Below are 115,343 nucleotides of genomic sequence, written 5' to 3' on the forward strand. Positions count from 1 at the left end.
CGGCAATCGAATCAGGAGTTTTTGACCGGGATTCAGGAAATTTTCGATTGGCAGCTTAAAATCAATCAAAATGAAGCGTTTAAGGCAGATTATTCTACCCACAAGAAGGTTTTTAGACGAACTGACGTTGATCGCCTGAAAATTTTGACTTAAACTTAATCCTATGAAAACAGAAATTTTTGTAGTACAAAAAGGTCACGTGACTCGTAATAGGGTTCCACAAGGGGAAAAACCGGTTTTTTCGACGTTCTGGTTACGCTATCTATTGATGGTGCTACTTACCCCCGCTTTTTTTATGGGCTGTGCGCCCGCTGTCGACACAAGTATTACTACAATTTTGAGGAATTGTACACTTATCGATGGCACTGGTAATCCTCCGGTACAAGAAGCAGTGGTTGCATTAGCAGGGGATCGCATTGCATACGCAGGGCCAATTTCTGACGCCCCGCGTGCTCCGGCAGATGCAGACGTTATTGATCTCTCAGGCAAATTTGTTATTCCCGGATTAATCGATATGCACGCTCACATTGATCAAGGAAGGTATGCCCCCAAATTTCTTGCCCAGCTTGTAGCATTTGGGATTACTACTGTACGAGCACCATCAAATCCAGTTGTTGAACTTAGGGAGCGCGTCCGCAAGGGTGAAATTGTGGGTCCGGACCTATACCTTGCCGGCATCCTTATCAATGGTCCCTTATCATTCTATGGACAACGTGGGGAAACGGAAGATGACTACCGTGCGATCGTTGCAAATGATGCAAAAAAAGGCGTGAAATTCGTCAAGGTCTATGCAGGTCTTCCCCCTAATCTAACTGAAGTTGTAATTGATGAAGCACACCGTCAAGGCCTTCGTGTTATCGGTCATTTAGGTGAGACCTCTTGGACTCAAGCCGCTAACGCCGGAATCGATGCAATTACGCATTCTTGGTATTCCGGATTAATCGATGAGGTTATACCCGCAGCATATCGAGAGGAATTTGCCGATTTCTATATTCCTCCTGGCCCGAATGGATTTAATCCGAACCTCTTTGCACGTTGGAGTGAGATCGTAGATGTGCGCGGTCCGGAAGTCATGTCTCTTGCTGATCTACTTAAAGAACATGGGATTGACATTGATCCAACGCTTGTTTTAGGTGAGGCCATGACCTGGGGGAACGACCCGACAGTACTTGAACGATTGGAGCCCGACCTCGCAATGCCTGGACAGGCCGAAACTTGGCGGTCCGGTCCCTTTCCTTACTCAAGCTCTTGGACTGAAGAGCAGTTTTCAGCTGCACAAGAGGCATGGCCATTAATGCTCGAAATAGTTCGGGTCTTCCATGAGCGAGGCGTCCTGCTTACGACTGGTACTGACCTGTTGAATCCCTGGATGACCCCTGGCGTGACCTTGCATCGCGAAATGGAGCTTCTTGTCTCATCTGGGATCCCGCCTCTTGAGGTCTTGTCCATAGCCACGAGAAATGGAGCAGTAGCTCTCGGGATTGAAAATGAAACCGGTACGGTCAATGCCGGGAAAAGGGCAGACTTGGTTATTCTTAGTGCAGACCCCACCCTCTCAATTTCGAATACGCGTGAGATTGAATCCGTCTTTCTCTCAGGTACACGATACGATCCGAATACCCTTCTTCAAATTCAGCCCGATCCGGTTCAATAGTAGGTCTATGAATTTGTGGATTAGTGGCGTAACGCGCGGTATAAATCATTGGGGTGAGAGAGAACTCAAAGTCTCTGCTGCGTGTCAATGTTTGTATCGGTGGATAGTGTTGGGCCCGAAATCCCCAATGTTTCAAACCGCAATCCGTTAGAAGGCCAAAAAGACAGCCGACATAAACAAAAATCACCTATATGACCATAGAAAAATTGAAATTCCCGATAGGAAAGTTTGAAAGCCCGGCCACCATCACCAAGGATGTATTGGCAAAATGGATTTCTGATATTTCTTTATTTCCAGTAAGGCTGTCAAGCGAAGTCAGCTATCTGACAGACGAGCAACTTGACACCCCCTATAGACCTGAGGGTTGGACAATCAGACAGGTGGTTCATCACTGTGCAGACAGCCATATGAACAGTTTAACCCGTTTAAAACTTGCTTTGACAGAAGACCGGCCGACTATAAAACCCTACTTTGAAGACCGGTGGGCAGAACTGGTGGACGCTAAAAATATGCCTATTGGACCCTCCATAAAAATGATAGAAGGCATACACGAAAGATGGACAATTTTGTTGAACAACCTGACCGAAGAACAATATGGGAGAGTATTTATACATCCTGAACAGGGAAAGACTTTTCGGATTGATGAAAATATAGGCCTGTATGCCTGGCACTGTAATCATCATCTTGCCCATATTACCGAAACAAAAAAGCGGAATAACTGGAGATGACAGAAAAGACAAAATCCTGAAACAGTTACAGCGCATAAAAACCTAACCTCAATAATCCGAATGACCAGAAAGGAACACCTTAAATTCCGCTATGGAAAGCTTGGGCTGAAATGGGAAACAGGGCGTCAAAGGCCTGGCTTGGAACGGAAAGCCGGTAAAGGATATCAGAGGGCATTAACTGATTCGCTCCAAAATCAAAAGGAAAAGTATCTTATGAACGGGGTCCATTTATTCAACCTTTCACATGACAAAGATAAAAGAACCTCGATAAATCGATTAGAGGGGGGTGGTGTGATCCCGCTGGGGCTTCCCGAACCGGCCCGCTTCCCCCGCTGCTTCGGGACAGGCTTCTCGCCCAGAACGATTGGTCAGAAACAAAAAAACCCGGATCCAAATACCAGGTTTTTTTTACTTGTGATCCCGCTGGGGCTTCCCGAAATCGCCTCCTGCGGTCGGCTCATCGGGACAGGCTTCTCGCCCCTGGGCGTATGTTGAAATAAAAAAGACCCCGTTCAAAACAACAAGGTCTTTTATTTGTGTGATCCCGCTGGGGCTCGAACCCAGGACCCTAACATTAAAAGTGTTATGCTCTACCAACTGAGCTACGGAATCGTATTTAGAGATGTTTTGTTCACAGTCAGCACTGGAACCTTCACATCAGCGAAAGTGATCCTGTCAGGACTCGAACCTGAAACCTACTGCTTAGAAGGCAGTTGCTCTATCCAGTTGAGCTACAGGACCCAGAATTTCAATGTTTTTTAGCGTGTTGACCCGGCTTTTACCGGGAAAATTGACCTAAAAATGCCCCCTTTTTGAAAGCTTGTGCAAAGGTAAGGCAAGAATTTTTAAATACAAATATTAAATGACAAAAACGCCCCTAAGGCAACAAATCTCCGGAATGTTTGGTTAATTTGTTTTTCATTCCAAGTGAATATGACTGATAATAATATTGCAGGTATAGATGCTTTTTACACCAGGAAGATCCAGGAGATACCGTTAAGACGAATAATATTTTGTACTCCTGAAACACCGATATATGAGGCTGCCCGGCTCATGAAACAGGAAAAAGTCAGTTGCCTGTTTGTCGGTCATGGGCCTGACCAGCTTCAGGGATTTGTTACGGACATCACGTTTAGAGACAATGTCATTGCGGAAAGGGAATCCCTGGAAGGTTCCGTGGCCCATATCATGGATCCAAATCTGGTGGCCATTTCCGGCGACTCTTTTATTTATGAAGCCATTTTGCTGATGTTCCGCACCAAGACCCGCTATCTGCTGGTAAGCAAAGGGGGGCTGTACACAGGCGTTATCAGCAGGAACAAAATATTGACAGAACAGTCCCAGTCGCCATTCATATTTATCCAATCGGTAAAACAGGCCATCAACAAAGAAGAACTGCGCGGAAAGTGGGAGCAGGTTCCGAAGATTGTCCATGAGCTGGTACAGCGGGGCATCAGGGCGGAGATCATTAACCAGATCATATCCACCATCGCCGATACCATCGCGCTGAGGGTGATCGAAAACGTGATCAGGGAAAAGGGAGATCCCCCGGCCAAATTTGTATTCTTCACCTTGGGAAGTGAGGGAAGAAAAGAGCAGACCCTCAAAACGGATCAGGATAACGCCATCATCTATGAAGACAAGGCCAATGAGCACCGCGAAGAGGTAAGGGCATATTTTTTGGACTTTGCGGCAAAAGTGTCGGAGGATTTGGACGCCATCGGGTTCAACTATTGCAAAGGCGGGTTCATGGCCAGTAACCCCAAATGGACCCATTCACTTTCCCATTGGAAAGGAAATTATGCTTCCTGGTTCCAGGAATCCTCCCCGGAGACCGTGATGCGGTATGCGACGTTTTTTGATTGCAGACCCATTTATGGGGATTTTTCTTTGTTGGAAGCCTTAAAGACCTTTATGGATGAGCAGCTCAAAAACCCCCTGGAACGGTTTTATTACAATATGGCCCAAAATATCCTCCAATATGATACCCAGCTTACCTGGTTAAAAAATATCAAAACCTTCAAAGTGGAAGACGAAGAGGTTTTTGATATCAAAAGAGCCATGAGCCCTATGGTGGAAGGCATCCGGTTATATGCCCTTGACGAAAGGATTTTTGAAACCAACACCGGTCAACGGCTTCAGCTGCTGACAGAAAATGGGGTTTTTACCGAAAAAGAAGCCAGGGAATTGTATCATGCTTATTATTACCTCATGGCGCTGAGACTGGAGAAGCAGGCGGAAAGGCTTATCCAGGGGAAAAAAAAGCCCAGGAATTATATTCCTATCCATGAACTGACAAAAGTGCAAATGGTGACGATACGGGAAATTTTTAAGGTGATCAAGGACTTTCAGCTGAAAATTAAAATCCAATTTACCAAGTCTTTTTAGCCTGTGGCAGCATTTTGGTTTTTAATTAATGCCGAATTAGTTACTTTCGTCCACTTCTTCCGTTGGCCATCCCCTCTCCTGACAGAGAAACTATGAGAAACAACAACACTGTTTTCGGTTCGGACCCCGTTGGAAAACTGCTTTTACAGCAGGCGGTACCGGCAGCAGTAGGCATTTTGGTTTTGTCGATTTATGGAATCGTGGATACGATTTTTGTCGGGAGATTCGTGGGTTCTATCGGCATAGCCGTTATTACCGTGGTGCTTCCCATCAACTTTTTGATCTCCAGCGTGGGCATGTCTATTGGCGTGGGCGGCGCCTCCATCATTTCCAGGGCATTTGGGGACAATAACTTTCCACGGGCATTCCGCACTTTTGGTAACCAGATCGGGATGACGTTGATTCTCGGACTGATAGCCGTGGGCGCCGGTTTCGTATTTCTGGAAGACATACTTAAGCTTTTTGGAGGAAAGGGAGAGGTGCTTGAGCCGGCTAAAGAATACTTCAGCGTCATATTGATAGGTATTCCTTTTTTGGCCTGGGCCATGATGAGCAACAATGTCATCCGGGCCGAGGGATACCCCAAAGCGGCAATGTATACGCTGATCGTCCCGGCGGTTTGTAATATTATTCTGGACCCCATTTTTATCGTCTGGCTGGATATGGGAATTAGGGGAGCTGCCTGGGCCACGACGATTTCCTACATGGCCAGCGCCGCATTTACCTTGTGGTTTTTTGTGTTTGGCAAGTCCATCATGAAAGTGAAGCCGTCTTGGTTCCGGCCTGACTTGAGGATTGCAAAGGAAATATCGGCTTTGGGAGCCGTGACTTTGGCCCGGCAGGGTACCGTGAGTGTCCTGGCAATTGTACTGAACAACGTGCTTTTCCAGTACGGCGGGGAAATGGGACTTTCCGTCTATGGCATTATCAACAGGGTCCTGATGTTTGCCAACTTTCCCGTTTTGGGAATCACGCAGGGGTTTGTCCCTATAGCCGGCTATAATTATGGCGCCCGGCTAAAGGACAGGGTCCATTTTGCCATCCGGCTTGCTTTGCGATCTTCTACTGCAATTGCCTTCTGTATATTTCTCGTGATCATGGTTTTTACCAGTTCTCTGGTGAGGGTCTTTACCGAGGACCAGGAACTCATCAGCCAGAGTATCCCTGCGATGAGGAAGACCTTTTTGGCCACACCGTTGTTGGCTTTCAGTCTCATCGGTAGTGCTTATTTTCAAGCCATCGGCAAACCTAAACCGGCATTGTTGCTCGCCTTGAGCAAGCAGGGGATATTTTTGGTGCCTTTGGTGATTTTGATGCCGATGGTTTTTGGCTTGGAAGGCATCTGGTATGCTTTTCCGATGGCCGATACAGGGGCCGCTGCCATCTCTTATTTTTATTTGAAAAAGGGCACGGATGCACTGTAAGGTGGGATTTCCGGGATTAAAGAATGCGGACAATGGTTGCTATATGCCCAGGTGCGGAATTTCAAGATTAGGCCACGTTTCTATTTTCTTCGTCAAGTTCTCGTAGGTAATTAGGGCACATGTCAAATCCATTTTCCCACTCAAGGCCACCCCCTTCTTCAATTCTTACTTTTCTAAATTCATTTTCGTCTAGCAGCTCTTGTGTGAACCCTTTACCGATATGAGACCGAACATTAACGGTTTTTTCATACCCATCTTAAAACTTTAGCCATATATGATAGTTTGATAAAACTTCAAACTCTATAATTTCATTCATAGCGCATTATTTTTTCTATTCAAACAGCCTAAATTTAAGAAAAGTTACTTTTTGAATGAATAGTTAGAAAAAGAGCAATTTTAATGAGGCCCGATTTCTTTTTCTTATGCCGGGTTTTGTCCACGGATCCCGGAACAAGTCCGGGACAGGTTTGCACAGCCTGCCCCGTCCGCCAGCTGGGTGCCTACGCTAAAGCTATGGCAACAGCGTGCGGATCGGGATTCGGGGGATTGACACGGATTTTATTTGGGGGCAGTTGTTTGGAAATAAACCCCATCCGTAATCAGGGATGGGTGTTTTCCCATTTGAATTCCGCGACTACCGGATAATGGTCCGACAGATGCTCCGGCTCCCCGGAATTGATGACTTTAGCATCTATACAACGGTTTTCCAAAACCGGGCTGACCAGGATATAGTCAATCCTGCCGTGTTGTTTTTTGCCGGCTTCTGATTTATCAATGACCACGGGAGTGGGGAAGGAATGTCTTTTTTCAACTTCCATATGCTTTTCCACCACATCTATGAGGGGAAGGGAAAGAAACCTGGCCATAACGCTATAATCGAATTGACCATCCCGAAGGGTTTGGTAAGCACCTTCCCCTTTTTCAACATACCTTAGGCTGTCGGCCTGCCGGTTGTTTTCCAGGGCATGAGGATTAAGCCGGTCGAGTTGGGCATCAAAGGGGGAGTGGGCATTGAAATCCCCCAACACCATAAAGGCGCTTTTGCCGGTTTTTACCAAGGCATTTTCCATATAAGAGGTGATCATTTCAGCTTCCCGGCGCCGAAACCGCCAGTCATGGGGGCTGAGATGGACCACCAAAAAATCAATACCTGCTGTCCGGACATGGAGCATGCCATGCCACAAGCCGCCCAACATCCTGGCTTGTAGCTGCAGAGGGGTTTTGGAGGTGATGCCGATAGGATAGCCGTCTTCTTTTAATAAGATCGCATGCGGATGCCCCCACTGGCTTGCAAGTTGTTCCAGTTTTTCCTGCGTAAAATCGTTGAGCTCCTGGAAGCCGATCACGTCAGCATCCTCGTTTTTTAACCAGGCTACCATGGCCTGCTCCCGGTCTTTGTCCTTTCCCCAGTCAAAACCATTCCAAATGTTGTAGCTGATGACCTTCAGGTGGGAGGATTGCGGGAATAAAGGGGAGAAGCTGTTCAATAGGAAGAACAGGAGCAATAATTTCTTTGTCATGGCACTTTGGGTTGAAGATTAAATATAAAGGATTTTTGGTTAAACAAGGGAGAAACTGGGGCAGTTTTATAGCTTTAAAGGGCACGACGGATGGCATCGATTGCTTAGACAAAAGTGAATCGGCCCCTCTCTTGGTTATATCCCTGTACAAAACTATCTTACGTATTAATCAACATGGTCACATGCATTTTATCATGAGGGAATTCAGGATTTCATGGACTTTATTATCCTAGCACTTGTTTTGGGTGGGGTGACTTGGTCAAACCACAGGCTAGCAAAGAAGCAGCACTTTTCTACTTTCTCTATCTGGTCCCTACAAGGTTTGTGGGTCTATCATCTCTTGTTTTCCTGGATATTTTACCGGTTCATTGTGCTTTATGGCGGGGATGCCCAAAGTTATTGGGCTTTAACGGCGGATACTTCACGTACCGGGGATACTTGGATGGCCCATTGGGGGCTGGGGACATTCTTTATTCAATGGCTGAATTACCTGCCGGCTGGGATACTCGGCATTGGTTTTCTTACAGGCAACCTGCTGTATGCAGCGCTGTCCTTTATAGGGTTCCGGGAACTCCTGTGTATGGTTCGCGATTCTTCAGTAACTTTTGGGAAAAGCTGGAGGGAAAAAGCCTGGGTGTTGCTGTTGTTCACACCTAACGTACATTTTTGGACAGCGGGTATTGGAAAGGAAGCCCTTTTATGGTTGGGATTGGTGTGGGTATTAAAGGGTTTTATACAATTTCCCCGGAACTGGATCTATTTATCGGCGGGCATCCTGCTGACTTTTTTGACCAGGCCTTTCAGCAGTCTTATTGTTTTAACGGTATTGTTGGTAGTGCTTCCGTTTCAAAATATCTTCAGACCCTATCGGAAATGGGCGGTCATGACTTCTGCCCTGCTTTTGCTATCCATTGCGGCATACAAATGGTTTCAGGGCTACACCCAATTTGGTTTTTCCAGTTCCTGGGTCACAGCCATGTTTCAGGAACAGATGGCATTTTTGCGGACTTTCAATGCGGGCTCTGAGGTCCCTATGGAGACCTACTCATTCCCGGAAAAATTATGGACGGTATGGTTTAGACCTATTTGGGAACACGAAGGAGGGATTTGGTTCCTCGCAGCATCTTTAGAAAACAGCTTTGCCCTGCTGCTGTTTTCGTTGGGGATATGGGGCTTGATTTTCAGAAAAAGGAAGACAGTCCCGCTTTTTTTGATAGCGGGATCGGCCGTTGGGATACTGATGTGTTTGCTGTATGCATTCACACTGAATAATCTGGGTATTATGATGAGGATGAAGAGTATATATATGATAATATTCTACATGACAGCGTATTTCCTGTTTTTATCGGAAGGCGGTACAAAACGGAAAGGGGTTATGCGTTAATTAGTTCTAGCTATTCAAATTGTTTCCTTGCGTTAATAGAACGCTGAGAGATTGCCGACACATCATGAAAGATAACTTTTCCACAAAAGCGGATGATTATGCCAGATACCGGCCGGAATATCCCGACGCGGTATTCGAGTATTTAGAACATATCCTGCCCCGTAAGGAAAACGCCTGGGACTGTGCCACAGGAAACGGGCAGGTGGCAGTCAGGCTGGCTTCCTTTTTTGATCAGGTTTATGCGACAGATATCAGCAAGTCCCAATTGGAACATGCACACCGGCACCCGAATATCCAATATTCCCTGCAACCTGCGGAGAAAACCGGTTTCCCCGCGGGTTTTTTTGACCTGATTACGGTGGGACAGGCCATACATTGGTTTGATTTCGAAAGATTTTATCCTGAAGTGAAGCGCACTGCAAGAAAAAACGCTTTGTTGGTGATCCTGGGCTATGGCCGTATCCAGGTCAATCCGAATATAGATCAATGCATAGACGAGCTGTATACCCATATAGTGGGAAAATACTGGGACGCAGAAAGAAAATATGTCGAAGAAGGCTACAGGACCATACCGTTTCCCTTTGAGGAACTTCCGGTTCCCGTTTTTCACCTTTCCATGGATTGGACGCTGGGCCATCTGAGAGGTTATTTGGAAACTTGGTCGGCTGTAAAACACTATATGAGGCATCATCAGAAGAACCCGGTAGCAATAATCTACCCCAAGTTAAAAGCCGGGTGGGGAGAGCAAGAAAAGAGAACAGTAAATTTTCCGTTATTATTGCGGATAGGAAAAATCAACTAAATTTAAATACAATGGACCATACCACGCAGATATTACCGGCTGTGGCCGCGGTGATTTTCAACGAAGCAGGGGAGGTATTGCTACAAAAAAGAAAGGATGTGGAGAAGTGGTGTGTAATATCGGGTCATGTGGAGTTCGGTGAAACCGTAGAGCAAGCCGTGTTGAGGGAAATCGAAGAGGAGACCGGGAAAAAAGCAAGCATAATCCGGCTGATAGGCGTATATTCAAGCCCCGGTTCGCAAACGTACTTTTATCGGGAAAAAACAATTCAGTATGTCACGACTTATTTCGAAGCGGTTTTGGATTCAGAAATTGAGAAAGGCTTTAAAAACCAGGAAACGGTTGAGTTAAAGTATTTTCACTCTGATCATATTCCGGCTGACCTGGCACTGATCAATCCGAATTGGCTTAAGGACGCGCTGGACAGAACGGTCCCCGCTTTTGTTCGTTAAAAAGCGCTTACAAGAACAAACAGAACAAAAAGGGGGGCATTTGGGTCTGTTGGGTTACCAATAGGCAGGCCTTGAAGTAGAAAATAGATGTGTGGGCTTTTCGCCTTCCTATAGCAAATTTGAAATCCTAAAACTGATATACCATGAAATACCTGCTGGAAGGACAGGAGACGGACCGCCTCCGTTTCAGAAAAATCAATTTGTCTGATTTTGACGACTGGCTGGAATTCCATAAAGATCCTTTGACAAGGGTGCATTGGAAGATGGATTACGATAGCCCTGGCGAAGAATGCCGTAAATGGTATGAAAAGCAACAGTTTCGTTATGAAAACGGGTTGGGGGGTATGAATGCACTGATTGAAAAGGAGACGGGGAAATTGGTGGGTCACTGCGGGCTTTTGGTACAGCCGGTGGATGGATTAAGGGAGCTTGAAATCGGTTACTCCCTTTTGCGGGAATTTTGGAACAGAGGTCTGGCCACCGAGGCAGCCATCAAATGCAAGGATTTCGCGTTTGAGAACCTGCTGGCCGAATCCCTGATTTCAATCATCAGTTTGACCAATACTCCCTCACAGCGGGTTGCCCTCAAAAACGGGATGCGGATGGAAAAAACCACAGTGTACAAAGATAACCCCGTCCGCATTTTCAGGGTACATCTATCGGAATGGGATGGTCATCAAAAAGACCGGCAGCGATGAATTGCAGCCTGAAACCGGCCTGCCGGACCGGTTTCAAGATGCTTATAATACGTCATCATCCATTACAGGTTTCATGCGAAGGAAGGTTTTCCGGTGGCGTATGCCCGTTTGATTGGAGCGTATCTGACCGGTTTCCCTGCAACTTTGCATAAAACCTGTTGGACCATACTTTATCCAAAAATACCCTGGGCCATCATGGCTTTGGATACTTTTACAAAGGCACTCATGTTGGCCGCGTTCAGGTAATCATGTTCCTTCAGCCCATAATCGTGGATGGTCACCAGACAGTTTTCCTGGATGGTCTTCATCAGGGTGCGCAATTCCTTTTCCAGATCTGATTTGGTCCAGTACCTGCCCAGACGGTTTTGGCTCATTTCAAGGCCGGATACGGCCACGCCGCCTGCATTGGCAGCCTTGCCTGGACCATACAGTATCCTGGTTTTTCTGATAAAGGCGATGGCATCAGGTGTGGTGGGCATATTGGCCCCTTCCGCCAATAAAATCAGCTTGTTGCTTTTCAGTTCTTTGGCGTCATCCAGGGTCAATTCATTCTGTGTGGCACAGGGAAAAGCACAATCCGCGGGAATAGACCAGATGCTGCTTTTCCCCGCTTCCGTAAAGACGGCGTTTTTATATTTTTCAGCATAGACAGCCACACTTTTCTTTTGGCCGTTTTTGATGTCTTTTATATAACTCAGCTTGGATTCGTTGATGCCATCAGGGTCGTGCACAAAGCCTGTGGAGTCTGAAAAAGCCACCACTTTGGCCTTTTCCTGAAGAAGTTTTTCCATGGCAAACTGGGAGACATTTCCGGCACCGGATACCAAGCAGACCTTGTTCTCCAAAGCCTCATCTATTTCTGCCAGCATGAACTGGGCAAAATGGATCAATCCGTAGCCCGTGGCTTCGGGCCGCAAGTGCGAGCCTCCCCAGTCAAGCCCCTTGCCGGTGATCATCCCCTGAAATTCGTTTTTTATCTTTTTATAAGCACCAAAAAGGTATCCGATTTCCCGCTCCCCAACGCCGATATCCCCAGCCGGCACGTCAGTAAAATGACCGATGTGCCTATAAGCTTCGGTCATCCAGGATTGGCAAAAACGCATGATTTCCCCATCGGATTTTCCTTTGGGATCAAAGTCGGCCCCTCCTTTTCCTGCTCCCAAAGGAAGGCCAGTCAGCGCATTTTTAAAGATCTGTTCAAAAGCTAAAAATTTAAGAATACTTTGGTTAACGGAGGGATGAAACCTCAGGCCGCCTTTATAAGGACCAATCGCGCTGTTCATCTGCACACGGTATCCCTTATTGACCTGGACTTGATTGTTGTCGTCTGTCCAACAGACTTTAAAACTGACAATGCGCTCAGGCTCGCAAAGTCTTTCAAACACCTTTTCTCTTATATAGATGCCGTTATCTTTTAATAATGGTTGTATGCTTTCAAAAACCTCTTCAACTGCCTGATGAAATTCCGGTTCATGCGGGTTTCTTTCTTTTATAAAATGCAGAATTTGTTTTAGTGTAGTCATTTATATATGGTTATTAAATATGCTGTATGGTTTACCGGCGGCGGGAAACTGAAGATATCAAATTCAATAATTCATCATCTCTATGGGTAGAGATTTCGTCGGAGCGAAAAAGCGGTAAAGATTCCTTTTTACGATGCATCAAACAGTGTTTTAAATAAAATGTATAGGGATTACGGATTTTCCATAATCCAACCGCATTAATGATAGGAGGTGCTGTTTTGACCGGGTTACAGGTGTTTATGCTGAAGTGCCCTGAGCAGCGCTTGAGCCTTCAATTGACATTCGGCATATTCGTCTTCAGGATTGGCATCGGAGGTAATCGCACTGCCGACCCCAAAATAATACTTTCCGGATACTATATCCAAAACGATACTTCTGATAATCACACTGAAATCAAAATCCCCGTTTTCGTCTATATACCCGAGCGTACCCGAAAACCACGATCTTTTAAAGGTCTCATACTGATCGATTAACTCCATGCATTTAATTTTTGGTGCACCGGTCATACTTCCCATCGGAAAGGTGCTTGCAATGATTTTCGCAAAGTTAGCATCATCTTTCAAAACGCACGTTACCGTTGAAATCATTTGGGTAATCTGTTTGAAAGAATAGACACCAAATAATTCTTTTACCGTGATTTTTCCGGTTTGGGCTATTTTCGAAAGATCATTCCTCATCAGATCCACAATCATCAGGTTTTCGGCACGCTCTTTTTCGCTTTGCAGGAGTGATTTTTTCAGATGGGTGTCCTCTTGGACTGTTGCCCCTCTTCTTACACTTCCCTTCATGGGCTGGGCCATCAACACGTTTCCTTTTTTCTTCAAAAACCGTTCCGGTGAGGCACCCACCAATACCAAACCATTTGCTTTAAAGTAGGCGCTGAAGGGCATGGGTGAAATCTTGCACAGATCAAAGTATAAGGTTACCGGATCAATGGATGAAAAAGTACCTTGATACGCCATACAATAATTCATTTCATAGATATCCCCTTCAATAATATGTTCCTGTATTTTTTTGAAAACACGGTGATATGATTCCTGTGTATGGCTGCAATGGATATTGATAAAATTGAAGGGGAAAGTATACGCTTCATAATCATAATTACAGATTTGTTGATAGATCGCTTCAGGATGGGAGTGCCGGATAAGGGCCTCTTGACCCTCGATTTCTACGATAAGGCCGGGGAGAAAAAAGAGCGAGTCCGGACAGGTAAAGAAAGCAGGATTTTCACTGCTCAGGTTTTCATAACTGTTTTTTTGGTCGTAACCAATGATACCAGCTTTGGGAAGGGCGGAAGGCAGGGATGCTAAATCTTCCAGGGAAACAGCTGATTCGCCGGCATATAGCACATGTTTGAAGCCACTTTCAGGATACGGCTGGTTGTTTGGGTTAAAATAAGCAACATAAGGGTAAGTTATGTCTGCCCATTTTAGCAATTGTTTGATCCATTTGTCGGAAATATTGACCCTGAAACCGAGCATGCTTTTCATGGGAACAAATTAACCAATAAAAACAAAACAGGAGACAAGGTGCCTCCTGTTTTTATAAGTAATCAACTAAAAGTTGGTATTAGTTTGCTTTGATATCGAATTCTACACTGACAGAATTATAGATGAAACGATCAGCGGCTTTATTGGCCACGCCGGCTTCATCACCATAGGAAAGCCCCCATTCGGTCCGGTCTATGTTGAAACCTGCATGAGCCGTCACCGCATTGTTGTCCACAGAAATACGGGCAGGGAATTTGATGTTCTTGGTGGTGCCCCTCATGGTGAGGTTTCCGCTGATCCAGTGGGTAGGACTGTCCGGAGCCAGTTCTGAGGCGCTTTTAGGGGTGTTATCTGAAGCAAATTCTTCTTTGTCCTCTACCAGGTTCCCCGATCCATAAGAAATGATTTCCGTAACCTCAAATTTGGCTTCGGGATAATTGGTTGCATCAAAAAAATCATCTGACTGTAGGTGATTCCATAATTTGGTGTGGTTTTCGTCGCTTTTTTCCATGTCATGGATCTCCAGCGCCGTAATATCAAAAGTAAAATTCCCAGCGGTGATTTCATTGCCTTCCACCGTCAATTCTCCACCGGTAATAGGAATGATGCCATAATGCTGGCCGGTAGGCTTATAGCCCCTCCAATTAACTTTGCTGGTGGAATGGTCCAGTGACAATGTCTGACCGCTGCCGGCTGCCACTTCCTGGGCATCTTTGGTTTCTACCGTATCAGCACTTCCGCCACAGCTAAAAGCGACAAGCGCCAGAGCAGACACAATTCCTGTAGTCTTCAATAATTTCATGTTAAATAGTTTTTAGATAAGGTTATGATATTGTATGTATGTACATGAAAACTGTTTTTGACCAAAAAAGTTCAGAAGTTTGGAAAATAATTTAGCTTTGGGAGTTGAAGTTCTTAATAGCAGGGATTACCGATTGTCATTTATGGCACTTATCAGAAAAGTAAAGGATAAAACTCCGCAGTGGGGCGCAGGTTGTTGGTTGGCAGACAATGCTACCGTGGTTGGCGATGTGATTATGGGGGACAACTGTACCGTTTGGTTCAATGCAGTGGTCAGAGGCGATGTCCATGAAATCAGGATAGGGGATAATACCAATATACAGGATGGTGCGGTGATCCATTGCACCTATATAAAAGCAGCTACCTATATAGGGAACAATGTGTCCATAGCCCACAAGGCCATCGTCCATGGATGTACCATTCAGGACAACGTGCTGATCGGCATGGGGGCCATTGTAATGGATGGCGCCGTGGTGGAAGAAGGTGCGGTCATTGCTGCCGGCGCCGTGGTACTCGCGGGGGCCAGGGTGGAAAAAAACTGCATATACGGGGGAATACCGGCCCGGAAAATAAAAGAAACAGGACCGGAAATGGCGGAGGTAATCCGTCGTACGGCAGAAAACTATCCTATGTACGCCTCTTGGTACAAAGAATGATGAACCAATTAACGCTGTTTATATTTCCTCTTCCGGTCTGAAGCGCATACAGTGCGGATAAGGGAAGGCGTGGAGAAGTTCGCCGTTTTTGATTTTATTCTGGATGGAAATCCACGTTTCGGGTTCAAAAAGTTGCCGGTGAAAATCAAAGAAATACGCTCTCACGTCTTTTCTTCCTATCATGAACCTTTTGAAATCTTCAGGAAAGACATCGTTTTTACCTATTTCATACCATGGTTCGGAAGCATATATTTGTTCATAGCTTTCCGGCTTGGGTTTTTTCCGGAAATTCATGTCCACCAAAAACTCTATTTCATCATAATCATAAAAAATCACCCGTTTCTGGCGGGTAACGCCAAAGTTTTTGGTCATCATGTCGCCGGGAAAAATATTGGCCTGGGCGAGCTGCAATATTGAGTTGCCGTATTCTTCCACAGCCTGTTGGGCATCCTGAAAGGAACAATTCTCCAGGAAAATGTTCAGCGGCATCAGCCGCCTTTCTGTATAGAGATGTTTGATGATCAGGGTGTCTCCTTTGATTTCCAACAGAGAATTGACCGTGTTTTTCAGTTCTTTCATGAGATCCGGATGTATTCTGTCTAAAGGAAGATGAAAGTTTTCAAATTCATGGGTGTCCGCCATTCTTCCCACGCGATCATGTAGACCTACCAGCTTGTATTTTTCCTTTACCTGTTGCCGGGTCATGGTTTTAGGCGGATCAAAATGGTCTTTGATCAATTTAAAAACGATATTGTAGGAAGGGAGCGTGAAGACTGCCATCACCATTCCCTTGATACCCGGGGCCAGCACAAATTGGTCGTCGCTGTTATTCAAATGATCGATAAAATCCCTGTAAAAAGCTGTTTTCCCATGTTTGTTGAATCCGATGGCATTGTAGAGTTCATGAGGCCTTTTATGGGAAATGACCGAATTAAGGAAAGCCACCACCTGCGCAGGAACTTTGATTTCGGCCATAAAATAAGAACGGGTATAGCTGAAAATGCTGCTCATGATATTGGGGTCAAATATCAAGGTATCGGCAAAGACACCTTTCTCGTTGTGGACGAACGGTATGATAAAAGGCATCCATTTTTTACCTACATAGGTCCTGCCAATAAGGTATGCCGCTTTGTTTCGGTAAAAGACATTCTTGAGCACCTGTGTGGTGGTTTCGGTGGTTGTAGGGTACCTGCTGAGGATTACTTCCCGAACCTCTTTGACTAAAAATCCAATGTCTTCTTCTTTATTATAATAGGGCACCCCGAAATCAAAATCATCCATAATTTTTCTGAAAATCTTTTCAATGTCCCAGTTTGCAGGGTAGTTATAAAACAGACCGGGGTCAGCTTCTGCTTTTTTATCTTCAAACGGATCATCTACAAACATCAGTTCTTTATCTATGGACATTCCCGGATAGGTCTTTCTGATGACGGAGTTGAAAAAGGATGCCGCCAACTCTCTGTCTTCCATGTGGGCAACACGTTGCGTAAATAGTTTTTTATTGGCTTTCCAAATTTGTCTGTCATCTACGGCATCCGCAAGAACAGCTTTGCATAGATCTATGATCACTTTCAGGTGATCCTTGTACAGCCGTAATCTTTTTTTATGGTTTTCTTGTAGCCCAGCCCAGTTTCTGGCTACAAAATTTTCGGGAGCCAGCTTGGTAATCCGATTGAAATCCGTCATGTATTTTTCATAACCGCTCAGGATGATCTCCACTGTTTTTTCTATCGGTTTTTTATTCATTTCAACTGATTTTGGTCAAAAATCTCCTTTAGCTTATTAAGCTTCCCGGTTTTTCAAATACAATTTTTCACGTCTAAATAGTGAAACTTTGTAAATATTAAATTATTCCTTAAATTTCCCCCAGTTTATTCAATTATTGAATAAAACCCAATAGGTTTAATAGGTTTGATAAGTGAAAAAGGCCCGGACAATGTCCAGGCCTTTTTTGTATCTTCGATACCTGAATTTTAGATGATGAAGGATTTTCTTACGTTGATCAATAAATTGGAAAGGGGTCTAAAGCAGCCTTTGCCTGGAAGAAAAGGACAGATCATCATGGCGCCGCAGCCTGTAGAAGAAGAACGCTTTGCGCCGGATCCGGGAAATGACACCAGGAAAGGGGCGGTAATGATCCTGATCTATCCAGACCGTGCCCTGAGTAAGGTGCCATTTATTAAGAGGGCTGTTTACCCGGGAGCACACAGCGGACAGGTTTCGTTCCCCGGAGGAAAGTGGGAGCAAACAGACCTGGATTTAGAGGCTACGGCCATAAGGGAAACAGAAGAAGAGCTGGGTGTGGAAGGAAGCCGGATCAGCGTTATTGGGGAACTTACCCCGTTATATATTCCGCCGAGTAATTTTACCGTACAGCCTTTTGTGGGATTTACGGAAAATGAGCCCGTTTTTAATCCTGATCCACGTGAAGTGGCGCGGGTAATTTCCTGTGACTTTTATACTTTATTGGATTACAAAATCAGAAAGGAAAAACTTTTGGACCTGAAAGGAGGGGCCAAAATCAATGCACCCTATTTTGCCATCGCTAATGAAATGGTTTGGGGGGCTACTGCTATGATATTAAGTGAGTTGCTGTCGATTTTGGAGAGTATAGGGGAGTAGGGAAATGTCCCAGCTATCGCCATTGATTTTTTTTGGGAGCGTACTTTGTGACATAAAATGAAACAGTACCTATAAAAATATTTTGATTTTGGCAATTATATGACCTTTCTTAGCGGAAAATAATCGAACATGGAATCCACCAACCCTTTAATTGAAAACGATGCCGTAACACTGGGTTTATTAATGACTGTTTTAGCCTTGGTCTTTTATACTTCAGCAAGTGATTCCGTCTTTTTCAGAAGATTTTACCGGGTAGTACCCACCATCCTGCTATGTTATTTCCTTCCGGCGCTTATGAACACTTTTGGGTTGATATCAGGAGAAAATTCGCAGCTTTATTTTGTAGCATCAAGATATCTTTTGCCTGCTTCATTGGTATTGTTAACGCTAAGTATCGATTTGAAAAGCATTCTTAAACTGGGTCCCAAAGCCTTGATCATGTTTTTGGCGGGTACCACCGGAATCATAGTGGGTGGTCCATTGGCCTTATTTATAGTATCCCTGTTTTATCCGGATGTGTTAGGGGGGGCAGGAGCGGAGGAAACCTGGAGAGGACTGGCTACTATCGCGGGTAGCTGGATAGGGGGCAGCGCCAACCAAACCGCAATGTTGGAAGTATTTGGCGCCAGCCCCACGCTTTTTGCCCAGATGATAGCGGTTGACGTGATTGTTGCCAACATATGGATGGCGGTGCTGCTTTATTGGGCAGCCAAGCCGGAGGTGATTGATGGAAGATTTGGTGCAGACAGCAGTGTTATTGAATCCCTCAAGTCAAAGGTGGAGCAATACCGGAAAAGCATCATGAAAATACCTTCAATGGCTGATACGATGGTAATCCTCGGTCTCGGTTTTTTTGTAACGGGTTTATCCCACCTTTTTGCGGATATCCTGGCTCCTTGGATCAGAGAAAATTATCCCTCTCTGCGGCAATACTCTCTTGATTCCTCATTTTTCTGGATAGTGATTCTGGCGACTACCGGGGGGCTGCTGCTTTCGTTCACGAGAATGAGAAAGTTGGAAGGGGCAGGAGCCTCCAGATTGGGCAGTGTTCTCCTGTACGTTTTGGTGGCCACTATAGGCATGCAAATGGACCTGAGGGCGGTTTTGGATAATCCGGTCTTTTTTTTGATAGGTATGTTATGGATGTTGGTACATATTATTATTATGCTTGTGGTGGCCTATTTCATCAAAGCCCCCTTCTTCTTTGTTGCAGTAGGTTCACAGGCCAATGTGGGAGGAGCGGCATCGGCTCCCATCGTGGCTTCTGCTTTCAATCCCTCACTTGCACCGGTCGGGGTTTTGCTGGCAGTTTTGGGATATGCGGTCGGTACTTACGGGGCATATATTTGCGGGATTTTGTTACAAGGAGCATTTGGAGGATAGGCTATGGCAACTTACAGAAAATTTGTATTCGTTTGTACAGGTTCTGATTGTAAAAGGAACGGATGTAAGTCTTTTTTGAAGGAAGTGAAAAATCTTGTGAAAATGGACAGCCATAAAGGAAAATATAAAATAGTAAAAACAAAGTGCATGGATTTCTGTAAGTCAGGGCCTATCGCAGTGTATAATAATGAGGTAATCAAAAATGGAAGCATTGAAGAGCTTCGTGGGAAATTTTAATTTGCGGTAAATTCATGGTAGAATTCGGTTTTTTGATATTAATTATTGGGCAAATAATTCAATATTTCATAGCATAAATTAAATTGTTTAAATTTTGTTGTTAAATTAACGATTAAATTGTTAATACTCTGAGTAAGTGGGGCATCAATCTAAAAGATTCGGTTATATTGTCGTTATTGATTTTTAAGGATGGAAGTAGGTTTACAAAGCGGACTGGATTATAGCAACAGCAATAGCCAGGAATTGCTTTTGGTGTTCAATGAGGAAAATATAATCTTCTCCGAAGGAGAATGGAGCTTTTTGAGCAGTAAAGTAAATCGCTGGGAAGATTGTTTGAGGGCATTTCCTGATGCAGAAGAAGATATCCGTGTTTTTTTTAAGGATAAAACGAAGCCATATTATTTTTCCGTTCATCAATCTTCTTTCCTGCCCGGATGGCAGATCAAAGTAGAGGGCAAACAAATCAAGGGAAATGGTAAAATATGTTGCGTGACCGGGACTTTCCAGAACGGAAGGATGGCCGTAAAGAATATTTTGAGAACAGATCCGGCCGAAGAACGTGAATATTTGAATCAGGCAGAGTCTCTTTTGCACCGTAAAATCGAGTTTGAACGGATGATCAACTGGGTTTCCACCTGTTTTTTGAACGCCTCCGATGAAAATTGGGACGAAATTTTCAGAAACGCCCTTTCCATGCTGGGCTATTCCCAAAATGCGGATAGAGCCAACTTTTTTGTGGTTCATGAAAACATAAAACTTCTGGAATGTGTGTTTGAATGGACAAAAACAAGTTTACCTGTAAATAAAAAAATATACCAGTCGCTAAATTACGCAGGAGAAGAAAGGTTTATAGAAGAATTATGCAGCAAGAGGGTGAGGATAATCTCGGATCTTGAAAAACTCCCTGATGAATTTGTTTTTGAGAAATTTGTCGCCCGGAAATTCGGGGTAAAGGCTTTTATAGCCGTGCCTATATTTGCTGAGAACAAACTATTAGGTTTGTACGCGTTGAGCTGCGAGAAGGAGAATCCGGAATGGGAGGACGGGAGGCGTGACGAATATATACTTCGGCAGTTCAGTGATGTGTTTGGCGCGGCCTTGGTCAACAGATCCACTAAAAGCAAGTTGTTTAGGAATGAGAGGTTATTGAGTTCAACGGAACTCCTTGCCAAATCGGGGTCTTGGCGCTTCAACAATCCCGACAGGCATATCTATTTTTCAAAAGGGATAAACAGCATCTTTGAATTGGACGAAGACCTCGAAGTGCTGAGTTTACGGGAGTTCTTTAACCTGATTCCGGTCAAAGACAAGGAAAAGGTTAAATCCAAAGTGCAGAAAGCCATCAATAAACTTAAAACTGTTTCGGGAGAATTTGTTTTTACCAATAAAAAAGGAAAGGAAAAACATATTGCTTACAGTTTACAGGTAAATCAATTGAGTCCTAAAAACAATCTGGAAGTTTTTGGTTATTGTACGGATATCAGCGAGAAGAAGACCGTTGAAAAAAGGTTGCTGCTGGAATCCCAGATATTGGCCCAGGTAAACGAACCTATATATGTTACCGATCTTGGTTTGCAGGTGATATATATGAATGAGGCTGCCATTACAGCAGGCAATGCTGAGTCCACCTTGAAACGCATAGGTGACCTGTTTAGGATTGTGGATGGTAAATCATTTGATATACTGACCCAACGGCCGGTAAAGGACGGGATATCTATGGAGGTGCTTAGTATTCTGGACCGTTCAGGAAACATTGAGCCTTATGAAGTATCTACGAAGCCTATTCAAAATACAGATGGAGAACGGATCGGTTATTCTTTTGTGATTCGCAACCTCACACCAAAAATCGAGCGTGAAGAAATAGCCAGGAAAGCCAAAATCATCGTAGAAAACAGTCCCGCAGTGCTGTTCGCAGTGGAGCCCGGGCAGAACTATAGGTTCACGTATGTCACCGAAAATATTGATCAATTCGGATACCAGGCAGATATGATTCTCAGCGACGTGGCCAGCATAAATGATTGGATCCATCCGGACGATGCCGGGTGCTTTCAGAGAGACTGGGCGGCAGATGACGGGAAGCAGTATAGCCGGGAATACAGGATCATTACTGCTGGCGGAGAAATCAGGTGGGTGGAGGATAAGATCCGCCCTGTATATGACCAAAACGGCAAAATAATATTGCTGGAGGGGATGTTGCAGGATGTGACCGAGAGAAAAAAAGACCGTCAGGAAATCGAGAACATCAAAAACAGGTACAGGGTTTTGGCTTCCAACATCCCTTTTACCAATGTGTTTTTGATTGACAAAAATTTAAAATACCTGGTGACAGAAGGGCCGAATTTTAAATACTGGGGGCTGGATAAATCTTATTTTGAGGGCAAAACGATTTATGAGGCCCACACCACTAACCTTACAGAAATAGCTCCGGTTGTAGATGAAGCTTTGAAAAAAAAATGCACCATCAGCAAGTTGTTGCATTATATGAACAGGGTATACGAGCTTACGGCTAAACCCATCTTTTATGGAGGGGAATTGGAATATATCCTGGGAATTGTCCGTGATATCTCTGAAGAGTACATGGCCAAAAAAGAACTCAAAAGAAGTGAGATCAAGTACAGGAATCTTGTCGAGGAATCTACGGAAATCATCTTCTCGGTTACAGCACAGCTTGAATTGAGTTATGTTTCCCCCAATATTAAACAGTTTTTGGGTTATGAAACTTTTGAGTTTACCTGCGGCGATTTTACAGATTTTCTACATCCTGAAGATGCGAAAACCTTGCTGCAAAAAAATGAAAGCCCTATTTCTTACTTTGAAAACAATCCTGTTTTTGAAGTAAGGCTCCGTCATAAAAAAGGCCATTACCGGGTGTTCAGTTCAAGTGGGAAAGTGATCAGAGATGAAAAGGGGGAAGTCAGGTACTATACAGGCATTGCCAGAGACATCACTAAACTCAAAAATGCCCAAAATGAACTGCTAAAAGCAAAGGAAAAGGCGGAACAGGCGCTTAATGCCAAAAGCCAGTTTCTATCGGTGATGAGCCATGAAATAAGAACCCCAATGAACGCAGTGATCGGTCTTTCCCACTTGCTGCTGGAGGACAATCCCAGGGAGGACCAGTTGGAAAACCTGCGCACATTACAGTTTTCGGCGGAAAACCTGTTGGGCTTGATTAACGATATCCTTGATTTCAATAAAATCGACTCAGGAAAACTGGAACTGGAAAATGTGCCCTTTGAGCCGAAGAATATCATCAATAAAATCATCCGTTCGTACACTTATCAACTCAGGGGGAAAGACTTGAGTATCATTTTTGATGAAGCGCCGGGCATACCGGAAACCGTGGTAGGAGATCCCGTCAGAATAGCACAAATCCTCAATAACCTGATATCCAATGCGATCAAATTTACCGACAAAGGATATGTTAAAATCTCGTTGTCTGCGCCCCGTCAATCTGACAAAGAGGTGACTTTCAGATTTGCGGTACAGGATACCGGTATTGGTATCGCAAAAAATAAAATCAAAAGGATTTTTGAAGCCTTTACCCAGGCAAGTTCCGATACCACGCGTAAATATGGAGGTACCGGATTGGGACTGGCAATTGTAAAAAAACTCGTCAAACTTTTTGGAACTGAAATTCACCTCCAGTCCAAAGTCGGGAAGGGGTCGACATTCTGGTTTGATATTAATTTTGAAAAACATGAAAGGGTTTTAGAGAAACTCCAATCTGCCCAACAAGACGTGACAGCGAATTTGGGGTTGAAGCGGATTTTGGTAGCCGAGGATAATCATGTAAACCAAATTTTGTTGAAAAAGTACCTGTCCAAATGGGGGGTAGGGGACATTCATTTTGCGGAAAACGGCAAAATGGCATTGGAGTTGTTTTTTCAGAATGATTTTGATTTGGTTTTATTGGATCTGCAAATGCCGGAGGTGGACGGTTTTGAGGTTGCGAAAGTCATCCGGAAGTTGGATATTGTGTCCAAAAGAAACATACCCATCATAGCCCTGACAGCCTCTTCGTTAATTGAGGTGAGGGATCAATTGGACGAGGCGGGGATGGACGATTTTATTTCAAAGCCATTTACACCCGAAAACCTGTACGGAAAAATAATAAAGTACCTGTGAACCTTTTTTCGCGTTAATTATCAAACTTGCGACTGGCAAATCCCCCTCAATAACTGTACCTTTACAGCCTGTTTTAGACCTATGAGAATTCTTTTCATTCAAATACTGGTAATGCTCAGTTTTCAGTATCTGCAAGCGCAGTCAGATCATACCAAAAGATCTACCTTGTATTTTATAGCGGGTTCTTCGGGCGCCAATGTACGGGAATTCAATGAAATGCTTCAGAACAAAGGTGTCTCGCCGCTCAGAAGCGGTTACAGTTCTACCGGGATGGGCTATCAATATAGGTTTAATGATTTTATATTGGGTTTTGAACTGTACCACAACAACGGACCTAAATCCCTTTTCAGAGAATATGAGATAGATCACAGGACGACCAGGTTCTATATGAACATCGGCTATTCGCTCACGGAGGAAGGCAGGTTTCACCTCGTCCACTACATGTCCATGGGGGGCGGTTATTTGAACTTTCAAATGCTGAAAGATGAACGTAGGATAGACGAACTGGGACCCTTCCTGCAAAATCCGTCTCAAGGGTTTGTGTTGAGAAAAAAAGACATCCAGAAAGGAACCCATAAAATGGGCGGGTTTCTTACCGAGATAGGTTTCCAGTTAGGGTATGACTTTGACTTGCCAGGCATGGAGGAGACCTTGGAACTCATGGCAAAATTCGGTTATGCTTTCAGCCCCTTCGAGGATTCCTGGAGTATAAACGGAATTAATTTTGACAATTTACAAAGTGGCGCCTTTTTCAGGATGGGAGCCGGAATATCCATGCCTGACCGGAGTCTTTTTTTTCCCGATGCGGCTTTGGGGGTTCATTTTTTCTATGGCATGAACTTCAGAACACCTACCCGGTTCAACGAACTGTTGGAAGCCAATGGTATGCAGCCTTTATCCAGGATTCCCGGCAACTTGGGTATCAAAGTTATCGGTGAAAACAGAAGAAGGATGTATGGTGTTGATGTGTTCAATATTGCCAATACGGGACCTGCCAATGAGCAATACGACCAAACCCTTAATAGTTTAAGACTGTACTTTAATTACGGCTACCTGTTGTTTAAAAGGAAAAACGTCGAGCTGGGCGGCCTGGGGGGCTTAGGATATGGAAATATCAGGTATACATTGGAACACAAGGTGAAACCTGACTTTCCCCTGCTTTTTGAGGAGCCGGATTTTGATGGCTATCTGTCCAATCGGGGTATAATGGCCAAACCTGAAATTTACCTGGCTTATGCCATGCCTTTGAACACAAAAATGTTTAACCTGGTTTATTCAGCCCATTTCGGTTATGAACTTCCATTAAGCCGATACAGGCTGGGAGGCCTTACCATGGCCAATTATATGTCCGGTCCCTATTTGCAGTTCGGGCTCGGCATCCGGCCCTGAAGGGGATGATTTTCGGTGGGGGATATCCTCAAGCTGGCTGTGGCCGAAACCGTTTTTACATGAACCATTGATCCATTACCAGAACAAAAACCCTGTATTCGAGGATAGTATTTTTTGGTGCCGACGCCGAGAAACAGAAAAAGTGATGTTGTTTTATTAACCCACAAAATGCTGCCGTTTCAAAAACCCAGGTGCAGCTGACGTCCCTTCTCCTCACAGATTAAAATTCGCATTTCGATAAAATGATCCGTATAAAACGAAAAAAATTTAAAGTTTTTTTTATATGGAGTATTTTTTCCACAAAATGATGTTAATTTTGAGATCGCTTATCGAGAAAGACGGAGGGAAGGGCCCTATGATGTCTTAGCAACCTGATTAACAAGGTGCTAATTCCCGTTCCGGAAATGCCGGATAAAGATGAGCCGCATAAGATATAGATATTCTATTTTTCTTCCCGGTTCATACTCGCATAGGCTTTTTAAATGACAACAGTATGCCGAACAGAACCGATTTATTGCTTAAGGAAATTAAAAAAAGAATTTTGATTTTGGATGGTGCCATGGGTACCATGATACAGCGTCATGCCCTTAAGGAAGAAGATTTTCGTACAGAAGAACTATACCAGATCAAAAAATCCCTGAAGGGGAATAATGATCTCCTTTCACTCAGCCGCCCGGAAATCATAAAAGATATCCATAGGGCATATTTTGACGCGGGCGCGGATATAGTGGAAACAAACACTTTCAGCAGCACTTCCATCGCTCAGGAGGATTATGGCCTAGGAGACCTCGCCTATAAACTCAATTATGAATCTGCAAAGATAGCCCGGGAAGTGGCGGAGGAATATGCAGATAAAAACCCTGAAAAACCCCGCTTTGTGGCCGGTGCCATAGGCCCCACCAACAGGACGGCATCCATTTCTCCTGATGTGAATGACCCCGGTTACCGCGCGGTCACTTTTGATCAACTGTCTGCAGCCTATCAGGAACAGGTAGAAGGATTACTGGACGGGGGCGTGGATATATTACTGGTGGAAACAGTGTTTGACACCTTGAATGCCAAAGCTGCATTGTATGCCATACAGGAAGTATATGAAAAAAGAGGCATACCGCTTGATCCCCTTGAAGGAGGTATTCCTATTATGGTTTCCGGAACCATTACAGACGCTTCGGGCAGAACCCTGTCCGGCCAGACCACGGAGGCTTTTTTGATTTCGTTGTCCCATGTTCCTTTGTTAAGTATAGGGCTCAATTGTGCATTAGGGGCTAAGGAACTCAGGCCTTATCTCAAAGTATTGGCGGAGAGGGCGCCTTATTATGTAAGCGTCTATCCGAACGCCGGATTACCTAATGAATTTGGCAAATATGACCAGGGACCGGGAGAAATGAAAGACCAGGTCAAAGAATTTATCAAAGAAGGTTGGGTGAATATCCTGGGAGGCTGTTGCGGTACCACACCCGATCACATCAGGGAAATTGCCGCTCTGGCGGCCGAATATTCCCCAAGAAAATTAAATCCTTCGCTTACTGAAATACAGTAGAATGAGTAGTTACCCAAACAACAACGTATTGCGGCTTTCCGGCTTGGAACCTTTGGTTTTTACCCCTGAGATCAATTTTGTGAACATAGGGGAAAGGACCAATGTGACCGGATCGAAAAAATTTGCCAGGCTTATCCTGAACGGAGACTATGACCAGGCCCTGGAAGTGGCTTTGGACCAGGTAAGAGGCGGTGCCCAAATTTTGGACGTGTGTATGGATGAGGCCATGTTGGATGGGGAGGCAGCTATGGTGAAATTTCTGAACCTTATCGCTTCCGAGCCCGAAATCAGTAGAATCCCCGTGATGATAGACAGTTCTAAATGGAACATCATATTGGCAGGCCTGAAATGCGTACAGGGAAAAGGCATTGTCAACTCGATCAGTCTCAAAAACGGAGAGGAAGAATTTATCCAACAGGCGAAGACCGTTAAACGCTTTGGCGCCGCAGTCGTGGTGATGGCTTTTGATGAAAAAGGCCAGGCAGACACTTATGAAAGGCGCATACATATCTGTGAGCGGAGCTATGACCTGTTGACCAAAACAGTCAAATTCAATCCCCAGGATATCATCTTTGATCCCAATATATTTCCTGTGGCCACCGGAATGGACGAACATAAAAACAACGCCATCGATTTCTTCCGGGCTACAAGATGGATCAAGGACCATCTCCCCGGAGCCAAAGTCAGCGGCGGCGTGAGCAATGTAAGTTTTTCCTTTAGGGGCAACAATCCCGTGAGGGAGGCTATGCATGCGGTATTCCTGTACCATGCCATCAAAAACGGAATGGATATGGGTATCGTGAATCCCTCCATGCTGGAGGTATATGATGACATTCCCAAGGACCTGCTGAGGCATGTCGAGGATGTGATCTGGAACAGAAGGGAGGATGCCACCGAAAGGCTGTTGGATTTTGCGGAGAGTGTGAAAAGTCATGGCAAAAAAAGCAAAATAGATGATGCATGGCGTAGCCTTACCATTGAAAAAAGGATTGAACATGCCCTGGTAAAAGGGGTTATCGATTTTATCATTGAAGACACAGAAGAGGCGCGGCTGAAGCTGGGGGATCCCCTGAAAGTCATAGAGGGCCCGCTGATGGATGGCATGAACGTCGTGGGAGACCTGTTTGGTGAAGGAAAAATGTTCTTACCGCAGGTGGTCAAAAGTGCCAGAGTCATGAAGAAGGCAGTGGCTTACCTGGAACCCTTTATGCCTCTTCCAGACGAAGATGGCATCGATGGGTCAAGTTCCAGCGTCAAAAAAATACTGCTGGCTACGGTGAAAGGAGATGTTCACGATATCGGTAAAAACATCGTGGGAGTGGTTTTGGCCTGTAACAGTTACAAGATCATTGACCTTGGCGTGATGGTGGAAACTGAAAAAATCATCGAAGAGGCCCTTGCCCAAAAAGCGGACATTATCGGGCTGAGCGGATTGATTACCCCTTCTTTGGATGAAATGGTGAATGTGGCTATGGAAATGGAAAGAAGGGGCCTTCGGATTCCGCTGCTGATAGGGGGAGCCACTACCTCAAGGATACATACAGCGGTCAAAATTGATCCCGTGTACAGTGGTACGGTCGTGCATGTGACAGATGCTTCCAAGTCCGTTCCGATAGCAGGTGAAGCTATCCATGAAGGAACAAGGGAGGAATATCATAAGCAGATCAAAACAACCTACAAAAAGCTTAGAAAGGATCATGAGGCCAAACAGCAGGTGAAACAAATGGTGACTTATGAAGAGGCAAAAAACAATTCCGTCGAGATTGACTGGAAAAATTATCAACCGGTAAAACCTGCTAAATTGGGTCTTACCGTGATGGATGAACTGGATATCCGTCAGTTGAGGGATTACATCGATTGGACACCGTTTTTCAGCACATGGATGCTTTCCGGCAAATTCCCAAAAATCCTAAAGGATCCTGTTGTAGGAAAGGAAGCGCAAAAACTCTATGAGGACGCCAACAGGATGCTTGACCGCATCGCGGTGGAAAAATGGCTGCATGCCAAAGCGGTCGTGGGTTTGTTTCCCGTCCAGAGGAATGGGGATGATATCATCATTGACCCCGCCTACACCAATGGGAATCAGTATATTTTCCATTTTTTAAGACAGCAGGGCAAGAAAGGAAAGGGGGTACCCAACCGTTCCCTGGCAGATTACATCCATCCGAAAGAACTGGATTATTTCGGCGCTTTTGCGGTAACCGCAGGTTTGGGGATAGAGAAAAAGCTGGAGGAATTCCAAAAGCAGGGAGATGACTACAATGACATCATGCTGAAAGCAATGGCTGACCGGCTCGCTGAGGCCGCTGCGGAATTTCTGCACGAAAAAGTGAGGAAGGAACTGTGGGGATACGCCAAAGAGGAAATTCTGGACAACGAGGGGTTGATCAAAGAAGCCTATACCGGAATCCGGCCTGCGCCGGGTTATCCCGCATGTCCCGAACATTCCGAAAAAAGGACCCTTTTTACCCTTCTTGAAGCGGAAACGCGTATAGGCATGAGCCTGACAGACAGCTACGCCATGTACCCCACTTCCTCGGTTAGCGGGTATTATTTTGGGCACCCCGAGAGCAAATATTTCGGCTTGGGCAAGATCGCTGAAGATCAAGTGGAGGATTATGCGCGCCGGAAAGGGGTGTCTAAAGAACAGGCCGAAAAGTGGCTTTCTCCCAACCTTTCCTATTCGCCCCAACTTTCTTATGTCTAAGCTATAAAAAATGCATCCTTTTTAGATCCAAGGGATTCACTGTGTGAAACAATATGAAAATTACAGAACATCTTAACAATTCTAACAAAACACTGTTTTCGTTTGAGATTCTCCCTCCGTTGAAAGGTCAAAGTCTCAACGGTCTGTTGGAGGGCATTGCTCCCCTGATGGAATTCAATCCCCCATTTATAGACGTGACTTATCACAGAGAAGAATATATATATATAAAACATCCCAACGGCTTGTTGGAGAAAGTGTCTACTAGGAAAAGACCAGGGACAGTAGGGATATGTGCCGCCATCATGAACCGGTTCAAGGTGGATGCGGTTCCGCATTTGCTTTGCGGGGGGTTTACCAAGGAGGAAACCGAAAATGCCCTGATCGACCTCTCTTTTATCGGTGTGGAGAATGTCCTCGCTTTAAGAGGGGATGCTCCCAAGTCGGAAGGAAAGTTTGTTCCGGAAAAAGAGGGTAACAGTTTTGCCTGCGAGCTTGTAGACCAAATCGTTAAGATGAATAATGGCAGGTACCTGCACGATGAAACAGAAGTCGGGTTTCACACGGACTTTTGCGTGGGAGTGGCAGGGTATCCTGAAAAGCATTTTGAAGCACCCAGCTTGGGTTTTGATTTGAAACATCTGAAATCAAAGATTGATACCGGGGCTGAATACATCGTGACGCAGATGTTTTTTGATAACAGGAAATTCTTTGAATACGTTAAAAAGGTCAGGGAATTGGGAATCGATGTGCCCATTATTCCGGGGTTAAAACCCATTACCACGCTTTCTCAAATCGTGAGTCTTCCCCGCACCTTTTTTCTGGATTTTCCGGAGGAATTGATGACTGAACTTGAAAAATGCAAAAACAATGCTGACGTGAAACAGGTAGGGATAGAATGGGCCATTCACCAAAGCCGGGAACTGATCCAATTTGGCGTTCCATCCGTTCACTATTATACCATGAGCAAAGCCGACGCCACCTACAGAGTGGCCAGCGAAGTATTTTGATGTCGATTCAGAAAACGTTTTGGCAATCGGTCCTCTGTCTGAGGTGATTTGAAGCTGTACACTAAAGTGAGTTCAGAGTAAGGACAGGGAATGCGGGCTGGAAAAGGATGCGGCAGTCTCCTTTCACGTTAGATTGCAGGGGATTTGTTGCGCTTGCAGGGAGGAAACAAACCTGAAATGCTGATGGAAAACAAAAAGGTAAAGATCGTAGAGTGCCCCCGTGATGCGATGCAGGGATTAAGGGATTTTATCCCCACAGCGACCAAAGCGGCATATATCAATAGCTTACTGAAGGTAGGTTTTGACACAGTTGATTTTGGAAGCTTCGTAAGTCCAAAGGCCATGCCCCAAATGAGGGATACAGAGGAGGTCCTGCTGCAGCTTGATGCAGGTGCTACAAACACTAAGCTGTTGGCGATTGTGGCCAACTACAGAGGAGCTCAGACGGCTACAGGTTTTAAAGAAATAAGTCAACTCGGATTTCCATTGTCTGTTTCTGAGACCTTTCAGCAAAGGAACACCAATAAGCGCATTGAAGAAGCCATTCAGGAAGTCAAGTCCATTCACACTTTGTGTGAAAGCAAAGGAAAGCAGTTGGTGGTCTATCTCAGCATGGCTTTTGGAAATCCATACGGAGATGTTTACACCCCGGAGTTGGTGTCGGGTTTTGTGAAGGAGCTGGTGGCTACCGGGATAGCTACGATAGCCTTTTCTGACACCGTGGGTGTGGCCACGCCGGACATGGTTTATGACTTGTTGTCCGCCCATGTGCCTCAATTCTCCCAAACGGTATTTGGCGTTCACTTACATAGCCGTCCAGGAGAAGAGAAGGAAAAGGTCCATGCAGCCCTGGAAGCAGGGTGTCGCCGTTTTGATGGGGCTTTGTTGGGGTTCGGTGGTTGTCCCATGGCCAGGGATGAGTTGGTCGGCAACCTGGCTACTGAAAACCTCATCAGCATTTTGGAAAAAACGGGGTATATCCTGGACTTGGATAAAGAAGCCCTGAACGAGGCGGCAAAAATGGCTACAGGGGTTTTTTATGGTTGAACCTGCCCATGGCGTCCATAAGGTACATGGAACGCTATGACCGCTCTCAGGCAGAGCCAACAACATATTAAAACCGCGGTTTCCACATTGCCCATAGCGCCTTTTTCAATGGCATGTCGTTTGTATAAGAGACAAATCATCCCCAGCCGGAATTTTTCAGATTTTCCGTCTTTCCATCCCGCTACGCCACCCGTATACAGAAGGACAAACTAAAAATAGATTAATATTCCGGCTTCAATTGGGCTTTTCATAAAAATGCGTATCATTGTATTTTCCCTACCATGGATTTAAATTCAGCTATCAAGGTATTAAAAGAAAAAGGAAGCCTGCATGCGCAGGACAGTACGGGTAATTGTTTTGACCTGGTTGAGCTTACGGCTTGGAATCAGAAATCCGAAGGGGTGTTTTTGATCCATGATCTGTTTCAGATCAGAAATTTTGCCGGAAAATTTTCAGAAGTAGCGCTGGATATTGTAGCTTATTCTCCAGATAAAGTCATTTTTCATACACCTGCCAACCCTTATCTGGAAAATGGGCCTAATTTCAATGGAATCGTTAAATTTGCATTAATTAAAGAAGGATTCTGGAATAAACTGCTGTATCAGTTCAGCAGGCAGCTTGTTTTCAGTCCGGAAAAGGGCGGTCCATCAGATTTTCGGTCTGAAGTAAGATTTCCCCTGTTTGCTGAAAACGTCAAAGAGCTGTTTCTGGGGGCGGAAGGGGAAGTGAAAATAATCAAAGGATGAATTTTAAAACCGTACTGGACAAAGTTGATATTTTCCAAATAGTGGGTGACTGTGCCGATGCATTGGGTATGGATACCTATGTGGTGGGGGGATATGTGAGGGATATTGTCCTGGGCAGGCCCAGCAAAGACATAGATTTTGTTTGCCTTGGAGATGGCATAAAACTGGCTAAAAAAGTGGCAGGAAAATTTGGGCCTCACGTGCCTGTTTCCATATTCAAGAATTTTGGAACAGCCATGATCAAAATTGATGACTGGGAAGTGGAGTTTGTCGGTGCCCGGAAGGAATCCTACAGGCACGATTCCAGGAAACCCACTGTAGAAGCGGGCACACTGCAGGAAGATCAGGAAAGGCGGGATTTCACCATCAATGCCCTGGCCATAGGGGTGAACCATTCCAATTTAGGCGTTCTGGTCGATCCTTTTGATGGCCTGAAGGACATGAAAAGGAAAATCATCCGTACCCCCACGGATCCGGACATCACATTTTCTGACGATCCACTGCGCATGCTCCGGGCGGTACGTTTTGCCGCACAGCTTGGATTTGACATTGAACCCCGTACTTTTGACGGGATCATGAACAATGCCGGGAGGCTTTCCATCATCTCCGGTGAGAGGATCATTGATGAACTGAACAAAATCATCATGACCAATAAACCTTCCTACGGATTCAAGTTGCTGTTTGTCAGTGGGCTATTGGCTGAGTTTTTTCCCGAAATGGTTGCCCTGCAGGGGGTGGATTCAGTAGGGGACAAGTCCCATAAGGATAATTTTTACCATACTTTGCAGGTTTTGGACAATGTGGCGGCGGTGTCGGATGATTTATGGCTGCGATGGGCGGCCATCATGCATGATATTGCGAAGCCTGCCACCAAGCGGTTCAATAAAAAGGTGGGGTGGACTTTTCATGGACATGAAGACAAGGGAGCCCGTATGACGCCGGGTATTTTCAGAAGGTTGAAATTACCCATGGACGATCGGATGAAATATGTGCAGAAATTGGTAAAATTGCACCTCAGACCCATTGCGCTGGTCAATGACAAGGTCACTGATTCTGCGCTCAGGCGTTTGCTTTTTGAGGCAGGTGATGATATCGAGGACCTGCTGAAGCTCTGCAGGGCGGATGTGACTTCTAAAAACGACACCAAAGTGAAGCGGTTTCTTGCCAACTTCGACAAAGTGGAGCGAAAACTTCAGGAGGTGGAAGAAAAGGATCAGGTAAGAAATTTTCAACCGCCTGTTTCAGGTGATGAAATCATGGCTATATTTGAGCTCAAACCTTCCAAGATTGTCGGTGATCTGAAAGAGGAGATCAAGGAAGCGATCATGGAGGGACACATACAAAACAATAAATCGGAAGCGTTGGAGTTAATGTATAAATTAGCGGCAAAAAAGGGGTTAAGTAAAAAAAAAACAATCAATAAATGAATATGAAAAACACGGTTTTGATCCTAATGATGTGCTTTGTCTTTTTTGGTATTGCAGTGGCCCAGGAATCTGCCCCCGCGGCAAAAGAAGACAGTAACAAGTTGAAAAACCAGGCTGATGAAAAGATCTATGCCCTGGCCATGAGGTATAACGATGTGTCCGTGGCCAAAATGAAACTGTACGAATTGATGGAAAGAAACCCCAAGAACCTCAGGTATCCTGAATTATTGGCCGCCATCTATTTCGAAATGGAGCAGTATGGATCTTCGGCATTGGTAGCCTTGGATGTGTTGGAGAGGGATTCAAAACATATCCCTTCGCTGGAGATAGCAGCGTATTCGCTGGAACAGCTGGGGGCTTTAGAGAGAGCGTTGCCTCATTTTGAATCTCTGCACCTGTTGTCAGGAGACCTGTTTAGCCTGTACAAAACCAGTTATCTACAGTACAGTCTTAAAAAATACGATGAGGCGCTTAATTCAGTAAATATGCTGATCAAAAACAAAAAATCAGCAGAGCAGACATTGAACTTCCCCAAAGACGACAATTCTATGCAGGAAGTCAGTATGCTGGCAGCAGCACAAAATCTTAAGGGGCTGATTTATAAAGACCAGGGAAGCAATTCAGAAGCCAAATTGGCATTTGAAGAAGCCCTGACGCATAGTCCCGAGTTTGAATTGGCCAAAGAGAACCTTGCCTCGCTCTGATGGAAAATAATAAGGGGCAAATATTGTTTCAATCCCGGTACAGGGAAAAGCCCTTCAAGTGTTCAAAACCCTTGAAGGGCTTTATTCTATCAAAGACTTATGAACCTCTTTTTTGATCCGTGGACTTTCATTTGCCCACGGATAATCACACAAACCGCCGCAAAAAATAGGGGTCTTCGTTAAAGCAGAAACACGGGTACCTTCCATTAGAGGGCGGTTGTGAATTGATTCTTGATCCGGGGAGGCCGGTTACATGTCATGAATAGAACTCAAAGGAATATCCCTGGTCTTGCTGTCCAACAAAAGACCGTTTTCGCATTTCAGTATCCTGTACGAGTATTTTTTCAGCAATTCGTAGTTATGGGTAGCCATCAGGATGGCAGTGCCTTTTTTGTTGATATCCTGAAAAAGCCTAAAAATACCATCCGATACCTCCGGATCAAGGTTTCCCGTGGGTTCATCGGCCAATAAAATGGCGGGTTCATTCAGGAGCGCTCTGGCGATTACCACCCTTTGCTGCTCTCCTCCGGAGAGTTGGTGGGGCATTTTGGTGGCGGCCCCTCCCAAACCCACGCCCATCAATACCTCCACCATCCTGCTTTTCATTTTGGTTTTGTCTTTCCAGCCGGTGGCCCGCATCACAAAATACAGGTTTTCGGCTACGGTTCGGTCGGGAAACAGTTGAAAATCCTGAAATACGATGCCCAACTTGCGTCTCAGGAAAGGGATGTTTTTGGTTTTGATCCCATTAAGCCGGTAGCCCGCGACAACGGCTTCGCCCATGATCAGGGGGAGATCTGCATACAGGGTTTTCAGCAGCGAGCTTTTGCCGCTGCCCGTTCTTCCTATCAGAAAAACAAATTCATCCTTCTCGATCTCAAAGTTTACATCCCTTAATATGGTATTGATGCCCTGAAAAATACTGGCATTGCTTACGCTTACAATGGGTTCGTTGGAGAATATCATAAATGTTTATAAAGACAGTTTTTGCAATTTACCAAAGGGAAGCTCTCTGATCAGTTGCTCCAACTGGGCTTCCTTTCCCCCCAAGCCGAATTTTTCGATGTTTTTCAGAGGCCGGTCTGCCCTGAAGTAGGCAACAAGTACAAAATTCTCGTCCCTTATCTGAATGTAGTCCGGTATTTTAGCCTTACCCTTAACCTTGATAATGTACATTGTACTTAATATTATTTTATACAAATAACGAAAAATGGCGATAAATGCTTTGTTTACCTTCGGAATAATCCGGATATCATTAACAAAAAGGATATCCGGTGCCATGAAAACCTGTAAGTGTCAAGTTGCCCGTCATCCGGATGGGAGTTCCGGCACCACACCATTACTTATGCTGTACCCTAACCAACAGGTATGGGACGCTTTTATTTTTGCTTAGGGAGCTGAACGGGAAAATTCCGATCCCCGCGTTATGGTTGTGAACTGAGGCCCATGGACACACGGACCTCTATAACCGGTTTACTTTTGGCCATTGCCTCTTCATCCTTTGTTGGCTTTGGCATGGTCTGCCAGAAACTGCGCCAACCCTTTGTCTGTAAGCGGATGGTTCAGCAGTCCCGTGATGACTTTCAAGGGACAGGTAACCACATCAGCACCTATCTCCGCACATTTGACCAGATGCATGGTATGCCGGAGGGAAGCCGCCAGTATCTCTGTCTCAAAGCCATAATTTTGATAGATATGGACGATCTGGGAGATCAGCTCCAATCCGTCAAATGCGATGTCATCCAACCTGCCTATAAAAGGGGAGAGGTAGGTGGCACCCGCTTTGGCAGCCAGGATAGCCTGTCCGGCAGAAAACACCAGCGTGCAGTTGGTGCGAATGCCTTCGCTGTGGAAATACTTGATGGCTTTGATGCCTTCTTTGATCATAGGCACCTTCACCACAATCTTGTCGTCGATTTTGGCCAAAGCCTTTCCCTCTTTTACTATCCCGTCAAAATCCGTGGCGATTACCTCTGCACTCACTTTGTCATCTACAATGCCACAGATGGTTTTATAATGGTTTCTGATATTTTCTTCGCCACTGATGCCTTCTTTGGCCATAAGGGAAGGATTGGTGGTTACCCCATCCAGTACGCCCAGATCATAGGCTTCTTTTATTTCGTCAAGATTCGCTGTGTCAATAAAGAACTTCATAATGTAAGAAATAGTTGTTTTGTTTTTCGGTAAATTTAAGCCAAAATTTTGTAAATGCACTAAACTGGGACCAAGCAATAACTTCCGGTTCAAATTGTCCACGGATTCCGAAATAAACCCGGACAGGTTTTTCACCGATTGATACGAAGGTTTCTCATTCAAAAATGCTTGAAAGAGCCTCTCCAAAATGGCGATTTATCGTATTTCGAAGCATTTAAAGCCAAAAAATCCGTGAAAATTGGCGTAATTAATGGGCCAAAATATCCTTCTCCGTTTCGACTCGATCCCCGGTTTGTCGGAGAGAAAAAAATAAAGCGGCATCGCACCGCTACAACCGCCTACCCTTGCTTCCTTCCGGACCTGGGGGATTCAGCAGGAGCTGGTCGTGCCGCTTGGTACAAAGGTACGCAAATTCTCCACCATAACAAACTCCGCCAGGCGAATTGAGGATAAAAATTGTTTAAACCTTCACCTTCAATAGCTAATTTTTGGCAATATTATTGTGAGCCCTTCGCTCTTGGGTTATACCCCGCCGGATTTCGAGGATGTAGTTATTCAATCATGTTGATTATCCTCTCCTAGGGAAAGCCGAATAAAAAGCAGACATTCTTCTTCTTTTCCTATTCGGATAAATAATTTAATAATAGATCAATGTTATATGTGATGAAATCGAGCATGATGGAATCGTCACACGGAAGGATGATTATCTATCATGCGAGATTCCATATGACAATTAAGGAACAATTATAAACATATGAAAAGATGGTTTTGGTTTTTGGGTTTGGTGCTGATGATGGCGTCATGTACGCTTTTTCGTCCAAGGATTCCCTATCAGATGGGGATGTCGGAAAACAGGTTTTTAAGGCAAAACCGGGATGCGGTGATCAGCCAGTTGGATGGCAGCAAGAAAGTGTATCGGGTAAATACCGATGAAAGGTTTTATATCCTCGCCACTTTTGAAGAAGGTGTTTTGACCAATTTGGAAGAAAGGGAGTTGATGCCTGCTTGGCATCAGCGGCGGATGATGGAAGAGAACAACCGGGATAATCCATAATTTCTTGGATAAACCTTTTTTACAATGTCACCCCGTCGGGGTTTTATTGAGGTAAGGAGACCGTGTTTTTCTAGAAAGATGCCACCCCCTCCGGGTTTTGTGAGGGCTATGGGGGCTTTTTTTTAGAAATATGTCAACTCCTTTGGATTCCGGATGGGATGGTGTTTTTATAAATAGTCGATCTTTTCGGGAATTGTGGGGGATTTTCCCGGAACTTGAAATTTTTCCCGGGTCCAACCCCGAATGGGATGAAAGGATTTTGGCAAAAGCCATCCTCCAAGGCATGTAAACCCCGAAGGGGTGAAAGGATTCTAAGGGACAGAAAATCCACCTGACCGCCACGGCTGACGCCGTTTGCCTTTCCCGTTCCACATCTCCGGTTATTTTTTCGCTAAATTATTTTTGAAAATAGCAATGCATGTATATATTTGCTTTCCATTATGAAAAGGCAGTTTAAAATTCAAAATTGGTGGTGGTCAACGAACATCTTGTAAAGGGTGCCCAGTTGATCTTTGCCTACATTTGAATATTAAATATAAAACTTAAGGCTTGCTGGACCCCCAGTAAGCCTTTTTCATTTTAAAACAAACCCAAATATGGAGAAATATCATATCAAAACCCGGTACAAAAAACTTTTGGCGGATACCATTACCCCGGTAAGCATATACCTGCAGATAAGGGACAGGTTTACCAATCCTATCCTGCTGGAGAGCTCCGATTACCACGGTCATGAAAACAGCTATTCCTATATTTGTTTCAATCCCATGGCCACTTTTTCTTTTTCCAAGGGGCAGGTGGTGGAGACATTTCCCGGGGGCAGGCAGGAGAAACACAGGCTTCAAGAGGGTGAAAAGCTGGTGGATACCTTGAGGGGATTTTCCAACAGGTTTGTTGAGGAGAAAGCGGACTTCAAATTCATTACCAACGGGCTTTTTGGCTACATGCAGTATGACGCGGTTTCCCAGTTTGAGGACATTGATCTAAAAAACACCGAAGAAGGCAATGCGCCGCTTCTTCACTATGCGGTTTATAGAAATGTCATCGTGGTGGACCATTTTAAAAATGAATTGTACATTTTTGAGCACGGGCTGGACGGCGATGGGGGGAAAAACAGCATTGAGGAACTGGAGACGGTGCTTAAAAATAAAAACATTCCGAGTTATGAATTCAAGCTGGAAGGGAAAGAAACATCGAATTATACGGATGAACAGTTTCTGGATATCCTAAGCAAGGGAAGAAACCATTGCTTTAAAGGGGACGTTTTTCAGATCGTTCTTTCCCGGTCATTTTCTACCGGTTTCAGGGGGGATGAGTTCAATGTATACAGGGCGTTGCGCTCCATCAATCCTTCCCCCTATCTTTTTTATTTTGATTACGGCTCCTACAAGGTCTTTGGAAGTTCTCCTGAAGCCCAAATCGTCATCAAAGAAAACAAGGCAACTATTTATCCCATAGCAGGTACTTTCAAGAGAACAGGCAATGACCAGGCGGATGCCAACCTGGCGTTGAAGCTGTATGACGACCCCAAAGAAAATTCCGAGCACGTGATGTTGGTGGACCTGGCCAGAAATGACCTGAGCCGAAGCTCCGTCAAGGTGAATGTGGAAGTCTTTAAAGAAATCCAGTATTACTCCCATGTCATCCACTTGGTCTCTAAAGTAACGGGAGAGCTACCCGAGGGTGCCAACCCCCTGCAATTGGTTGCCGACACGTTCCCCGCCGGGACTTTGTCAGGCGCCCCGAAATACAGGGCGATGGAATTGATAGATGACCTGGAAAACCAGGCCAGAAGATTTTACGGCGGCGCCATAGGTTTTCTGGGATTTAACGGGGATTTCAACCATGCCATTTTAATCCGGTCCTTTGTTTCTGAAAACAACCAATTGCGGTTTCAGGCAGGTGCCGGGGTGGTCGCCAAATCCCGTATCGAAAGCGAGCTTCAGGAAGTCAGCAACAAACTGGAAGCCCTGAGGGTGGCACTGAAAATCGCAGAGGGTATTTGATAATTATAAGTTTCCAAATCTTTCCATCTTTAAAACTAATCATCTTCCAATCATTACAGAAATGAAAATACTGGTACTGGACAATTACGACTCCTTCACCTATAACCTTGTATACATCATCAGAGAATTGGGTTACGGCCCCCAAATGGATATTTTCAGGAATGACAAAATCAGTTTGGACGATGTGGAAAAATATGACAAGATTTTGCTTTCTCCGGGTCCGGGAATACCCTCAGAAGCGGGCATCATGCCGAAGCTTCTAAGCCGATATGCTCCCCACAAGGATATCCTTGGGGTATGTTTGGGCCACCAAGGGATAGGTGAGGCCTTTGGCGGGGGCCTGATCAACCTGACCGAAGTGGTTCATGGAGTCGCTTCGCCCGTCAAAATCCAACCCGATACCCTGTTCACGGGACTGCCCACTACCTTTACGGTAGGACGATACCATAGCTGGATCATAGATGAAACTACCCTGCCTGTTGAACTTGAAATCATTGCCAAGACACCTGACGGTCAGATCATGGGGGTGAGACACAAAACGCATAAGGTGAAAGGCCTTCAGTTTCATCCGGAAAGTATCCTTACAGAACATGGAGTGGAAATGATGAGGAACTGGCTGAAAGATGGTGTAAATTAGTGGAGACACTCAATTATAATACTTATAAGGCAAAATAATAAAAGGAACGGGTTTCGGGGTCCGGTACTTTCAGACCATATTCGTCCTGCCTTAGATAAATTAGATGCAGATGAAATCGAGCATGACGCAAGCGACAAACAGTGGTATGCCCCGATAGCCCCGATAGCTATCGGGGGGGAAAACATGCGAGATTCCATGCCTGCATGCTGAAGTGCATTACGGCACGCAAGCATGTGGCCTATTGAGAAAAAATTATATTCATATGAAAGATATTTTAAATCATTTAATCGAACACAGAACCTTGAGCAAGGAACAGGCCAAGGATGTGTTGAAAAAAATTACCTCAGGGGAAATCAACAACAGTCAGATTGCTGCTTTTTTGACGGTATACCTGATGAGAAGCGTGCGGGTGGAGGAATTGATGGGTTTCCGGGAAGCCATGCTGGAACTCTGTATCCCGGTGGAGATTCCCGAATACGGTGCCATAGATCTTTGCGGGACCGGCGGGGATGGTAAAGACACCTTTAATATTTCCACGCTTGCCTCCTTCGTGGTAGCCGGTGCAGGACAGCCGGTTGCCAAACACGGCAATGTGGGCGTTTCCTCCGTGTGCGGCTCTTCTAATTTACTGGCTTATTTCGGTTATGAGTTTACCAATGATATCGGAAAGATACGGAAAAGCCTGGATGAGGCTGGGATCTGTTTTCTCCATGCCCCCCTCTTTCATCCGGCAATGAAAAATGTGGGGCCTATCCGGAAGGAATTGGGAGTGAAAACGTTTTTCAATATGTTGGGCCCTATGGTTAACCCCAGTTTTCCCAAAAAGCAGTTGGTGGGTGTATTCAGCCTGGAACTGGCCAGACTCTATGCCTATCTGTATCAAAATAACGAGGTACAGTTCAGCGTGCTGCATGCTTTGGACGGGTATGATGAAATCTCCCTTACCGGAAATCTCAAGTGGATCTCAAACCGGGGAGAGCGCGTTCTCAGTCCCGAAGACATGGGCCTGCCCCGGATTTCGGCTGATGCCATCAGAGGAGGAAAAACCGTAGAAGAATCAGCAAAAATATTCGAAAGCATCTTGAAGGGAAAGGGGACAGCGGAGCAGGAAGCAGTGGTGATCGCCAACGCCGCAGCTGCATTGGTTACCGCACACCCGGAATGGACTTTTGAAGAGGCAAAGGAAAATGCCCTCAATGCCTTGAAGGGTGGCAAGGCACTTGCTGTTTTTAAAAGCTTATTGTATCCAAAAACATCAACCACGGTAGCATAAAATGAATATACTGGATAAAATCATCGCACATAAAAAAAACGAGATTGCTGAAAACAAATCCTTGTACCCCGTCAAGCTGCTGGAAAACAGTATCTATTTTGACAGCAAGGTGGTGTCCATGAAAAAATACGTGATGAATCCCGAAAAAACGGGTATCATTGCGGAATTCAAAAGGAAATCCCCCTCAAAAGGCTGGATCAATGCGACGGCGAAGATAGAGGAAACCACCATTGGCTATATGCAGGCAGGCGCATCCGCCTTATCCATTCTTACTGACAGGGAGTTCTTTGGCGGCCAGGCGGAAGATCTTAAACTGGCCAGAAAATTCAATTTCTGCCCTATTCTCAGAAAAGATTTTGTCATAGACGAATACCAGATAGTGGAGGCGAAATCCATTGGAGCAGACTGTATACTTTTGATAGCGGCAGTATTGGAACCCCAAAGGCTGGCCGAACTGGCTTCATTTGCCAAAAGCCTCGGCTTGGAGGTATTGATGGAAGTACATGACGGGGAGGAGCTGGACAGATCCCTCAATCAACATCTTGATTTGGTGGGTATCAATAACCGGAACCTGAAAACTTTTGACGTAAGCGTGGATACTTCTTTGAGTCTGGTGGAAAAGATCCCCAATGAATTCATCAAGATTTCAGAAAGCGGTCTTTCTGACCCAGCCACTTTAATTACCTTAAAGGCAGCAGGTATCAATGGATTCCTCATTGGCGAAAATTTCATGAAAAACATCAGGCCACACCAAGCCGCTTACAATTTCATGAATGATTACCGGGAACTGTTGGCTTCTCACAACGAAAAAGTGGTACCATGATCATCAAGGTCTGTGGAATGAGGGAGCCGGAAAATATCCGGGATCTAATGGCCCTAAAGGGGGTAGATTGGATGGGCCTGATATTTTATCCCAAATCCAGCAGGTTTGTGGAGGAGGTTTCCGCGGATTCAAAAACGTACCGGGGTTTTGAAATAGAAAAAGTGGGCGTGTTTGTAAATGCCACTGAAAAGGAAATCCTGGACAAAGCGGACCTTTACGGTTTGCAAAAGATACAGTTGCATGGGGAGGAATCCCCGGAATTCATCAAAAATCTGCGTGATAAGGCGAGCTTTGAAATCATCAAGGTTTTCCGGGTGGGGGAAGGCTGGAATTGGAAGCAGACGGAGGCCTTCTTGTCTTTGGTGGACTGGTTTTTATTGGATACAGCAGGTTCCGGCTACGGTGGAACAGGGAAAAAATTTGACTGGGAGGTATTGGAACGCTATCCGTTTGATAAACCGTTTTTGCTGAGCGGGGGTATTGATGAAGACAGCGTGGAGGCTTTAGTGGACCTTTACCGAAAACTCCCTCCTTTAAAGGGAGTGGACATCAATTCTAAGTTTGAACACAAACCCGGCGTAAAAAACATGGAAATGATAGCACGTTTTGTTACAAAATTAAGGAAGGCCACGGAATAATCCGGGTCAAAAAATAAAAACATATGATCAAAGTTGATGAACATGGATTTTACGGCAATTACGGGGGCGCCTATATACCCGAAATGCTGTATCCCAATATCGAAGAATTAAGGGAGAATTATGAAGCCATCATGGAGTCCGGAGAGTTTAAGCAGGAATTTCAAACCTTGTTAAGGGATTATGTAGGCAGACCCACGCCTTTGTTTTTTGCCCAACGGCTTTCTGAAAAACATAAAGCCAGGATTTACCTGAAAAGGGAAGACCTGTGTCATACAGGGGCACATAAGGTCAATAATACCATTGGTCAGATCATCCTGGCTAAAAAACTGGGCAAGAAAAGGATCATCGCAGAAACCGGGGCAGGTCAGCACGGCGTAGCCACGGCCACCGTATGTGCCCTTATGGGCATGGAATGTACCGTATACATGGGCGAGGTGGATATGGCGCGCCAAAAACCCAATGTTGAAAGGATGCGTATCCTGGGTGCTGAAGTGGTTCCGGCGACCTCGGGCAGCAAAACCCTGAAGGATGCCACTAATGAAGCCATGAGACAATGGATCAACAATCCGGTGGACACCCATTATATCATCGGCTCGGTGGTGGGACCTCATCCTTATCCGGAAATGGTGGCCCGTTTTCAATCAGTGATCAGTGAGGAAATCAAAATACAGCTTCAGGAAAAAGAGGGGAGGGATTACCCGGACCTTATCATAGCTTGTGTGGGAGGAGGGAGCAATGCCGCCGGAGCATTTTATCATTATTACAACAGGCCGGAAGTGAGGCTCGTGGCCGTGGAAGCGGCTGGATTGGGAGTGACGTCAGGCAAATCCGCCGCTACCACTGTATTGGGCAAACCCGGTATTCTTCACGGAAGCCGGACTTTGCTGATGCAAACCGAAGACGGGCAGGTAGTGGAGCCGCACAGCATTTCAGCGGGTTTGGACTACCCCGGTATCGGACCGGTACATGCGCATTTGTTTGAATCCGGCAGGGGTGAATTTGTGGCAGTGGAGGATGAACAAGCCATGAGGGCGGGGATAGAGCTAAGCAGACTGGAAGGAATCATTCCGGCGATTGAATCAGCACACGCTTTTTCTGCCCTCAACCAGATCAAATACAAGTCGGATGACGTCATTGTCATCAACCTGTCAGGTAGAGGGGATAAGGATTTAGAAACATACATAAAATGGGGAAATTATTAAACCGAAATGAACCGAATAGACAAATTATTTCAGGAAAAAAAAGAAAATATCCTATCCATCTATTTCACGGCGGGATTCCCCCATTTAGAGGATACTTTGTCCATCATGCAAGCCATCGAGGCCGCCGGAGCTGATATCATCGAGGTTGGCGTGCCTTATTCCGACCCGATTGCCGATGGTCCCACGATACAGGAAAGCAATATGATTGCCTTGAACAATGGCATGAGCCTTAAAAAGCTTTTCGGACAATTGGAGCATATGCGGGAAAAAGTCAGCATTCCTGTCATACTCATGGGCTACCTGAATCCCGTTATCCAATACGGAATGGAGGCATTTTGCGCAAAATGCCGCGAAACAGGAGTGGACGGGCTCATTCTCCCGGACCTCCCCATGCAGCAATACCTAACCGAGTACCGCGAGATATTTGACCGGCATGGTTTGAGAAATACCTTTTTGATCTCTCCTCAGACCAGTGAGGCCCGGATCAGAGAGATCGACGAACATGCTGACGGATTTATCTATATGGTGTCTTCTGCAAGCATTACTGGCGCAAAAAAGGAAGTTACCCCGGAACAGCTGGCTTACTTTGAAAGGGTCAGGAATATGGGGCTTACCAATCCACGTTTGATAGGTTTTGGAATTTCCGATAGTGGATCATTCAGAACGGCGGCAAAATATGCCCATGGAGCCATCATCGGCAGTGCCTTTATCAACGTATTAAAAGCTTCAACCAACAAGGAGGCGGATATTAAAACATATATACAAGGGGTTTTGTCATGATCATACAGTTAAAACAGGAAGTAAGCGATTCCCAAAAAGAGAAGTTGATTGCCAGAATCAATGAAATCGGCTATAAGGTAACAGAAGTCAAAACCCAGATGGGGGATTATTTGATCGGTATAGGAAAAACCGAGTTCGATATCAGAAAGGTAGGCCATCTTGAGGGGATCCAGGATATACATATTGTCTCTGACGATTACAAACTGGTATCCAAAAAATGGAAAGTAAAACCTACCTGTATTGATTTGGGCGGAGGGGTGACCATCAAAGATGGGGACATGGCGATCATGGCAGGGCCTTGCTCTATTGAATCAGAAGAACAGATACTGGATGTCATCGGCCATCTGAAAGAAAACGGCATCAGGATGATGCGGGGCGGCGTGTTTAAACCCAGGAGCAGTCCTTACGCTTTCCGGGGGTTGGGAATGGAAGGTCTGCGGTTGTGGTATCAACATGCCAAGGCTGCCGGTATTAAGATTGTGACGGAAGTCATGCAGGTATCCCAGATTGAGGAGATGCACGACTATGTGGATGTATTTCAGGTTGGGGCAAGGAACACCCAGAATTTCAATCTGCTGGATGAACTTGGAAAAATCGATAAGGCCGTCCTTATTAAAAGAGGGATATCCGGAACCATTGAAGAACTGCTGCAGTCTGCGGAGTATGTTTTTTCGGGGGGAAACGAAAAGCTCATCCTTTGTGAGAGAGGCATAAGGACCTATGAGCGTGCCAGCCGAAACACTTTGGACCTGAATGCCGTTCCTATCCTTAAATCAAAATCACATTTACCAGTGGTGGTAGATCCGTCCCATGGCATTGGCATTAGGGATTTTGTGGCCCAAATGGCGCTGTCAGGTGTAATGTCAGGTGCGGACGGGATTATTTATGAGGTGCATAGAGACCCGGATAAAGCCTACTCAGATGGGCAGCAGACGTTGAATTTTGCCCAGAGTGCGTTGTTGGCGGAGCAGATTCGAAAGACATTTGCCATGAGAAAAAGTTTTGCACTGTTGTAGCATCCTGCAAAAAATCAAAAAAACACCCTGCCCCTGTTGGTACCGATAAAATAAGGCGTCCGACAGGGGCGTTTTATTGACAACTGATAACCATCTGCGGAAGACCGTGTATGCCACAGACCGATGGGAATAATATAAAACGATGAATATGAACCACAAAGAAACCGTAGATGTCTTTTCTGACCCCCGATTAAAAAATCTTCATCAGGATTACCATTCATATACAAAAGAGGATTTTGAGGTTTGGCGGATTTTATTTGAAAGGCAGCAGAGGAATTTACCCGGGGCGGCTTCCCAAGCTTTTTTGGATGGACTGGAAGCAATAGGTTTCACTGCCGACAAAGTGGCCGTTTTCAGTGACGCCAATAAGCGATTGTCTGATTTCACCGGATGGGCCATTCACGTGGTGCCCGGGCTTATCGATGATGACCTTTTTTTCAGTTTACTTTATCACAAGCGGTTTCCGACTTCCTCCTGGCTTCGGAAAATGAAGGAACTGGATTATTTACAGGAACCGGATATGTTCCATGATGCCTTCGCCCACTTGCCGCTTTTGACCAATCAGGCCTATTGTAATTTTTTGCACGACCTGGCGGGAATAGCTTTGAAACATATCCATAATCCGCTGGCCATTGAAATGTTGTCCCGCATCTATTGGTTTACCATAGAATTTGGACTGATACGGGAGAAGGGGCAGCTTAAGGTATATGGTGCCGGTATTTTAAGTTCAGTAGGGGAGACACGGTTTTGCCTTTCCGACGAGCCAAAACATTTGGATTACGATGTGCAAACTATCCTGACTACCCCCTATTGGAAAAATAAGTTTCAGGATAAGTATTTTATCATCGATGGTTTTGAACAATTATACAATTCAATTCCGGAGATAGAAGACAAGCTGGAAAAAGAACTGAAAAAACCGCCGCAGGAAACCTGATTTTCCGTAAAATCACTGTACACTCCCTATTTTCCGCATTAATTCCTATATTCAGGCAAATTAAACACAAATATGATCGGACAAGGCAGGATTCTGACCTTTATTTTAGCTATAGGGATAAGTCTTACCTGGAGCAGCGCCCTATCTCAAAATATGGATATTTATTTGGTAATAGGACAATCCAATATGGCGGGCCGGGCAGCTATACCCGAAAACCTTTCCCAGCCCCTTGAAGGAATTTTTCTTTTCACGGGAGACATGTCTGATTTGTGGGTGCCGGCCAGCAATCCTTTGAATATCCATTCAAGCATCAGAAAAGAAGCCTCCATGCAGAGGTTAGGCCCGGCCTATGCCTTTGCGGTAAAAACCAAAGAAAACCATCCTGATAAGTTGCTGGGATTGGTGGTGAATGCACGTGGGGGAAGTACGATAAATGAATGGCTGCCCGGCAGCCACTTTTTCAATGAAATCATCGGGCGGGCAAAACAAGCAAGACTCTTTGGAAGCATCGCCGGTGTCATATGGCACCAAGGGGAGTCAGACGTAAACCGGACGGATGAATATATGGGAGATCTGAAACAGCTCATAGAAGGCTTGAGGAAAGAATTGGACCTGCCGCAGCTGCCATTCGTGGCAGGGCAGCTTTCAGCAGACACGGAAGAAAGGAGGGCTTTCAATCAGATGCTATTGGCCTTGCCGGAACAGGTTCCCTATACACAGGTGGCCTTATCCCATGAAACGGAGACTTTTGACGGCACGCACTTTGACACCGCCAGTCAGCTAACGATGGGGGAAAGGTATGCAGAAAGCATGGATATATTGATTTACAAATGAGCAAACGATGACCCGTAGAATTTTTGTGATCATGATTTGTCTTCCGGTTTTTTTCTTACAGGCAGCTTTCGCCCAAAAGCCGGTCAAGCCTTTGTTTTCTTTTGGGCTGATCAGCGATGTACAATATGCAGATGCAGAAACCATAGGTAAACGGAATTACAGAAATTCGCCGGCCAAACTGGAAAAAACCCTTGAAATACTGAATGCCTATGACCTTTCCTTTATCGTCAACCTGGGGGATTTGATAGACAGAGGGTTTGAGAATTTTGATAAACCCTTGAAAATATTGGAGAGGAGCAGGTTTCCCATTCATCATGTCTGGGGCAACCATGATTTTGCGGTGACAGATGATCAGAAAAAGTCGGTCGGAAAAAAGCTGGGAAATGAAGCGGGGTATTATTCATTTGAAGAGGCAGGGTTTGTGTTTATTGTTCTCAATGGATTGGACTTTAGCATGGAAGGCCATCCGCAAGGGTCAGTGGCTTATAATAAGGCGGTGCGTGTGATGGAAACGTTGACATCCGCCGGGGCGAATAATGCAAAGCCCTGGAATGGAGGGATTGGCGATGACCAGTTGACATGGTTCCTTGCTCAGGTAAAAAATGCAGGGGAGAAAGGAAAGAGGGCGGTGGTTTTTTGTCATTATCCGTTGTTGCCGGAAAACGGTTTGCAGCTATTGAACAACCGGCAATTGCTTTCAGCGCTGGATGAAACACAGGATGTCGTGGCTTGGTTTTCAGGCCATCACCACGAAGGAAATTACGTGAGGGATGGGAGAGGAATCCACCACGTCACCTTTCAAGGGATGGTAGAAGCGACTACACAAGCCCTTGGAGCCGTTATTTCGGTTTACCCCGATAAAATAATTGTTCATGGTATAGGTCATGAAGAGGACAGGGTACTGGAAATCGTGAACAGTGAATAGGTAAAAGAGAACAGGAGATTCCGCGCGATTCCCTGTTCGCGGTTCTCTATTCCCTGTTTCCTGAATATTCCGTGAAAAGTGAATAGGGAAAAGGGAATGGGAGGTTGCGACCTGATTTCCTGTTCCCTGTTCTCTATTTCCTGAATACTTAGTGAATAGGGAAAAGAGAACAGGAGGTTTCCGTCCGATTCCCTGTTCCCTGTTTCCGGTTCTCTGTCCCCTGTTTCCTAAATACTGAGTTAACAGTGAATAGGTAAAAGAGAACAGGAAGATTTCGCCCGATTCCCTGTTCCCTGTTCCCTGTTCTCTATTTCCTGAATACTTAGTGAATAGGGAAAAGAGAACAGGAAGTTTCCGCCTGATTCCCTGTTCCCCGTTCCCTATTTCCTGAATACGGAGTTAACAGTGAATAGGGAAAAGGGAATGGGAGGTTGCGACCGATTTCCTGTTTCCTGTTCCCGGTTCCCTGTTTCCTGAATACTTAGTGAATAGGGAAAAGAGAACGGAAGTTTCCGCGCGATTCCCTGTTCCCCATTCCCTGACTACTCCGTGAAAAGTTAATGGAAGTTCCCGCCCGATTCTTTAGGTTGTTCGCGGTCAAATTCATCCAATATGCCCCTGATTTCTTTCAAAGGCTGCACAAAGTGTTTTTTGTTGTCCGTGTATACAACCCACCAGCATGAGGCCATTGTAAAAACAAAAATAGTGATGACAGGCAAAGAAACGAAAGAGACACTTTCCGGCACTATAATATGGAAAGAAAGGACCACTCCGATGGCTGAATGAATGGGAATGACCAGGTAGTCATAGATTTTTTTGAAGTTGTAATAGCCGGAGAGTATCTTATGTTTAAGGCTCAGCTGATCTTTGATAGACCCATGCCCTTTGCCCCCGACCTGTATTTTTGCAAGCTGCTTGAATTTGGATATGAGTTTTGCAGTAAACGGTATGGTCAGGAAAATCCCCGCAAGACTTAAAATCAATACAAAGTAATCTGACATGATGATGCCGTATTTGACCGTTACGTGGCCAAGCATGGCGTATATGAGGATATGGAAAATAAAAGTTCCCCAAAAGTAATGCATGATAATATTGTTTTGCTTTTTCATCTGTTTTTTGATTAGGTCCGAAAATTCATTTTCATTATATGACTGAATAGGATGCTCCAATACGGATGTTTTCCATTGGTTTCTGAGTGCTTCTAAAGTGGACATGGCGTTAGTGGCTGAAGGTTTTTTTTAGTCTTTTTTCCAATTCTTTCTTTATTCTTACCAATCTCACACTTACGTTGGATTTGGTAAGCCCCGTTATTTCACTGATTTCATCGTAGCTATGGCCTTCCAAATAGAGCAGTATGATTGCCTTATTCAGGGAGGAAAGCAGGCTGATGGCTCGCCTGAGTTGGGCGGATTGTTCTTCCTGATCAGCCGTATGCTCATTGGGGATGTGGTGATGCGATTCGTTAAGTGTTTCATTTTTATTTCCTTTATTTTTCTTGAGGTAGGTTAGGGCGGTGTTTAAACATACGCTATACATCCAGGTAGAGAACCTGGACCGCTGGTCAAAAGACGGATAGGATTTCCACAGTTGATACATCATTTCCTGGATAGCGTCAAGGCGGGAATCCTGATCGTTGAAATATATCTGACTTACCTTGTGGGCTATCCCGAGGTTTTTGTTGACTAAAGAGATAAATGTCTTGTCCAATGATGTGGGCATTATCGGTGGCGCGATAGCTGTTTTGTCATATGAGTATCAATAGTTGTACAAAAACTACAAAAAATCTTTACTTTTTTCTCAACCTTGTATCACTTTACCTAAATATATTGTCTTAGGCTTGAGATACCATGATTAATGTTTAGGTAACCTTTTCCGTTTAACATTTTTCTGGTAATCGCCAAAAAATATTTCGTAACCTTGTATAAAGATAACGATTCAGATGAGTACAGGGCACCTGCTACCAAGCATCATTTCAGCTTTCTTTTTTTCTATGGCTGTCAATCGAAGAAAAGCCAGGGCCTGAAAGATTTTGACATCATCAAAAAATCTGAACAAAAATTTTCCCGAACTACAAGGTATGCCTTTCCGCCCCCCGGATGCCGTTCTTTGATATTGGAAAACGGGACCATTGAGGTTCCATAACCGGACAACCCGTTCACCCAACCGCTCAAATCCGCATTGCTTTGATCGTTGTATCTTTTGCTTAATACCATGTACACGTCCCTTGACGAAAATTTGCCTTTTTCATTTTCCTTTGGAAACGGGGAACTTGATTCTGCCCATAGGTATGGGAGAAATTTTTATATTAGCGGCTTAATTCAAGACCATATGTATTCCAGATTCTCCAAAGCCTTTTATTTTCTGACAGTTGTGTTTTTTCTGGTGGTATTCCTGTATATTTATTCCGCTTCACCTGAATTTGTGTCTTATGAAGTGAGTGATGCGGGCATGCCCTTGAAACAAATTACCAGGGATGTGTTCTTTTACCTGACCATCACGGTGTTTCTGGTATATAACCTGCTCTTGATATTACCCGCAAAGCTTATCGAACTTCAATATACCCTCAGGTTAAAGCGGCTTTTTCCTCCCGGAGATGCATTTAGGGATCAGATGTTGGCATGGATTTATTCTTTTACAGGTATATTGAATGTTTCCACAGTGATCATTGTATTCTATATTCACAGCATAAGCAACCAAAATGAAATAAAAAGTTCTGAGTTCAGTTTCTTTTTTTACATGGTACCTGTCTTTTTTGTGTTATGGGTATTGGGATTATTTTATATTTTGACAAAAAAAATAAAGCAACTGAGATCGGGCAGCTAATAAAAGATTAAAGACAGCAGAAAATGGCAGCAAACGTAAAATATACCGAAGACAGTATTAAATCGCTGGATTGGAGGGAACACATCAGGCTGAGACCGGGTATGTATATTGGCAAACTGGGCGACGGAAGTGCCCAGGATGACGGCATTTATGTTTTGGTAAAGGAGGTTATCGACAACAGTATCGATGAACATATGATGGGTTATGGCCGTACCATTGACATCAAAATAAGTGAACACAGGGTCGAAATACGGGATTATGGTAGGGGAATTCCCCTGGGAAAAGTCATCGACTGCGTTTCAAAAATCAATACAGGAGGTAAATACGACTCTGGTGCCTTCCAGAAATCCGTCGGACTGAACGGGGTAGGTACCAAAGCAGTAAATGCCTTGTCAGAATATTTCAAGGTACAGTCATACAGGGATGGCGAGACCAAGGTGGCTGAATTTGAAAAGGGGATCCTCCTGGAGGACAGGAAAGTGGAGAGAACCTCCGAAAGGAACGGAACCAAAGTCGTGTTCTCACCAGACAGCGGCGTTTTTAAAAACTATCATTTTATTCCGGAATATCTGGAAAACCAGATTTGGAATTATGCTTTTTTGAATTCCGGATTGACGATCAACTTTAACGGCACCAAATATTTTTCCCAAAACGGCCTTTTGGATCTCTTGGACCGGAAAGTGGATGAAGACAGCCGCAGGTATCCGATCATTCATTTAAAGGGCAATGATATTGAAATAGCCATTACCCATTCCAACCAATATGGGGAGGAATACTATTCTTTCGTAAACGGGCAGTATACTACCCAGGGAGGAACTCATTTGGCGGCGTTTCGGGAGGCCATTGTGAAGACGGTGAGGGAATTTTTCAAGAAGGATTACGATGCTTCGGATATCAGGCAGAGCGTGGTGGCTTCCATAGCGGTGAGGGTACAGGAACCTGTTTTTGAATCCCAGACCAAAACCAAATTAGGATCTCAAAGTGTTGGACCCGACGGGCCGACGTTAAGGACTTTTGTGAATGACTTTCTCAAGAACGAGCTGGATAATTATCTTCACAAACATCCGGATACGGCTAATGCCTTACTGAAAAGGATTTTGCAGTCGGAAAGGGAAAGGAAGGAAATCTCCGGTATTAAAAAACTGGCCAATGAAAGGGCCAAAAAAGCCAACCTGCACAATAAGAAACTCAGGGATTGCCGGGTACACTATGATGACAATAAGGCCAGGGATGAGGACAAAGACCAGACCATGCTGTTTATCACCGAAGGGGATTCCGCATCCGGGTCGATCACCAAATCCAGGGATGTCCAGACCCAGGCGGTGTTTTCCCTGCGGGGTAAGCCGTTGAACTGTTTTGGGATGACCAAGAAAGTAGTGTATGAAAATGAGGAATTCAACCTGTTACAGCATGCCCTGAACATTGAGGATGGCATCGAGGGGCTGCGCTACAGAAAAATAGTGATCGCAACGGATGCCGATGTGGACGGGATGCACATCCGCCTTTTGATCATGACCTATTTTCTACAGTTTTTTCCTGATCTGGTAAAAAACGGCCACCTTTACATCCTGGACACGCCGCTTTTTAGGGTCAGAAACAAAAAAGAAACCATATACTGCTACACCGATGAAGAGAGGCAGCGGGCCATCCATAACTTGGGCAAGTCTGCGGAAATCACCCGCTTCAAGGGATTGGGAGAGATTTCGCCTGAAGAATTCGGGAAATTCATTGGAGATGATATCAAATTGGAACCCATCATATTGAACAAAGAAACTAAAATCGCGGATTTGTTGAATTTCTATATGGGGAAAAACACTCCGGATCGCCAGAATTTCATCATAGACAACCTCAAAATTGAAAAGGACATCGTTTTTGATGATCCGGCCAAGAAAGTAGTGGAAGAGGAAGAAACAGAGGTGGCCTAATTGATAAATTTGTGAACATGTATTCCATGAAAAGTGAAGTTTTTCTTCTTATGTGTTTCATGTAAAAAACTTTCATAAAAAGTAATGAGCGACGACAATAATATTCCGGAGGAACAGGACGAAAGCCTCCACGATTCGATTCCCGTGACTGGGATGTATAAGGACTGGTTTTTGGATTACGCCTCCTATGTGATTTTGGAAAGGGCCGTGCCCGCCATAGAAGATGGTTTGAAGCCGGTTCAACGCCGGATCATGCATGCCATGAAGGAAATGGATGATGGCAGGTTCAACAAAGTGGCCAACATCATAGGGCAATCGATGCAGTACCATCCCCATGGTGATGCTTCTATCGGGGATGCCATCGTGAATTTGGGTCAAAAGGACTTATTGATAGAAACCCAGGGTAACTGGGGGGATGTGCGTACCGGTGATGGGGCTGCGGCCGCCAGATACATTGAAGCCCGTCTTTCCAAATTTGCCTTGGAGGTGGTCTTCAACCCGCAGACAACGGAATGGCAGCTTTCTTACGATGGCAGGAAGAAAGAGCCCGTTACCCTTCCGGTAAAGTTTCCGCTCTTGTTGGCGCAGGGGGTAGAAGGTATCGCGGTGGGACTTTCCACCAAAATCCTTCCCCATAACTTTTGTGAATTGATTGAGGGGTCTATCCAGATACTAAACGGCGAAAAAACCAATATCCTTCCCGATTTTGCAACCGGAGGGCTTGCTGATTTTTCAGAATACAATGAGGGGCTGAGAGGAGGGAAAATCAAAGTAAGGGCCCGAATAGAAGAAGAGGACAGCAAAACACTGCTCATCAAGGATATTCCATACGGCACCACCACCAATTCTATTATCGACTCTATCATCAAAGCAAATGATAAAGGGAAGATAAAGATAAAGAAAGTGGTGGATAACACGGCCAGGGATGTGGAAATCCAAATCCAATTGGCACCGGGGCAGTCTCCCGACATGACGATTGATGCGTTATATGCCTTTACAGACTGTGAGGTGAGCATCTCTCCCAATGCCTGCGTGATTATCGACGAAAAGCCTGTATTCCTTTCTGTTAATGATATTTTGGAGTACAACACAAGACAGACCAAATCCTTGTTAAAAAAGGAACTGGAAATCCGGAGAGGCGAGTTGATGGAAAAGCTGCTCTTTTCTTCCTTGGAGAAAATCTTTATCGAGAACAGAATTTACCGGGATATTGAGGAGTGTGAGACCTGGGAAGCGGTCATTGAGACCATTGATAGGGGACTGGATCCTTTCAAGCCGGATTTTTATAGAGAAATCACCAGAGACGACATCATCAGGCTTACGGAAATCAAAATCAAGCGGATTTCGAAATTCGATACCTTTAAGGCCGATGAACTGATGAGAAAGCTCGAAGGGGAGCTTAAGGAAGTTAATTATCATTTGAAGCATCTTACGGCGTATGCCATTGAATATTATAAAAATCTTCTTGAAAAATACGGCAAGGGTAGAGAACGCAAAACGGAAATCAGAACTTTCGATACCATTGAAGCCAATGTGGTTGCTGCCAACAATGCCAAACTGTATGTAAACCGTCAGGATGGGTTTATGGGATACGGATTGAAAAAGGATGAGTTTGTATGTGATTGTTCCGATTTGGATGATATCATTGTTTTCCGAAACGACGGTGTTTGTCTGGTGACTAAAATACAGGACAAAGTTTTTGTGGGCAAAGACATCCGCCATGTGGCTGTCTTCAGGAAGGGTGACGAAAGGATGGTGTACAACATGATCTATGTGGATGGGGCTTCCGGGCGCAGCATGGTAAAGAGGTTTCAGGTGATGAGTGTTACCAGGGACAGAGAATATGTGCTCACCAAGGGTTCCAAAGGATCCAAAGTATTGTACTTCACCGCCAACGCCAATGGCGAAGCAGAAATCGTCACCGTCTTCCTTACCGCGGGTGCCAAAGCCAGGATCAAAGTTTTTGACTTTGACTTTAGCACCATAGAGATCAAGGGAAGAGGGGCACAGGGGAATATCCTCACCAAATACCCGATACGCAAAGTCCAGCTCAAGATGGAAGGGGTTTCTACGTTGGGGGGACTGGATATTTATTACGATGCCTCTGTAGGAAGAATCAATACTGACCAAAGGGGAGAACTCATCGGGAATTTTCTGGGGGATGACAAGATCATTGCTTTCTATAGAGACGGATCTTATGAACTGACCAATTTTGAACTGACCAATAGGTTTGTTCAGGAAGAATTGTTGGCGATAGAAAAATTTGATCCGAAGAAAGTGGTGTCGGCCATCTATTATGACGGAGCGAGCAAAAACCATTTTGTGAAGCGGTTCATGATAGAGACTTCTACGATAAACAAAAAATTCAATTTTATTTCGGATCACAGACAGTCCCGATTGGTGGTGGTATCCACTGAGAAGCAACCTCAGGTAAAAGCCAAGATCCAAAAAGGAAAATCAATTGAAGAGACTGTTTTTGATTTGGATATGCTGATCGATGTGAAGGGATGGAAGGCTTTGGGCAACAAAGTTTCGGGACATCCTATCCAAGAGATCACGCTGATTGCGCCTGAAAAAAACAGGCATAAAGAAGTGGACCAGGATGAAGACGTTGAAATCGGCAGTACGGTGAGTTTTGATCTGAAAAAAAAGGAAGACAGTGATGACGACAAAGAGCAGTTAGGGCTGTTTTGATTAGGGAAGTCGCTTTTAACAATCCCAAAATCAGGAACGTTTTGTCTTACCTCGGAAATGTCACGGAAGCCAAACTGGAGGAAGACCGGAAACATGGGCAATTAGCCGGGCTTTTGCCAGAAGAATGCGACAGCCCTTTTTTTAACCATCACGAATTTGCATATTTGCAGCTAAAATATGCACCTGTTTGTAAAGGTGAAGTTTAAACCAATATAAATTTTAAATGTCTTCTAACAAGGAAATCAAAATCACTTTTCCTGACAATTCGGTCAGGGTTTTTGAAAAAGGGACAACAGGACTTGACATTGCTCTTAGTATCAGTGATGGACTTGCCCGGAATGTTCTTGCGGCCAAAGTCGACGGGACGGTATGGGACGCGACGAGACCGATAGAAAAAGATGCCAGGATAGAGTTGCTTACCTGGAGTGACAAGGAGGGAAAATCCACGTTCTGGCACTCTTCGGCACACCTCATGGCGGAGGCGCTGGAGGCTTTATATCCCGGTATAAAATTCGGCATAGGCCCCCCGATTGAAAACGGGTTTTATTATGATGTTGATTTTGGTGATAAAACACTTGACGGTGCCGAACTGGAGAAAATTGAAGCCAAAATGGCGGAACTGGCCAGGCAAAAGAACGAATTTACCAGAAAAAGCGTCTCCAAATCCGATGCGGTCAAATACTATAAGGAAAAAGGGGATGAGTATAAACTGGACCTGTTGGAGGGTTTGGAAGATGGAACCATTACCTTTTATGAGCAGGGAAATTTCACAGACCTTTGCCGTGGGCCCCATATTCCCAATACGGGGTACATCAAAGCCATCAAGTTACTGAACATCGCGGGAGCTTATTGGCGGGGTGATGAGAAGAACAAGATGCTGACAAGGATATATGGCGTCACTTTTCCTAAGGCCAAGGAACTGAAGGAATACCTGACCCTGATAGAAGAAGCCAGGAAACGTGATCACCGAAAACTCGGCAAAGAGCTCGAGCTGTTTACTTTCTCTGAGAAAGTGGGTATGGGATTACCGCTGTGGTTACCCAAGGGCACCTTATTGAGAGAACGCTTGGTTAATTTTCTGAAAAAGGAGCAGGACAAATCCGGCTATCAGCAGGTGATCACGCCACATATCGGTCACAGGGCTTTATATGAAACTTCAGGGCATTATGAAAAATACGGGAAGGATTCCTTTCAGCCTATAGCTACCCCGCATGAGGGGGAGTCATTTTTGTTGAAACCGATGAACTGCCCCCATCATTGTGAAATATATAAAAGTAAGCCCAGATCATATAAGGATTTGCCAATCCGTTTTGCAGAGTTCGGTACGGTTTACAGGTATGAGCAAAGTGGCGAACTTCATGGTTTGACCAGAGTGAGGGGGTTCACCCAGGATGATGCCCATATTTTTTGCAGACCGGATCAGGTGAAAGAAGAATTCATCAAGGTGATAGACCTGGTGCTGTATGTCTTCAAAGCATTGGGTTTTGACCAGTTTACCGCCCAGATTTCCCTGAGAGACCCCGAGGATAAAAGCAAATATATAGGGGGAGATGAAGGTTGGAACAAGGCGGAACAGGCCATAATTGACGCGGCTCTGGAAAAAGGCCTCGATACCGTTACCGAGCTTGGAGAGGCTGCTTTCTATGGACCGAAATTGGATTTTATGGTTAAGGACGCATTGGGCCGAAGCTGGCAGCTTGGGACTATCCAGGTGGATTACCAGCTACCTGAAAGGTTTGAGCTGGAATTTGTAGGTTCCGACAATCAGAAACACAGGCCGGTGATGATCCATCGTGCGCCTTTTGGTTCTTTGGAGCGCTTTGTGGCGGTCCTGATAGAGCACTGTGCCGGCAACTTCCCTTTATGGCTGGCTCCGGAACAGGTCATTATCCTTCCTATATCCGAAAAATTTGCCGGCTATGCCTCCGAAGTGAAACAATATTTGGAAGCAAAAGGGATATCGGGAGAAGTGGATAACCGGGATGAGAAGATAGGAAGAAAGATCCGGGACGCCGAAGTAAAAAAAATCCCATTTATGATCATTGTGGGGGAGAAAGAAAAGGAGGATAACAAATTGTCACTCAGAAAGCATGGGGAAGGAGATATCGGCAGTTTTGGTCATGAAGAATTTGCCGAATATTTCCGTGACATAATTAATGCTTCTTTAAGCAAATAATAATGGTTTGTAAATATTGTATTTTTAATTGTTCAAAAATTATTAGATATTTGCAGATTGAAACTTTAAACAACAACCATTAAATATTTTGAGAGGAAAAAGAACTTACAGTCCGAGACAAGAAGAGCCATATAGAGTAAATTCGAAAATCAGAGCCAGAGAGGTGCGTGTGGTAGGTGATTATGTAGAGGGGGGGAATGCTGTCATGCCCACTGATCAGGCTATCGCTCTTGCCGAAGAAAACGGCTTGGATCTCGTAGAAATTTCTCCTTCCGCAAGCCCTCCCGTATGCAAGGTGATCGATTATGCCAAGTTCAAATATGAACAGAAGAAAAAGCAGAAAGAGATCAAATCCAATGCTGCCAAGACGGTAGTGAAAGAAATAAGGTTTGGGCCGAACACCGATGACCATGATTTTGATTTCAAATTAAAACATGCGATCAACTTCTTGAAGGACGGTGCCAAGGTAAAAGCCTATGTGCATTTTGTGGGACGTACCATCGTGTTCAAGGAGAGAGGAGAAATGTTGCTGCTGAGATTCGCCCAGGCGCTTGAGGATTATGGGCAGGTGGAGCAGCTCCCAAAAATGGAAGGAAAGAGGATGAACATCTTTGTGGCTCCCAAACAGAGTAAAAAATAATTTCAACTAATTATATACAGTAATGCCAAAAGTAAAAACAAAATCTAGTGCCAAAAAAAGATTTAAACTGTCTGGCACGGGAAAGATCAGAAGAAAGCATGCTTTTAAAAGCCATATTCTGACAAAAAAATCCACCAAAAGGAAGAGAAATCTGACTAAGATGGGGGAAGTGCATACGTCAGATGAGGGCAGGGTAAAAGCCATGTTGAGAATCTAATTCGTTTCAATTAATTCAGGTTATTTAATTCACCAGATGTTTGGTTTGTAAGTCCGTGAGGCGCCAAAGGTCAAAAACTAAAAAAAATTATGCCAAGATCAGTTAATGCTGTAGCATCAAGAGCAAGAAGAAAAAAAGTATTAAAAGCTACCAAAGGTTATTTCGGAAGAGGGAAAAATGTATGGACGGTAGCCAAGAATAAATATGAGAAAGGACTGCAGTACGCCTATAGGGATAGGAGAACCAAGAAAAGGGAATTCAGAAAACTATGGATCCAGCGTATCAATGCAGGCGCCAGACAACACGGCATGTCCTACTCGCAATTTATGGGGATGTTGAAAAAGGCAGAAATCGAATTAAACAGAAAGGTTTTAGCTGATTTGGCAATGAATCACCCGGAGGCATTCAAAGCTGTAGTTGAAAAAGTAAAGTAAGTGGAGACGCTGAAAATAAAAAACCCTCTTCGGAGGGTTTTTTTATGTCTTTACCTAAATAAGGACATAGGTTTTTTGAAATTTTCATTATATTACTTCTCCGAAATATGAAGCTGAGGTTTAGCTGATTTTAGGAGAAGTGATGCTTAGTGGTAAAGAGTGAGAAACTTAATGTCAAGTGGAAAACGATAGAAAAGGAGGGACGGGTTTCCGGAAATGTAATTGGTATCATTACGAGAGAATAAAAAAGTCACCTTTTAAGAACCAGGCTTTCCGGAATAAGGGCAGCGTGGGGATCCGTTATCTTCATTCCATTTCGTCCCGACCGAGGTTTATAGGATTTGACCGTAATAAATGGAGTTCTATTCCGTAATAGAATTAATGGAAGCCTCTCTTAATAGAAGCTTTTGGTAGCCAGGCGGGAGTTGAACCCGGGTCCGCCTCGGCGGATAGGCACCTTCGTGAAGTGATATGATGAGGATTTGTGCACAAAAAAAGCCTCTCTGATAACAGAGAAGCTTTTGGGTAGCGAGGACGGGAATTGAACCCGTGACCTCAGGGTTATGAATCCTGCGCTCTAACCATCTGAGCTACCTCGCCGAAATGGAATGCAAATATGTAAGGATAATCCTTGAATTGCAAACCAGAGTGGCAAAAATTACTATTTTTTATAACCACCAGAACGAGTAAGGCTATGGAGAAAACCAAGTTTGTTTCAGATTATCAGATAAATACTTCGAAGAAGATTATTTATCCGTATTTGAGCACGGCAAGCGGATTGTCGCAATGGTTTGCGGACGATGTGACCATCAATGAGGATAAGATTTACAACTTTGTCTATGATGGAGAAGACCATTATGCCAGACCGGTCATTATGAGGACAAACCACCACGTCAAATTTGAGTTTTTTGACCCAACAGAAGGGCCGGATAATGGCATGGACCACTCATTTATCGAATTCAAACTGGAGGAAAATGAGCTTACCCAGACTTTTTACTTACGGGTGGTGGATTACGGAGACACTTACAGTGAACAGGAACAGAAATCAATTTGGGAAGGACTCATCAATGGGCTCAAAGAAATTATCGGTGGTTAAAGCCCTATTCATTACCATAATTGCTACAATATGTTGAACTTTACAGCGTCTTAATTTGTAAGAAAAGAGCGGTAAGGGCGTTTCATGAAAAAACTGGATAAATTAATATTAGGATCATTTATCGGTCCATTTATACTCACTTTTGTCGTAGTAGATTTTATTCTCCTGACGGTGAACATGCTAAGGTATTTCGATGAGATATTCGGAAAAGACCTTCCGTTCGCCGTTTACGTTGAACTTATCGGTTATTTTGTCATCAGTATATCCCCGATGGCTTTGCCCTTGGCTGTGCTGCTTTCCTCGCTGATGACCTTCGGCAACCTGGGGGAACATTTCGAGCTTACGGCCATCAAAAGCAGTGGCATATCCCTCCTTCGTGCCCTGCTTCCCATCGGCATTTTTGTGGTTGTGCTCACCTTTTTGGCATACTATTCAAACAACTACATCGTCCCTAGGGTCAACCTTAAAACCTTCAGCCTATTGTATGACATCCGGATGAAATCCCCTGCGCTGGACATCAAAGAAGGGGTTTTTTATAACGGTATCCCTAACTACAGCATCAAGGTCAACAGAAAACTGGATGAAGTAAGACTCAGGGACATCATTATCTATGATCATACCTCCGGGCAGGGAAACCTGCACGTCATTACCGCGGATTCAGGCCGGATGGAACCTTTTTTTAACGACAGGTATATGATGCTGACCTTACATAGCGGCTACAGTTACCAGGAAAGCCAAGGGCAAAGGGGAATCAAAGAAAAACCCGCTAGCTTCAACAGGACGCAGTTTGTGGAGAATCAAATGGTATTTAACCTGGATGCATTTGATTTGAACCGTACACCTGAAGATTTGTGGTCCTCCAACCGGTCCATCAAAAATATCAGTGAGATAAAAGTAGACCTGGATTCAATGGACAGGGAACATAACCAATGGATGTTTTATAATTATGCCAATACAGAGGCCTCCTATGCCTTTTTTGGAAGGGCAAGAAAGCTCCATCCCCCGGATGATATTCTGAAAAAGAAACTTGAATACGATTCGCTTAAAAATTTAAAATATAAGGAAGAATATAACCAGTCGCAGCGGGCGGATGAAACCAGCGGAAATCAGGATCGGAGTGCGGGGACCCCGGTCTCAACCCAGGATTCCATGGTTCCCCCGCCTGTCGAGGGGATAGCAGCAGAAAAGCCGGTAGTAGACACGACACAGGTTGTGCCCCAAGCGGATGCCATGGCAAAAGCAGATACCGCCGGGGTAAAAAATAACGTTCCGCCAAAACCCAAACCCAACCTCCGGACAATCAATGCAGGAATTGTTCCTATAGAAGTCGAAAACCCCATTGTCCTGACAGAGACAGAAAAGATGAAACTGGATTCGTTAAGGAATACCGACAGGTATTTTGTGTCAGCGGCATCAGTAGGATTGACTTCCGCCAGGAATCTTAAAAACAGTTTTACCACTAACAGGACCAGAATCGAAAACCTGGAGAGAGAATACCGCAGGTTCCAGATTGCCTGGTATCAAAAATATACACAGGCATTTGCATGCTTTGTGATGTTCATGATAGGGGCTCCACTTGGGGCCATCATCAAAAAGGGAGGCCTGGGCATGCCTGTTCTTATGTCCATTATATTTTTCATCATGTATTATATGCTGACCATCACGGGTGAGAAATGGGCAAAAGAGGGTCTTACCAATACTTTGTTTGGGACTTGTTTTTCCAACCTCGCCCTGATTCCATTCGGGCTTTTCTTTTTGAAGCAAGCCAGAAAGGATGCACGGCTGTTCGAGCCGGATTTTTATCAGGGTATATGGGAAAAGCTGCTTGGCGCATTCCGAAAATTAAAATTAAAGAAAAGACAAAAGTTGAAACCGGAAGTTTTATAATGTGAAATAATCGTGTTACCTTTGTAGCTGTTTTATAAAATTCAAAATAATATTTAACTAGGCATGTATTTAGCTAAAGAGAAAAAAGCGGAATTATTCAAAAATCATGGTCGGTTAAAATCTGAAACAGATACAGGATCCTCTGAATCTCAGATTGCTTTGTTTACTTACCGTATACAGCACCTTACCGAGCATTTAAAGACCAACAAAAAAGACCATTCTTCCCGTAGAGGATTGCTGAAGCTGGTGGGTAAAAGAAGGCGTTTGCTGAATTACCTGATGAAAAATGATATTGAAAGATACAGAGCTGTTATTGCAGACCTCGGAATTCGTAAATAAAAAAGATTGTGAGGTTCCTTTGTATAGAGGAACCTTACTTTTTTATATCTCCTATATTAAACCTTACTTTTAAGACTACACACTACACAGAATCATTAAGTTTTATGTTACCAAATGTTGTTTCCAAATCTATCGTTCTTGAAGATGGTAGAGAAATCGTTATAGAAACCGGTGCCCTTGCCAAACAGGCGGATGGAGCAGTGGTTGTGAAAATGGGCAAAGCCATGTTGTTGGCCACTGTCGTGACCAAAAAAGAAGCTGGGGAAGGAGTTGATTTTTTACCTATGTCCGTGGACTACCAGGAAAAATTCGCAGCATCCGGAAAGATACCCGGAGGATTTCTGAAGAGGGAGGGCAGGCTTTCAGATTATGAAATCCTCATCAGCCGGATGGTAGACCGTGCCATCAGGCCTATTTTTCCCGATGACTACCATGCAGACACCAACATCAGCATTACCCTGATGTCTTCCGATGAAGATGTTTTGCCGGATTGTCTTGCGGGGTTGGCTGCTTCTGCGGCTCTTGCAGTATCTGATATACCCTTTAATGGTCCTATTTCCGAGGTAAGGGTGGCAAAAATAGACGGGGATTATAAAATCAATCCCAAGCCATCCGAGCTTCAAAGGGCAACCATGGAGCTGATTGTGGCGGGTTCGGAAGAATTTATTCTTATGGTGGAAGGCGAAGGCAGTGAAATTTCTGAAGATGAGATGGTGGAGGCGCTGCAGTTTGCCCATGAGGAACTGAAACGCCATTGTCAGGTACAAAAGGAATTGACGAAATTGGTTGGAAAGGAAACCAAGAGGGAATACAGCCATGAAGTGCATGACGAGGCGCTTTATGAGCGGATGAAAACGGAGCTTTATGACAAATGCTATGATGTGGTAAGCCGCCAGATTGCCAACAAACAGGAGCGTTCTTCCCTGATTCAGGAAATAAAAGACAGCTTCATTGAAAGTCTTGGCGAAGAACACGAATATGATGAAACGCTTATTGGGGGGTACTTTGGAAAAATCCACAAGGAGGCAGCCAGGAATTTCACTTTGAATGAGAAGAAGCGTTTGGATGGCAGAGCCCCTGATGAAATCAGACCCATTTGGTCAGTAGTGGATTATTTGCCTTCTGCTCATGGATCAGCAGTATTCACGCGGGGCGAAACCCAATCCGTAACCACCTGTACTTTAGGTACCAAATTGGATGAGCAGATGATAGACGGTGCGGTACTCTCCGGATATAACAAGTTTTTCCTGCATTACAACTTCCCTGGATTTTCCACAGGGGAAGTCAAGCCGAGCAGAGGGCCTGGAAGAAGGGAAGTTGGGCATGGAAATTTGGCTATGAGGGCATTGAAAAAAGTGCTTCCCGCGGACGCTGACAATCCTTATACCATCAGGGTGGTATCGGACATTCTTGAGTCTAACGGTTCCTCATCCATGGCCACCGTTTGTGCGGGGTCGTTGGCCTTGATGGATGCCGGCGTACCTATCAAAGCCCCGGTGACCGGAATCGCCATGGGAATGATCTCTGATGCCAAAACAGGTAAATACACGATTCTTTCCGATATTTTAGGTGATGAAGATCACCTGGGGGATATGGATTTTAAAGTGACAGGCACAGCCAAAGGCATCACTGCTTGTCAGATGGACCTCAAAGTTGAGGGGTTGGATTACAACGTTTTGAAGGAAGCACTTTATCAAGCGAGAGAGGGCAGGCTTCACATTCTCAACGAAATTTCGAAAACCCTTTCCGAGTCAAGACCCGACTATAAACCCCATGCCCCAAGGTCTAAAAACATCGAGATACCCAAAGAACTCATTGGGGCTGTGATAGGACCGGGCGGCAAGGTGATCCAGGAAATCCAAAAAGATACGGGTGCCACCATCATCATTGAAGAAGTGGACAATGTGGGTAAAATCAATATTTTCTCCAACAACCAAAATGCGATGGATGCTGCGGTGGCGAGGATCAAAACCATAGTGGCCCAACCTGAGATCGGGGAGGTATATACCGGTAAAGTGAAGAACATCATGCCTTTTGGTGCTTTTGTAGAATTCATGCCAGGTAAAGACGGGCTGCTTCATATTTCCGAAATCAAGTGGGAGCGGCTGGAGTCTATGGAAGGTGTGCTGGAGTCTGGAGAAGAAATCGCCGTCAAACTGATCGATATTGACAAGAAGACAGGGAAATACAAGCTTTCGAGGAAAGTGTTGTTGCCAAAACCTGAGAAAAAAGACAAATAAGCCAAAAAAAACCTCTTGAAGCAGAACAATTAAAATAATTTGAACTTATTTTAAGGGAAGTTCTGTTATATATTGCGTTAAAAAAAATGAAATATTTGAATGAGGCAGCTTAAAATTAGCAAACAGATTACCAATCGGGAGAGTCAGTCTCTCGATAAATACCTTCAGGAAATAGGCAAGGTAGATTTACTGACAGCGGATGAAGAAGTGGTGTTGGCCAAGAGGATCAGGGAAGGAGATCAGTTGGCATTGGAAAAGCTTACCAAGGCTAATCTTAGGTTTGTGGTTTCCGTTGCCAAACAGTATCAGAACCAGGGATTGTCTTTGGGGGATTTGATCAATGAAGGTAATTTGGGACTGATCAAGGCTGCACAGCGATTTGACGAAACAAGAGGGTTTAAATTTATATCTTATGCGGTGTGGTGGATCAGGCAATCCATCCTCCAGGCATTGGCCGAACAGTCCAGAATTGTTCGTCTGCCGCTTAACCGGGTAGGTTCCCTTAACAAGATAAGCAAAACTTTTTCAGAGTTGGAGCAGAAGTTTGAAAGGGAACCTTCTCCTGAGGAATTGGCTGAGGTATTGGAAGTTACCGCGGGGGAAGTGGTGGATACGATGAAGATATCCGGCCGTCATGTTTCCATGGACGCTCCTTTTGTGCAAGGGGAGGAAAACAGCCTTCTGGATGTGTTGGAAAACGATGGAGAGATCAAGCCTGATGACGGTTTGATGAATGATTCGCTCAGAAAAGAGGTTCAACGAGCCCTGTCGACGCTTACCCAGAGAGAGGCAGACGTGATCACCCTGTATTTTGGGTTGAATGGGGAGCACGCGATGACTTTGGAAGAAATAGGGGAAAAGTTCAACCTGACCAGGGAGAGGGTAAGACAGATCAAGGAAAAAGCCATCAGGAGACTGAGGCATACAAGCCGCAGCAAAACACTTAAACCTTACTTGGGTTAATCTCCAAATAACATGATATTTTACATAAAAAAAGGGGGTAACCCCTTTTTTTATACTTAAGGATGGACCGGAGGTCCGACCCGTTTAATTTTTGGCAAATCTTATTTTGTCAGATCGTCATAAATGATAAAATTTGCGCACCTGAAAAATCATCAAAATCAAATGAGCCAAGAAATAGAAAATGTTAAAGTGTTGATCATAGGTTCTGGCCCGGCAGGATATACTGCTGCTATCTATGCGGCAAGGGCTGGACTCTCTCCCGTGATCTATACCGGTGTACAGCCAGGAGGACAGCTGACCATTACCAATGATGTGGAAAATTATCCCGGATATCCAGAGGGGGTGATGGGACCGCAGATGATGGAGGATTTCAAAAAACAGGCAGAAAGGTTCGGCACCGAAGTAAGGTACGGTGTAGTCACCAAAGTAGACCTGGATCAGAGGCCTTACAGCGTGTGGGTGGATGACAACAAGCAGATTTTGGCCCAAACAGTCATCGTGTCTACGGGTGCCTCCGCCAAATGGCTCGGTATCGAAAGCGAAACCCGTCTGAATGGTAAAGGGGTTTCTGCCTGTGCAGTCTGCGACGGGTTTTTCTTTAGGGGGAAAGATGTGGCCATAGTGGGCGGTGGCGATACCGCCTGTGAAGAAGCCAGTTATCTGGCCAATATATGCTCTAAAGTATATATGTTGGTGAGGAGAGATGAACTCAGGGCTTCTCTGATTATGCAGAAGCGGGTGATGAATCATCCTAAGATTGAGATTCTATGGAATCACGAAACCGAAGAGATTTTGGGAGAGGAGGAAGTGAACGGCGTACGGGTCAGAAACAACAAAACCGGGGAGGAGAGGACATTGGCTATAGCGGGTTTCTTTGTAGCCATAGGCCACCAGCCTAACACTTCAATATTTGAGGGCAAACTGGATATGGACGAAAACGGGTATATCATTACCACCCCCGGTCATACCACTACGAATGTTAAAGGGGTCTTTGCTTGCGGTGATGCACAGGACCACGAATATCGCCAGGCAGTGACAGCCGCAGGAACGGGCTGTATGGCGGCATTGGATGCGGAAAGGTTTTTGGCTGCACAGGAATAGGCCCTGATAAAAAATGGAGCTTCCAGTCAGCTATACCCGGATATTGGTGATGATTTTCTGCTTGGCGTCCTTGAATGGGTTTGCCCAGAGCAACGGAAAATTGATCAAAAAACCAAGCCAAACTACCGGTTATGTTTCTGATCAAAAGAAAATAGATCCTTTTGATGTTCAGCTTTACCTTAAAAATCTTCAGAAAGAAACTGATTCATTGATTTTCAGCGGGAGGGTGGATCTGAAAAAAAGGCTTTCACTGGTCAATGAGGACACCATTTCCCTTGTATGGGCGCCCACCAACAGACTGGTTGAGGTGTCAGAAAAAGTATTGATAGACAGTATTTGGGTGACAGCATTTGAATATTATGCGCTTTGGGACAGTAGAAAAATCAATATTTATGATTTTAACCCAAAGGATTTCAAAGACACCGTCACGGTAAAATTGTATGATCCTTTTTTCGGATCGAGTTGGAGTGCACCGCTCAAAGAAACCAAGATCAACTCGGATTTTGGCTTTCGGAGGTATCGCTGGCACCATGGAACGGATCTCAAACTTAATGTAGGTGATCCGGTTTATTGTGCTTTCGATGGTATCGTAAGGATTCGGTCATATGAAAGGTACGGATACGGATATTACGTCGTGGTCAGACACCGAAACGGATTGGAAACGTTGTATGGGCATCTGTCCCGTATTTCGGTGGAAGTAGGACAAGAGGTGAAGGCCGGAGAAGAAATTGGGTTGGGGGGAAATACCGGTAGAAGTACAGGTCCACATCTTCATTTTGAAATTCGGTACCAGGGATTGTCCATTAACCCGACAGAACTGTTTGATTTTAATATAGGGAGGCTAAAAAGTGATACCTATGCCATTACGGCCAACAGTTTTGACCATGTGATCAAAATGCAGGAAGCTGTTTACCATAGAGTGAGAAGTGGGGAAAATCTTTCGGTTATTGCCAAAAGATACGGCGTTTCCGTAAGCCACATCACCAAATTGAACCAAATCAGTACAAAGTCTATCCTTCGTGTAGGCCAAAGACTTAGAATAAGATAATATGAGCGTTAAACTGGATATACTTGCCATTGCCTCCCATCCCGATGATGCCGAACTATCCTGCTCCGGTACCATTGCCTCCCATATTGCGAAAGGTTATAAGGTAGGGATTTTGGATCTTACAAAGGGAGAAATGGGTACCCGTGGCACCCCTGAATTGCGCCTTTTGGAATCTGACAGGGCCGCTGCCATATTGGGATTAAGCATGCGGGAAAACCTGGGTTTTAAAGATGTTTTTTTTGACAATGACAGGGAGCACCAGGTGGAAATAGCCAAAATTCTCCGTAAATATCAACCTGAGATGGTTTTGGCCAATGCGGTGACGGACAGGCATCCAGACCATGGGAAAGGCGCAAGCCTGGCTTCCAAAGCGTGTTTTGTAAGTGGCCTCCGGAAAATTGAAACTTCAGTGGAAGGAGAAAAACAACAACCTTGGCGACCTAAAGTGATCTATCATTATATCCAGAATAACTATATCGAGCCGGACGTTGTGGTGGATATATCTGCTTTTTGGGACAAGAAGAAGGCAAGTATTTTGGCTTTTAAATCCCAGTTTTACGACCCGCATAACCAAGAGCCGGAAAGTTTCATTTCACGTCCGGAGTTTCTGGATTTTATTGAAGCCAGGGCAAGGGAAATGGGGCATAAAATCAATGCTAAATACGGAGAGGGATTTACCGTGGAACGGGTTCCCGGAATCCGGGATCTCTTCGATTTGATTTAGCCAGCGCCCAGCAGGGCCTAGGTCAGCCTATGGGGCCAACCTTGTAAGTATCCAATTACCTCCTTCATCCAGATGGTAGCTGATCCGGTCATGCAGTCTGGCTGGCCGTCCTTGCCAAAACTCGATTTCATAGGGCGTAACCCTGTATCCCCCCCAATGAGAAGGTCTGATGAGGTCTTTACCTTTGAATTTATTTTCCATCTCTTCTTTTTTTTGTTCGAGAAATTTCCTGTCCGGGATGGCTTTACTTTGAGGACTGCTCCAGGCGCCGATCTGGCTTTCGTAAGGCCTGCTGAGAAAATAGTCATCTGATTCCTTGGCGGAAGTCTTTTCAACGGTCCCCTCTATCCTTACCTGTCGTTCCAGTTCGGGCCAGAAAAAAGTAAGGGAGGCAAAAGGGTTTTCCTCCAGCTCTCTTCCCTTGTTGCTTTCATAATTGGTGTAAAACACAAATCCGTTATCCACATCTTTCAGCAATACCACCCTGCCTGTAGGCCGGTTGTTTTTTTTGACGGTGGCAAGATGCATGGCGTTTGGCTCGATAATTTCTGAATGGATGGCCTCTTTAAACCAAGCCTTGAATTGTTCCAAAGGATTCTGGTTCATCCCTTTTATGTCTAAAGATTTGGAGGAATATTCCTTTCTCAAGTCCGCTATTTTCATTGGGTTCAAAATATGGTCAGAAAATTAATTTTGAAATACAAATATATTGGATTTAAGTTTTTTTGCTTTATCTTAATGCCTCATATGAATGAATATTAATGAATTTGGATTCAAACATAGTTCCCCATTCAGGATGCCTGTTGATCTCTGAACCTTTCCTTCAGGATGAGAACTTCGTGAGGTCGGTGGTCTTATTGTGTGAAAACAATGAGAAAGGCTCCTTTGGACTGGTATTGAACAAACTGTCGATTTTTAAACTGAACGACCTTCTCGATGGATGTGAGACGCTGGACAAGGAGGTCTATGTAGGCGGTCCTGTCGAACAGAACACGCTTCATTTTATTTATTATGGAGAAAAGCAGTTGGAAGGAAGCGTATCACTTGGCAGCCATTTGTGGTGGGGAGGAAGCTTTGAAGAGCTGATGGAAAAACATAAAATTGGCCTTGTAGATATCTCCGATTTTAGGTTTTTTATTGGCTATTCAGGGTGGACAACAGGCCAACTGGACGAAGAACTTTCGGAAAACACCTGGATATTATGCAATAATGTGCATACGAAAAGCATTTTTTCCGCTGAGCCTGACGAGCTATGGCGGGTGATATTGAAGAATATGGGGGGCGATTTCCAGGTTTTGGCAAATTATCCAATTGACCCAAGATTAAATTGAACCAAAATCACTACTTTTGTTCATATGCGTTGAATTAAGTAGGAATACGATAATTTACTATGGATAAGGATAAAGAAATGTCCGAACAAGACAATAAGGTGACCCAAGAAACGCCTGCTAATAAGGACTTGGGTATAAATGAGGCCGCTGAAATGAGTAAAGAAGAAGAAGAGGAGCATCATGACCATGAGGATCATGATGAATATGATTTTCATAATTTCAGTAAAAAACAATTGCTTCATGCGTTGAAGGGGTTTTTAAAGGAAGAGGATTGTATAAAAAATGATCCCCATGTTCAAGACTTAAAATCCCACTATGACGAATATTTCCAAAAGGAAAAAGAAGCTGCCTTGAGTCAGTTTGTGAGGGAAGGGGGAGAAGAAGATGACTTTGATTACAGAGGCTCTGACGAGGACAAAGAGTTTTTTGCGGTTTATCATCAGTTTAAGGAGAAGAAGTCCCAACAGGTAAGGGAAATAGAAAAAAATAAGGAGAAAAACGCGCAGGCCAAGAACCAGATCTTAGACAAACTCAGAGAGCTGGTGGATGGTGAAGAAACCACACATAGTATCGAAACCATCAAAGGGATTCAGGAAGAGTGGAAAAAGATCGGTTCTGTTCCCCATAACCAGAATAAAAACCTTTGGGCGTCATATAATGCCCTGATGGATAGGTTTTACGACAACCGCAGCATTTATTTCGAGTTAAAGGAGCTGGACAGGAAGAAGAACCTTGAAAGCAAGCTGGAATTATGTGAAAAAGCGGAAGGATTATCCGGACTTGAAGACATCAAAGAAGCGATAAAAGCCCTCAACGATCTGCACGAGGAGTTTAAGCACATCGGTCCGGTACCCAGGGAGGAGCAGGAAGCTTTATGGCAGAGGTTTAAGGCCGCCTCAGATGCGGTATATTCCAGGAGAAAGGAATATTTCGAGAATCAGAAGGAAGCCTTTAAAACCAATCAGGAATTGAAGGAAAAACTGATTGGAAGGTTAGGGGAGTTTAAGGATTTCAAGGCGGACAGAATAAGGGATTGGAACACCAAGACCAAAGAAATCCTGGCCATACAAAAGGAATGGGAATCCATCGGGCCTGTTCCGAGAGAAAACGGAAAGGAAATCAACAAGACCTTTTGGGGCCTTTTTAAACAGTTTTTTCATCATAAAAACCAGTTTTTTAAGGAACTGGATGAAATAAGGCAACAAAACAAGGAAAATGCCGAGAAACTGATAGCTGAAGCGGAATCCTATATGGAAAGTACCGACTGGAAAAATACCTCCAATCACCTGATTCAGTTGCAAAAGGAGTGGAAAAACCTTGGACCTATGCCTGAAAAGTACAGAGATGCCCTTTATAGCCGGTTCAAGACAGCCTGTGACACTTTTTTTGATAACCGGAGGAATGCCAATAAGGAGGTCAATAAGGAGTTTGAAGAAAATCTGAAAGCCAAAGAAACGATCTGTGAGAGCATATTGGAGGAAGCGAAGTCGGATGACCCAAGTAAGGAGATTTTGGAGGAACTGATTCAGCAGTATGGGGACATTGGTTTTGTACCGAGGAAGAACATGAAGGAAATTGCCGCTAAATTCAATGGGGCGGTGAATGAATTTGTTTCAAAATTAGACCTTGAAGGAGAAGACAAGGACGATTTTCTCTTCAGGCTCAATCTTAACAAACTGCAGTCCGATCCCAACAGTGCCAGAGTTCTTAATAAAAAGGAACACGGAATCAGAAAGCAGATTTCCGATCTCGAAAACAATATTACCTTGTGGAAGAACAATCTGGAGTTTTTTGCCGCTTCCAAAACCGCGGACAAACTCAAGGACCAGTTTGAGGAAAAGATAGATAAAGCGGAACAGGAAGTTGACAGGTTAAAGAAGAAGCTGTCCATCATCAGGGAATTTTAATGCCCTCATTTTTAGAAGGATAATTTTGTCCTTCTAAAAATGTTTTTAAATAGTTTGGCATGTATGCGGGACGGGGCTATATTTGCACTCGCATTTGGGAAAAAACACCTACACTGGGTGGCCTTCCGCTGGATGCTGATAACGTCCGATAAAGACGGATGTTGGAATATAAACAAAAAAAGCCTCCTTAGCTCAGCTGGTAGAGCAACTGACTTGTAATCAGTAGGTCGCTGGTTCGATCCCGGCAGGGGGCTCTTGAAAAAAGGCACTTGGATAAGCATTCAGGTGCCTCTTTTTGTTTCTTTTTTGTATCCTGCTTCGATATCCATAGAATCGCTTTTACCTATGGGACTTTTGCCTTCGTCCTGGTCCATGGGTTGAAACCCATGATTAGCCCATCGGCCGCTCCTATGGAGCTCTGGTAATTCAAGCGCGCCCTCCTTCAAATAGTGCCAGAGGCACGACGGATCTGATAACCGTAAGTTTTAACCTACGGATCCCCGCAGCATTCTCCGTTCCCTTAACCGGTTGTGCCCATCGCACCTTTCCCCTCTCTCCTTCGAGTGATATCTATCATGTTTCCTGATGACGTAAGTAGGAAGTAAGCAGTTGAAGATGTCGTAATTTGTATCAGGCTTGATAAGATTGAAATAAACTTTAACCGCATGAAAAAAATACTTGTCCCCACCGATTTCTCCCCTTATGCCGATGCGGCATTGGAATTTGCAAGGACGATCGCCCAGAAAACCCAGGCTGAAATCCTGTTGATGCACGTGTATTTGACACCTGTCAATTGGTCTAAGTTAAGTATAGAACAGGAGAAGTTGTTTCCAGACACCCGGGCAGCCATAAAACAAGCCAGGATATTATTGGCAGACAGGGTGAGGGATACGACAGCCCAGGGAATTGCCGCCACAGATTATTTGCACTTTAGTGACGGCAAAGAACAGCTTATCAAATTCCTCGGTCTGGATAGCATTGAGATGATCGTCATGGGTTCACATGGCAAGTATGGCTTTAAGCAGCATGTCCTGGGATCTAATACCTATACGGTGCTCAGGAAATCCCACCTCCCCGTACTGGTGGTCAGAGAGACCCACAAAGCTTTCCAATTGAAAAAAGTTATCCTGGCAACCGATTTTAAGATTGAATCAGGAAGGGCTTTTCAGAAAATCAGTGATATGGTGCGCCTGATAGGCGCTGAACCCGAACTTCTGTATGTCAATACACCTGCTGACTTTTTGGAGAATTCCCAAATCATGCAACTGGCCGACGGTTTTTTGGCTCAATTCGGCAGTTATACCTATCCGGTTCACATTTACAGCGCCTATAAAGTGGAGCGGGGGATCATTCAGTTTGCCCAAAACACAGGAGCCGATGCGGTAGCCATCATCACACACGGAAGGAATGACCTTCAACAATTGTTTTCTCCAAGTGTTACGGAAAATCTCATATCCTATCTGGATCTTCCGGTCCTCAGTCTCAACATAACTTTGCCAGAAGATAAGGTGTCGCGTATATAGCGTTTAATCAAAAAAAGAAGGCAGCCGGGGATCTTTTGCCCTGCCGCCTGCCTTCTTTTTATTTTAAAGTTTAGGCTATACGTCTAATCTCCAAGAAATTCTTCTACTCAAAGAATTTTTTCAGTGCCTCAATCCGTCTCTCCAGAGAAGCCTCTACCGCCCTATAGGCTTCCCTGTCAGGGAGTTTTTCGTTGACAGAAATGTAGTATTTTATTTTGGGTTCTGTGCCCGAAGGGCGGGCTGAAATTTTGCCGCCGTCTTCCAGATAAAACTGGATCACATTGGATTTGTCAAGGTCAAGAGGTGCTTCGGTACCGTTTATCATATCATAGACCTTGCTTTCCGATACATCGATGATTTTGATAACCTTTATACCGTTGATGGTTTTGGGGCGGTTGGACCTGAAACCATGCATCAACTGTTGAATTTGTTCGGCACCGTCCTTTCCTTTCTTTGTAATGGAGATCAGAGATTCTTTGTAGAACCCGAACTGCATGTATATTTCTGCCAGAACATCTATGAGGATTTTACCTTTCGATCTGTAATAGGCCACTATTTCTGCCACTATCGCGCAGGCGGATATGCCATCTTTGTCTCTGGCAAAATCCCCCACCAGGAAGCCATAACTTTCCTCCCCTCCGGCAATGAACTGCTTTTTGCCTTCATTGGCCAATATTATGGAGGCAATATTCTTGAAACCGGTCAGGACAGAATAATACCTGACATCAAAGCCATCACATATTTTTCCGATCAGATCCGTGGTGACAATGGTGCTGACGACAAATTGTTCTCCGGTAAGTCTGCCCTTTTCCCTCCATTGATTGAGCAGATAATAAGTAATGATGGCCCCGGTCTGGTTTCCGTTTAAGAGTTCATATTCTTTTTTTTCGTTAGGGATTACGGCTGCATACCGGTCCCCGTCAGGGTCGCAGGCCAACACCAGGTTCGCCTGGATTTCTCTGGCAAGTCTGATGGAAAGATCCAACGCTTCCGCTTCTTCGGGGTTGGGGTATTTGACCGTGGGGAAATTGCCATCCGGTTCGATTTGTTCTTTGACCACATGGATGTTTTCAAATCCGAATACTTTTAATGCGGCCGGAACCATTTTGCCCGATGCGCCATGAATGGGGGAAAACACGATCGTCATGTCTTTTTGGGTAAGGATCGCCTCTGGAGACATGCTTAGTTTTTTAACCTCATTGAGGTATACCAAATCAAAATCCTCCTCAATGAATTCTTTGAGGGCGTCGTTTTTGTCCCATTTTACCTCATCAGCCGATTTTATTTTCAGGACCTCATTGATGATGTTTTTGTCATGGGGGGCCACTATCTGGCCACCATCTTCCCAGTATACTTTGTATCCGTTGTATTCTTTTGGGTTGTGGGAAGCAGTCACCATGACGCCGCTCTGACAGCCGTAATGCCTGATGGCAAATGAAAGCATAGGTGTAGGCCGCATTTCACGGAAATATTTGACTTTGATGCCATTGGCTGTCATTACATTCGCAGTCGTCTCCGCAAAGAGCGTGTTGTTGATCCTTGAGTCATGGGTGATGGCCACTTTTATTTCCTGCCCGGCAAAACTTGTTTTGAGGTAGTTGGCCAATCCCTGGGTCGCCATGCCCACCGTATAAATATTCATGCGGTTGGAGCCCACTCCCATAATACCCCGTAACCCCCCGGTGCCAAATTCCAGGTCCCGGTAGAAAGCATCTATAAGTTCGGTTTGGTTCTCCGCTGCCAATAAATCCTGAATCTCTTGCTTACTTTTGGGGTCAATATTACTGTTGAGCCAAGATTCGGCTTTTTTGATAATTGATTCGTCAGTCATATTTTGGTAAAAAGTTTAGTGATCAATGAGATAATACGAATCGAAAATATAGTAATTAATGTGGATTAAAGTATAATTTAGTCAGAATTAATTTGAATGTAGCTTTCTGAATATAATTTTTAATTTTCCGTTTTGGATTATCTTTTCAGATTCTATACCTTCATGTTCATAACAGTATTTTTATGGATTTAAATAAACTTGACAAAGACCTTACCAGGATAGTAGAACTTAGGATCAGGCTTAGCCAGACCACCTATGCTGATCCTGACTATGATGAAATAGAAGAGGAACTTCACGACCTGGAAGATACCTTAAATGAGGAGTTTGGGGAAGATCTCGAAAGGGAGTTGGAGGCTATTTATGATGCCTTGGATTCTGACAACGAGGTGCTTTTGCCTTCGGCTTACCTGGCCAACAAATATGTGCCTATGCAGGCCGATGCCAGGGGAGTCGTGTCTTATGAAGTACAGGGAATGGAAGGTGTCCCCATTGAATCTGAACAGTTTGATGGACAGGATGTGAGGATTGCATTGGTTCCTAATCCGGCAAGGTTTGTGATGGTGATCAACGGAAGGTCCCTTAAGGATCTGTGGAGATCACGTTGAGGTTTTATAAAAAACAATACCTCGGCCGCAAATAGCATTTTTGGGTAGATTGGATGCCTATGAGAAGAGGATTTAATACGTTCCTATTTTTTATGTCGGCTTGTGCTGCCTTCCTATCTTGTGCTGGGTTTTCCCATATTTTAACCCAGTCAGGCACGGATAAGGAAAGGATGGAAAAAGATGCGGGTGGCAAGGGAAATTCTTCCGGAGATGAGGAAACAGGAGACCGGGTCACTTCTTCCCAATTGAGAAAGGTGGGGGAAACGGAAAAGGTTCAAGTTGGGGTTTATTTTATGCCTTCCTGGAATACTTCCGCAGACCGGAAAATTGACAGGGATAGTTTTTGGGAGTGTTTGAAGGGAAGAGAAAATTGCTCTTATCTTTATGATCAGGCCTCTTGGGGCCCAAAAGGGCGGATATATAGCCGGCAATATCCTTATGAGGGGCCTTTTCTGGATAAAAAACCCATTCCTGAACTTAAAGGGTTTTATAGGAGGGATGATCCGGAGGTAGCAAAAAAACAGCTTGAATACATGAAAGCCTATGGCATAGATTTTTTTGCCTATAATTGGTTTTTTGGAAGGCATTATTATTACCACATGCATTTTGCCCCCCAGGCACGCTTGTTTTATCCAGAGGGGTGGCCGGTGGACAGTAAAAGAGATGGAAGGGTAAAAGTACCCGGTCTCGAAGAATGGGACGGTCAACTCAAGGTCCTTCTTGCCGAAAATGAAAAACTTCCTGCTGACCGGCAGATGAAATTTGCCATCAACTGGTGTGACGACAGCGAGAGCCGCTGGACCCAATGGTTGGCCATGGCTTCTCCTGGAAACATCAAGACACGTATCAATTACCCCGGCGAAAACCCTGATAAAAACCTGTATCTCCAGGTTCATGACAAAATTACCTTAACGTGGATCCATCAGTACTTTAAGAGAAAAGACTATTTAAAAGACGAAAGGGGAAGACCCATTGTGTATTTTTATTTTCCACATGATACGGAGGCCCGGGCTTCTTATTACGGTATAAGCTTAGGGGACCTTTTGAAAAGATCCCAGGACCTGGCCAAAAAAGAGGGTTTTCCTGGGATTAAATTCATCGCGGTAACCTCGGGGGCCATGACCGAGCGGTTGAGGCCTTATGCCATGCCGACCACATGGAGACCAAATGACCCGAATAAACCATGGGCAGGAGGCACCTACGGTAATAGGATGTTGTTTCAGGATTATGTCCCAAGGTTAAAAAAAATGGGATTTGAAGGAATGACAGGGTACCTTTACCATAATTTTTATGATCAGGAGAACAGAAGTTACCAGGATATGAGAAAAACATATCGTGGTCATTGGCAAAAGTGGAGCGAATATTATAAAAACGACCCCGGCTTTGAGTACCAGGTGCCGGTGGCTATGGGATGGGACAGGAGACCTGCCGGTGGGACTTGGCCACAGCAGACGGGTGTGCCCAGTGAACCTCAAAAAGACCGGGTAATCAGCAATAAGGCTACATTTAAGGCAAAATTGGAAGAAGCCAGGAAGGTGATCTTATCCCATAAAGAAAACAACGGCAATACCCTCATGGTATGTTGTTGGAATGAATACCTGGAAGGGAACCATATTGAACCTACTGAAGGGCATGGATTCGGTTACTTAGAAGCCATTCGTGAGGTGTTTATGCCTTAACGGAAACCAAGTTTTCGACGGATCCTGTCCAAAAGATGGGCAGCTGTTTCTTTTGCTTTCCTCTCTCCTTCGGCAAGTTTTTTTTCGAGTTCTTGCGGGTTGGATATAAAATGATTGTACCGCTCCCTCTGTTCTTTATATTTTTCCAGTATTAGGGAAAGCAGTTCTTTTTTCGCATGTCCATAGCCAAAATTACCTCCGAGGTATTTCTCCCTTAGATCGGCGGTTTGTGCTTTTTCAGCCATCAGACTGTAAAGTTTGAACACCGTACAGGAATCCGGGTCCTTGGGCTCTTCCAACGGCGTGCTGTCGGTGATGATGGCATTGATATTCTTTTTAAGGGCTTTTTCAGGAAGAAATATGTCTATGTAGTTGTTGTAGGACTTGCTCATTTTCTGTCCGTCGGTACCGGGAATGATCATCACTTCTTCACTGATTCTCGGTTCGGGTAAAGTAAGCAGTTCTTCCTCCATTTTGTGATTAAAGGTGCTGGCAATATCTCTGGTGATTTCCAGGTGTTGCAGCTGGTCTTTTCCCACCGGGACAAGGTCAGCCTCATAAAGCAGAATGTCAGCAGCCATCAGAACAGGATAGATAAAAAGCCCCGCATTGACATCGGAAAGGCGATCGGATTTATCCTTGAAACTATGGGCGTTGGCCAGCATGGGGTAGGGCGTGAAACAGCTCAGGTACCAAGTGAGTTCGGTGACTTCGGGAATTCTGGATTGCCTGTAAAAAACAGTTTTGTGGATATCCAACCCGAATGCCAACCAGGCAGCAGCCACTGCACGCACGTTTTCCTCTCTTTCTTTTCCATCTTTGATGGTGGTAAGGGAGTGCATGTCGGCAATAAATATGAATGATTCGTTGTTCTCTTTTTTTGTGAGCTCTATGGCGGGGACGATGGCGCCCAAAATATTTCCGAGATGGGGTTGTCCTGAACTCTGTATTCCTGTTAATACTCTAGCCATTGGTAAATTTTTGCCGCAAATTAAACAAATAAAGAGATAATTTGGGCTTATTTTCACGTTATTTGCAAGTATGGAAAAGCAAGGTTTTTCGGTTTACATGTGTATCCTGATCTGGTTTGTGCCGTTGGTGGCTAGCAGCCAGGTAGTTGGAAACAGCCCTTTGGTGTGGGAAAACAATATCATTAATTTAGGGGCGGTCTTGGAAGAGAATGGGGAGGCGACAGCCGAATTTTATTTTGTAAATAAAGCGGATTTTCCGGTTTACGTGGAGGATGTGATCACGGATTGTGGTTGCACTGCTGCGGAGTATACTACAGACACTTTATTCAAGGATAAAATAGGTTTGGTGAAGGTCAGGTTTGATCCACAGTCAAGGGGCGGGTCCTTTTCAAAAATGGTGCTTGTCCGCACCAATATCGACACGGATGGGGATTCTTTGTTTTTGGAAGGGATAAACGTCCCCATGCCGGGGGATGTCCAAAAGCATTACAAAGTGAACAAAGAAGGTCTGGGATTTGCCCTTCCCGTGATCAACCTGGGAACGGTTTTTACGGATAAGCCGAAAGTCAAACCTTTGGATTTTTATAATTTTAATGATTATCCGGTACAATTGAACCAAGTTCAGCAAGACCTTCCAGAGCATATTAAGGTCAGGATGATTCCTGCTGTCGCCCAGCCCAAATCGAGAGCCGTACTGGAAATTACCTATGATCCCGCCATGGCAATGGACCTAGGCTTTTTACAGGAAGAATTTAAACTGTCTCTATTGACCTTTGAAAAAAAAGACATAACGCTGAACTTGGTCACCACCGTTCATGAACATTTTGATCCTGTGCCCGTAACGGAAATCGACAACCAGCCCAAACTTCGAATCAAGGAAAATGAAGTGGATCTTCAGAAAATCCGGGCCTCGAATTCAGTTTCCAGGATTATCACCATGGAAAATGCCGGCGCACAACCTTTAAACATCCGTAAAATCGTCACAAACTGCGGTTGTTTGTCCTATGATGTTCCAAAGTATGATTTGGAAGTCGGTGAAAAAATGGACCTTGTTCTTACCTTTGATCCCCGGGGAAGGCGTGGGATAGATCATAAAACCCTGACGATATTCAGCAATGATCCCCTGAATCCCACCCAGACGGTAGTCATCAAAAGCAGGATTAATTAAAGGCCTGGATCCCGGTGATTTCCTGACCCAATATGAGCAAGTGAATATCGTGGGTGCCTTCATAGGTAATGACAGATTCCAGGTTCATCATGTGGCGCATGACAGGATATTCTCCGGTAATTCCCATTCCGCCGAGAATCTGACGTGAAGTTCTTGCCACTTCCAAAGCCATGGACACATTATTTCTTTTGGCCATCGAAATCTGGGCGCTGCTGGCCCTTCCCTCATTCATCAGCGAGCCGAGTCTCCAGTTCAACAGCTGGGCTTTGGTGATTTCCGTAAGCATTTCCGCCAGTTTTTTCTGTGTAAGCTGGAATGCCGCTATGGGTTTTCCAAACTGCATTCTTTGCAATGCATATTTTCTGGCGGTTTCATAACAGTCCATGGCCGCACCGACAGCCCCCCAGGCGATACCATATCTGGCGGCGTCCAAACACATCAGGGCTGCTCCGAGACCGCTTTTTAGCGGTAACAGGTTTTCCTTTGGAATGACCGCATCCTGAAAGACCAGTTCACCTGTGCAGGACGCCCTCAAGGACCATTTGTTATGGATTTCAGGGGCTGTGAATCCCTGCGTTCCTTTTTCAACCAGAAGCCCATGGATCCTTCCCGACTCATCTTTGGCCCATACCACAGCCAGATCTGCGGCGGGTGAATTGGAAATCCACATTTTGCTGCCGTTTAGCAGGTAATGGTTTCCATTATCTTTAAAAGTAGTCACCATTCCACCTGGATTGGAGCCGTAATCCGGCTCGGTGAGCCCGAAACAGCCGAGAAGCTCACCTGTTGCCAACTTAGGGAGGTATTTGCTTTTTTGCGCTTCCGAGCCGAACTTAAAGATAGGGTACATCACCAATGAGCCTTGGACCGAGGCGGTGGACCGAATGCCCGAATCCCCTCTTTCCAGCTCCTGCATGATGAGACCATAGGAAATGTAATCCAATCCTCCACCTCCATAACTTTCAGGGATTTGAGGCCCAAATGCCCCAATCTTACCGAGCTTTGGCACTATATCCAGAGGGAAATGGGCTTCCTGTGCCCATTTTTCCACATAAGGGGATATCTCTTTTTTTACAAAACTTCTGATGCTATCCCTTATAAGCACCTGTTCATGGGTATAAAGCGCTTCTGTCTGGTAAAAATCCACCCCGTTGAAGTCGTCTTTGCCCGGGTGGGGTTGTTTGGGGCTAAATCTGTCCATGTGGTTTGGTTATTTGGCTTTTTAAAATGATTTTTACGTTTTATAAGGAGGTTACGGAGACGGAAAAACCTCCTATTGAATTAAATCATAAGATATCAGAAAAACCAGCTTACCTGAAAATATTTGAAATGGACCGGGAATATTCCAAAAAGGAAATCATAGAAAAGATCAAATTGCTGGAAGAAAAATTCAGGTCATCCGGACAGGACCTGTCTTCTTACCTGGAAGGACTTTTGCATGCGGATTACCTCAATTACTGGGATTATATCAATGTGGATACACTCTTGACCTTACAGCAGCCCAGAACTTCATTTAAGGATGAAAAAATCTTCATCATCTATCATCAGATCACCGAACTTTATTTTAATCTTATTCTTTGGGAACTGGATCAGATGGCTGAGGTGGAAAAAATCTCCCTTGATTTTTTTAAAGAAAGATTAAATAGGGTCATTATGTATTTTGATTTATTGATATCCTCCTTTGCAGTGATGTGGAAAGGAATGGAAAGGGAGCAATTCATGAAGTTCAGAATGTCGTTACTGCCTGCCAGCGGGTTTCAAAGCGCCCAGTATAGGATGATTGAGATCATGTGTACGGACATTCAAAACCTGGTTTACCTTCAGGAAAGAGAGGATTATAGGGATATCAATCTGACGAGCATAGACAGCCTTTTTGATATTCTCTACTGGCAGTATGGTGCCACGGAGCTTGCTACCGGAGAAAAAACACTTACGCTGAAATCATTTGAAAAAAAGTATGGTAAGAAGCTAAAAGAACTCATCGCAAAATTTCAAAAGAAAAACCTTTGGAAAAAATACCTGTACATGCAGGAAAAGGATGAGAAGCTGACGGACCTTATGCGTGAACTGGATCTTAAAGCCAACGTATATTGGCCGCTCGCCCATTACAAATCGGCAGTCCGTTATCTGCAGAAAGACCCTATGGACATAGCGGCCACCGGAGGAACCAACTGGCAGAAATACCTGCCTCCCCGCTTCCAAAAGGTAATATTTTATCCGGATTTATGGACAGAGGAAGAAAAAGCTGAATGGGGAAAGGGGTGGGTCCTCCAGGAGGTTTTCGGAGAATCAAGCTGAAAAACGAAATCATGATGATGGATGCTTATGTCTCATTGATGTGACGGCTTAACCGTGATCTTTTTTAAGGATAAATACTTTAACCAATGAAAAAAGAACTGCAATTTGTCCTTTCCCCAAAAGAGGCATACGATGAAGAAGGGTTTCGACAAGTTGTGACCCGTCAAATACAGCCAGGCAAAGAAGATGATGTTGTTATCCGGCAAGTCCGGAGATCCATCGATGCGAGGAGCCGAGATGTAAAAATCAACGTCACAGCAGAAGTATTTGTAAATGAACTCCCGCCACCCCTTATCCGGGCTGAAAAAAACTACCCCCATGTTTCACAGTCAGAACCCCTTATCATCGTCGGGGCCGGACCGACGGGGTTGTTTGCAGCGTTGAGAGCAATAGAACTTGGTGCTAGGCCGATTGTGCTGGAGCGGGGTAAGGATGTACAATCAAGAAGAAGGGATCTTGCGGCCATCAACAAAGAGCACATTGTCAACCCGGATTCCAATTACTGTTTTGGAGAAGGTGGTGCGGGCACTTATTCTGATGGGAAACTGTATACCCGTTCCAAAAAAAGAGGTGACGTCCGGAGGATAATGGAAATCCTGGTGGCGCATGGGGCAAGAGAAGATATACTGGTAGATGCTCATCCGCATATCGGTACCAATAAACTGCCAGTGTTGGTAGCGGCACTTCGTCAATCCATAGTGGATGCCGGGGGAGAGATTTATTTCGAAACCAAGGTCACGGACCTGGTTATCCAGGGGAATGAAATTCAGGGAGTGGTTACCCAATCCGGCGATAAAATCCTTGGAATGGGGGTGATATTGGCAACGGGGCATTCTGCCCGGGACATATTCCGCTTGTTGGATAGCAAGCAGGTATTAATAGCGTCAAAGCCATTTGCGCTCGGAGTCAGGATTGAACATGAGCAGGCACTGATAGACAGCATCCAATACCATTGTGAAAATGACCGCGGGCCGTATCTTCCGGCTTCCTCGTACAGTCTGGTACAACAAACCATGTATCAGAAAAAGCAACGTGGGGTATTTTCGTTCTGCATGTGTCCGGGTGGTTTTATTGTTCCGGCCGCCACCGCTCCCGGGGAGGTTGTGGTGAATGGCATGAGCCCAAGTAGGAGAGACGGTAAATTCGCCAACTCAGGGATAGTGGTAGCGGTTGAATTGGAGGATTTGGACGCCTATCACAAATATGGACCATTAGCAGCGATGAGGTTTCAGCAGGAAATAGAAAAGTCGGCCTGGGTAGCAGGAGGAAAGACCCAGACCGCACCGGCTCAGCGGATGGTTGATTTTATGGATAAAAGGGTCAGCAGTACTTTATTGCCCACATCCTATCAGCCGGGACTTGCCTCCGTGGGCATGGATGATGTGCTGCCGGCGTTCGTTGCAGAGCGGCTGAGGCAGGCATTCGATGCGTTTGGCAAAAAAATGAAAGGTTATCTCACCAATGACGCCCAGATTATTGGGGTGGAAAGCAGGTCCTCTTCTCCGGTGAGGATTCCAAGAGATAAGGATTCTTTTGAACACCCTCAGATCGCCAGGTTGTACCCCAGCGGGGAGGGGGCAGGCTATGCAGGGGGGATTGTCTCAGCGGCCATGGATGGCGAACGCTGCGCAGAAAAACTTTTGGAAAAGTATTTTTCTAAGCGAATAATAAATTAGGTCTGAAATTTGTCATTAGCATCGGACGAACACTTAACAACGATTGGTTTTTAATATGAATGAAAGGAAAACAGTGATTATAGGGGCTTCTCCGAACCCATCCAGATATGCCTACGTGGCTGCTCAGATGTTGAAAGAAAAAAGTGTGCCTTTTGTTCCGGTAGGAATAAAAAGGGGGGAGGTGGGGGGTGAAACCATCCAGGATCTTAGGTTAAAGCCGGCGATAGAGGATGTACATACGGTTACCCTTTACCTTGCTCCAAAAAATCAAAAAGAATGGCAGGAGTATATCCTTTCTCTCCGGCCCCGCCGGATCATCTTCAATCCTGGCACGGAAAACCCGGAGTTGATGGAATCGGCCCGTGCCCATAACATAGATGTTGTCCCTGCCTGCAGTTTGGTAATGCTCAGTTCGGGTCAGTATTGATGCTGTGCTAAAAACTACAAAAACCGGGGCGTAAAAAAACCAGCTTTAACGGCTTGTTTATCGGGTAAATGGGGCAAAATCCAGGGATACATGATTGCCGGAACTAATCCGGGAAATAAGGTGCATTCTTCCATTTTTTTCCATATTTTTGCATGCAATTTGGTTTTTACTTCCGTATAGGTAGTGGCTATACCAATGCCGTAAAACATTCTATGAATAAAGAACAAGAGTTGAAGAAAAACGAATATTCTGCCCAAAACATACAGGTACTGGAAGGTCTTGAGGCTGTAAGAAAAAGGCCGGCCATGTATATTGGAGATATTGGAGTAAAAGGACTTCATCATTTGATATGGGAGGTTGTTGATAACTCAATAGATGAGGCGCTTGCCGGACATTGTGACACCATATCCGTCACCGTGCATGAGGACAATTCTGTCACCGTGGAGGACAACGGGAGAGGGATTCCGACCGATTTTCACACCAAGGAAAACCGGTCAGCATTGGAAGTGGTAATGACAGTCCTGCATGCCGGCGGTAAATTTGATAAAGATACTTACAAAGTTTCCGGAGGTTTGCACGGGGTTGGGGTTTCCTGTGTGAATGCGCTTTCATCCTACCTGAAGGCGACGGTCCATAGGGGGAACAAAATTTTTGAACAGGAGTACAGCAGAGGGGTTCCCCAATACCAGGTGAGGGAGATAGGGACCACTGATAAAAGAGGGACTATCGTCCATTTTAAGCCGGATGCGGAGATATTTCATACTTTAGAATACAAATACGATACCATTGCCACCAGATTGAGGGAAATGGCTTTTCTTAATGCCGGCATACGGTTGCACCTGACGGATTTGAGGGAAAAGGATGAAGAAGGGAACTACAGGTCCGATGAGTTTTATTCAGAGGGTGGATTGGTAGAATTTGTGGAATATTTGGATGAGACCAAACAGAAGATCATTGAAAGCCCCATTTACATAGAAACAGAAAAAGGCGGAGTGCCTGTGCAGGTGGCAATGGGATACAATTCCTCTTTTAATGAGAATGTGGTATCCTATGTCAACACCATTAACACCTATGAAGGGGGCACACATGTCTCAGGTTTCAGAAGGGCTTTGACCAGAACTTTAAAGGGATATGCCGATAAATCCGGAATGCTGGATAAGGTGAAAATCGAAATTTCTGGAGATGATTTCAGAGAAGGGCTGACGGCGGTTATTTCTGTCAAAGTGGCTGAACCGCAGTTTGAGGGACAGACCAAAACCAAATTAGGTAATTCGGATGTTACGGGTGCAGTGGACAGTGCCGTCTCTGAGACCTTACAGGTGTGGCTTGAAGAGCACCCTAAAGAAGCCAAAATTATAGTGGGTAAGGTTATTCTGGCAGCCCAGGCGAGACATGCGGCCAAAAAAGCCAGGGAAATGGTGCAGCGGAAGAACGTGCTGGGGGGCGGAGGATTACCGGGTAAACTGGCGGATTGTGCCAATTCAGACCCTTCTGTGTGCGAACTGTATCTCGTGGAGGGGGATTCCGCAGGCGGATCTGCCAAACAAGGCAGGGACAGGGATTTTCAGGCCATATTGCCTCTTAAGGGTAAAATCCTGAACGTGGAAAAAGCACATGAGCACAAAATTTATGATAACGATGAAATAAAAAATATCCTCACGGCATTGGGGGTGAAGTTCGGAACGTCTACTGATGAAAAGGAACTGGACCTTTCCAACCTCAGGTATCATAAAATCATCATCATGACGGATGCCGATATTGACGGTTCACATATCCGTACCCTGATCCTTACTTTGTTTTTCAGGTATATGCGGGCACTGATTGAAAACGGTTACGTATATATCGCCCTTCCACCGCTTTATCTATTGAAAAGAGGTAAGGAAGAAAGGTATTGTTGGACAGAGGAAGAAAGAAAACAAGTGACCCAGGAGTTGGCTCCGGACGGTAAAGTGGAAAGTGTAGGCATCCAACGGTATAAAGGTTTAGGGGAAATGAACCCCGAACAGCTTTGGAACACGACTATGGACCCGAACACAAGGACATTGAAGCAGGTAACCATAGAGTCTGCTGCTGAGGCCGATCACCTTTTCAGTATGTTAATGGGGGACGAGGTGGCTCCGAGGAGGGACTTTATCGAGAAAAACGCCAAATATGCTAAAATAGACACCTAAAAACGGTTTTTCTCGGGAAACAAAAATTGAAGGGGGCTGTATAGCCCTTTTTTTATTCTCTGATTAATTTAGTAAAATTACCTTACTTTTTGAATTACCTATAAAACACTACGATATGAAACTGATCCAACAAGATAGACAAGACCGGGTTGAAGAAACCATATATAGCAGTGATCTGATCAGCCGTGACCTGAGTTGGTTAAAGTTCAATGAAAGGGTATTTGATCAGATTAAAAAAGATCAAAGGAATATTTTTGAGAAGTTGAAGTTTTTGGCCATCGCAGCCTCTAACCTGGACGAGTTCTTTATGATCAGGGTAGGTTCTTTGTACAATTACCTGGATTATGACAAAGTCAGAGTGGACTATTCAGGGTTGAGGGAAGAGACTTTCAAAATGAAGCTCATGATAGAGTCCCAAAATTTTCACCGGAGGCTGCAGGAGCATTTCGTGAGGGAACTGCTGCCGGCCACTGAGGAGGCGGGCTTTATTATGAGCAACGTGAAAAACCTTGAAGAAAATGAGCAGAAAGCCATCAAGGATTATTTTTACAAGGCCGTATACCCCATGCTTACGCCGATGGTATTTGACGGTTACCATACTTTTCCCATTCTGATGAACAAGCTGTTGATATTCGGGGTGATCACGATCAGTCAGGGTGACAAGAAGGATAACCGGAAACTGTCTTTTGTACAGATACCTTCCAATATTCCCCGTTTTTTTGAACTTGAAAGGGATGATTTGATGATTTATGTACCCATAGAAGAGGTGATCAGGGAGCATATTGTTTCCTTGTTCAGAAACGTAAACATTGAGTCAATCAATCTTTTTAGGATCACCCGGAACGGCGATTTCACCTTAGAGGAAAGTGAGGACATGGATACCAATTTTCTGGAGGAGGTAAAGAGAAAACTCAACGAACGGAAGACAGGAAGGGTGGTAAGAATAGAAATCGAGGAGGGCTACAGCAAGTGGATGGTCAATTTGTTAAAACACCGCTGGATCATAAGTGACGACAGTATATTTAAGATTTCAAGATCCAGCATGATGGATTTTACAGGAGTTTGGCAAATAATAGGTAATAAGCGGTTTAAAGACAAGATACCTCCTGTCCCCAACCCGATACCCCCGCTTTCTTATCCCGATGCAGCGACCGAAGATATATTTCAAGTATTGAAGCACAAGGATATTTTGCTCCATCATCCCTATAACAGCATGGAACCCATCATGGAGTTGTTGGACAAAGCCGCTGATGATCCTCACGTGATGGCCATAAAAATGACCATTTACAGGCTGGCCAAAAACTCAAGGATTGTGGATGCGCTTCTTAGAGCGGCGGAAAACGGCAAGCACGTTTCGGTCTTGTTTGAGGTAAAAGCAAGGTTTGATGAAGAAAACAATATCCGGGAAGCCAAAAAACTCCAGAAAGCCGGATGTTTTGTCATTTATGGGGTAAGCAATTTCAAGACCCATACGAAACTGATGTTGATTGTCAAGAAAGAGGAAAATAAGGTGACGCGCTATGTGCACCTGGGTTCGGGAAATTACAATGAAGAAACCAGCCGGATTTATACGGATATCGGTTTGTTGACTACCAATGAGATATTGGCCAACGATGTATCCGAGTTTTTCAACGTTATAACAGGCCATTCCGCCCCTACACGCTATCAAAACCTCATCACCTCTCCAAGGGATATGCGAAACAAGCTCATTGAATTTATAGAGGAAGAGGCCGAAAATGCCAGAAATGGCCTGCCTTCGGGAATATTCATTAAAATCAACTCGTTGGAGGACTCGGAATTTATATTTTCATTGTACAGGGCATCTCAGGCCGGTGTTTCTATCAAGCTGATTGTGAGGGGGATATGCTGTTTAAGGCCGGGAAGGGAAGGCCTGAGTGAGAATATTGAGGTGATTTCCATTGTGGGGGATTTTCTGGAACATTCCAGAATATACCATTTCCACAATAACGGCGATCACAGGACTTATGTGGGAAGTGCAGATGCCATGGTGAGAAGTTTTGATAAAAGGCTTGAGTCGTTGTTCAGGGTTGAAACCCCCTTTTTGGAAAGGCAATTGATGAATATCATCGCCTATAACCTAAGGGATAATGTCAACGCTTATGTGATGCAGGAGGACGGCAGTTATGTCTCAAAAACTCCGGGAGAGGGAGAAGAGCCATTTAATGTCCACAAGGAGTTTTTCATGCTTGAACCTGAGATGATCCAGGATGTGAAACTCCTAGAATAGATCACCGGTCTTATGATTTAGCCGGTATTTATTTTATTTTTTCCCGGTTGAGGTTCCTTTCGAAAAGAAAATTCATGACCCCGTCTTTTAAGCCCACATCCGGTACGATCATTTTTTTGGAGTTGGCGGCCTCCATTGCGGCCGTATAAATCTTGGTGGCAGGAATGATGACATCGGCCCGGTCTTCATTTAGATTCAGGCGGTGGATGCGTTCGTCGTAGGAAAAGCTTTCAAGGTATTCCTGGATTTCTTTGATTTTAGTCAGTTCCAAAAACCTTTTGTTTTTCCGGGGATTTGACAATTCAAAAACCTTATTGATATTTCCTCCTGTACCGATACAGATCACATGGTGCTCCTGGCTTAAATTATCTATGATGAAGGATTTCATTTTTCTCCAGAGCGAGGCAGTGATTTTTTCGTCAATAGACCGGACCGAACCTATTTTAAAAGACCTGCTTGCTGTCTTTTGGGATCTCTTATAGATGTTCAATTCTGTACTTCCTCCACCCACGTCGATATGAAGGTATGTCCTGTTGTCGATATAGCTGTAGAGTGCTTTGTTGATGAGTTCTGCCTCCCGGTTACCGTCAATAATATGTATCTTCAGGCCGATTTCATTTTTTACCCATTCGGCTATCTCTTTGCCATTAGAGGACTCCCTCATGGCTGAGGTGGCGCAGACCATACAATCATCCACCTCATAAAGGTCAATGAGAATCTTGAAAGCCCGCATCAATTCGGTGAATTTTCTTTTGTTTAGCTCACTGATTTGTTTATGGTTAAAAACATCCTTCCCTAACCTAAGGGGAAACCGGAGGTACTCCAGTTTTTTAAAGTTATATTTTCCTTCATATTGGATTACATTTGTGATCTGTAACCTTATTGCATTTGATCCGATGTCTACTGCTGCTAATTTCAAACCGCTGACTTTATTTTCTGCAAAAATTGAAATAATCTGCAAATATAAAAAAGGAATGCCTATCTGAATTTCAGACAATAGCACTCCTTAAATAATAGGTGGTTTAGTGATCCGGTCTATTTTTTCCTGTTTATAGCCACCAAAATCAATCCGGCCACCACTGCAACTCCGCCTGCGTAGGGTGGCCAGTTTACACTTTCTTCTTTTTCAGCACTTAATTCCAGAGGACCTGCGTCTATCACAGTTTCCTCTGTGGTATATGAGATCCCTGTTATGATGAACATAATGATTCCGATTACAATCAGTATAATCCCGAAAACTTTCATAGTGTTTTTATTTTGGTTTAGGTTAAATCTATTTAATACAAAAAACCTACCAAAAATAGAAGCGGAGGATTTTGGCCGCGGTTACATTTTATGATAATTTCCTTTCTTTATTTTTTTCCTTACCCTAATGTAACTTGCAAAACCTACTATCAAAAGGACAACGCTTATTAAAAAGGAAAAATATCCCAGCTCCTTTACGTTTTCGAGATCCGTGACCTTAACGAGAGCGGTCCCGCTTACTATGAAATAGAGGCTGGTTCGGATATAAGCCAGAAGGGTCCTGTCATTGGCCAATTTTGTTCTCTGCCTGGCCAAAAAATCCCTTACTATTAATGTGCTTTCTGTTTGATTTTCCATAGATTTGTTGAAGATTTCTTTTCCAAATAGTTTTTTTGGGACTAATTTGATTCGATTTTGAATTATATTTATTCAAATTGTCACATATTCCATTTACCATTTCCGGTCATATGAATATAAACCAATGGATAACATAAATTAAACAATCTCATGAAGAAATTTTTCTTAAATGCATTGCTTCTTGGGTTTTCCGCTGCCACTTTGATGGCACAGGAGGAGGAACAGGATATAGCACAGGATGTTTTAGCGGATACAGTAGCCAGAGATACCACCTACTGGCAGTCAGAATTCAGCGCGGGACTAAATTTTAACCAAGCTGGGTTCAGCAGCAATTGGAAAGCCGGAGGAGTGAATTCTGTGGCTTTTGGCAGCATCATAGCAGGAAAAGCCCTTTATCAAAAAGACAGGGTCACATGGGATAACGAGTTGGAGCTTTTGTTTGGGATAGTGCGCAATGAGGGAGAACAAACGAGGAAATCAAACGACCGGATATTCCTGGATACCAAACTGGGATACTCCCTTTCCCGAAGCTGGTCGGCATTTTTTTCCCTCAATTTCTTGAGCCAGTTTGCCGAAGGCTACGAATACAACGCTGATGGTACGCGATCCCTGATTTCCGATTTTATGGCTCCCGGTTTCCTTACCTCATCCTTAGGGCTGGAATTCAAACCCAGTCAGGAATTTTCCCTGCGGATAGGCCCGTTTTCTCCACGGTTTACCTTTGTCAATAACCCCGACATTATCAATAATGTGCCGACAAATTATGGGGTTCATGAAGGCGAATCGGTAAGAATGGAATGGCTGGCCATGCAGCTTTTTGCTAATTTTGATAAAAATATTACAGACAATTTCAATATTAAATCCAGGTATATGATGTATGCCAATTATGAGACCCTGGCATGGGATACCATTGACCATAGGCTGGATGTGACCCTTACCGCCAAGATTACCGATTTCATCAATGTTACTTTGACAAGCATCAGTCTTTATGACATCGACCAGGATCCGGGAATCCAATATAGCCAAGCTCTGGCATTGGGGATTTTGTACAAAGTGAATAACAAAAAATAAACATTTATTTACTTTTTGTTCATCAGATTTTGAAATTTGCAAGTAATTATTAATTTTGTTTGTATTATGGTAGTTAAATAATAGTTGGTTTAGTTTTCAAAATAAAAAGCAGGGGAGGTTTCCCTGCTTTTTTGCGTTAGGAAGGGATTGCCTTTTTTGTTTACAAGTGCCGTATAAAATTATTATTTTTGTCCCAAGGGAATTTGTATGCTCTTTTGGAGCCGGTTCTTTGACCTCAATTAAAGCCGTTGTTGTGAATATTTTCGGGGTACATGAGGATCAGTTCTGCCGCGGTTTATATTTGGGTCCAATTTCTCTTGTGTTTTACTAAATGGGTTATAAGATTTGATTTTAAAATTAGCCGAACTCCCTTCTGTTGAAAAGGTTTTTGGAATCCCGAAGGTGCTATGGTGTTACTGGGCAGGTGGGCCGATGACTGAGGGGAGAAAAAAAAGCTTCCAATACCTAATAGACCATGTGGGTTTGCCTGTGATTTTGGTGGAGCCGGGTTGTCTGCGCAGCTTGATCCTTAAGGAACACCCTCTGCACCCCTGTTTTCCCTATTTGAGCGCAGTACACCAGTCTGATTATATCCGGACTTATATCTGGCACCACTATGGAGGGGCCTGGCATGATGTTAAAGCCACCAAAACCGATATTTCGCCGGTTTGGAAAGAATTTGCTGACCCCAAGACTTACTTTGTGGGAAAACCCGAGCATCCAAACGGCACAGCAAAAGTCCATGACGATGAAGGCAGGTGGATGCCGGATTATTGGAAAGAACTGGTTTCGGTAATAGCCTGGGTGGGAAGGCCTTATACGGCTTTTTCAGGAGCCATGTACATGGCCATGCATTCCTATCTGGACAACTACCTGGATGCACTGAAAACAAATCCCGGCAAACATCCCAGAGAAAAGAGTATCATGAAAGGGAACCTGTTATTATATGGCTTTAAAAAGCTGTCTTATTATTTTTCCGGACGCGATACACGGTATCCATTACCTTGGACACTCTTTGGGAACCTTTTTCATCCTTTGAATTACAAATACAGGGAGCATATAAAAAGGACATTGCCCACGGATTTGATCAAAAATGCAGGCATATACCACCGATGATGCCCATTTCCCCGGCTAAGCGGAATTGTTTCATTCCAAAGCCCCCTTTCTGTAAGCCGGCGTATCATTCCCTGTGGGATCGGGCGTGGATCCGGCTGATTCTCCAATAAACCGGTCTTTGCCCACGGCACCTTGTAGGGTCAATAGTGACCGCTGTCATTTTTTTGCGGGTTGCAGCCAGCCTTTTAACAAAAAAAGCTATGAAACACCGTTCCATAGCTTTAGTCAATTAACAATAAACCCAAAATAACCTGCTGTAGGAGAAGGAGTCGAACCTTCACGGGGCAGTTGGGCAAAATACGAGCTCGCTATTTGCTTTGTCCTGTGATCCCCACCCCCGAGACAGGAGGGCATGTCTGCCAGTTTCATCATCCTACAGTATAAAAAGACCTTCTGTCTTTGTTTGATGTTTCAAAGTTAATAAAAACGCTTTTTTTATAAAAATATATTAATAAAAATACTAAAAAATTACATTATTTTTAATTGTTATACTTTTGTATTATTTATTTGGTAAATCCAATCGGAAATTGAGAGGTCCGGTTGAAAATTTCTCAATGGCCTTGAGCTTATCCCACAGGCGGATGAGGTACTTTGGGGGAATGTTGTCTTCTCATTGCGCATGGCCGTTTCAATACATATTTTTATTTTTACCATGTCAACCATAGATGGCCAACAAGTATGACTGATCCCATAAAAACCTATGAAATGCCTGAAGGAGACGCCCGTACAGATTTTCAGATATATGAAGTGCAGGGAAAAACCATTAAAAACAGGACATATCCCCATGAAACTGACCGGCCCCACCGCCATAAATATTATGAGATCTGCGTGTTCATCAACGGTGCGGGAAAACATGAGATCGACTTCGCATCCCATAATATCCATTCCCGCAGCGTACATTTCCTTTCTCCGGGTCAAGTGCATCTTATCAGCAGGGAGAATGATTACCATGGTTACCTGATGGTCTTTTCAAGGGATTTTTATGCCTTGGATTCTTTTCAAGAAGATTTTTTATACAGATTGCCCTATTTTAATAATCCCACGCTTATACCCATTCTGAATTTGAATGAGGGTGATTTCACCGAGCTGTTGGAACTGATCAGCGCCATTAGAAAAGAATATACTTCCGGAAAAGAAATGGCCGAAGAGGTGTTGCGCTGCTATCTCCAGATTTTTTTGGTGAAATGCAAGCAGTTTTATATCCACTACTTTGCGGAAAAAAAGAAAACCATGGACCCCCATTTTGCATTGGTCCAACAGTTTAACGCCTTGGTGGAACAGCAGTTCAGGAAAATCCATCTGGTTCAGGATTATGCGGATATGATGTCCCTGTCTCCTGCCGTGCTGAACAAATATGTAAAAAAAATAACCGGATTCACCGCCGGGGAAATCATTTTGGACCGGCTGATCCTGCAGGCAAAAAGGTATCTGATCTATACAGATCTGTCCAACAAGGAAATCGCCTATCAACTCAGCTATGAAGATCCGTCCTATTTCAGCAGGATATTCAGGAAAAAGACGGGGCTTACGCCATCAGGATTCAGGAAGGCAGAAAATGAAAAGTACCAGCTTTAATTAAAAAAATACCTTTAAATATAATATAGCGCTGTCTACCTTTATGACTGTGTAAAAAAGTCCAATTATACCCAAAGTAAAAGCCAAAGTAAATTTTGGAAATTGGGCATAAGTTTTCCTTTCACGAAATTTAACCAACCAAGCGAAGAAAATGGTAAACATTGATTTTGACCTTAAACCCAAAGACCTGGAAAAGGCGCTGGCCCGCTTCTGGGAACTTTCAGGAGAAAAGATCCATGCCATTGAAAAGGAGTACCCTCAAAACCAAGGCTCACCTGTTTTTACGGTTAATGGTAAGTACGCCACCAGAGGCTGGACCGAATGGACCCAGGGTTTTCAATTTGGGTCTTCTATTTTGCAGTTCGATGCCACGGGAGAAGCGTCGTTTCTCGAAAAAGGCAGGCTCAAAACCCTGCAGCTGATGGCTCCACATACTAGTCATACCGGTGTGCACGATCACGGTTTCAACAATGTGAGCACCTATGGAAACCTGTTGCGCCTCATGGTAGAAGAAAAAATCCCATACGATGAATGGGAAAAAAACTTTTATGAACTTGCCCTGAAAGTTTCAGGTGCTGTACAGGCAAGCCGCTGGACCGATATCAAAGGCGGGGGATTCATTTATTCTTTCAATGGGCCTCATTCTCTTTTTGTGGATACCATCCGTACGGTCCGCATTCTGATGCTGAGTTACAGTTTGGGGCATGTGCTCCAGGAAGAAAATGACCGTAAAGTGAATCTGCTGGTTCGTGGTTTACAGCATGCCAAAGCCACTGCAGATTATTCCGTATTTTACGGCAAAGGCAGGGACAGGTATGATCTCTGGGGCAGAACCGCCCATGAAAGTGTTTTTAATACCAATGATGGCAACTTCCGCTGTCCTAATTCCCAGCAGGGATACACAGGGTTTTCTACCTGGACCAGAGGCCTGGCATGGGCCATGTGTGGTTTTGCGGAAGAGTTGGAGTATATCGATACCCTGACCGATAAGGAACTGGAAGCTTACGGGACAAGGAGCGATATAGAGGCTTTTATGCTACAGGCTGCCGAGGCAAGCTGTGATTTTTATATTGAGCATACACCGACTGACGGGATACCCTACTGGGACACCGGGGCACCTAACCTGCATAAGCTTGGGGATTATCTTTCCAAACCTGCGGACCCTTACAATGCTTATGAACCTGTTGACAGCTCTGCCGCGGCCATCGGTGCCCAGGGACTGCTACGACTGGGACATTATCTGGATAAAAAGGGTCAGGTAGAGAAAAGTAAAAAATATTGGCAGGCCGGTTTGACCGTACTGAAAACATTGTTGCAGGAGCCTTATCTAAGCACGGATAAAAAGCATCAAGGTATCCTTTTGCACTCCATTTACCACCAGCCCAACGGTTGGGACAATGTGCCGAAAGGTCAAAAAATAGCCTGTGAAGAATCCAGCATGTGGGGGGATTACCATGCGCGTGAACTGGCCCTATATGTTCAGCGCATCATCAATAAAGATCCTTATTATACCTTTTTTAATTGCCTGTCATGAGTTTAAAACCTATAAAAGACCTCAGTAAACTCTGTATTCATACCATCACTACAAAATCCTGGAGTATAGAAGAAGCTGCGGAAAATTATGAGAGGGTAGGGGTCAAGGGAATATCCGTCTGGAGGCAGTACCTTGAAGGAAGGAATATTGCTGAGACCGGAGACCGTCTTAGGAAGCATGGGCTTGACGTTGTTTCCCTGGTAAGGGGAGGTTTTTTTCCATCGGTTTCCTCTGGGCAGAGGCAAAAAGCCATCACAGATAACCTTAGGGCAGTGGATGAGGCAGCTGCCCTCGGAGCGCCGATGATTGTTTTGGTCTGCGGGGCGGATCCGGGACAGTCTCTTGAGGTGTCCAGGGCCCAGATCCAGGAAGGTATTGAAAAGGTGCTGCCCTATGCCATCGACCACGGCGTAAAGCTGGCCATTGAACCTCTCCATCCTATGTATGCTGACACGCGGTCCGCCGTCAACACCATGAAGCAGGCCAATGATATGGCGGAAGCCATAGGATCAGATCATGTAGGTGTGGCGGCCGATGTTTACCACTTATGGTGGGATCCGGACCTGAAAAACGAAATCCAGCGCTGTGGAAGGAACGGAAACCTCTTTGCATTCCACATTTGTGACTGGATAAGTCCCACGGTGGATTTGCTCAACGACCGGGGCCTGATGGGAGAGGGGTGTATAGACATTCCCGGTATCAGGGCTTGGGTGGAAGAGGCCGGGTTTGACGGATTCAACGAAGTGGAAATATTTTCCGACAGGCTTTGGGCCACCGACCAAAGGGAATTCCTGGATAAAATTGTGGAAAGTTATTATCAATGTTAGCATAATCAAATTAGAAAATGGAACATAAAATAGGAATAATCATGAACGGTGTCACCGGCAGGATGGGCACCAATCAGCACCTGATGCGGAGCATCGTTGAAATCATCAAGCAAGGCGGGGTGAAACTGCCCAATGGTGATACCATCATGCCGGATCCGGTGCTGGTGGGCAGGAACAAATCCAAATTGGAGGCACTGAGCAGGATGTCAGGGGTGTCCAAGATTTCCACTGATCTGGATAGCCTCATGCAAGATGACCATTACAGCATCTATTTCGATGCCCAGACGACCGGAAGAAGGGCAGAGGCCGTTAAACAAGCGGTGAAAGCCGGAAAACATATTTACTGCGAAAAGCCGGTCTCAGTAGATACCGCCACTGCCCTGGAACTGCATAAGTTATGTCAGGAAGCCGGAGTAAAAAACGGCGTGGTACAGGATAAACTTTGGCTTCCGGGTCTTAGAAAACTCAAGCGCCTTATAGAAAACGGGTTTTTTGGCGAGATTCTTTCTGTGAGGGGAGAATTTGGCTACTGGGTGTTTGAGGGGCACACCGTGCCGGCACAAAGACCTTCCTGGAATTACAGGAAAGAGGATGATGGGGGTATCATCGTGGATATGCTCTGTCACTGGAGATATGTTTTGGACAATATTTTCGGCAAGGTAAAGGCCGTGTCCTGTATGGGAGCCACCCACATAAAGGAAAGGGTGGATGAGCAAGGCAAACCCTATAAGTGTACAGCGGATGATGCCGCTTATGCTACTTTTGAGTTGGAAGGGGACATCATTGCCCATTTTAATTCCTCATGGACTGTCAGAGTAAGAAGAGACGACTTGCTAACTGTTCAAGTGGATGGTACCAAGGGCTCCGCAGTGGCCGGATTGAGGGAATGCTATATCCAGCATTACGGCAACACACCTAAGCCGGTTTGGAATCCCGATATCGTCCAGCCCATAGATTTTTACGAAGGCTGGGCCAAAGTTCCCGAGCAGGAGCCGTTTGACAATGCCTTCAAAGTACAGTGGGAGCTGTTCCTCAAGCATGTGGTCAATAACGACCCCTTCCCATGGGATATGAAAGAAGGTGCCAAAGGGGTGCAGTTAGCAGAAAAGGGACTGGAAAGTTGGGAAAAGCGGGCGTGGGTAGATGTACCTGAACTCTAACCGGACATCATGATGAAAAGAGTAGCCTTAGTAACAGGAGGATCCAGAGGAATAGGGCTCGGCATAGCCAAGTGTCTGGCAGAAGAAGGGTTTGATCTGGCCATCAATGGGATGCGAAAAGAGGAAGATACGGCCCAAAGCCTGGATGAATTAAGAGGATTGGGGGCTGATGTGGTGTATTGCCGCGGAGACGTAGGCGACGCGGGTGAACGACAGGCCATTATGGACAAGGTCCAGGCACATTTTGGAAGATTGAATGTATTGGTCAACAACGCCGGCGTAGCACCTAAGGAAAGAAAGGATATACTGGAGGCCATTGAGGAAAGTTTTGACTATGTGCTGAAAACCAACCTCAACAGCGCCTATTTTCTCTCCCAGTTGGCGGCCAATTGGATGATCAGGCAGAAAAATGGCCATCCGGAATTCAAGGCCTCCATCATTAACGTTTCTTCCATTTCAGCTACCATCGCTTCGGTAAACCGGGGCGAATATTGCGTAGCCAAAGCCGGTATGAGTATGGCCACGCAGCTTTTTGCGGTGAGACTTGGGGAATTCGACATTCCGGTTTATGAGGTCAGACCCGGTGTCATTGCAACGGATATGACTTCAGGAGTAAAAGAAAAGTATGATAAACTGATCAAAGAAGGATTGTGTGTTCAGCCGCGATGGGGACAACCCGAAGACGTAGGACTGGCGGTTGCCGGGCTCGCCAAAGGGGATTTCCCCTATTCAACCGGCCAGGTAATCATGGTAGACGGAGGACTTTCCTTACCCAGATTGTAGTAGGTTTGAAACAATGGCCGGTTAAACCACCGGCCATTGTTTCATTTATATAAATTATAGAGAATAATCGCTCAACGATTGTATATTGTCAGTTAAATTTTAAACCCATTTTATGCATATGAATCCAAAGAGAAAATATTGGAACATTTGCTGCGCAACAGCAATAGTCTTGTCCATCATTACTTTTACACCCATGGTGACTCCCCAGGGTGTTTCCAGTCCTAAACTGGCAGGTATCCCCTACAGTTTATGGACCAGCTTTATCATTACCGTTTTGTTGGTTGTATTGACGTACATCGGCACCAGGGTACATCCGGGGATGCATGAAGAGGAGGAGGAATTATGATTTTTTGGGTATGGGTTTTCGGATTGATATATGCGGGGCTATTGGTTTTTGCGTCGCTGAAGTCCTACAAAAAAGGCAGGTCTTCAGAAGAGTTTATGTTGGCAGGGTCCAACATCGGTCTCACCCTTGGGGTATTAACCTTTGCTGCGGCCTTGTTCAGTACCTTTACCTTTCTGGGTATGCCGGATTTTTTCAGGATCAACGGGGTAGGGGCATGGATATTCCTCGCCGTTTCTGACGGGGCCATGGTGTTCTTCCTGCTTTGGTTTGGATACCATATCCGGATGAAAGTGAAAGGCATGGAATTCCGTGGTGTTTCCGGCCTTATCGGCAGGTGTTATGAAAATAAACTTGCGGGATATGTTTTCTTTTTAAGTGCCTTTCTTTTTCTCATTCCGTATGTGGGTATACAGATACAGGGGATAGCGATCTTTATGAATGCCGCCTTTCCAGGCTCCCTTCCAGCCTGGGGATGGTCAGCAGGTATTGTATTGATCATGCTTGTTTACAGCGAAATAGGGGGGCTGAAAGCCATTATCTTCAGTGATGCCATACAGGGATTGTTGCTGCTGGCGGTGATATGGATAATTGGCTCGGCATGTCTCTCGCATTTTGGCGGCATAGGACCTATGTTTGACAGAGTAGGCGAAATACAGGAAGAGTTGCTTTCCACACCGGGGCCTCAAGGGCTTCTGACACCGCAGTTCCTTCTGGCATCGTTGATTGCCATATTGATGATTCCGGTGACACAGCCCCAGTTTACGACCAGGATTGTCGTGATGAAAAGTATGAAGACAATGCAACTGATGGCCGTCTCCTTGGGGGCATTTGCCATTCTGGTGATCCTGCCTACCATCTTTATCGGGTTTTATGGGGTAGATCTGTACAAAGATGCAGGAAGGGATGAGTTCTTTGCCAATGCGTTTCTCTATGACCAACCTAATTTTGTAGCCGCATTGGCAATCATTGGTTTGATAGCCGCAGGACTTTCTACCACAAATGCCCAGATATTCGCTTTGGGATCCGAGTTACGCGGTTTACTAAGAGGCAATGAAAAATCCATCATGACCAAGACCAAAATCGGCATCTTTGTTTTTTCCGTGATTGCCTTTTTCTTTTCCATCATTGTGATTGACCAGCTGGTGCTTTTAGCCAGAGTGAGTTTTGCGGGTACAGGCATTATGGGGCCCATGATCATTTTGGGCATTCTGAGCAACAGAAAGGTTTCTTCAGCCATCATTTACCTCTCCCTGGCTGGACTGGCGATATTCCTGATGTCCTTGGCGGGATGGATTCCCGATATGTATTTTGGGATCAGATTGGATCTGCTGTTGTTCATCACCCTTGGATTGGTGGCAGTAGTGAGTCACCTTACGGGAAAAGAACAAAAACTTATGGAGGCTAAATCATTGAAACACTGATTTAGAAAAGCATTGAAGCGGGGAGCCACCTGTTCAATATAAGAAACAAAAGGTCTGCCGGTTGAAGAACACCTGGCAGGCCTTTTGTTTGCTTGTCATTTAATTTTCGGATGCAGGGTTTATCCCGCAAATGTCATCGTGCGTTTTTCTCCGATAAATGGGCGGTCAGCGCTCAAAATCATAATCCGTCTCTACTTTGCATATCCTCACCTTGTAGGATTGATACCAATTTTCCCTACCTTGAGTCTGGGCTGCCAAATGGTCCTGATTACGCTTCCACGCCTTGATATCCTCCAGGCTTTTCCAATAACTTACGGTAATGCCCACGCCATTTCTGGCTGATTCATGGCCCAGATATCCCGTCTGGGATTTTACCAGCGCCTCCATCTTTTCCGCCATTTCCGAATAGCCTTTGTCCTGATCTTCCCTGATGCTGGTAAAAATCACAGCATAATAGGGAGGTTTTGGTGTCTTGCTGATCATCTATGCAAAAGGTTAGCTTGTTTTTTCTTCCACCCATTCCCTGGCGTTGACAAAAGCTTCCACCCAAGGGGTAATGTCATCTTTTTCTTTGCCCTTTACATAATGGGGCCAGTTCCACGGGGCCAAAGACCGCTCAATGTGCGGCATAATGGCCAGATGTCTGCCATCATGCGAGGCTATCCCCGCCACGCTGTGATCGGAGCCATTCGGATTACCAGGGTAGGCTTCATAACCATACTGCATGGTGATGTGGTAAGTTTCTTTGTCTTGGGGAAGACTAAATTTTCCCTCCCCGTGGGCTATCCATACCCCCAACTGTTGTCCGGAAAGCGAGCCGAACATGACACTTGTGTTTTCGGGAACCACCACATTGACAAATGCGGATTCAAATTTATGGCTGTCATTGTGCAACATTTTTGGTTTTTCCCGGTGTTCGGGATAAACCAGCCCCAATTCCACCATAAGCTGACATCCGTTACACACTCCCAGACTCAGGGTGTCCGTCCTTTTGTAGAAATTGTCCAGCGCCTCTTTGGCCTTCTTGTTGTACAGAAAGGCGCCAGCCCAGCCTTTAGCAGATCCCAGTACGTCGGAATTGGAAAACCCGCCCACAAAAACCACCACGTTGACGTCTTCCAGGTTTTCCCTGCCGGAAATCAGGTCGGTCATATGGATGTCCTTGACATCAAAGCCTGCCAACCAAAGGGCATAGGCCATTTCCCTGTCTCCATTCACTCCTTTTTCCCTGATGATGGCTGCACGGGTACCCGAGGTGGATTTTCTTCCGGGGTTCAGGCCGAAAGCATCATAGCTCCCGGTCCAGTCATTTTTGAAACGGAATGCAAGGGGCTGCTGTTTGTAGTTTTCAAAACGGGCTGCGGCCAGCTTTTCGCCACTTTGTTGGACATCCAACAGATAAGAGGACCGAAACCAGGTATCCCTGCATCGGGCCACATCCAATTCCACCTCAATTCCATGAAATGTGACTTTCCCGGTCTGCCCATACGTGGCGATTTCGGTATAAAAAATACCGTTTTCTTCCAGAATGGAGCGGACTTCCTCCGGTTTGTCTACCTGAATGACCACTCCTGGATTTTCTGCAAAAAGACTTTTAATGAAATCCTTTTCTTTGAGATTTTGAAGGTGGATGTTCAAGCCTGCTTCCGGGTTGGGAAAGCACATCTCGAGAAGCGTGGTAATGAGGCCTCCTGAGGAAATATCATGGCCCGCCAATACCAGCTTTTTGGCAATGAGCGTCTGAACACAGGAAAATGCTTTGACAAAATAAGCCGCATCTTTAATATCAGGGACATCGTTGCCTATTTTGTTGAGGGATTGTGCAAAGCTGCTTCCCCCTAATTTGGCTTCATCCCGAGAAAAATCAATGTAAAGTAATTTGGATCCTTTGACGGGCTGAAGATCAGGGGAAATGATATTTCTGATATCATCACATTCCGCCACTGAAGAAATGATAACCGTGCCGGGTGAATATACTGTTTTGCCATCGGGGTATTTCTGTGTCATGGACAGAGAATCTTTTCCGGTGGGAATGTTGACACCAAGTGCAATGGCGAAATCGCTTGTGGCTTCCACTGCCCGGTAGAGCCTATCATTTTCTCCGGGGTTTTTAGCCGGCCACATCCAGTTGGCACTCAGAGATACTCCTTTGAGTCCGTCGGTAATGGGAGCCCAAAGGAGGTTGGTCAGGGCTTCGGCCATCGCCAACCGGGATCCTGCCTCGGGGTTGGCCAGGGCGGCAACGGGAGCATGGCCGATGGATGTGGCGATGCCTTTGTTGCCGGAATAATCCAGGGCCATCACGGCCACATTGTTGAGGGGAAGCTGGAGGCTGCCTGTGGTCTGTTGCTTGGCCACCCGTCCCGTCACGGAGCGGTCCACTTTGTTGGTCAGCCAATCCTTACAGGCCACGGCTTCCAGTTGGAGCACATCTTCCAGGTATTCGCGGAAACCGGCCGTATTGTATTTGATGGCCTCAAAATCCTGGGTTAGGGTTTGATCTTTCAGAATGGTCCTCGGGGAAGAACCAAACATGTGTGACAGCTGCCAGTCGATCGGTTTCTCACCCGTGTCGGAGTTTTCAAATTTGAAGTGCATATCCCCGGTAGTCTCACCGACTTCATAAAATGGCGCCCGTTCTCTTGCTGCTATCTGCCGGATATGGGCCACGTCTTTTTCTTTAACGACCAGTCCCATTCTTTCCTGGGATTCGTTTCCGATGATTTCTTTTGCGGAAAGGGTGGCATCACCCACAGGCAGTTTTTCTATGTGGATGGTCCCTCCTGTTTCTTCCACCAATTCCGAAAGACAATTCAGATGCCCCCCGGCGCCGTGATCATGGATGGAAACGATAGGGTTCTCGGGATGCTCAGCCATGGCCCTGATCACGTTGGCTACCCGTTTTTGCATTTCCGGGTTGGAACGCTGAATGGCATTGAGTTCGATCGCATTGCTCAGTTCTCCGGTATTTACAGAGGAAACCGCTCCGCCACCCATGCCGATCCTATAGTTGTCACCGCCCATGACAATGACTTTGTCCCCTTTTTCCGGGGATTTTTTGAGGCTGTAAGGCGCTTTGGTAAAGCCTATTCCCCCCGCCAGCATGATGACTTTGTCAAAGCCCCAGTGCCATTCACCCGCATCATGCTCAAAAGTCAGCACGCTGCCACAGATAAGCGGTTGGCCGAACTTATTTCCGAAATCACTCGCGCCATTGGAAGCCTTGATGAGGATATCCATAGGGGTTTGATAAAGCCATTGTCTTTCAGGGAGGCCTTTTTCCCAGGTGCGACCGGGTGCGGTCCGGGGATAGGAGGTCATATAAACGGCGGTTCCTGCCAATGGAATAGAAGCTGTCCCACCCGCCATACGGTCCCTTATCTCTCCTCCGGACCCTGTCGCCGCCCCGTTGAAAGGCTCGACTGTAGTGGGAAAATTATGTGTTTCTGCTTTAAGGGAAAGTACGGTATCCATTTCTGTCAGCTCAAAAAAGTCCGCCTTGTGTTGGGTCTTTGGGGCGAACTGCAGCGCTTTAGGGCCTTGAATAAAGGCCACGTTGTCTTTATAGGCGGATACGATTTTATTGGGATGGGCAGCAGCCGTTTTTTTGATTAACTGGAAAAGGGATATTTTCTTTTCTTCGCCGTTAATGATAAAAGTGCCGTTGAATATTTTGTGTCTGCAGTGTTCAGAATTGACCTGGCTGAAACCAAAGACTTCACTGTCTGTCAAGGGCCTGTCAAGTTCCCGGCTCACTTGTTCCAGGTAGTCGATTTCTTCCCTGCTCAGGGCCAAACCCTCATCGCGGTTATAGTTGGCGATGTCATGAATGAATTGGACAGGGTCGGGTTGCTTTTCTATTTTAAAGATGGTCTGATCAAGGTTTTCATAGAGCCGTTGCAGCATGGGGTCCAGGGTGTGAGCGCTATCCCAGTACTGGAAAGCTTCTATTCTGTTAATGCCATGTAACCCCATATTCAGGGTGATTTCTACCGCGTTGGTGGACCAGGGGGTGATCATTTCTTTTCGGGGGCCGAGAAAGCGGCCTTCAATTTTTTCCGATTCGAGAACGGAGGCCTCTCCAAACAGCCATTGGAGTCTTGAAATATCCTGGGAATTTAAAGGCGCTTTGGCCTCCACTGCGTATACTGTCTGTTCAGCGGCTTGAAAAAAGAGAATCATATTGTGACGGATAGCTTTTAAGAAGCCACAAAGGTACAAAATTGCTTTCAAAGAATTCAGTCAATTTGAAATCCCGAGAGGAGGTTTTTGTCCAACTGTCCGCCTATGGGATAAAAGGAGTGTACGCAGCGTCCATATTCGGACACTCATGAAGAGCGGTTGTTTTTTTATTTGACAGGTGAAACTTTGTTTTCAAAATAAAAAACCGAAATTTCCGGTTTGAAAAATAAAGTCGTTTCGAGTTAAAGGTACCGTTATGGGGTTGTAGACCACCTATTTTTTTCAACTGTTCCCTCTTGTTCAATGAAGGTCAAAAAATAAAAGTAAAAAAACTTTGGAAACTTAGAACTTTTTTAAAGTTTCCAAAGTTTTCTGGCAAGATGTTTATAAAAGGAAATTGGAAACGAGAGAAAAGATAATTCAGGTAGCCATGGAGCAATTCATGTTGTATGGCGTAAGAGCGGTCACGATGGATGACATTGCCAGAAACGGAGGCATATCAAAAAAAACCATATATGAGGAGTTTACCAGTAAGGAGGAGCTTGTCAATGGGGTTTTTGAAAGCGCCATGAGGCAGGATGAGTGTGTTTTTCAGGAGATGATGGAAAAGGAGGAAAGTGCCATTGACCATCTGATCCGCATGACCAAATACTTAAGGGGGAGATTTGCCAAGATGAATCCTTTGGTATTGCACGACATCCAGCGGTATTATCCTCAATGTTGGAAAAGGTTGGAGCAATTTAAGCGTGAGCATGCCTTGAAGGGCATCGCGGGAATTTTGGAAAGGGGGAAAAAATCCGGGGATTTCCGGCCCGAGATCAATTCCGAAATCCTTGCCCACATGAGGCTGGAACAGGTTACCAATTCGTTTTCGGGGAATTTCCCCAGTGATGGCTATAGCCTTCTGGATTTTCAGTTACAGGTTTTGGACCATTTTATACACGGCCTTCTTACCGATCAGGGGCGGGCCACGTATTATCAAAAACTCAAAAATCAGGAACGATAAATTAGATTATGGATATCAGGACGGCGAATGTCTTTTCAGCAGGATTTCCTCCGGAGAATATAGGGTAGATGACAAAAATCTTATATCTGAGAAACTGGCCTGTGCGAAGTCTTTGCTCCGCGGGAAGCAGAATCGTTTAACGAAAAGAAGCAGGTATTCACCGACTTTTACCCTCGTTTGACGGAGTAGTTCTTTCTGCCCTGGTTACCCGACTGTAATTTGGTCGTCAATCTCGAAAAAGCTGAAAAAATGAACATGAAATTCAGAAGCAGTGGTATTATCAGAAATTCAAACATCAGGAAAAATAAATCTATGGATTTTAAGACTACGATTATCTTTTTGGTGGCTTGCCTGGTTGGTTTTGGCCAACTGACGGCAGAAGCACAGCAAGTGATACCCATCACTTTGGAAGAGAGCATAAAATATGCTTTGGAAAATAATGTGGAAGCGAAAAACGCACAGCTGGAAGTATTGGTATCAAAAGGCGTGATTGGCGAAAACTTGGCTAAGGGATTGCCTCAGATCAATGGGGCATACGATTTTACGCACAATATGGCTATCCCTCTTGTATTTCTTCCTAACGAGGGCCCCTTTGAAGACCCCACGGTGGATTCAGATGTGATACCTGCCAGATTTGGGGTGGATTTTCAATCTTCACTCAGCGTAAGGGTGGATCAAATGATCTTCGACGGTTCCTATTTCGTAGGCCTGAAAGCCGCAAAGACTTTAAAGTTGCTTACGGAATTCGACAGGGAGAAAACCGAGAATGACGTTATCGAGGGGGTCAAAAAGGCTTTTTTCACGGTATTAGTAAACGAAGAGCGAAGAAGGTTGGTGGAGGCCAATCTTGCCCGGTTGGATATCTTGCTCAAGGAGACGGAGTCCATGTATGAAGTTGGTTTTGTTGAAAAATTGGATGTTTCCAGGATAAAGGTACAAAGGAACAACATAAAGACAGATTTGGACAAGGCTACTACTGCGACATCAATAAGTAAGGAAATGTTCAAGCTGCAAATAGGGCTTCCCCGGGAATATACCTTAGAAATTGCTGAAAAGCTTGATGACTTCAATACTGAAGATGATTTTCTCACAACGTTGGAATTAGATGGATACAGAAGGGTGGAAATGGATCAACTGAATACCAATCTGGAACTTGCCAAACTGGATTTGAAAAACAACCAGGTTCAATATATGCCTAAACTGGACGGTTTTTTAACCTACCAGCGGGCTGGGGCCGCTTTGGATTTTAATTCAATCTGGAAACAAAGGAACTGGTTTACCGCAGCATTTGTAGGCGTGAATATGACCATTCCCATTTTTGATGGATTGTCAAAGAAGAACAGAATCCAGCAGAACAGGGTTCAGATCAGGCAACTCGAAAACCAAAAATTATTTCTTGAAGACAACATAGAGGTGGAAAAATTTGAAGCAAGATCCAATCTGCGAAACAGCTTGAAAACCCTCGAAGTCCAGAAAGAAAACCGGGAATTGGCAATGGAAGTATTTGAGATGACCAAAATCAAATATGGAGAAGGTGTTGGATCTAATTATGAGGTTGTGGAAGCGGATGCAGCGCTGAAAGAGGCTGAATCAAATTACTTTTCCGCCTTGTATGATGCCTTCATTGCCAAGGTGGATCTTGAAAAAGCATTAGGAATATTAAAATGAACACAGTCGACATCTATATAAACATGAAAAAGCACATTAACAAATTTTTCGTCATCGCCCTTATCTTTCTGGCCTACGCTTGCGGCCAGCAAGGAGATGAGGTGGAATTAAAGAAAAGAGAGCTTGAGGGATATAAAAAGGAAGCTGCTTCCCTGAAATTGAAAATACAGGATTTGGAAGCAGAAATAGCCCACCTGGACCCGGAATTCGGAAAGTCTCAAAGAAAATCGGTGTTGATTTCCACGCTGAAGCCCAGGAAGGGCGGTTTTGAACATTATGTGGAAGTCACAGGCTCAGTCCTCTCCAAAAGGAATGTTAACATCAGTGCCGAGGTTTCCGGCAGGATCCAGGAAATCGTGGCCATTGAAGGCATGAGTGTGAAAAAAGGCGAGGTGCTGGCCATTGTGGATGCCGAGGCCGTCAACAGAAACCTGGATGAAGTGGAAAAACAGCTGGAACTGGCCCGTACGGTTTTTGAAAAACAGGAAAGATTGTGGAACCAGCAGATCGGTACAGAAATACAGTACCTGGAGGCCAAGAACCGAAAAGAAACCCTGGAAAAATCCCTGGCCGCGTTGGAGCTGCAAAAAGACAGGACCACCGTGACCGCACCTTTTGATGGCACGGTGGAGCAAGTGATGGTCAGGGTAGGCGAACTGGTACAGCCGGGTTCACCTATCGCCAACTTTATCGGAAGCAGTGACCTTTTTATAGAAGGCGAAGTGTCCGAAAGGTATGTGGGCATATTGAAAAAAGGGGACGTGGTCAATGTGAAGTTTCCTTCATTAGGCACAGAACTGGAAACAAAAATAACTGCAGTAGGCGGGGTAATCGATCCCAACAACAGAACATTTAAAATAGAGGCGTTTCTCCCGAGAGGCGAAAACATCAAGCCCAATATGGTGTCTGTCATACGGGTGAAAGATTATGAAAACAGTGAGGCCGTATCCGTGCCTACCCATCTGCTTTTACAGGACAATGAAGGGGAGTATTTGTTTACCATAGAAGACGAAACGGCCCATAAAACTTATGTGACAAGAGGAAAGACCTACCAGGGGAGGACCGAAATAGTGGAAGGCTTGACTGGTGAAGAGCTTTTGGTGGACAAGGGTTTCAGGGAGGTAGGCGATAATTTTAGAGTAAGTATTGCCCAAAACTAAGTTATGACGCCAGAAAATAAAGAAAATAGAAGAGTGATCAGGGAGTTTGGTCTCTCTTCGGTTTCAATAGACAACAGGACCAGTGTGATCATATTGGCATTGATCATCACTTTCCTGGGCATTGGTGCCTATCGCACCATGCCAAAGGAAAGCTTTCCGGAAATCGTCATACCGACGGTTTATATCGGGACTTCCTATCCGGGCAACTCGCCCGTGGATATGGAGAACCTGATCACCAGGCCCATCGAAAAAGAACTGAAAGGGATCAACAATGTGAAGGATATCAGGTCTACTTCCATTCAGGACTATTCCTCCATTGTGGTGGAGTTTAACCCTAATGTGGATATATCGAAGGCGCTGCAGGATGTGAAGGACGCTGTGGATAAATCAAAAAGCGAGTTGCCCTCAGATCTGGACAGAGATCCCGATGTCATAGAGATCAATACCTCGGATTTTCCCATTATGAACGTGAATATCTCGGGAAGATATCCGGAAAAGGAACTCAAGGAGTTTGCCGAGTACCTTGAGGACGAAATAGAGAAACTGCCTGAAATATCGAAGGCTGACCTGGGAGGCACCATTGAGAGGGAAATCCGTATCGACTCGGATCTTTACAAGATGGAGGCTATGGGCGTGAGCTTTTCGGACATATCAGATGCAGTAGGAGCAGAAAATATCACCATTTCAGGGGGAAACATCCTGGCGGGAGATTATAGAAGATCCCTGCGCATAACAGGGGAATTTACAGACCCGGCACAGATAGAAGATGTTATCGTCAAGATAGAAAACAACAAAATCGTGTACCTCAGGGACGTCGCCTCTGTAAGCGATACCTATAAGGAGCGGGAAAGTTATGCCAGGAGCAACAAACTGCCGGTGGTGACGGTAAACGTGGTGAAGCGGAGCGGGGAAAACCTTCTGGATGCCTCCGACAAAATCAAAGCGATCATAGAAAGGGCACAAATCCACCGGTTCCCATCGGATTTGCAGATCGACATCACCAATGACCAGTCCAAGTATACCCGTGCTGAGGTAGACAACCTTGAAAACAGCATTATCTCTGGCGTCATATTAGTGGTCTTGGTATTGATGTTTTTTCTCGGTTTCAGGAATGCCCTCTTTGTAGGGGTGGCCATTCCGCTGTCCATGTTCATTTCCTTCCTCGTACTGAATGCATTTGGGGTTACCCTGAACTTCATGGTTTTGTTTTCCCTGATCCTGGCTTTGGGGATGCTGGTGGACAACGGTATAGTGGTAGTCGAAAACATCTACAGATTGATCCAAGAGGGAATGCCGCCCATCCGGGCAGCAAAGGAAGGTGTTGGGGAGATTGCGTGGCCCATCATCACCTCTACCTTTACCACGTTGGCGGCGTTCCTGCCCCTGGCATTTTGGGATGATATCATTGGGGAATTTATGAAGTACCTTCCCATTACTTTGATCATTGTGCTGTCTTCATCCCTATTTGTGGCTTTGGTGATCAACCCGGTTCTTACTTCGATGTTCATGAAAGTGGTTGACGTCAACAGGCTAAAACCTAAGAGGAAACCCTTGATGGCGGCTTTGGCTTTCTTTGTGTTGGCAATTCTGGGTTACCTATTGGGATGGATAGCTTTTGCCAACCTATTCATGCTGGCCGCATTGTTGACCGTGTTCAACGTATTTGCTTTGAGAAGAGCGATCCGCTGGTTCCAGAATGTTTTTTTGGTGAAACTTGAAGATTTGTATGAACGTACCTTGAAATTTGCCTTGAGGGGAAGAAAACCATATTTGTTTTTCTTTGGTACGATAGGTTTGCTGTTTTTTTCGTTGGTATTGCTTGGGATCAGGTCCCCCAAGGTGTTGTTTTTCCCTGACAATGAGCCTGCCCTGATTAATATCTTTATAGAGCATCCTATTGGCACCGATATAGAGGCTACCAATGCATTTGTTCACGGCTTCGAGGACGAGTTGATCGCAGTGTTGGAGCCTAACCGGCAGATTGTGGAGTCCCTGATTACACAAATAGGTGAGGGTACCGGAGATGATATGGAGATGAGCATGGGAGCCACTCCTCACAAGGCAAAGATCACCATAAGCTTTGTCGAATTCCAGTACAGGGAGGGAATCAATACCAACCGGATCATGGAGGAAATCAGGGGGTTGGCTGAAGGTTATGCAGGCGTACAGATTACGGTAAACAAGCAGACAAACGGTCCTCCTGTGGGTAAACCCATTAATATTGAATCAAGTGGAGAGAATTTTACGCAATTGATCGAATTTGTGTCCCAGTTAAGAGAAAGGATTGCCAGTTCGGGTATAGAGGGCATTGAGGAACTGAAATCCGACTTGGAAACAGGGAATCCTGAATTGGTGGTTAACATCAACCGGGAAAATGCCAAACGATTTGGCCTTTCCACCAGTATGATAGCGAACGAGTTAAGGACGGCGCTTTTCGGACTCGAAGTGTCCAAATACAAAGAAGGAGAAGATGATTATCCGATACAGTTGAGATTGGCTGATGAATTTAGGTATGATGTAGGCGCTCTCCTGAACAAGAAGATCAATTTTATGGACAAATTCGGGAACCAAAAGAATATTCCCATCTCAGCGGTGGCGGATATAGAATACAGTTCTTCCTATGGATCCATTAAAAGAAAAGACCTGAACAAGGTGATCACCTTGTCTTCCAACGTCAATGACGGCTACAACCCCACGGAGATCAATAACCAGTTGAAAAATTTATTGGTGGATTATGAAATCCCGGATGGCATCGATGTGAGATTTACCGGTGAACAGGAAGAACAGGACAAATCCTCGGCCTTTTTGGCAAGAGCCCTGCTTATAGCCGTGTCGTTGATATTCTTGATCATCGTGACCCAATTCAATTCCGTACTGACGCCTTTCATCATCATGGCTTCTGTATTGTTCAGTACCATTGGTGTTTTCCTGGGCCTGGTGATTTTCAATATGGATTTTGTGATCATCATGACCGGTATAGGCATTATTTCCCTCGCAGGGGTGGTGGTGAACAATGCCATTGTATTGATAGACTACTCTAACCTGATCAGGAAGAGAAGAAGGGCGGAACTTGGAATAATAGAGGGCAAACACCTGCCATATGATGAGTTGCTGGACAGTATAGTGAGGGCAGGAAAGGTCAGGCTGAGGCCGGTATTGTTGACGGCGATCACCACGGTTCTGGGGCTTTTGCCTATGGCCCTTGGAATGAACATTAATTTCAGCGGCTTGCTGTCTTCCTTTGACCCGGAATTCTATATGGGAGGGGATAACGCAGCTTTCTGGGGGCCCATGGCTTGGACTGTGATATTTGGCCTAACCTTTGCTACCTTTTTAACGTTAGTAATAGTACCTGTCATGTATCTATTGGCAGATAAATTAAATATGACTGTTCGCAAGAACAGTTGATTAGATTTAATTAAAGGTTGGTGGTTTTTTTAAGTGTTCAAACCTCCGGGGCAATGTTCCGGAGGTTTTTACTTTTAAGGCCACGACAGATGACAAAGATCTTTGTTTTAGAAAGAAAGCTGTATTTTTTGCTAAGGAATGGCTGTCTTTGAAGGAATGGCTGTCTTTGAACGTGTTATAAGGTTGTTGGGGCAGTGAAATGAATCATCTTACCATATAGTTTGTTCGTTGAATACCACCGTATTTAGGGGATGATGAAACCTAATTGACTTTTCTATGGAAGCACAATCGGCAAAAATCACTGATATTCCCCCCGATGACATTCAAATGGAATTGTGGGAGTTGGAAACGGTGTTGGATCTATCGATTCCTTTTAAAAAATTGGACCGGAATGTTTTAATTGGTACCTGGAATATCCGTAGTTTTGGGGGGCTGACGGAAAAATGGCTGGCAGCTTCTTCAGATTCTCCAAAAAGGGACCTACATTCTTTATTGGCAATCTCCAGGATCATCAGCAGGTTCGACATTGTGGCCTTACAGGAAATCAAGGGCAACCTCAAAGCATTGAGGCACATGTTGAAAGTGTTGGGTGATCATTGGAGTTTTATTCTTACTGACGTCTGTGGCGGTGCAGAGGGGAATGACGAACGTTTGGGATTTCTGTTTGATACCCGTAAGGTGAAATTATCCGGCCTGGCCTGTGAACTGGTGGTCCCCAACGAAAAGGTGGAAAGCATTGAAGAAGGCGCCTTTTCCAGACAATTTGCCCGGACGCCTTACGCGGTGGGGTTTCAGGTGGGAAACAAAACTTTTGTTTTGGTTACCTTACACGTTCTATACGGCAAAAGCCCTGTGGATAGAATGGGGGAGTTGCAGGGCATTGCCTTATGGATGAAAAACTGGGCGACACAGATGCATGCCTTTGATCATAGTTTGATCATATTGGGAGATTTCAATATTGACAGGAGGGAAGATCCGCGGTACCAGGCGTTTGTTTCCACGGGGCTTACAGTTCCCGAGGATCTTTGGGAGGTGAGACGGACGGTTTTTGACAACAGCACGAAATACTACACCCAAATTGCCTGGTTTGAAAACCACCTTCACATCCCCCAGTTATCGATACGGTACCTGAAGGGTGGGTTGTTTGACTTTGGTCCCCATGTATTAAAAGAACGGAAACTTACGCCTTTCCAGCTTTCCTGGCGGATTTCCGATCACCTGCCGCTTTGGACGGAATTTTCCACCAGTGATTGATCCGCCGGATAACAATGGCCTCAGGCTGTCACCGGCATGTTGGGTGGCGAAATTCTTTTCTTCCTCCCCGTCCGACAGGTGATTTTGGCGATGTTGCACAAATTAAAATAAAGTGTTAATTATACAATTAATCGGACTGAATATTTCCTCGGACATGAATTCCGGAAACCAAAAAGCAGGATTTCGAATAACATTTATATGCGGCGACCTTCATGTTAACGTGAACATTTTTCCTGCTTTTTTTTCAGCTGGTGGAAAAATAAAGACCGCTATATTTTTATTTGCTGAATAAAAGGTGTAAATATGACATTTAAATACGGATGTTTCATTTAAACTTAGCTCAAATTTCAACATATAACGGACGGGATTTTCTACTTTGAAAAAAGTGACATAAAAAAATACAATGAAAAGTTTACAACATAACGAGGTATGGTTCATTACCGGAAGCCAACACCTTTATGGGAAGGAGACGCTGAACCAGGTGGCTGAACATGCCCGGATCATATCGCAGGAACTTGACAGGTCAAAACAAATTGCCGTCAGCATCAAATTCAAACCCATAGTCACTACAGCGGAAGAAATTTTTCAGACTTGCCAGCAGGCGGGTCAGGCAGAGAACTGTATTGGAGTGATCGCCTGGATGCACACTTTTTCCCCTGCAAAGATGTGGATTAACGGTTTGAAAATTCTTTCTAAACCCCTGCTTCATCTCCATACGCAGTTTAACCGGGATATTCCATGGGATGAGATCGACATGGATTTTATGAACCTGAACCAGAGCGCGCATGGCGACCGGGAATTTGGATTTATATGCTCACGGATGAAAATAAACAGAAAAGTGGTGGTCGGTCATTGGCGGGACGAAGCGGTCCATAGGCAGATTGATGCGTGGAGCCGGGCCGCCAGCGGCTGGAAGGATTGGCAGGGGGCAAAATTCATACGTTTTGGGGACAATATGAGAAATGTGGCCGTGACCGAAGGCGACAAGGTGGAGGCAGAGCTGAAATTCGGTTTTTCGGTAAACACCCATGGCGTGGGAGACCTGGTTGAGGAAATTAACCTGGTTAAAGGTGAAGAGGTTGCTGCGCTTGTAGAGGAATATGTCTCCAGCTATAATCTGGCTAAGAACCTGCTTCCCGATGGCAGCAAAAGGGAGTCCCTCCTTGAGGCTGCCCGGATTGAGGTTGGCTTGGAAAAATTTTTAAAAAACGGGGGATATAAGGGATTCTCCAATACTTTCGAAGATCTGCACGGGATGCAGCAGTTGCCCGGTATCGCGGTACAAAGGCTTATGGGAAAAGGCTATGGATATGCCGGCGAGGGGGATTGGAAAACGGCGGCCCTGGTGCGGGCCATGAAAGTGATGGGGACCGGATTGGAAGGGGGCAATGCCTTTATGGAGGATTATACTTATCATTTTGATCCGGAAAACAGCCTAGTGTTGGGGGCTCATATGTTGGAGGTGGATGAATGTTTGGCTGCGGAAAAACCGTCATGTGAAGTGCACTCCTTGGGCATAGGTGGTAAGGAAGATCCAGTCAGGCTGGTTTTCAATGCAAAAGGCGGGAAAGGACTTAATGCTTCATTGGTGGATATGGGCAATAGGTTCCGTTTGGTCATTAATGAGGTGCAGGCAATAGCGCCCCCGCATGACCTCCCCAGGCTACCCGTGGCCAGGGTCATGTGGAAACCCCTTCCCGATATGAAAACAGCCTGTGCAGCCTGGATATTGGCAGGAGGCGCCCACCATACCTGTTTTAGCCAAAACCTGACTGCTGAAATCCTCAATGATTTTGCGGATATTGCCGGAATAGAGGCGGTAAACATCGATGCCGGGACAGATTTGCGACAATTCAAAAAAGAACTGCAATGGAGTGAGGGTTATTACCAATCCTGTGGTAGCCGTCATCATTGAAGCTGATTTTTTAGCGTAAGGCCTGAGACATTCAAAGCTTCCTTTCTTGATGTCCAGGGCCTTGTTTGCAGCTTTTTGCCTGTGCGATAAAAATCCCGGACCTTCTTTCCGCGTTGAAGTCGTTTTTTCTAATCGCCAGGGTATGCTGAATTTGTTTGAAGATTCGATATATTTACAAATAGAAGTCCATATATTCCGTCATGTCCAGACCTGTTGTTTTTGTATTCTGCATCTTATTTCTTTTATCGTGCCACAAAAAGGATAACATCCCTACTCCGGTCAGGGTGAACCAACTCCAGATGATCGGAAGTCATAACAGTTATAAGGTCGCCATTGAACCGGCTTTGATGGACCTGCTTGAAGATGGGGGGCATGCGCAGATTCAGGCGTTGGACTACGCTCATTTACCTTTGTGGGAGCAGCTAAACTTGGGCCTTCGGGTA

The 115,343-nt window shown here is 44.9% G+C and carries 95 protein-coding genes, 4 tRNA genes, 1 other RNA gene, 1 pseudogene and 1 riboswitch (1 of these 102 running past the window's edge); of the genes and pseudogenes, 77 read left to right on the plus strand and 24 right to left on the minus strand.

Going from position 1 to position 115,343, the window contains the following annotated elements:
- Positions 1-163 precede the first annotated feature (163 nt).
- The 3 genes from ACFPFU_RS11705 to ACFPFU_RS11715 all read left to right on the plus strand — a co-directional run bounded on the left by ACFPFU_RS11705 (position 164) and on the right by ACFPFU_RS11715 (position 2,877).
- Positions 164-1,654: an amidohydrolase family protein gene (locus ACFPFU_RS11705; RefSeq protein ID WP_377064689.1), complete on the plus strand. Its 1,491-nt coding sequence runs from the start codon at positions 164-166 to the stop codon at positions 1,652-1,654.
- Between the two features lie 191 nt (positions 1,655-1,845).
- Positions 1,846-2,382, plus strand: a complete 537-nt coding sequence (locus ACFPFU_RS11710) for a YfiT family bacillithiol transferase (protein ID WP_377064691.1) — start codon at positions 1,846-1,848, stop codon at positions 2,380-2,382.
- Positions 2,383-2,442: 60 nt separating this feature from the next.
- A complete protein-coding gene (locus tag ACFPFU_RS11715) occupies positions 2,443-2,877 on the plus strand; it encodes a hypothetical protein (RefSeq protein WP_377064693.1) in 435 nt (144 codons plus the stop codon).
- Between the two features lie 44 nt (positions 2,878-2,921).
- On the opposite strand, the gene ACFPFU_RS11720 is transcribed toward ACFPFU_RS11715, so the two are convergent.
- Both ACFPFU_RS11720 and ACFPFU_RS11725 read right to left on the minus strand, forming a co-directional pair.
- Positions 2,922-2,994 (minus strand) — tRNA-Lys (locus ACFPFU_RS11720).
- A gap of 55 nt (positions 2,995-3,049) precedes the next feature.
- Positions 3,050-3,123, minus strand: a tRNA-Arg gene (locus ACFPFU_RS11725).
- Positions 3,124-3,315: 192 nt separating this feature from the next.
- On the opposite strand from ACFPFU_RS11725, the gene ACFPFU_RS11730 reads away from it, so the two are divergent.
- Complete coding sequence (locus ACFPFU_RS11730) at positions 3,316-4,770, plus strand: DUF294 nucleotidyltransferase-like domain-containing protein (RefSeq protein ID WP_377064695.1); 1,455 nt, start codon at positions 3,316-3,318, stop codon at positions 4,768-4,770.
- A 92-nt stretch (positions 4,771-4,862) separates the two neighbouring features.
- Positions 4,863-6,194 (plus strand): MATE family efflux transporter, encoded by a 1,332-nt coding sequence (locus tag ACFPFU_RS11735; protein ID WP_377064697.1) that lies wholly within the window; start codon positions 4,863-4,865, stop codon positions 6,192-6,194.
- A 67-nt stretch (positions 6,195-6,261) separates the two neighbouring features.
- Here ACFPFU_RS11735 and ACFPFU_RS11740 read toward each other — a convergent pair.
- Both ACFPFU_RS11740 and ACFPFU_RS11745 read right to left on the minus strand, forming a co-directional pair.
- Positions 6,262-6,438, minus strand: a pseudogene (locus ACFPFU_RS11740) (DUF2442 domain-containing protein); the annotation flags it as partial.
- Positions 6,439-6,793: 355 nt separating this feature from the next.
- The gene (locus tag ACFPFU_RS11745) at positions 6,794-7,714 is read right to left on the minus strand and encodes an endonuclease/exonuclease/phosphatase family protein (RefSeq protein WP_377064699.1); all 921 of its coding nucleotides are present in this window, start codon (positions 7,712-7,714) and stop codon (positions 6,794-6,796) included.
- A 214-nt stretch (positions 7,715-7,928) separates the two neighbouring features.
- Between ACFPFU_RS11745 and ACFPFU_RS11750 the strand changes: the two genes are divergently transcribed.
- The 4 genes from ACFPFU_RS11750 to ACFPFU_RS11765 all read left to right on the plus strand — a co-directional run bounded on the left by ACFPFU_RS11750 (position 7,929) and on the right by ACFPFU_RS11765 (position 11,050).
- Positions 7,929-9,098, plus strand: a complete 1,170-nt coding sequence (locus tag ACFPFU_RS11750) for a hypothetical protein (protein WP_377064701.1) — start codon at positions 7,929-7,931, stop codon at positions 9,096-9,098.
- Between the two features lie 64 nt (positions 9,099-9,162).
- Positions 9,163-9,900 (plus strand): class I SAM-dependent methyltransferase, encoded by a 738-nt coding sequence (locus tag ACFPFU_RS11755; protein ID WP_377064703.1) that lies wholly within the window; start codon positions 9,163-9,165, stop codon positions 9,898-9,900.
- Positions 9,901-9,911: 11 nt separating this feature from the next.
- On the plus strand, positions 9,912-10,352 hold the full coding sequence (locus ACFPFU_RS11760; protein WP_377064704.1) for an NUDIX domain-containing protein: 441 nt from the start codon (positions 9,912-9,914) through the stop codon (positions 10,350-10,352).
- 143 nt (positions 10,353-10,495) lie between these two features.
- Complete coding sequence (locus tag ACFPFU_RS11765; RefSeq protein ID WP_377064706.1) at positions 10,496-11,050, plus strand: GNAT family N-acetyltransferase; 555 nt, start codon at positions 10,496-10,498, stop codon at positions 11,048-11,050.
- A gap of 170 nt (positions 11,051-11,220) precedes the next feature.
- Here ACFPFU_RS11765 and gdhA read toward each other — a convergent pair whose 3' ends face one another.
- From gdhA to ACFPFU_RS11780, 3 genes are all read right to left on the minus strand, one after another.
- Positions 11,221-12,573: an NADP-specific glutamate dehydrogenase gene (gdhA, locus tag ACFPFU_RS11770; protein ID WP_377064708.1), complete on the minus strand. Its 1,353-nt coding sequence runs from the start codon at positions 12,571-12,573 to the stop codon at positions 11,221-11,223.
- A gap of 227 nt (positions 12,574-12,800) precedes the next feature.
- Entirely contained in the window at positions 12,801-14,063 is a 1,263-nt protein-coding gene (locus ACFPFU_RS11775) for an anthranilate synthase component I family protein (protein ID WP_377064710.1), read from the minus strand.
- Positions 14,064-14,142: 79 nt separating this feature from the next.
- On the minus strand, positions 14,143-14,865 hold the full coding sequence (locus tag ACFPFU_RS11780) for a YceI family protein (protein ID WP_377064712.1): 723 nt from the start codon (positions 14,863-14,865) through the stop codon (positions 14,143-14,145).
- Between the two features lie 142 nt (positions 14,866-15,007).
- Between ACFPFU_RS11780 and ACFPFU_RS11785 the strand changes: the two genes are divergently transcribed.
- Positions 15,008-15,520 carry a gamma carbonic anhydrase family protein gene (locus ACFPFU_RS11785; protein WP_377065195.1) on the plus strand — a complete coding sequence of 171 codons (513 nt, stop codon included), beginning with the start codon at positions 15,008-15,010 and terminating at the stop codon, positions 15,518-15,520.
- 18 nt (positions 15,521-15,538) lie between these two features.
- Here ACFPFU_RS11785 and aceK read toward each other — a convergent pair whose 3' ends face one another.
- A complete protein-coding gene (aceK, locus tag ACFPFU_RS11790) occupies positions 15,539-17,266 on the minus strand; it encodes a bifunctional isocitrate dehydrogenase kinase/phosphatase (RefSeq protein WP_377064714.1) in 1,728 nt (575 codons plus the stop codon).
- 231 nt (positions 17,267-17,497) lie between these two features.
- Between aceK and ACFPFU_RS11795 the strand changes: the two genes are divergently transcribed.
- From ACFPFU_RS11795 to ACFPFU_RS11850, 12 genes are all read left to right on the plus strand, one after another.
- The gene (locus ACFPFU_RS11795) at positions 17,498-18,142 is read left to right on the plus strand and encodes an NUDIX hydrolase (protein WP_377064716.1); all 645 of its coding nucleotides are present in this window, start codon (positions 17,498-17,500) and stop codon (positions 18,140-18,142) included.
- 129 nt (positions 18,143-18,271) lie between these two features.
- On the plus strand, positions 18,272-19,525 hold the full coding sequence (locus ACFPFU_RS11800; protein WP_377064718.1) for a DUF819 family protein: 1,254 nt from the start codon (positions 18,272-18,274) through the stop codon (positions 19,523-19,525).
- Positions 19,526-19,528: 3 nt separating this feature from the next.
- A complete protein-coding gene (locus ACFPFU_RS11805) occupies positions 19,529-19,762 on the plus strand; it encodes an NAD(P)H-dependent oxidoreductase subunit E (protein ID WP_377064720.1) in 234 nt (77 codons plus the stop codon).
- 189 nt (positions 19,763-19,951) lie between these two features.
- Positions 19,952-23,890, plus strand: a complete 3,939-nt coding sequence (locus ACFPFU_RS11810) for a PAS domain S-box protein (protein WP_377064721.1) — start codon at positions 19,952-19,954, stop codon at positions 23,888-23,890.
- An 81-nt stretch (positions 23,891-23,971) separates the two neighbouring features.
- Complete coding sequence (locus ACFPFU_RS11815) at positions 23,972-25,279, plus strand: hypothetical protein (protein ID WP_377064723.1); 1,308 nt, start codon at positions 23,972-23,974, stop codon at positions 25,277-25,279.
- Between the two features lie 323 nt (positions 25,280-25,602).
- Positions 25,603-25,703: riboswitch (SAM riboswitch) on the plus strand.
- A 69-nt stretch (positions 25,704-25,772) separates the two neighbouring features.
- A complete protein-coding gene (locus ACFPFU_RS11820) occupies positions 25,773-26,819 on the plus strand; it encodes a homocysteine S-methyltransferase family protein (protein ID WP_377064725.1) in 1,047 nt (348 codons plus the stop codon).
- A gap of 1 nt (position 26,820) precedes the next feature.
- Positions 26,821-29,526 carry a methionine synthase gene (gene metH / locus ACFPFU_RS11825; protein ID WP_377064727.1) on the plus strand — a complete coding sequence of 902 codons (2,706 nt, stop codon included), beginning with the start codon at positions 26,821-26,823 and terminating at the stop codon, positions 29,524-29,526.
- A 53-nt stretch (positions 29,527-29,579) separates the two neighbouring features.
- Positions 29,580-30,533: a methylenetetrahydrofolate reductase [NAD(P)H] gene (gene metF / locus ACFPFU_RS11830; protein ID WP_377064729.1), complete on the plus strand. Its 954-nt coding sequence runs from the start codon at positions 29,580-29,582 to the stop codon at positions 30,531-30,533.
- 183 nt (positions 30,534-30,716) lie between these two features.
- Complete coding sequence (locus ACFPFU_RS11835; RefSeq protein WP_377064731.1) at positions 30,717-31,580, plus strand: hydroxymethylglutaryl-CoA lyase; 864 nt, start codon at positions 30,717-30,719, stop codon at positions 31,578-31,580.
- A 281-nt stretch (positions 31,581-31,861) separates the two neighbouring features.
- Positions 31,862-32,326, plus strand: a complete 465-nt coding sequence (locus ACFPFU_RS11840; protein WP_377064732.1) for a hypothetical protein — start codon at positions 31,862-31,864, stop codon at positions 32,324-32,326.
- Positions 32,323-33,753, plus strand: coding sequence for a CCA tRNA nucleotidyltransferase (locus ACFPFU_RS11845; RefSeq protein ID WP_377064734.1), 1,431 nt, complete (start codon positions 32,323-32,325; stop codon positions 33,751-33,753). The genes ACFPFU_RS11840 and ACFPFU_RS11845 overlap by 4 nt, the downstream gene beginning before the upstream one ends.
- Complete coding sequence (locus ACFPFU_RS11850; protein ID WP_377064736.1) at positions 33,750-34,457, plus strand: tetratricopeptide repeat protein; 708 nt, start codon at positions 33,750-33,752, stop codon at positions 34,455-34,457. Before ACFPFU_RS11845 ends, ACFPFU_RS11850 begins: the two co-directional genes overlap by 4 nt.
- Positions 34,458-34,706: 249 nt before the next feature.
- Here ACFPFU_RS11850 and ACFPFU_RS11855 read toward each other — a convergent pair whose 3' ends face one another.
- The 4 genes from ACFPFU_RS11855 to ffs form a co-directional block, all read right to left on the minus strand.
- A complete protein-coding gene (locus ACFPFU_RS11855; RefSeq protein ID WP_377064738.1) occupies positions 34,707-35,423 on the minus strand; it encodes a cell division ATP-binding protein FtsE in 717 nt (238 codons plus the stop codon).
- A gap of 6 nt (positions 35,424-35,429) precedes the next feature.
- Positions 35,430-35,633, minus strand: a complete 204-nt coding sequence (locus ACFPFU_RS11860) for a fructose-6-phosphate aldolase (RefSeq protein ID WP_377064740.1) — start codon at positions 35,631-35,633, stop codon at positions 35,430-35,432.
- Positions 35,634-35,951: 318 nt separating this feature from the next.
- Entirely contained in the window at positions 35,952-36,611 is a 660-nt protein-coding gene (gene fsa, locus ACFPFU_RS11865) for a fructose-6-phosphate aldolase (protein ID WP_377064742.1), read from the minus strand.
- Between the two features lie 306 nt (positions 36,612-36,917).
- An RNA gene (gene ffs / locus ACFPFU_RS11870) (signal recognition particle sRNA small type) lies at positions 36,918-37,008 on the minus strand.
- Between the two features lie 357 nt (positions 37,009-37,365).
- Here ffs and ACFPFU_RS11875 point away from each other — a divergent pair.
- From ACFPFU_RS11875 to ACFPFU_RS11930, 12 genes are all read left to right on the plus strand, one after another.
- Positions 37,366-37,665: a hypothetical protein gene (locus ACFPFU_RS11875; RefSeq protein WP_377064744.1), complete on the plus strand. Its 300-nt coding sequence runs from the start codon at positions 37,366-37,368 to the stop codon at positions 37,663-37,665.
- Positions 37,666-38,261: 596 nt separating this feature from the next.
- The gene (locus ACFPFU_RS11880; RefSeq protein ID WP_377064746.1) at positions 38,262-39,668 is read left to right on the plus strand and encodes an anthranilate synthase component I family protein; all 1,407 of its coding nucleotides are present in this window, start codon (positions 38,262-38,264) and stop codon (positions 39,666-39,668) included.
- 61 nt (positions 39,669-39,729) lie between these two features.
- Entirely contained in the window at positions 39,730-40,305 is a 576-nt protein-coding gene (locus tag ACFPFU_RS11885) for an anthranilate synthase component II (protein ID WP_377064748.1), read from the plus strand.
- A 262-nt stretch (positions 40,306-40,567) separates the two neighbouring features.
- The gene (trpD, locus tag ACFPFU_RS11890) at positions 40,568-41,578 is read left to right on the plus strand and encodes an anthranilate phosphoribosyltransferase (RefSeq protein ID WP_377064750.1); all 1,011 of its coding nucleotides are present in this window, start codon (positions 40,568-40,570) and stop codon (positions 41,576-41,578) included.
- A gap of 1 nt (position 41,579) precedes the next feature.
- Complete coding sequence (trpC, locus tag ACFPFU_RS11895; RefSeq protein WP_377064752.1) at positions 41,580-42,401, plus strand: indole-3-glycerol phosphate synthase TrpC; 822 nt, start codon at positions 41,580-41,582, stop codon at positions 42,399-42,401.
- A complete protein-coding gene (locus ACFPFU_RS11900) occupies positions 42,398-43,039 on the plus strand; it encodes a phosphoribosylanthranilate isomerase (protein WP_377064754.1) in 642 nt (213 codons plus the stop codon). Before trpC ends, ACFPFU_RS11900 begins: the two co-directional genes overlap by 4 nt.
- 23 nt (positions 43,040-43,062) lie before the next feature.
- Positions 43,063-44,241 carry a tryptophan synthase subunit beta gene (gene trpB, locus ACFPFU_RS11905; RefSeq protein ID WP_377064756.1) on the plus strand — a complete coding sequence of 393 codons (1,179 nt, stop codon included), beginning with the start codon at positions 43,063-43,065 and terminating at the stop codon, positions 44,239-44,241.
- 6 nt (positions 44,242-44,247) lie between these two features.
- Positions 44,248-45,021, plus strand: a complete 774-nt coding sequence (gene trpA / locus ACFPFU_RS11910; RefSeq protein ID WP_377064758.1) for a tryptophan synthase subunit alpha — start codon at positions 44,248-44,250, stop codon at positions 45,019-45,021.
- Positions 45,018-46,037, plus strand: a complete 1,020-nt coding sequence (gene aroF, locus ACFPFU_RS11915; RefSeq protein ID WP_377064760.1) for a 3-deoxy-7-phosphoheptulonate synthase — start codon at positions 45,018-45,020, stop codon at positions 46,035-46,037. The genes trpA and aroF overlap by 4 nt, the downstream gene beginning before the upstream one ends.
- A 148-nt stretch (positions 46,038-46,185) precedes the next feature.
- Complete coding sequence (locus tag ACFPFU_RS11920; protein WP_377064762.1) at positions 46,186-46,971, plus strand: phenylalanine 4-monooxygenase; 786 nt, start codon at positions 46,186-46,188, stop codon at positions 46,969-46,971.
- A 72-nt stretch (positions 46,972-47,043) separates the two neighbouring features.
- Entirely contained in the window at positions 47,044-47,805 is a 762-nt protein-coding gene (locus ACFPFU_RS11925) for a sialate O-acetylesterase (protein ID WP_377064764.1), read from the plus strand.
- A 7-nt stretch (positions 47,806-47,812) separates the two neighbouring features.
- Positions 47,813-48,730, plus strand: coding sequence for a metallophosphoesterase (locus ACFPFU_RS11930; RefSeq protein WP_377064766.1), 918 nt, complete (start codon positions 47,813-47,815; stop codon positions 48,728-48,730).
- Positions 48,731-49,287: 557 nt separating this feature from the next.
- Here the strand turns inward: ACFPFU_RS11930 and ACFPFU_RS11935 are convergent.
- Together ACFPFU_RS11935 and ACFPFU_RS11940 are read right to left on the minus strand one after the other, a co-directional pair.
- Complete coding sequence (locus ACFPFU_RS11935; RefSeq protein WP_377064768.1) at positions 49,288-49,839, minus strand: hypothetical protein; 552 nt, start codon at positions 49,837-49,839, stop codon at positions 49,288-49,290.
- Positions 49,840-49,948: 109 nt separating this feature from the next.
- Complete coding sequence (locus tag ACFPFU_RS11940) at positions 49,949-50,437, minus strand: RNA polymerase sigma factor (protein ID WP_377064770.1); 489 nt, start codon at positions 50,435-50,437, stop codon at positions 49,949-49,951.
- 621 nt (positions 50,438-51,058) lie between these two features.
- Between ACFPFU_RS11940 and ACFPFU_RS11945 the strand changes: the two genes are divergently transcribed.
- From ACFPFU_RS11945 to rplT, 7 genes are all read left to right on the plus strand, one after another.
- Positions 51,059-51,553, plus strand: coding sequence for a DNA topoisomerase IV (locus tag ACFPFU_RS11945; RefSeq protein WP_377064772.1), 495 nt, complete (start codon positions 51,059-51,061; stop codon positions 51,551-51,553).
- Positions 51,554-51,576: 23 nt separating this feature from the next.
- Positions 51,577-53,478, plus strand: coding sequence for a DNA topoisomerase IV subunit B (locus ACFPFU_RS11950; protein ID WP_377064773.1), 1,902 nt, complete (start codon positions 51,577-51,579; stop codon positions 53,476-53,478).
- A gap of 84 nt (positions 53,479-53,562) precedes the next feature.
- On the plus strand, positions 53,563-56,172 hold the full coding sequence (locus ACFPFU_RS11955; RefSeq protein WP_377064775.1) for a DNA gyrase/topoisomerase IV subunit A: 2,610 nt from the start codon (positions 53,563-53,565) through the stop codon (positions 56,170-56,172).
- A gap of 223 nt (positions 56,173-56,395) precedes the next feature.
- Complete coding sequence (thrS, locus tag ACFPFU_RS11960; protein WP_377064777.1) at positions 56,396-58,348, plus strand: threonine--tRNA ligase; 1,953 nt, start codon at positions 56,396-56,398, stop codon at positions 58,346-58,348.
- Between the two features lie 88 nt (positions 58,349-58,436).
- On the plus strand, positions 58,437-58,988 hold the full coding sequence (gene infC, locus ACFPFU_RS11965) for a translation initiation factor IF-3 (protein ID WP_377064779.1): 552 nt from the start codon (positions 58,437-58,439) through the stop codon (positions 58,986-58,988).
- A 22-nt stretch (positions 58,989-59,010) separates the two neighbouring features.
- Positions 59,011-59,205: a 50S ribosomal protein L35 gene (gene rpmI, locus ACFPFU_RS11970; RefSeq protein ID WP_377064781.1), complete on the plus strand. Its 195-nt coding sequence runs from the start codon at positions 59,011-59,013 to the stop codon at positions 59,203-59,205.
- Positions 59,206-59,294: 89 nt separating this feature from the next.
- On the plus strand, positions 59,295-59,639 hold the full coding sequence (rplT, locus tag ACFPFU_RS11975; RefSeq protein WP_377064783.1) for a 50S ribosomal protein L20: 345 nt from the start codon (positions 59,295-59,297) through the stop codon (positions 59,637-59,639).
- Positions 59,640-60,165: 526 nt separating this feature from the next.
- Here the strand turns inward: rplT and ACFPFU_RS11980 are convergent.
- A tRNA-Met gene (locus tag ACFPFU_RS11980) sits at positions 60,166-60,239 on the minus strand.
- A gap of 94 nt (positions 60,240-60,333) precedes the next feature.
- On the opposite strand from ACFPFU_RS11980, the gene ACFPFU_RS11985 reads away from it, so the two are divergent.
- The 8 genes from ACFPFU_RS11985 (at position 60,334) to bshB1 (ending at position 69,037) form a co-directional block, all read left to right on the plus strand.
- Complete coding sequence (locus ACFPFU_RS11985; protein WP_377064784.1) at positions 60,334-60,735, plus strand: START-like domain-containing protein; 402 nt, start codon at positions 60,334-60,336, stop codon at positions 60,733-60,735.
- Between the two features lie 84 nt (positions 60,736-60,819).
- Positions 60,820-62,622 carry an LptF/LptG family permease gene (locus tag ACFPFU_RS11990; RefSeq protein ID WP_377064786.1) on the plus strand — a complete coding sequence of 601 codons (1,803 nt, stop codon included), beginning with the start codon at positions 60,820-60,822 and terminating at the stop codon, positions 62,620-62,622.
- Between the two features lie 63 nt (positions 62,623-62,685).
- Positions 62,686-62,961 carry a 30S ribosomal protein S15 gene (gene rpsO / locus ACFPFU_RS11995; protein ID WP_377064788.1) on the plus strand — a complete coding sequence of 92 codons (276 nt, stop codon included), beginning with the start codon at positions 62,686-62,688 and terminating at the stop codon, positions 62,959-62,961.
- A gap of 104 nt (positions 62,962-63,065) precedes the next feature.
- The gene (pnp, locus tag ACFPFU_RS12000; RefSeq protein WP_377064790.1) at positions 63,066-65,201 is read left to right on the plus strand and encodes a polyribonucleotide nucleotidyltransferase; all 2,136 of its coding nucleotides are present in this window, start codon (positions 63,066-63,068) and stop codon (positions 65,199-65,201) included.
- Between the two features lie 99 nt (positions 65,202-65,300).
- The gene (locus ACFPFU_RS12005; protein WP_014021150.1) at positions 65,301-66,164 is read left to right on the plus strand and encodes a sigma-70 family RNA polymerase sigma factor; all 864 of its coding nucleotides are present in this window, start codon (positions 65,301-65,303) and stop codon (positions 66,162-66,164) included.
- A 162-nt stretch (positions 66,165-66,326) separates the two neighbouring features.
- Positions 66,327-67,265 carry a thioredoxin-disulfide reductase gene (gene trxB, locus ACFPFU_RS12010; protein ID WP_377064792.1) on the plus strand — a complete coding sequence of 313 codons (939 nt, stop codon included), beginning with the start codon at positions 66,327-66,329 and terminating at the stop codon, positions 67,263-67,265.
- Between the two features lie 13 nt (positions 67,266-67,278).
- A complete protein-coding gene (locus tag ACFPFU_RS12015; RefSeq protein WP_377064794.1) occupies positions 67,279-68,313 on the plus strand; it encodes a peptidoglycan DD-metalloendopeptidase family protein in 1,035 nt (344 codons plus the stop codon).
- Between the two features lies 1 nt (position 68,314).
- On the plus strand, positions 68,315-69,037 hold the full coding sequence (gene bshB1 / locus ACFPFU_RS12020) for a bacillithiol biosynthesis deacetylase BshB1 (RefSeq protein ID WP_377064796.1): 723 nt from the start codon (positions 68,315-68,317) through the stop codon (positions 69,035-69,037).
- Between the two features lie 27 nt (positions 69,038-69,064).
- Here the strand turns inward: bshB1 and pdxH are convergent, their stop codons facing one another.
- Positions 69,065-69,700 (minus strand): pyridoxamine 5'-phosphate oxidase, encoded by a 636-nt coding sequence (gene pdxH / locus ACFPFU_RS12025; protein WP_377064798.1) that lies wholly within the window; start codon positions 69,698-69,700, stop codon positions 69,065-69,067.
- 98 nt (positions 69,701-69,798) lie between these two features.
- On the opposite strand from pdxH, the gene ACFPFU_RS12030 reads away from it, so the two are divergent.
- From ACFPFU_RS12030 to ACFPFU_RS12045, 4 genes are all read left to right on the plus strand, one after another.
- Positions 69,799-70,368 (plus strand): YqgE/AlgH family protein, encoded by a 570-nt coding sequence (locus ACFPFU_RS12030; protein ID WP_377064800.1) that lies wholly within the window; start codon positions 69,799-69,801, stop codon positions 70,366-70,368.
- A gap of 59 nt (positions 70,369-70,427) precedes the next feature.
- The gene (locus ACFPFU_RS12035; protein WP_377064802.1) at positions 70,428-72,275 is read left to right on the plus strand and encodes a DUF349 domain-containing protein; all 1,848 of its coding nucleotides are present in this window, start codon (positions 70,428-70,430) and stop codon (positions 72,273-72,275) included.
- Positions 72,276-72,456: 181 nt separating this feature from the next.
- A tRNA-Thr gene (locus ACFPFU_RS12040) sits at positions 72,457-72,529 on the plus strand.
- Positions 72,530-72,940: 411 nt separating this feature from the next.
- Positions 72,941-73,798 (plus strand): universal stress protein, encoded by an 858-nt coding sequence (locus ACFPFU_RS12045; RefSeq protein ID WP_377064804.1) that lies wholly within the window; start codon positions 72,941-72,943, stop codon positions 73,796-73,798.
- Between the two features lie 103 nt (positions 73,799-73,901).
- Here the strand turns inward: ACFPFU_RS12045 and ACFPFU_RS12050 are convergent, their stop codons facing one another.
- Positions 73,902-75,629, minus strand: a complete 1,728-nt coding sequence (locus tag ACFPFU_RS12050; protein WP_377064806.1) for a phospho-sugar mutase — start codon at positions 75,627-75,629, stop codon at positions 73,902-73,904.
- 182 nt (positions 75,630-75,811) lie between these two features.
- On the opposite strand from ACFPFU_RS12050, the gene ACFPFU_RS12055 reads away from it, so the two are divergent.
- Positions 75,812-76,234, plus strand: a complete 423-nt coding sequence (locus tag ACFPFU_RS12055) for a hypothetical protein (protein WP_377064808.1) — start codon at positions 75,812-75,814, stop codon at positions 76,232-76,234.
- A 59-nt stretch (positions 76,235-76,293) separates the two neighbouring features.
- Positions 76,294-77,913, plus strand: a complete 1,620-nt coding sequence (locus tag ACFPFU_RS12060) for a glycoside hydrolase family 99-like domain-containing protein (protein WP_377064809.1) — start codon at positions 76,294-76,296, stop codon at positions 77,911-77,913.
- Here the strand turns inward: ACFPFU_RS12060 and trpS are convergent.
- Positions 77,910-78,884, minus strand: coding sequence for a tryptophan--tRNA ligase (trpS, locus tag ACFPFU_RS12065; RefSeq protein ID WP_377064810.1), 975 nt, complete (start codon positions 78,882-78,884; stop codon positions 77,910-77,912). The two genes, ACFPFU_RS12060 and trpS, sit on opposite strands and share 4 nt — an antisense overlap.
- A 70-nt stretch (positions 78,885-78,954) precedes the next feature.
- On the opposite strand from trpS, the gene ACFPFU_RS12070 reads away from it, so the two are divergent.
- Positions 78,955-80,052 (plus strand): DUF1573 domain-containing protein, encoded by a 1,098-nt coding sequence (locus ACFPFU_RS12070; protein ID WP_377064811.1) that lies wholly within the window; start codon positions 78,955-78,957, stop codon positions 80,050-80,052.
- Here the strand turns inward: ACFPFU_RS12070 and ACFPFU_RS12075 are convergent.
- Positions 80,045-81,253, minus strand: a complete 1,209-nt coding sequence (locus ACFPFU_RS12075; protein ID WP_377064813.1) for an acyl-CoA dehydrogenase family protein — start codon at positions 81,251-81,253, stop codon at positions 80,045-80,047. The two genes, ACFPFU_RS12070 and ACFPFU_RS12075, sit on opposite strands and share 8 nt — an antisense overlap.
- A 128-nt stretch (positions 81,254-81,381) precedes the next feature.
- Between ACFPFU_RS12075 and ACFPFU_RS12080 the strand changes: the two genes are divergently transcribed.
- The 5 genes from ACFPFU_RS12080 (at position 81,382) to ppk1 (ending at position 88,872) form a co-directional block, all read left to right on the plus strand.
- Positions 81,382-82,350, plus strand: a complete 969-nt coding sequence (locus ACFPFU_RS12080) for a tryptophan 2,3-dioxygenase family protein (protein ID WP_377065197.1) — start codon at positions 81,382-81,384, stop codon at positions 82,348-82,350.
- An 86-nt stretch (positions 82,351-82,436) separates the two neighbouring features.
- Positions 82,437-84,026, plus strand: a complete 1,590-nt coding sequence (locus tag ACFPFU_RS12085) for an NAD(P)/FAD-dependent oxidoreductase (RefSeq protein ID WP_377064815.1) — start codon at positions 82,437-82,439, stop codon at positions 84,024-84,026.
- Positions 84,027-84,081: 55 nt separating this feature from the next.
- Positions 84,082-84,453, plus strand: coding sequence for a CoA-binding protein (locus ACFPFU_RS12090; protein ID WP_377064817.1), 372 nt, complete (start codon positions 84,082-84,084; stop codon positions 84,451-84,453).
- 212 nt (positions 84,454-84,665) lie between these two features.
- Entirely contained in the window at positions 84,666-86,624 is a 1,959-nt protein-coding gene (gyrB, locus tag ACFPFU_RS12095) for a DNA topoisomerase (ATP-hydrolyzing) subunit B (RefSeq protein ID WP_377064819.1), read from the plus strand.
- Between the two features lie 115 nt (positions 86,625-86,739).
- Positions 86,740-88,872: a polyphosphate kinase 1 gene (ppk1, locus tag ACFPFU_RS12100; protein WP_377064821.1), complete on the plus strand. Its 2,133-nt coding sequence runs from the start codon at positions 86,740-86,742 to the stop codon at positions 88,870-88,872.
- Positions 88,873-88,900: 28 nt separating this feature from the next.
- Here ppk1 and ACFPFU_RS12105 read toward each other — a convergent pair whose 3' ends face one another.
- The 3 genes from ACFPFU_RS12105 to ACFPFU_RS12115 all read right to left on the minus strand — a co-directional run bounded on the left by ACFPFU_RS12105 (position 88,901) and on the right by ACFPFU_RS12115 (position 90,474).
- On the minus strand, positions 88,901-89,791 hold the full coding sequence (locus ACFPFU_RS12105; RefSeq protein ID WP_377064823.1) for a Ppx/GppA phosphatase family protein: 891 nt from the start codon (positions 89,789-89,791) through the stop codon (positions 88,901-88,903).
- A gap of 116 nt (positions 89,792-89,907) precedes the next feature.
- Positions 89,908-90,117: a hypothetical protein gene (locus tag ACFPFU_RS12110; RefSeq protein WP_377064825.1), complete on the minus strand. Its 210-nt coding sequence runs from the start codon at positions 90,115-90,117 to the stop codon at positions 89,908-89,910.
- A gap of 81 nt (positions 90,118-90,198) precedes the next feature.
- The gene (locus ACFPFU_RS12115; protein ID WP_377064827.1) at positions 90,199-90,474 is read right to left on the minus strand and encodes a DUF202 domain-containing protein; all 276 of its coding nucleotides are present in this window, start codon (positions 90,472-90,474) and stop codon (positions 90,199-90,201) included.
- 150 nt (positions 90,475-90,624) lie between these two features.
- Between ACFPFU_RS12115 and ACFPFU_RS12120 the strand changes: the two genes are divergently transcribed.
- The 9 genes from ACFPFU_RS12120 (at position 90,625) to ACFPFU_RS12160 (ending at position 100,307) form a co-directional block, all read left to right on the plus strand.
- The gene (locus ACFPFU_RS12120) at positions 90,625-91,545 is read left to right on the plus strand and encodes a DUF3078 domain-containing protein (RefSeq protein ID WP_377064829.1); all 921 of its coding nucleotides are present in this window, start codon (positions 90,625-90,627) and stop codon (positions 91,543-91,545) included.
- A gap of 345 nt (positions 91,546-91,890) precedes the next feature.
- On the plus strand, positions 91,891-92,661 hold the full coding sequence (locus tag ACFPFU_RS12125) for a glycosyltransferase family 32 protein (protein WP_377064831.1): 771 nt from the start codon (positions 91,891-91,893) through the stop codon (positions 92,659-92,661).
- 678 nt (positions 92,662-93,339) lie between these two features.
- A complete protein-coding gene (locus ACFPFU_RS12130) occupies positions 93,340-94,236 on the plus strand; it encodes a helix-turn-helix domain-containing protein (protein ID WP_377064833.1) in 897 nt (298 codons plus the stop codon).
- Between the two features lie 151 nt (positions 94,237-94,387).
- Positions 94,388-95,770, plus strand: coding sequence for a glycosyl hydrolase (locus ACFPFU_RS12135; RefSeq protein WP_377064835.1), 1,383 nt, complete (start codon positions 94,388-94,390; stop codon positions 95,768-95,770).
- The gene (locus tag ACFPFU_RS12140; protein WP_377064837.1) at positions 95,767-96,597 is read left to right on the plus strand and encodes a sugar phosphate isomerase/epimerase family protein; all 831 of its coding nucleotides are present in this window, start codon (positions 95,767-95,769) and stop codon (positions 96,595-96,597) included. Before ACFPFU_RS12135 ends, ACFPFU_RS12140 begins: the two co-directional genes overlap by 4 nt.
- A 17-nt stretch (positions 96,598-96,614) precedes the next feature.
- Positions 96,615-97,757, plus strand: coding sequence for a Gfo/Idh/MocA family protein (locus ACFPFU_RS12145; RefSeq protein ID WP_377064839.1), 1,143 nt, complete (start codon positions 96,615-96,617; stop codon positions 97,755-97,757).
- A 12-nt stretch (positions 97,758-97,769) separates the two neighbouring features.
- On the plus strand, positions 97,770-98,540 hold the full coding sequence (locus ACFPFU_RS12150) for a 3-ketoacyl-ACP reductase (protein ID WP_377065199.1): 771 nt from the start codon (positions 97,770-97,772) through the stop codon (positions 98,538-98,540).
- Between the two features lie 118 nt (positions 98,541-98,658).
- Positions 98,659-98,886, plus strand: a complete 228-nt coding sequence (locus ACFPFU_RS12155; protein ID WP_377064841.1) for a hypothetical protein — start codon at positions 98,659-98,661, stop codon at positions 98,884-98,886.
- Complete coding sequence (locus tag ACFPFU_RS12160) at positions 98,883-100,307, plus strand: sodium:solute symporter family protein (protein ID WP_377064843.1); 1,425 nt, start codon at positions 98,883-98,885, stop codon at positions 100,305-100,307. The genes ACFPFU_RS12155 and ACFPFU_RS12160 overlap by 4 nt, the downstream gene beginning before the upstream one ends.
- Before the next feature lie 165 nt (positions 100,308-100,472).
- Here ACFPFU_RS12160 and ACFPFU_RS12165 read toward each other — a convergent pair whose 3' ends face one another.
- Positions 100,473-100,790, minus strand: coding sequence for an antibiotic biosynthesis monooxygenase family protein (locus tag ACFPFU_RS12165; protein ID WP_377064845.1), 318 nt, complete (start codon positions 100,788-100,790; stop codon positions 100,473-100,475).
- A 12-nt stretch (positions 100,791-100,802) separates the two neighbouring features.
- The gene (purL, locus tag ACFPFU_RS12170; RefSeq protein WP_377064847.1) at positions 100,803-104,489 is read right to left on the minus strand and encodes a phosphoribosylformylglycinamidine synthase; all 3,687 of its coding nucleotides are present in this window, start codon (positions 104,487-104,489) and stop codon (positions 100,803-100,805) included.
- A gap of 397 nt (positions 104,490-104,886) precedes the next feature.
- Here purL and ACFPFU_RS12175 point away from each other — a divergent pair, with 397 nt between their 5' ends.
- The 7 genes from ACFPFU_RS12175 to ACFPFU_RS12205 all read left to right on the plus strand — a co-directional run.
- Complete coding sequence (locus ACFPFU_RS12175; protein ID WP_377064849.1) at positions 104,887-105,495, plus strand: TetR/AcrR family transcriptional regulator; 609 nt, start codon at positions 104,887-104,889, stop codon at positions 105,493-105,495.
- Positions 105,496-105,807: 312 nt separating this feature from the next.
- The gene (locus ACFPFU_RS12180) at positions 105,808-107,163 is read left to right on the plus strand and encodes a TolC family protein (RefSeq protein WP_377064851.1); all 1,356 of its coding nucleotides are present in this window, start codon (positions 105,808-105,810) and stop codon (positions 107,161-107,163) included.
- A 23-nt stretch (positions 107,164-107,186) separates the two neighbouring features.
- Positions 107,187-108,323: an efflux RND transporter periplasmic adaptor subunit gene (locus ACFPFU_RS12185; RefSeq protein ID WP_377064853.1), complete on the plus strand. Its 1,137-nt coding sequence runs from the start codon at positions 107,187-107,189 to the stop codon at positions 108,321-108,323.
- A 3-nt stretch (positions 108,324-108,326) separates the two neighbouring features.
- Entirely contained in the window at positions 108,327-111,731 is a 3,405-nt protein-coding gene (locus ACFPFU_RS12190; protein ID WP_377064855.1) for an efflux RND transporter permease subunit, read from the plus strand.
- 276 nt (positions 111,732-112,007) lie between these two features.
- Positions 112,008-112,985 (plus strand): endonuclease/exonuclease/phosphatase family protein, encoded by a 978-nt coding sequence (locus tag ACFPFU_RS12195; protein ID WP_377064857.1) that lies wholly within the window; start codon positions 112,008-112,010, stop codon positions 112,983-112,985.
- Between the two features lie 403 nt (positions 112,986-113,388).
- The gene (gene araA, locus ACFPFU_RS12200; RefSeq protein ID WP_377064859.1) at positions 113,389-114,900 is read left to right on the plus strand and encodes an L-arabinose isomerase; all 1,512 of its coding nucleotides are present in this window, start codon (positions 113,389-113,391) and stop codon (positions 114,898-114,900) included.
- A gap of 200 nt (positions 114,901-115,100) precedes the next feature.
- A protein-coding gene (locus ACFPFU_RS12205; RefSeq protein WP_377064861.1) for a Ca2+-dependent phosphoinositide-specific phospholipase C crosses the window boundary here: on the plus strand, positions 115,101-115,343 show its 5' portion. Its footprint extends 1,215 nt past the window's final position; the window shows 243 of its 1,458 coding nt (coding positions 1-243); the start codon lies at positions 115,101-115,103; the stop codon falls past the right edge of the window.

The organism is Negadavirga shengliensis (genome assembly GCF_042652345.1).
GTDB classification, from domain to species: Bacteria; Bacteroidota; Bacteroidia; order Cytophagales; family Cyclobacteriaceae; genus Negadavirga; species Negadavirga shengliensis.

Excerpts from the sequence above, each read along its gene's own strand:
- ACFPFU_RS11705 (WP_377064689.1), top strand. The coding sequence starts at position 164 with ATGAAAACAGAAATTTTTGTAGTACAAAAAGGTCACGTGACTCGTAAT.
- ACFPFU_RS11710 (WP_377064691.1), top strand. The coding sequence starts at position 1,846 with ATGACCATAGAAAAATTGAAATTCCCGATAGGAAAGTTTGAAAGCCCG.
- ACFPFU_RS11715 (WP_377064693.1), top strand. The coding sequence starts at position 2,443 with ATGACCAGAAAGGAACACCTTAAATTCCGCTATGGAAAGCTTGGGCTG.
- ACFPFU_RS11730 (WP_377064695.1), top strand. The coding sequence starts at position 3,316 with ATGACTGATAATAATATTGCAGGTATAGATGCTTTTTACACCAGGAAG.
- ACFPFU_RS11735 (WP_377064697.1), top strand. The coding sequence starts at position 4,863 with ATGAGAAACAACAACACTGTTTTCGGTTCGGACCCCGTTGGAAAACTG.
- ACFPFU_RS11745 (WP_377064699.1), bottom strand. The coding sequence starts at position 7,714 with ATGACAAAGAAATTATTGCTCCTGTTCTTCCTATTGAACAGCTTCTCC.
- ACFPFU_RS11750 (WP_377064701.1), top strand. The coding sequence starts at position 7,929 with ATGGACTTTATTATCCTAGCACTTGTTTTGGGTGGGGTGACTTGGTCA.
- ACFPFU_RS11755 (WP_377064703.1), top strand. The coding sequence starts at position 9,163 with ATGAAAGATAACTTTTCCACAAAAGCGGATGATTATGCCAGATACCGG.
- ACFPFU_RS11760 (WP_377064704.1), top strand. The coding sequence starts at position 9,912 with ATGGACCATACCACGCAGATATTACCGGCTGTGGCCGCGGTGATTTTC.
- ACFPFU_RS11765 (WP_377064706.1), top strand. The coding sequence starts at position 10,496 with ATGAAATACCTGCTGGAAGGACAGGAGACGGACCGCCTCCGTTTCAGA.
- gdhA (WP_377064708.1), bottom strand. The coding sequence starts at position 12,573 with ATGACTACACTAAAACAAATTCTGCATTTTATAAAAGAAAGAAACCCG.
- ACFPFU_RS11775 (WP_377064710.1), bottom strand. The coding sequence starts at position 14,063 with ATGAAAAGCATGCTCGGTTTCAGGGTCAATATTTCCGACAAATGGATC.
- ACFPFU_RS11780 (WP_377064712.1), bottom strand. The coding sequence starts at position 14,865 with ATGAAATTATTGAAGACTACAGGAATTGTGTCTGCTCTGGCGCTTGTC.
- ACFPFU_RS11785 (WP_377065195.1), top strand. The coding sequence starts at position 15,008 with ATGGCACTTATCAGAAAAGTAAAGGATAAAACTCCGCAGTGGGGCGCA.
- aceK (WP_377064714.1), bottom strand. The coding sequence starts at position 17,266 with ATGAATAAAAAACCGATAGAAAAAACAGTGGAGATCATCCTGAGCGGT.
- ACFPFU_RS11795 (WP_377064716.1), top strand. The coding sequence starts at position 17,498 with ATGATGAAGGATTTTCTTACGTTGATCAATAAATTGGAAAGGGGTCTA.
- ACFPFU_RS11800 (WP_377064718.1), top strand. The coding sequence starts at position 18,272 with ATGGAATCCACCAACCCTTTAATTGAAAACGATGCCGTAACACTGGGT.
- ACFPFU_RS11805 (WP_377064720.1), top strand. The coding sequence starts at position 19,529 with ATGGCAACTTACAGAAAATTTGTATTCGTTTGTACAGGTTCTGATTGT.
- ACFPFU_RS11810 (WP_377064721.1), top strand. The coding sequence starts at position 19,952 with ATGGAAGTAGGTTTACAAAGCGGACTGGATTATAGCAACAGCAATAGC.
- ACFPFU_RS11815 (WP_377064723.1), top strand. The coding sequence starts at position 23,972 with ATGAGAATTCTTTTCATTCAAATACTGGTAATGCTCAGTTTTCAGTAT.
- ACFPFU_RS11820 (WP_377064725.1), top strand. The coding sequence starts at position 25,773 with ATGCCGAACAGAACCGATTTATTGCTTAAGGAAATTAAAAAAAGAATT.
- metH (WP_377064727.1), top strand. The coding sequence starts at position 26,821 with ATGAGTAGTTACCCAAACAACAACGTATTGCGGCTTTCCGGCTTGGAA.
- metF (WP_377064729.1), top strand. The coding sequence starts at position 29,580 with ATGAAAATTACAGAACATCTTAACAATTCTAACAAAACACTGTTTTCG.
- ACFPFU_RS11835 (WP_377064731.1), top strand. The coding sequence starts at position 30,717 with ATGGAAAACAAAAAGGTAAAGATCGTAGAGTGCCCCCGTGATGCGATG.
- ACFPFU_RS11840 (WP_377064732.1), top strand. The coding sequence starts at position 31,862 with ATGGATTTAAATTCAGCTATCAAGGTATTAAAAGAAAAAGGAAGCCTG.
- ACFPFU_RS11845 (WP_377064734.1), top strand. The coding sequence starts at position 32,323 with ATGAATTTTAAAACCGTACTGGACAAAGTTGATATTTTCCAAATAGTG.
- ACFPFU_RS11850 (WP_377064736.1), top strand. The coding sequence starts at position 33,750 with ATGAATATGAAAAACACGGTTTTGATCCTAATGATGTGCTTTGTCTTT.
- ACFPFU_RS11855 (WP_377064738.1), bottom strand. The coding sequence starts at position 35,423 with ATGATATTCTCCAACGAACCCATTGTAAGCGTAAGCAATGCCAGTATT.
- ACFPFU_RS11860 (WP_377064740.1), bottom strand. The coding sequence starts at position 35,633 with ATGTACATTATCAAGGTTAAGGGTAAGGCTAAAATACCGGACTACATT.
- fsa (WP_377064742.1), bottom strand. The coding sequence starts at position 36,611 with ATGAAGTTCTTTATTGACACAGCGAATCTTGACGAAATAAAAGAAGCC.
- ACFPFU_RS11875 (WP_377064744.1), top strand. The coding sequence starts at position 37,366 with ATGAAAAGATGGTTTTGGTTTTTGGGTTTGGTGCTGATGATGGCGTCA.
- ACFPFU_RS11880 (WP_377064746.1), top strand. The coding sequence starts at position 38,262 with ATGGAGAAATATCATATCAAAACCCGGTACAAAAAACTTTTGGCGGAT.
- ACFPFU_RS11885 (WP_377064748.1), top strand. The coding sequence starts at position 39,730 with ATGAAAATACTGGTACTGGACAATTACGACTCCTTCACCTATAACCTT.
- trpD (WP_377064750.1), top strand. The coding sequence starts at position 40,568 with ATGAAAGATATTTTAAATCATTTAATCGAACACAGAACCTTGAGCAAG.
- trpC (WP_377064752.1), top strand. The coding sequence starts at position 41,580 with ATGAATATACTGGATAAAATCATCGCACATAAAAAAAACGAGATTGCT.
- ACFPFU_RS11900 (WP_377064754.1), top strand. The coding sequence starts at position 42,398 with ATGATCATCAAGGTCTGTGGAATGAGGGAGCCGGAAAATATCCGGGAT.
- trpB (WP_377064756.1), top strand. The coding sequence starts at position 43,063 with ATGATCAAAGTTGATGAACATGGATTTTACGGCAATTACGGGGGCGCC.
- trpA (WP_377064758.1), top strand. The coding sequence starts at position 44,248 with ATGAACCGAATAGACAAATTATTTCAGGAAAAAAAAGAAAATATCCTA.
- aroF (WP_377064760.1), top strand. The coding sequence starts at position 45,018 with ATGATCATACAGTTAAAACAGGAAGTAAGCGATTCCCAAAAAGAGAAG.
- ACFPFU_RS11920 (WP_377064762.1), top strand. The coding sequence starts at position 46,186 with ATGAACCACAAAGAAACCGTAGATGTCTTTTCTGACCCCCGATTAAAA.
- ACFPFU_RS11925 (WP_377064764.1), top strand. The coding sequence starts at position 47,044 with ATGATCGGACAAGGCAGGATTCTGACCTTTATTTTAGCTATAGGGATA.
- ACFPFU_RS11930 (WP_377064766.1), top strand. The coding sequence starts at position 47,813 with ATGACCCGTAGAATTTTTGTGATCATGATTTGTCTTCCGGTTTTTTTC.
- ACFPFU_RS11935 (WP_377064768.1), bottom strand. The coding sequence starts at position 49,839 with ATGAAAAAGCAAAACAATATTATCATGCATTACTTTTGGGGAACTTTT.
- ACFPFU_RS11945 (WP_377064772.1), top strand. The coding sequence starts at position 51,059 with ATGTATTCCAGATTCTCCAAAGCCTTTTATTTTCTGACAGTTGTGTTT.
- ACFPFU_RS11950 (WP_377064773.1), top strand. The coding sequence starts at position 51,577 with ATGGCAGCAAACGTAAAATATACCGAAGACAGTATTAAATCGCTGGAT.
- ACFPFU_RS11955 (WP_377064775.1), top strand. The coding sequence starts at position 53,563 with ATGAGCGACGACAATAATATTCCGGAGGAACAGGACGAAAGCCTCCAC.
- thrS (WP_377064777.1), top strand. The coding sequence starts at position 56,396 with ATGTCTTCTAACAAGGAAATCAAAATCACTTTTCCTGACAATTCGGTC.
- rpmI (WP_377064781.1), top strand. The coding sequence starts at position 59,011 with ATGCCAAAAGTAAAAACAAAATCTAGTGCCAAAAAAAGATTTAAACTG.
- rplT (WP_377064783.1), top strand. The coding sequence starts at position 59,295 with ATGCCAAGATCAGTTAATGCTGTAGCATCAAGAGCAAGAAGAAAAAAA.
- ACFPFU_RS11985 (WP_377064784.1), top strand. The coding sequence starts at position 60,334 with ATGGAGAAAACCAAGTTTGTTTCAGATTATCAGATAAATACTTCGAAG.
- ACFPFU_RS11990 (WP_377064786.1), top strand. The coding sequence starts at position 60,820 with ATGAAAAAACTGGATAAATTAATATTAGGATCATTTATCGGTCCATTT.
- rpsO (WP_377064788.1), top strand. The coding sequence starts at position 62,686 with ATGTATTTAGCTAAAGAGAAAAAAGCGGAATTATTCAAAAATCATGGT.
- pnp (WP_377064790.1), top strand. The coding sequence starts at position 63,066 with ATGTTACCAAATGTTGTTTCCAAATCTATCGTTCTTGAAGATGGTAGA.
- ACFPFU_RS12005 (WP_014021150.1), top strand. The coding sequence starts at position 65,301 with ATGAGGCAGCTTAAAATTAGCAAACAGATTACCAATCGGGAGAGTCAG.
- trxB (WP_377064792.1), top strand. The coding sequence starts at position 66,327 with ATGAGCCAAGAAATAGAAAATGTTAAAGTGTTGATCATAGGTTCTGGC.
- ACFPFU_RS12015 (WP_377064794.1), top strand. The coding sequence starts at position 67,279 with ATGGAGCTTCCAGTCAGCTATACCCGGATATTGGTGATGATTTTCTGC.
- bshB1 (WP_377064796.1), top strand. The coding sequence starts at position 68,315 with ATGAGCGTTAAACTGGATATACTTGCCATTGCCTCCCATCCCGATGAT.
- pdxH (WP_377064798.1), bottom strand. The coding sequence starts at position 69,700 with ATGAAAATAGCGGACTTGAGAAAGGAATATTCCTCCAAATCTTTAGAC.
- ACFPFU_RS12030 (WP_377064800.1), top strand. The coding sequence starts at position 69,799 with ATGAATTTGGATTCAAACATAGTTCCCCATTCAGGATGCCTGTTGATC.
- ACFPFU_RS12035 (WP_377064802.1), top strand. The coding sequence starts at position 70,428 with ATGGATAAGGATAAAGAAATGTCCGAACAAGACAATAAGGTGACCCAA.
- ACFPFU_RS12045 (WP_377064804.1), top strand. The coding sequence starts at position 72,941 with ATGAAAAAAATACTTGTCCCCACCGATTTCTCCCCTTATGCCGATGCG.
- ACFPFU_RS12050 (WP_377064806.1), bottom strand. The coding sequence starts at position 75,629 with ATGACTGACGAATCAATTATCAAAAAAGCCGAATCTTGGCTCAACAGT.
- ACFPFU_RS12055 (WP_377064808.1), top strand. The coding sequence starts at position 75,812 with ATGGATTTAAATAAACTTGACAAAGACCTTACCAGGATAGTAGAACTT.
- ACFPFU_RS12060 (WP_377064809.1), top strand. The coding sequence starts at position 76,294 with ATGAGAAGAGGATTTAATACGTTCCTATTTTTTATGTCGGCTTGTGCT.
- trpS (WP_377064810.1), bottom strand. The coding sequence starts at position 78,884 with ATGGCTAGAGTATTAACAGGAATACAGAGTTCAGGACAACCCCATCTC.
- ACFPFU_RS12070 (WP_377064811.1), top strand. The coding sequence starts at position 78,955 with ATGGAAAAGCAAGGTTTTTCGGTTTACATGTGTATCCTGATCTGGTTT.
- ACFPFU_RS12075 (WP_377064813.1), bottom strand. The coding sequence starts at position 81,253 with ATGGACAGATTTAGCCCCAAACAACCCCACCCGGGCAAAGACGACTTC.
- ACFPFU_RS12080 (WP_377065197.1), top strand. The coding sequence starts at position 81,382 with ATGGACCGGGAATATTCCAAAAAGGAAATCATAGAAAAGATCAAATTG.
- ACFPFU_RS12085 (WP_377064815.1), top strand. The coding sequence starts at position 82,437 with ATGAAAAAAGAACTGCAATTTGTCCTTTCCCCAAAAGAGGCATACGAT.
- ACFPFU_RS12090 (WP_377064817.1), top strand. The coding sequence starts at position 84,082 with ATGAATGAAAGGAAAACAGTGATTATAGGGGCTTCTCCGAACCCATCC.
- gyrB (WP_377064819.1), top strand. The coding sequence starts at position 84,666 with ATGAATAAAGAACAAGAGTTGAAGAAAAACGAATATTCTGCCCAAAAC.
- ppk1 (WP_377064821.1), top strand. The coding sequence starts at position 86,740 with ATGAAACTGATCCAACAAGATAGACAAGACCGGGTTGAAGAAACCATA.
- ACFPFU_RS12110 (WP_377064825.1), bottom strand. The coding sequence starts at position 90,117 with ATGAAAGTTTTCGGGATTATACTGATTGTAATCGGAATCATTATGTTC.
- ACFPFU_RS12115 (WP_377064827.1), bottom strand. The coding sequence starts at position 90,474 with ATGGAAAATCAAACAGAAAGCACATTAATAGTAAGGGATTTTTTGGCC.
- ACFPFU_RS12120 (WP_377064829.1), top strand. The coding sequence starts at position 90,625 with ATGAAGAAATTTTTCTTAAATGCATTGCTTCTTGGGTTTTCCGCTGCC.
- ACFPFU_RS12130 (WP_377064833.1), top strand. The coding sequence starts at position 93,340 with ATGACTGATCCCATAAAAACCTATGAAATGCCTGAAGGAGACGCCCGT.
- ACFPFU_RS12135 (WP_377064835.1), top strand. The coding sequence starts at position 94,388 with ATGGTAAACATTGATTTTGACCTTAAACCCAAAGACCTGGAAAAGGCG.
- ACFPFU_RS12140 (WP_377064837.1), top strand. The coding sequence starts at position 95,767 with ATGAGTTTAAAACCTATAAAAGACCTCAGTAAACTCTGTATTCATACC.
- ACFPFU_RS12145 (WP_377064839.1), top strand. The coding sequence starts at position 96,615 with ATGGAACATAAAATAGGAATAATCATGAACGGTGTCACCGGCAGGATG.
- ACFPFU_RS12150 (WP_377065199.1), top strand. The coding sequence starts at position 97,770 with ATGAAAAGAGTAGCCTTAGTAACAGGAGGATCCAGAGGAATAGGGCTC.
- ACFPFU_RS12155 (WP_377064841.1), top strand. The coding sequence starts at position 98,659 with ATGAATCCAAAGAGAAAATATTGGAACATTTGCTGCGCAACAGCAATA.
- ACFPFU_RS12160 (WP_377064843.1), top strand. The coding sequence starts at position 98,883 with ATGATTTTTTGGGTATGGGTTTTCGGATTGATATATGCGGGGCTATTG.
- ACFPFU_RS12165 (WP_377064845.1), bottom strand. The coding sequence starts at position 100,790 with ATGATCAGCAAGACACCAAAACCTCCCTATTATGCTGTGATTTTTACC.
- purL (WP_377064847.1), bottom strand. The coding sequence starts at position 104,489 with ATGATTCTCTTTTTTCAAGCCGCTGAACAGACAGTATACGCAGTGGAG.
- ACFPFU_RS12180 (WP_377064851.1), top strand. The coding sequence starts at position 105,808 with ATGGATTTTAAGACTACGATTATCTTTTTGGTGGCTTGCCTGGTTGGT.
- ACFPFU_RS12185 (WP_377064853.1), top strand. The coding sequence starts at position 107,187 with ATGAAAAAGCACATTAACAAATTTTTCGTCATCGCCCTTATCTTTCTG.
- ACFPFU_RS12190 (WP_377064855.1), top strand. The coding sequence starts at position 108,327 with ATGACGCCAGAAAATAAAGAAAATAGAAGAGTGATCAGGGAGTTTGGT.
- ACFPFU_RS12195 (WP_377064857.1), top strand. The coding sequence starts at position 112,008 with ATGGAAGCACAATCGGCAAAAATCACTGATATTCCCCCCGATGACATT.
- araA (WP_377064859.1), top strand. The coding sequence starts at position 113,389 with ATGAAAAGTTTACAACATAACGAGGTATGGTTCATTACCGGAAGCCAA.